109 protein-coding genes, 4 tRNA genes and 1 pseudogene (2 of these 114 running past the window's edge) are annotated in these 112,647 nt (G+C 74.1%); 52 read left to right on the top strand and 62 right to left on the bottom strand.

The window, feature by feature from the left end; all coding sequences use genetic code 11:
- The 9 genes from BUE37_RS15525 to murD form a co-directional block, all read right to left on the bottom strand.
- Positions 1 to 203, bottom strand: the 5' portion of a protein-coding gene (locus tag BUE37_RS15525; RefSeq protein WP_073421236.1) for a DUF2516 family protein. Its footprint begins 82 nt before the window's first position; 203 of the gene's 285 nt are visible here — the first part of the coding sequence; the start codon lies at positions 201 to 203; its stop codon lies off the left edge, out of view.
- 121 nt (positions 204 to 324) lie between these two features.
- Complete coding sequence (locus BUE37_RS15520; RefSeq protein WP_073421235.1) at positions 325 to 1,044, bottom strand: hypothetical protein; 720 nt, start codon at positions 1,042 to 1,044, stop codon at positions 325 to 327.
- The gene (locus tag BUE37_RS15515; RefSeq protein ID WP_083628746.1) at positions 1,041 to 1,586 is read right to left on the bottom strand and encodes a helix-turn-helix domain-containing protein; all 546 of its coding nucleotides are present in this window, start codon (positions 1,584 to 1,586) and stop codon (positions 1,041 to 1,043) included. The genes BUE37_RS15520 and BUE37_RS15515 overlap by 4 nt, the downstream gene beginning before the upstream one ends.
- 100 nt (positions 1,587 to 1,686) lie before the next feature.
- A complete protein-coding gene (locus tag BUE37_RS15510; RefSeq protein ID WP_073421234.1) occupies positions 1,687 to 2,658 on the bottom strand; it encodes an asparaginase in 972 nt (323 codons plus the stop codon).
- Positions 2,655 to 3,224, bottom strand: coding sequence for an RsiG family protein (locus BUE37_RS15505; protein WP_073421233.1), 570 nt, complete (start codon positions 3,222 to 3,224; stop codon positions 2,655 to 2,657). The genes BUE37_RS15510 and BUE37_RS15505 overlap by 4 nt, the downstream gene beginning before the upstream one ends.
- Positions 3,221 to 4,327, bottom strand: coding sequence for a CAF17-like 4Fe-4S cluster assembly/insertion protein YgfZ (ygfZ, locus tag BUE37_RS15500; RefSeq protein ID WP_073421232.1), 1,107 nt, complete (start codon positions 4,325 to 4,327; stop codon positions 3,221 to 3,223). The genes BUE37_RS15505 and ygfZ overlap by 4 nt, the downstream gene beginning before the upstream one ends.
- Before the next feature lie 4 nt (positions 4,328 to 4,331).
- Positions 4,332 to 4,781 (bottom strand): Fur family transcriptional regulator, encoded by a 450-nt coding sequence (locus tag BUE37_RS15495; protein ID WP_073421231.1) that lies wholly within the window; start codon positions 4,779 to 4,781, stop codon positions 4,332 to 4,334.
- A gap of 27 nt (positions 4,782 to 4,808) precedes the next feature.
- Positions 4,809 to 6,137 (bottom strand): MurL-like N-terminal domain-containing, encoded by a 1,329-nt coding sequence (locus BUE37_RS15490; RefSeq protein WP_073421230.1) that lies wholly within the window; start codon positions 6,135 to 6,137, stop codon positions 4,809 to 4,811.
- The gene (gene murD, locus BUE37_RS15485; protein WP_073421915.1) at positions 6,130 to 7,500 is read right to left on the bottom strand and encodes a UDP-N-acetylmuramoyl-L-alanine--D-glutamate ligase; all 1,371 of its coding nucleotides are present in this window, start codon (positions 7,498 to 7,500) and stop codon (positions 6,130 to 6,132) included. Before murD ends, BUE37_RS15490 begins: the two co-directional genes overlap by 8 nt.
- A gap of 150 nt (positions 7,501 to 7,650) precedes the next feature.
- Between murD and nhaA the strand changes: the two genes are divergently transcribed.
- Both nhaA and BUE37_RS15475 read left to right on the top strand, forming a co-directional pair.
- Positions 7,651 to 8,994 (top strand): Na+/H+ antiporter NhaA, encoded by a 1,344-nt coding sequence (gene nhaA / locus BUE37_RS15480; protein ID WP_073421229.1) that lies wholly within the window; start codon positions 7,651 to 7,653, stop codon positions 8,992 to 8,994.
- Between the two features lie 319 nt (positions 8,995 to 9,313).
- Entirely contained in the window at positions 9,314 to 10,012 is a 699-nt protein-coding gene (locus BUE37_RS15475) for a hypothetical protein (protein ID WP_073421228.1), read from the top strand.
- 7 nt (positions 10,013 to 10,019) lie between these two features.
- On the opposite strand, the gene BUE37_RS15470 is transcribed toward BUE37_RS15475, so the two are convergent.
- Positions 10,020 to 10,952, bottom strand: a complete 933-nt coding sequence (locus BUE37_RS15470; protein WP_073421227.1) for an NAD-dependent epimerase/dehydratase family protein — start codon at positions 10,950 to 10,952, stop codon at positions 10,020 to 10,022.
- 128 nt (positions 10,953 to 11,080) lie between these two features.
- Between BUE37_RS15470 and BUE37_RS15465 the strand changes: the two genes are divergently transcribed.
- Positions 11,081 to 11,782 carry a TetR/AcrR family transcriptional regulator gene (locus BUE37_RS15465; RefSeq protein WP_073421226.1) on the top strand — a complete coding sequence of 234 codons (702 nt, stop codon included), beginning with the start codon at positions 11,081 to 11,083 and terminating at the stop codon, positions 11,780 to 11,782.
- Here the strand turns inward: BUE37_RS15465 and BUE37_RS15460 are convergent.
- Genes BUE37_RS15460 through BUE37_RS23425 form a run of 3 tightly spaced genes read right to left on the bottom strand, consistent with a single transcriptional unit; the run spans position 11,779 to position 14,286 of the window.
- Positions 11,779 to 13,479, bottom strand: a complete 1,701-nt coding sequence (locus BUE37_RS15460; RefSeq protein WP_073421225.1) for a DUF885 domain-containing protein — start codon at positions 13,477 to 13,479, stop codon at positions 11,779 to 11,781. The two genes, BUE37_RS15465 and BUE37_RS15460, sit on opposite strands and share 4 nt — an antisense overlap.
- A complete protein-coding gene (locus BUE37_RS15455) occupies positions 13,476 to 14,012 on the bottom strand; it encodes a heme-binding beta-barrel domain-containing protein (RefSeq protein WP_073421224.1) in 537 nt (178 codons plus the stop codon). Before BUE37_RS15455 ends, BUE37_RS15460 begins: the two co-directional genes overlap by 4 nt.
- 37 nt (positions 14,013 to 14,049) lie before the next feature.
- The gene (locus BUE37_RS23425; RefSeq protein WP_073421223.1) at positions 14,050 to 14,286 is read right to left on the bottom strand and encodes a hypothetical protein; all 237 of its coding nucleotides are present in this window, start codon (positions 14,284 to 14,286) and stop codon (positions 14,050 to 14,052) included.
- A gap of 68 nt (positions 14,287 to 14,354) precedes the next feature.
- Between BUE37_RS23425 and BUE37_RS15445 the strand changes: the two genes are divergently transcribed.
- Positions 14,355 to 15,080, top strand: a complete 726-nt coding sequence (locus tag BUE37_RS15445) for a DUF4184 family protein (RefSeq protein WP_073421914.1) — start codon at positions 14,355 to 14,357, stop codon at positions 15,078 to 15,080.
- Between the two features lie 93 nt (positions 15,081 to 15,173).
- The gene (locus BUE37_RS15440; protein WP_245794641.1) at positions 15,174 to 16,412 is read left to right on the top strand and encodes a PP2C family protein-serine/threonine phosphatase; all 1,239 of its coding nucleotides are present in this window, start codon (positions 15,174 to 15,176) and stop codon (positions 16,410 to 16,412) included.
- A gap of 57 nt (positions 16,413 to 16,469) precedes the next feature.
- On the opposite strand, the gene BUE37_RS15435 is transcribed toward BUE37_RS15440, so the two are convergent.
- From BUE37_RS15435 to BUE37_RS15410, 6 genes are all read right to left on the bottom strand, one after another.
- Complete coding sequence (locus tag BUE37_RS15435) at positions 16,470 to 16,763, bottom strand: DUF1416 domain-containing protein (protein ID WP_073421221.1); 294 nt, start codon at positions 16,761 to 16,763, stop codon at positions 16,470 to 16,472.
- A 6-nt stretch (positions 16,764 to 16,769) separates the two neighbouring features.
- Positions 16,770 to 17,597 carry a sulfurtransferase gene (locus BUE37_RS15430; protein ID WP_073421220.1) on the bottom strand — a complete coding sequence of 276 codons (828 nt, stop codon included), beginning with the start codon at positions 17,595 to 17,597 and terminating at the stop codon, positions 16,770 to 16,772.
- A 37-nt stretch (positions 17,598 to 17,634) separates the two neighbouring features.
- Positions 17,635 to 18,072: a DUF4395 domain-containing protein gene (locus BUE37_RS15425; RefSeq protein WP_073421219.1), complete on the bottom strand. Its 438-nt coding sequence runs from the start codon at positions 18,070 to 18,072 to the stop codon at positions 17,635 to 17,637.
- A gap of 147 nt (positions 18,073 to 18,219) precedes the next feature.
- Entirely contained in the window at positions 18,220 to 18,669 is a 450-nt protein-coding gene (locus tag BUE37_RS15420; RefSeq protein WP_083628893.1) for a thioredoxin family protein, read from the bottom strand.
- Positions 18,670 to 18,706: 37 nt separating this feature from the next.
- On the bottom strand, positions 18,707 to 19,408 hold the full coding sequence (locus BUE37_RS15415) for an LmeA family phospholipid-binding protein (RefSeq protein ID WP_245794639.1): 702 nt from the start codon (positions 19,406 to 19,408) through the stop codon (positions 18,707 to 18,709).
- A gap of 4 nt (positions 19,409 to 19,412) precedes the next feature.
- Positions 19,413 to 20,246 (bottom strand): hypothetical protein, encoded by an 834-nt coding sequence (locus BUE37_RS15410; protein ID WP_073421217.1) that lies wholly within the window; start codon positions 20,244 to 20,246, stop codon positions 19,413 to 19,415.
- Between the two features lie 197 nt (positions 20,247 to 20,443).
- Here BUE37_RS15410 and BUE37_RS15405 point away from each other — a divergent pair, with 197 nt between their 5' ends.
- From BUE37_RS15405 to pstB, 6 genes are all read left to right on the top strand, one after another.
- Positions 20,444 to 21,196: a winged helix-turn-helix transcriptional regulator gene (locus BUE37_RS15405; RefSeq protein ID WP_073421216.1), complete on the top strand. Its 753-nt coding sequence runs from the start codon at positions 20,444 to 20,446 to the stop codon at positions 21,194 to 21,196.
- Positions 21,193 to 22,137 (top strand): mycothiol synthase, encoded by a 945-nt coding sequence (mshD, locus tag BUE37_RS15400; RefSeq protein ID WP_073421912.1) that lies wholly within the window; start codon positions 21,193 to 21,195, stop codon positions 22,135 to 22,137. Before BUE37_RS15405 ends, mshD begins: the two co-directional genes overlap by 4 nt.
- A 252-nt stretch (positions 22,138 to 22,389) precedes the next feature.
- A complete protein-coding gene (gene pstS / locus BUE37_RS15395; RefSeq protein WP_073421215.1) occupies positions 22,390 to 23,514 on the top strand; it encodes a phosphate ABC transporter substrate-binding protein PstS in 1,125 nt (374 codons plus the stop codon).
- Positions 23,515 to 23,626: 112 nt separating this feature from the next.
- Positions 23,627 to 24,580, top strand: a complete 954-nt coding sequence (gene pstC, locus BUE37_RS15390) for a phosphate ABC transporter permease subunit PstC (RefSeq protein ID WP_083628740.1) — start codon at positions 23,627 to 23,629, stop codon at positions 24,578 to 24,580.
- Entirely contained in the window at positions 24,580 to 25,659 is a 1,080-nt protein-coding gene (gene pstA, locus BUE37_RS15385) for a phosphate ABC transporter permease PstA (RefSeq protein ID WP_073421214.1), read from the top strand. The genes pstC and pstA overlap by 1 nt, the downstream gene beginning before the upstream one ends.
- Positions 25,660 to 25,685: 26 nt before the next feature.
- Positions 25,686 to 26,465, top strand: coding sequence for a phosphate ABC transporter ATP-binding protein PstB (gene pstB, locus BUE37_RS15380; RefSeq protein WP_073421213.1), 780 nt, complete (start codon positions 25,686 to 25,688; stop codon positions 26,463 to 26,465).
- Positions 26,466 to 26,574: 109 nt separating this feature from the next.
- Here the strand turns inward: pstB and BUE37_RS15375 are convergent, their stop codons facing one another.
- Positions 26,575 to 28,734: an LCP family protein gene (locus tag BUE37_RS15375; protein WP_073421212.1), complete on the bottom strand. Its 2,160-nt coding sequence runs from the start codon at positions 28,732 to 28,734 to the stop codon at positions 26,575 to 26,577.
- A gap of 199 nt (positions 28,735 to 28,933) precedes the next feature.
- Between BUE37_RS15375 and BUE37_RS15370 the strand changes: the two genes are divergently transcribed.
- Positions 28,934 to 30,034: a hypothetical protein gene (locus BUE37_RS15370; protein ID WP_073421211.1), complete on the top strand. Its 1,101-nt coding sequence runs from the start codon at positions 28,934 to 28,936 to the stop codon at positions 30,032 to 30,034.
- A gap of 34 nt (positions 30,035 to 30,068) precedes the next feature.
- Here BUE37_RS15370 and BUE37_RS15365 read toward each other — a convergent pair whose 3' ends face one another.
- Positions 30,069 to 30,491, bottom strand: a complete 423-nt coding sequence (locus BUE37_RS15365) for a DUF2795 domain-containing protein (protein WP_073421910.1) — start codon at positions 30,489 to 30,491, stop codon at positions 30,069 to 30,071.
- Between the two features lie 17 nt (positions 30,492 to 30,508).
- The gene (locus BUE37_RS15360; protein ID WP_073421210.1) at positions 30,509 to 30,718 is read right to left on the bottom strand and encodes a hypervirulence associated TUDOR domain-containing protein; all 210 of its coding nucleotides are present in this window, start codon (positions 30,716 to 30,718) and stop codon (positions 30,509 to 30,511) included.
- 320 nt (positions 30,719 to 31,038) lie between these two features.
- Here BUE37_RS15360 and BUE37_RS15355 point away from each other — a divergent pair, with 320 nt between their 5' ends.
- From BUE37_RS15355 to cysD, 5 genes are all read left to right on the top strand, one after another.
- Positions 31,039 to 31,815, top strand: coding sequence for a siderophore-interacting protein (locus BUE37_RS15355; protein WP_073421209.1), 777 nt, complete (start codon positions 31,039 to 31,041; stop codon positions 31,813 to 31,815).
- A 137-nt stretch (positions 31,816 to 31,952) separates the two neighbouring features.
- Positions 31,953 to 32,681 (top strand): response regulator transcription factor, encoded by a 729-nt coding sequence (locus BUE37_RS15350; protein ID WP_175562903.1) that lies wholly within the window; start codon positions 31,953 to 31,955, stop codon positions 32,679 to 32,681.
- A complete protein-coding gene (locus BUE37_RS15345; RefSeq protein WP_073421207.1) occupies positions 32,678 to 34,258 on the top strand; it encodes a sensor histidine kinase in 1,581 nt (526 codons plus the stop codon). Before BUE37_RS15350 ends, BUE37_RS15345 begins: the two co-directional genes overlap by 4 nt.
- An 81-nt stretch (positions 34,259 to 34,339) precedes the next feature.
- Positions 34,340 to 35,074 (top strand): inositol monophosphatase family protein, encoded by a 735-nt coding sequence (locus BUE37_RS15340; protein WP_073421205.1) that lies wholly within the window; start codon positions 34,340 to 34,342, stop codon positions 35,072 to 35,074.
- Positions 35,075 to 35,088: 14 nt separating this feature from the next.
- Positions 35,089 to 35,997, top strand: a complete 909-nt coding sequence (cysD, locus tag BUE37_RS15335; RefSeq protein WP_073421204.1) for a sulfate adenylyltransferase subunit CysD — start codon at positions 35,089 to 35,091, stop codon at positions 35,995 to 35,997.
- On the opposite strand, the gene BUE37_RS15330 is transcribed toward cysD, so the two are convergent.
- On the bottom strand, positions 35,951 to 36,181 hold the full coding sequence (locus BUE37_RS15330; protein WP_073421202.1) for a hypothetical protein: 231 nt from the start codon (positions 36,179 to 36,181) through the stop codon (positions 35,951 to 35,953). The genes cysD and BUE37_RS15330 overlap by 47 nt on opposite strands.
- Before the next feature lie 91 nt (positions 36,182 to 36,272).
- On the opposite strand from BUE37_RS15330, the gene BUE37_RS15325 reads away from it, so the two are divergent.
- Positions 36,273 to 37,583 carry a sulfate adenylyltransferase subunit 1 gene (locus BUE37_RS15325; protein WP_073421201.1) on the top strand — a complete coding sequence of 437 codons (1,311 nt, stop codon included), beginning with the start codon at positions 36,273 to 36,275 and terminating at the stop codon, positions 37,581 to 37,583.
- Positions 37,584 to 37,590: 7 nt separating this feature from the next.
- Here BUE37_RS15325 and BUE37_RS15320 read toward each other — a convergent pair whose 3' ends face one another.
- The 3 genes from BUE37_RS15320 to BUE37_RS15315 all read right to left on the bottom strand — a co-directional run bounded on the left by BUE37_RS15320 (position 37,591) and on the right by BUE37_RS15315 (position 39,638).
- Positions 37,591 to 38,946, bottom strand: a complete 1,356-nt coding sequence (locus tag BUE37_RS15320) for a cytochrome P450 (RefSeq protein WP_073421199.1) — start codon at positions 38,944 to 38,946, stop codon at positions 37,591 to 37,593.
- Positions 38,947 to 38,995: 49 nt separating this feature from the next.
- Complete coding sequence (locus tag BUE37_RS23940; RefSeq protein ID WP_175562902.1) at positions 38,996 to 39,169, bottom strand: hypothetical protein; 174 nt, start codon at positions 39,167 to 39,169, stop codon at positions 38,996 to 38,998.
- A 76-nt stretch (positions 39,170 to 39,245) separates the two neighbouring features.
- On the bottom strand, positions 39,246 to 39,638 hold the full coding sequence (locus BUE37_RS15315) for an ATP-binding protein (protein ID WP_073421197.1): 393 nt from the start codon (positions 39,636 to 39,638) through the stop codon (positions 39,246 to 39,248).
- A gap of 203 nt (positions 39,639 to 39,841) precedes the next feature.
- Here BUE37_RS15315 and BUE37_RS15310 point away from each other — a divergent pair, with 203 nt between their 5' ends.
- Entirely contained in the window at positions 39,842 to 40,276 is a 435-nt protein-coding gene (locus BUE37_RS15310) for a hypothetical protein (RefSeq protein WP_245794635.1), read from the top strand.
- Positions 40,277 to 40,289: 13 nt separating this feature from the next.
- On the opposite strand, the gene hrpA is transcribed toward BUE37_RS15310, so the two are convergent.
- Positions 40,290 to 44,231: an ATP-dependent RNA helicase HrpA gene (gene hrpA, locus BUE37_RS15305; RefSeq protein ID WP_245794633.1), complete on the bottom strand. Its 3,942-nt coding sequence runs from the start codon at positions 44,229 to 44,231 to the stop codon at positions 40,290 to 40,292.
- A 257-nt stretch (positions 44,232 to 44,488) separates the two neighbouring features.
- On the opposite strand from hrpA, the gene BUE37_RS15300 reads away from it, so the two are divergent.
- Together BUE37_RS15300 and BUE37_RS15295 are read left to right on the top strand one after the other, a co-directional pair.
- Positions 44,489 to 44,992: a MarR family winged helix-turn-helix transcriptional regulator gene (locus BUE37_RS15300; protein ID WP_245794631.1), complete on the top strand. Its 504-nt coding sequence runs from the start codon at positions 44,489 to 44,491 to the stop codon at positions 44,990 to 44,992.
- A complete protein-coding gene (locus BUE37_RS15295) occupies positions 44,989 to 46,776 on the top strand; it encodes an MDR family MFS transporter (RefSeq protein WP_073421191.1) in 1,788 nt (595 codons plus the stop codon). Before BUE37_RS15300 ends, BUE37_RS15295 begins: the two co-directional genes overlap by 4 nt.
- A gap of 176 nt (positions 46,777 to 46,952) precedes the next feature.
- Here BUE37_RS15295 and BUE37_RS15290 read toward each other — a convergent pair whose 3' ends face one another.
- Both BUE37_RS15290 and BUE37_RS15285 read right to left on the bottom strand, forming a co-directional pair.
- Positions 46,953 to 48,128, bottom strand: a complete 1,176-nt coding sequence (locus BUE37_RS15290; RefSeq protein ID WP_073421189.1) for a zinc-dependent alcohol dehydrogenase — start codon at positions 48,126 to 48,128, stop codon at positions 46,953 to 46,955.
- Positions 48,125 to 48,592 carry a hypothetical protein gene (locus BUE37_RS15285; RefSeq protein ID WP_083628729.1) on the bottom strand — a complete coding sequence of 156 codons (468 nt, stop codon included), beginning with the start codon at positions 48,590 to 48,592 and terminating at the stop codon, positions 48,125 to 48,127. The genes BUE37_RS15290 and BUE37_RS15285 overlap by 4 nt, the downstream gene beginning before the upstream one ends.
- A gap of 94 nt (positions 48,593 to 48,686) precedes the next feature.
- Between BUE37_RS15285 and BUE37_RS15280 the strand changes: the two genes are divergently transcribed.
- The gene (locus BUE37_RS15280; RefSeq protein WP_073421908.1) at positions 48,687 to 50,477 is read left to right on the top strand and encodes an acyl-CoA dehydrogenase; all 1,791 of its coding nucleotides are present in this window, start codon (positions 48,687 to 48,689) and stop codon (positions 50,475 to 50,477) included.
- 78 nt (positions 50,478 to 50,555) lie between these two features.
- Here the strand turns inward: BUE37_RS15280 and BUE37_RS23935 are convergent, their stop codons facing one another.
- Positions 50,556 to 50,726: a hypothetical protein gene (locus BUE37_RS23935; protein WP_175562901.1), complete on the bottom strand. Its 171-nt coding sequence runs from the start codon at positions 50,724 to 50,726 to the stop codon at positions 50,556 to 50,558.
- A gap of 201 nt (positions 50,727 to 50,927) precedes the next feature.
- Here BUE37_RS23935 and BUE37_RS15275 point away from each other — a divergent pair, with 201 nt between their 5' ends.
- Entirely contained in the window at positions 50,928 to 52,445 is a 1,518-nt protein-coding gene (locus tag BUE37_RS15275; protein ID WP_083628724.1) for an MFS transporter, read from the top strand.
- A gap of 95 nt (positions 52,446 to 52,540) precedes the next feature.
- The gene (locus BUE37_RS15270; RefSeq protein WP_073421188.1) at positions 52,541 to 53,587 is read left to right on the top strand and encodes a YihY/virulence factor BrkB family protein; all 1,047 of its coding nucleotides are present in this window, start codon (positions 52,541 to 52,543) and stop codon (positions 53,585 to 53,587) included.
- A 118-nt stretch (positions 53,588 to 53,705) separates the two neighbouring features.
- Here BUE37_RS15270 and BUE37_RS15265 read toward each other — a convergent pair whose 3' ends face one another.
- Positions 53,706 to 54,410, bottom strand: coding sequence for a hemerythrin domain-containing protein (locus BUE37_RS15265; protein WP_073421186.1), 705 nt, complete (start codon positions 54,408 to 54,410; stop codon positions 53,706 to 53,708).
- A 140-nt stretch (positions 54,411 to 54,550) separates the two neighbouring features.
- Here BUE37_RS15265 and BUE37_RS15260 point away from each other — a divergent pair, with 140 nt between their 5' ends.
- The 3 genes from BUE37_RS15260 (at position 54,551) to phaZ (ending at position 58,381) form a co-directional block, all read left to right on the top strand.
- Positions 54,551 to 55,732: an acyl-CoA dehydrogenase family protein gene (locus BUE37_RS15260; RefSeq protein WP_073421184.1), complete on the top strand. Its 1,182-nt coding sequence runs from the start codon at positions 54,551 to 54,553 to the stop codon at positions 55,730 to 55,732.
- A 74-nt stretch (positions 55,733 to 55,806) separates the two neighbouring features.
- Positions 55,807 to 57,576, top strand: coding sequence for a PHA/PHB synthase family protein (locus tag BUE37_RS15255; RefSeq protein WP_083628723.1), 1,770 nt, complete (start codon positions 55,807 to 55,809; stop codon positions 57,574 to 57,576).
- Positions 57,577 to 57,580: 4 nt separating this feature from the next.
- Positions 57,581 to 58,381 carry a poly(3-hydroxyalkanoate) depolymerase gene (gene phaZ / locus BUE37_RS15250; protein WP_245794627.1) on the top strand — a complete coding sequence of 267 codons (801 nt, stop codon included), beginning with the start codon at positions 57,581 to 57,583 and terminating at the stop codon, positions 58,379 to 58,381.
- A 7-nt stretch (positions 58,382 to 58,388) separates the two neighbouring features.
- On the opposite strand, the gene BUE37_RS15245 is transcribed toward phaZ, so the two are convergent.
- From BUE37_RS15245 to BUE37_RS15220, 6 genes are all read right to left on the bottom strand, one after another.
- Positions 58,389 to 59,801, bottom strand: coding sequence for a neutral zinc metallopeptidase (locus BUE37_RS15245; RefSeq protein WP_073421181.1), 1,413 nt, complete (start codon positions 59,799 to 59,801; stop codon positions 58,389 to 58,391).
- Between the two features lie 103 nt (positions 59,802 to 59,904).
- Complete coding sequence (locus BUE37_RS15240; RefSeq protein ID WP_073421170.1) at positions 59,905 to 62,574, bottom strand: putative bifunctional diguanylate cyclase/phosphodiesterase; 2,670 nt, start codon at positions 62,572 to 62,574, stop codon at positions 59,905 to 59,907.
- Positions 62,575 to 62,623: 49 nt separating this feature from the next.
- Entirely contained in the window at positions 62,624 to 63,589 is a 966-nt protein-coding gene (locus tag BUE37_RS15235) for a hypothetical protein (protein WP_073421905.1), read from the bottom strand.
- Positions 63,586 to 63,867, bottom strand: a complete 282-nt coding sequence (locus BUE37_RS15230; RefSeq protein ID WP_073421169.1) for a hypothetical protein — start codon at positions 63,865 to 63,867, stop codon at positions 63,586 to 63,588. Before BUE37_RS15230 ends, BUE37_RS15235 begins: the two co-directional genes overlap by 4 nt.
- A 267-nt stretch (positions 63,868 to 64,134) precedes the next feature.
- Positions 64,135 to 64,365: a toxin-antitoxin system YwqK family antitoxin gene (locus BUE37_RS15225; protein WP_073421168.1), complete on the bottom strand. Its 231-nt coding sequence runs from the start codon at positions 64,363 to 64,365 to the stop codon at positions 64,135 to 64,137.
- Positions 64,366 to 64,468: 103 nt separating this feature from the next.
- Complete coding sequence (locus BUE37_RS15220; protein WP_073421167.1) at positions 64,469 to 65,101, bottom strand: hypothetical protein; 633 nt, start codon at positions 65,099 to 65,101, stop codon at positions 64,469 to 64,471.
- Between the two features lie 439 nt (positions 65,102 to 65,540).
- Between BUE37_RS15220 and BUE37_RS15215 the strand changes: the two genes are divergently transcribed.
- Together BUE37_RS15215 and BUE37_RS15210 are read left to right on the top strand one after the other, a co-directional pair.
- Complete coding sequence (locus BUE37_RS15215; RefSeq protein WP_245794625.1) at positions 65,541 to 66,839, top strand: cytochrome P450; 1,299 nt, start codon at positions 65,541 to 65,543, stop codon at positions 66,837 to 66,839.
- A 26-nt stretch (positions 66,840 to 66,865) separates the two neighbouring features.
- Positions 66,866 to 67,189, top strand: coding sequence for a GNAT family N-acetyltransferase (locus BUE37_RS15210; protein WP_073421165.1), 324 nt, complete (start codon positions 66,866 to 66,868; stop codon positions 67,187 to 67,189).
- A 5-nt stretch (positions 67,190 to 67,194) separates the two neighbouring features.
- Here the strand turns inward: BUE37_RS15210 and BUE37_RS15205 are convergent, their stop codons facing one another.
- Positions 67,195 to 68,082: an SDR family oxidoreductase gene (locus tag BUE37_RS15205; protein ID WP_073421164.1), complete on the bottom strand. Its 888-nt coding sequence runs from the start codon at positions 68,080 to 68,082 to the stop codon at positions 67,195 to 67,197.
- 96 nt (positions 68,083 to 68,178) lie between these two features.
- Here BUE37_RS15205 and BUE37_RS15200 point away from each other — a divergent pair, with 96 nt between their 5' ends.
- A complete protein-coding gene (locus BUE37_RS15200) occupies positions 68,179 to 68,745 on the top strand; it encodes a TetR family transcriptional regulator (RefSeq protein WP_073421163.1) in 567 nt (188 codons plus the stop codon).
- Positions 68,746 to 68,749: 4 nt separating this feature from the next.
- Here BUE37_RS15200 and BUE37_RS15195 read toward each other — a convergent pair whose 3' ends face one another.
- From BUE37_RS15195 to BUE37_RS15185, 3 genes are read right to left on the bottom strand one after another with little or no spacing between them, the layout of a single operon-like run.
- The gene (locus BUE37_RS15195) at positions 68,750 to 69,919 is read right to left on the bottom strand and encodes an FAD-dependent oxidoreductase (RefSeq protein WP_073421162.1); all 1,170 of its coding nucleotides are present in this window, start codon (positions 69,917 to 69,919) and stop codon (positions 68,750 to 68,752) included.
- A complete protein-coding gene (locus BUE37_RS15190) occupies positions 69,916 to 70,161 on the bottom strand; it encodes a helix-turn-helix domain-containing protein (protein WP_073421161.1) in 246 nt (81 codons plus the stop codon). Before BUE37_RS15190 ends, BUE37_RS15195 begins: the two co-directional genes overlap by 4 nt.
- Entirely contained in the window at positions 70,161 to 70,625 is a 465-nt protein-coding gene (locus BUE37_RS15185; protein ID WP_073421159.1) for a DUF2975 domain-containing protein, read from the bottom strand. Before BUE37_RS15185 ends, BUE37_RS15190 begins: the two co-directional genes overlap by 1 nt.
- A 111-nt stretch (positions 70,626 to 70,736) precedes the next feature.
- Here BUE37_RS15185 and BUE37_RS15180 point away from each other — a divergent pair, with 111 nt between their 5' ends.
- The 8 genes from BUE37_RS15180 (at position 70,737) to BUE37_RS15145 (ending at position 77,254) form a co-directional block, all read left to right on the top strand.
- A complete protein-coding gene (locus BUE37_RS15180) occupies positions 70,737 to 71,183 on the top strand; it encodes a helix-turn-helix transcriptional regulator (protein WP_073421157.1) in 447 nt (148 codons plus the stop codon).
- A 5-nt stretch (positions 71,184 to 71,188) separates the two neighbouring features.
- Positions 71,189 to 71,614, top strand: coding sequence for a VOC family protein (locus BUE37_RS15175; protein ID WP_073421904.1), 426 nt, complete (start codon positions 71,189 to 71,191; stop codon positions 71,612 to 71,614).
- A gap of 154 nt (positions 71,615 to 71,768) precedes the next feature.
- The gene (locus tag BUE37_RS15170; RefSeq protein WP_073421155.1) at positions 71,769 to 74,153 is read left to right on the top strand and encodes an ATP-binding cassette domain-containing protein; all 2,385 of its coding nucleotides are present in this window, start codon (positions 71,769 to 71,771) and stop codon (positions 74,151 to 74,153) included.
- 4 nt (positions 74,154 to 74,157) lie between these two features.
- A complete protein-coding gene (locus BUE37_RS15165; protein ID WP_073421153.1) occupies positions 74,158 to 74,916 on the top strand; it encodes a DUF2332 domain-containing protein in 759 nt (252 codons plus the stop codon).
- Positions 74,917 to 74,950: 34 nt separating this feature from the next.
- Entirely contained in the window at positions 74,951 to 75,979 is a 1,029-nt protein-coding gene (locus BUE37_RS15160; protein WP_073421151.1) for an iron-siderophore ABC transporter substrate-binding protein, read from the top strand.
- Positions 75,980 to 76,076: 97 nt separating this feature from the next.
- A complete protein-coding gene (locus tag BUE37_RS15155) occupies positions 76,077 to 76,274 on the top strand; it encodes a hypothetical protein (RefSeq protein WP_139253005.1) in 198 nt (65 codons plus the stop codon).
- A 51-nt stretch (positions 76,275 to 76,325) separates the two neighbouring features.
- Complete coding sequence (locus tag BUE37_RS15150) at positions 76,326 to 76,643, top strand: hypothetical protein (protein WP_073421147.1); 318 nt, start codon at positions 76,326 to 76,328, stop codon at positions 76,641 to 76,643.
- A gap of 245 nt (positions 76,644 to 76,888) precedes the next feature.
- On the top strand, positions 76,889 to 77,254 hold the full coding sequence (locus tag BUE37_RS15145) for a YciI family protein (protein WP_073421145.1): 366 nt from the start codon (positions 76,889 to 76,891) through the stop codon (positions 77,252 to 77,254).
- A gap of 627 nt (positions 77,255 to 77,881) precedes the next feature.
- On the opposite strand, the gene BUE37_RS15140 is transcribed toward BUE37_RS15145, so the two are convergent.
- Together BUE37_RS15140 and BUE37_RS23415 are read right to left on the bottom strand one after the other, a co-directional pair.
- On the bottom strand, positions 77,882 to 78,289 hold the full coding sequence (locus BUE37_RS15140) for a hypothetical protein (protein ID WP_073421143.1): 408 nt from the start codon (positions 78,287 to 78,289) through the stop codon (positions 77,882 to 77,884).
- 434 nt (positions 78,290 to 78,723) lie between these two features.
- Positions 78,724 to 79,560: a hypothetical protein gene (locus BUE37_RS23415; RefSeq protein WP_139253004.1), complete on the bottom strand. Its 837-nt coding sequence runs from the start codon at positions 79,558 to 79,560 to the stop codon at positions 78,724 to 78,726.
- A gap of 717 nt (positions 79,561 to 80,277) precedes the next feature.
- Between BUE37_RS23415 and BUE37_RS15130 the strand changes: the two genes are divergently transcribed.
- Entirely contained in the window at positions 80,278 to 81,138 is an 861-nt protein-coding gene (locus BUE37_RS15130) for a GAF domain-containing protein (RefSeq protein ID WP_073421140.1), read from the top strand.
- A gap of 521 nt (positions 81,139 to 81,659) precedes the next feature.
- Here the strand turns inward: BUE37_RS15130 and BUE37_RS15120 are convergent.
- From BUE37_RS15120 to BUE37_RS15090, 7 genes are all read right to left on the bottom strand, one after another.
- Positions 81,660 to 86,201: a sacsin N-terminal ATP-binding-like domain-containing protein gene (locus BUE37_RS15120; RefSeq protein WP_139253003.1), complete on the bottom strand. Its 4,542-nt coding sequence runs from the start codon at positions 86,199 to 86,201 to the stop codon at positions 81,660 to 81,662.
- Between the two features lie 371 nt (positions 86,202 to 86,572).
- Entirely contained in the window at positions 86,573 to 87,049 is a 477-nt protein-coding gene (locus tag BUE37_RS15115; RefSeq protein WP_073421136.1) for a hypothetical protein, read from the bottom strand.
- Between the two features lie 333 nt (positions 87,050 to 87,382).
- Positions 87,383 to 89,743, bottom strand: coding sequence for a DUF262 domain-containing protein (locus BUE37_RS15110; RefSeq protein ID WP_073421134.1), 2,361 nt, complete (start codon positions 89,741 to 89,743; stop codon positions 87,383 to 87,385).
- Between the two features lie 62 nt (positions 89,744 to 89,805).
- Entirely contained in the window at positions 89,806 to 90,663 is an 858-nt protein-coding gene (locus BUE37_RS15105) for a phosphoadenosine phosphosulfate reductase domain-containing protein (protein WP_073421132.1), read from the bottom strand.
- Entirely contained in the window at positions 90,656 to 94,207 is a 3,552-nt protein-coding gene (locus BUE37_RS15100; protein WP_073421130.1) for a hypothetical protein, read from the bottom strand. The genes BUE37_RS15105 and BUE37_RS15100 overlap by 8 nt, the downstream gene beginning before the upstream one ends.
- Entirely contained in the window at positions 94,204 to 95,148 is a 945-nt protein-coding gene (locus BUE37_RS15095) for a DUF4007 family protein (protein WP_073421129.1), read from the bottom strand. Before BUE37_RS15095 ends, BUE37_RS15100 begins: the two co-directional genes overlap by 4 nt.
- Entirely contained in the window at positions 95,145 to 96,398 is a 1,254-nt protein-coding gene (locus tag BUE37_RS15090; RefSeq protein WP_083628719.1) for a cysteine desulfurase family protein, read from the bottom strand. The genes BUE37_RS15095 and BUE37_RS15090 overlap by 4 nt, the downstream gene beginning before the upstream one ends.
- A 526-nt stretch (positions 96,399 to 96,924) precedes the next feature.
- Between BUE37_RS15090 and BUE37_RS15085 the strand changes: the two genes are divergently transcribed.
- The 4 genes and pseudogenes from BUE37_RS15085 to BUE37_RS24995 form a co-directional block, all read left to right on the top strand.
- The gene (locus tag BUE37_RS15085) at positions 96,925 to 97,620 is read left to right on the top strand and encodes a PDDEXK-like family protein (RefSeq protein ID WP_073421127.1); all 696 of its coding nucleotides are present in this window, start codon (positions 96,925 to 96,927) and stop codon (positions 97,618 to 97,620) included.
- A 1-nt stretch (position 97,621) separates the two neighbouring features.
- A complete protein-coding gene (locus tag BUE37_RS15080) occupies positions 97,622 to 98,191 on the top strand; it encodes a hypothetical protein (RefSeq protein ID WP_139253002.1) in 570 nt (189 codons plus the stop codon).
- An 89-nt stretch (positions 98,192 to 98,280) separates the two neighbouring features.
- Complete coding sequence (locus BUE37_RS25000) at positions 98,281 to 98,997, top strand: tyrosine-type recombinase/integrase (protein ID WP_425432420.1); 717 nt, start codon at positions 98,281 to 98,283, stop codon at positions 98,995 to 98,997.
- Positions 98,928 to 99,092, top strand: a pseudogene (locus BUE37_RS24995) (tyrosine-type recombinase/integrase); the annotation flags it as partial. The gene BUE37_RS25000 and the pseudogene BUE37_RS24995, both read left to right, overlap by 70 nt.
- Positions 99,093 to 99,310: 218 nt before the next feature.
- On the opposite strand, the gene BUE37_RS15065 reads toward BUE37_RS24995, so the two are convergent.
- From BUE37_RS15065 to BUE37_RS15045, 5 genes are all read right to left on the bottom strand, one after another.
- Positions 99,311 to 99,383 (bottom strand) — tRNA-Lys (locus BUE37_RS15065).
- 33 nt (positions 99,384 to 99,416) lie between these two features.
- The gene (locus tag BUE37_RS15060) at positions 99,417 to 99,848 is read right to left on the bottom strand and encodes a DUF6508 domain-containing protein (RefSeq protein ID WP_073421122.1); all 432 of its coding nucleotides are present in this window, start codon (positions 99,846 to 99,848) and stop codon (positions 99,417 to 99,419) included.
- A 309-nt stretch (positions 99,849 to 100,157) separates the two neighbouring features.
- The gene (locus tag BUE37_RS15055; protein WP_139253001.1) at positions 100,158 to 101,006 is read right to left on the bottom strand and encodes a hypothetical protein; all 849 of its coding nucleotides are present in this window, start codon (positions 101,004 to 101,006) and stop codon (positions 100,158 to 100,160) included.
- Positions 101,007 to 101,033: 27 nt separating this feature from the next.
- Positions 101,034 to 101,915: a Rieske (2Fe-2S) protein gene (locus tag BUE37_RS15050; RefSeq protein ID WP_073421119.1), complete on the bottom strand. Its 882-nt coding sequence runs from the start codon at positions 101,913 to 101,915 to the stop codon at positions 101,034 to 101,036.
- The gene (locus BUE37_RS15045) at positions 101,912 to 102,355 is read right to left on the bottom strand and encodes a VanZ family protein (RefSeq protein WP_073421117.1); all 444 of its coding nucleotides are present in this window, start codon (positions 102,353 to 102,355) and stop codon (positions 101,912 to 101,914) included. Before BUE37_RS15045 ends, BUE37_RS15050 begins: the two co-directional genes overlap by 4 nt.
- A 173-nt stretch (positions 102,356 to 102,528) precedes the next feature.
- Between BUE37_RS15045 and BUE37_RS15040 the strand changes: the two genes are divergently transcribed.
- The 4 genes from BUE37_RS15040 to BUE37_RS15025 all read left to right on the top strand — a co-directional run bounded on the left by BUE37_RS15040 (position 102,529) and on the right by BUE37_RS15025 (position 105,688).
- Positions 102,529 to 102,999, top strand: coding sequence for a GtrA family protein (locus BUE37_RS15040; protein WP_245794623.1), 471 nt, complete (start codon positions 102,529 to 102,531; stop codon positions 102,997 to 102,999).
- 112 nt (positions 103,000 to 103,111) lie between these two features.
- Complete coding sequence (gene wrbA, locus BUE37_RS15035; RefSeq protein WP_073421115.1) at positions 103,112 to 103,714, top strand: NAD(P)H:quinone oxidoreductase; 603 nt, start codon at positions 103,112 to 103,114, stop codon at positions 103,712 to 103,714.
- A gap of 69 nt (positions 103,715 to 103,783) precedes the next feature.
- Positions 103,784 to 105,334, top strand: a complete 1,551-nt coding sequence (locus tag BUE37_RS15030; protein WP_083628716.1) for a metallophosphoesterase — start codon at positions 103,784 to 103,786, stop codon at positions 105,332 to 105,334.
- A gap of 24 nt (positions 105,335 to 105,358) precedes the next feature.
- Positions 105,359 to 105,688, top strand: a complete 330-nt coding sequence (locus BUE37_RS15025) for a hypothetical protein (RefSeq protein ID WP_073421113.1) — start codon at positions 105,359 to 105,361, stop codon at positions 105,686 to 105,688.
- Positions 105,689 to 105,690: 2 nt separating this feature from the next.
- On the opposite strand, the gene BUE37_RS23930 is transcribed toward BUE37_RS15025, so the two are convergent.
- Positions 105,691 to 106,371, bottom strand: coding sequence for an AMIN-like domain-containing (lipo)protein (locus BUE37_RS23930; RefSeq protein WP_083628715.1), 681 nt, complete (start codon positions 106,369 to 106,371; stop codon positions 105,691 to 105,693).
- Positions 106,372 to 106,493: 122 nt separating this feature from the next.
- Between BUE37_RS23930 and BUE37_RS15015 the strand changes: the two genes are divergently transcribed.
- The 4 genes from BUE37_RS15015 to BUE37_RS15000 all read left to right on the top strand — a co-directional run bounded on the left by BUE37_RS15015 (position 106,494) and on the right by BUE37_RS15000 (position 107,263).
- Positions 106,494 to 106,566 (top strand) — tRNA-Glu (locus BUE37_RS15015).
- 31 nt (positions 106,567 to 106,597) lie between these two features.
- Positions 106,598 to 106,671: transfer RNA gene (locus BUE37_RS15010), tRNA-Asp, on the top strand.
- Between the two features lie 26 nt (positions 106,672 to 106,697).
- Positions 106,698 to 106,771 (top strand) — tRNA-Phe (locus BUE37_RS15005).
- Between the two features lie 24 nt (positions 106,772 to 106,795).
- A complete protein-coding gene (locus tag BUE37_RS15000; RefSeq protein ID WP_073421112.1) occupies positions 106,796 to 107,263 on the top strand; it encodes a GNAT family N-acetyltransferase in 468 nt (155 codons plus the stop codon).
- 2 nt (positions 107,264 to 107,265) lie between these two features.
- On the opposite strand, the gene BUE37_RS14995 is transcribed toward BUE37_RS15000, so the two are convergent.
- Both BUE37_RS14995 and BUE37_RS14990 read right to left on the bottom strand, forming a co-directional pair.
- Positions 107,266 to 108,282 carry a glycosyltransferase gene (locus tag BUE37_RS14995; protein WP_139253000.1) on the bottom strand — a complete coding sequence of 339 codons (1,017 nt, stop codon included), beginning with the start codon at positions 108,280 to 108,282 and terminating at the stop codon, positions 107,266 to 107,268.
- A 127-nt stretch (positions 108,283 to 108,409) separates the two neighbouring features.
- Complete coding sequence (locus tag BUE37_RS14990; protein ID WP_083628713.1) at positions 108,410 to 109,096, bottom strand: phosphodiesterase; 687 nt, start codon at positions 109,094 to 109,096, stop codon at positions 108,410 to 108,412.
- Positions 109,097 to 109,236: 140 nt separating this feature from the next.
- On the opposite strand from BUE37_RS14990, the gene BUE37_RS14985 reads away from it, so the two are divergent.
- On the top strand, positions 109,237 to 109,440 hold the full coding sequence (locus BUE37_RS14985; protein WP_073421110.1) for a hypothetical protein: 204 nt from the start codon (positions 109,237 to 109,239) through the stop codon (positions 109,438 to 109,440).
- A 58-nt stretch (positions 109,441 to 109,498) separates the two neighbouring features.
- Here the strand turns inward: BUE37_RS14985 and BUE37_RS14980 are convergent, their stop codons facing one another.
- The 4 genes from BUE37_RS14980 to mftG all read right to left on the bottom strand — a co-directional run.
- Positions 109,499 to 111,013, bottom strand: coding sequence for a class I adenylate-forming enzyme family protein (locus BUE37_RS14980; RefSeq protein WP_073421108.1), 1,515 nt, complete (start codon positions 111,011 to 111,013; stop codon positions 109,499 to 109,501).
- A gap of 1 nt (position 111,014) precedes the next feature.
- Positions 111,015 to 111,638: a phosphotriesterase family protein gene (locus BUE37_RS24230; protein ID WP_217651280.1), complete on the bottom strand. Its 624-nt coding sequence runs from the start codon at positions 111,636 to 111,638 to the stop codon at positions 111,015 to 111,017.
- Positions 111,530 to 112,000 carry a phosphotriesterase family protein gene (locus BUE37_RS24850; RefSeq protein WP_217651279.1) on the bottom strand — a complete coding sequence of 157 codons (471 nt, stop codon included), beginning with the start codon at positions 111,998 to 112,000 and terminating at the stop codon, positions 111,530 to 111,532. Before BUE37_RS24850 ends, BUE37_RS24230 begins: the two co-directional genes overlap by 109 nt.
- 86 nt (positions 112,001 to 112,086) lie before the next feature.
- Positions 112,087 to 112,647, bottom strand: partial view of a mycofactocin dehydrogenase MftG gene (gene mftG, locus BUE37_RS14970; protein ID WP_073421106.1) — the final stretch only. It continues 963 nt past the right edge of the window; the window shows 561 of its 1,524 coding nt (coding positions 964–1,524); its start codon lies off the right edge, out of view — the gene reads right to left on this strand; it ends in the stop codon at positions 112,087 to 112,089.

The raw sequence follows: 112,647 nt of genomic DNA, 5'->3' as shown, positions 1-112,647 counted from the left end.
GGCAGGCCGAGGAAGGTCATCGGCCCGGACAGGTAGAGCACCACCGCGGCCAGCGCGGTGATCGCCGCCCAGGCCGGCTTGGTGAGCTTCCCGGCGGCCACGTAGTTGGGCGCCGGGCGGATGACCGCGTCGACGAGAGCCCAGACGGTCAGCGCGAGGGTGGCCCAGTACAGGGCCTCGAGCAGGACCGCGTCGAACGCCATGCCGGGGAGGGTACCCGCCGGGAGGGACCGCGGGACCCCTCCGCAGGGAGGACACGGCCAGGGACGCGACAGGGCCCCGGAGCGCCTACGGCAGCTCCGGGGCCCTGGTCGGGTACCGAGGTCAGTCGGTGGTCTTGGCGGTGCGGGTGCGGCTCACGCGGGTCGAGGTGCCGGCGGCCTTGCCGCGCGCGGCGGTGGTGCGCTTGGCCGGCTTGCGGGCGGCCTTGGCGGTCGCCTCGTCGGCGGCCTCGGCGGTCTCCTCGATGGTGGCCTTGGCCGAGTCGGCGGCCTCCTCGACGGCCTCCTCCGCGCGGGCGGCGGCCTTGGTGGTCTTCGAGGCGGCCTTCTGGACGCGCGAGGTGATCTCGTCGGAGGCCTCGGTCACGGCCTCGGCGGCGTCCTCGATGACCTCCTCGACGGTCTCCTCGACGGTGTCGACGGCGGCCTCGGCCTTGGCGGCGAAGCGGCGGAAGCCGGGCTGGCGGCGCAGCTCCTGCAGCACGTCGGCGCCGCGCTCGGCCAGCACCTCGACGGTGCCGGCGGCCTGGGCGCGGGCCTGCTCGACCAGCGTGTTCAGGGTGCCGACGACGGCCTCGGGGCGGACGGCGCCGGCCAGGCCGCGGGCGCGGTCGGCGGCGAGCTCGGCGCGGGTGCGGGCCTCCTTGGTGGCCAGGTCGACCTGGACCTGGGCCTCACCGGGGAGGGCCTCGGCGCGCGAGCGCAGCGTGGCGAGGACGGTGCGGGCCTGCGTGACGGCGAGGTCACCGGCGCCGACGGCGACCAGCAGCGGCGTGCGGCCGCGCTCGGCGACCTGCTCGAACAGGGAGGTGGCGGTGGTCATGCTGTCTCCTCGGAGATCGTGGGCCCGTCCGCGGGGACGCGGTGCGGGGCGGGGCTCGGGGCGGTGCTCGGGGAGGTGCCGGGTGTCCGCGGGGCGGCGGCGTGCTCGCGCACGTAGGTCTCGTACAGCTCGAGGAGCACGGCCTTGTGCCGTTCGGAGAGCTGCTCGTCGGACCGGATCGCCGCGATCGTGTCGGGGTTGCCGGGGCGCCGGTCGAGGATGCCCGCCTGCTCGTAGAGCGTCTCGGCGGAGATCTCCAGGCCCTTGGCGATGGCGGCCAGGATCTCCGCCGACGGCTTGCGCAGCCCCCGCTCCACCTGCGACAGGTAGGGGTTGCTCACCCCCGCGGTGCGGGCGAGCTCGCGCAGGGACACCCGGGCGGCGCTGCGCTGCTCCCGGATGAACTCCCCCACCTGCGAGCGCACGGTCGAGACCTGCTGGGCCTCGGCCGCGACGGTCTCCGCGACGCTGCCGGCGAGCTGGTCCACCTTCTCGCGGACCGACCTCACCTGACCGCTCACGAACTCGCCGGGGGTCTGCACGTACTCGACGGTAACCAGGGGTGCTAGCAGCTGCAAGCGCAGCTGCTAGCACCCCTGCGTGAGTCCTCTCACACCCGGCGTGTCCCCGCCCGGGCGCGGGTCAGGTGGTCAGCACCGCCGACGGCCGCACCTCACCGACGACGCCGTCGCCGCCGGTGACCGGCGGGGCCGACCAGCGGGCGAGCACGTCGGCGTCGACCCCGAGGCGGCGCAGCGCGGCGGCGAGCACCGGCGCGCGGCCGCGGTCGCCGCCGTCGTCGAGCTTGTAGGCGATCGCGCCGCGGCCGGGCAGCGCGGCGACGTGCACGCCGTCGGCCCCGCCCTTGACCAGCAGGCCGGGCACGGCCTCCATGAGCAGGGTGTCGTCGCGGCCGGTGCCGGCGACGTACCAGGGGTGGGCCCGCATGGCGTCCGCGACGGCCCGCTCGGGCGTCCCGGGGTCCGCGTCCACCAGCGAGCGCAGGCCGCGCGCCAGCCCGGCCAGAGACATGCCGTGCTGGGGTGCGCCGCAGCCGTCGACGACGACCGCGGCCACCGGCTCGCCGGCCGCGGCGGCCAGGCGGGCCTCGATCGCCTGCTGCAGCGGGTGCTGCGGGTCGAGGTAGCCCTCGGTCGGCCAGCCGGCCGCGACGCAGGCGGCGAGCATCGCGGCGTGCTTGCCCGAGCAGTTGAACGCCAGGCGCTCGGGAGCGCGACCGCCGGTGATCCACGCGGCGCGCGTCTCCTCGTGCCCGGGCAGCGCGGCCGGGCAGCCGAGGGCGCCCGCGTCGAGGCCGGCGGAGGCGAGGATCGCCTCGGCGCGGTCGCGGTGGCCGTCCTCGCCGGCGTGCGAGCCGGCGGCGATGGACAGCTCCTCGCCCGTGCGCGGCCGCCAGCCGGCGGCGAGGTAGGTGGTGGCCTGCACCGGCTTGTTGGACGAGCGGGGCAGCACGGGGCGGGCGACGTCGCCGGCCGACCAGCGGACGTCCCCGTCGGGGCCGAGCACGACGACGGCGCCGCGGTGCACCGACTCGAGGAAGCCGGAGCGCCAGACCTCGACGAGGACCGGCGCGTCGGGCCAGGGCGCGCTCAGTGCCTGGCCTCGTCGGCGAGGAGGGCGGCGACGTCGGCCTCGCCGTTGCGGTAGCGGCGGGCGAGCTCGCCGGCGAGGGCGTCCATCACCTGCTGCACGCCGCGGCGGCGCTCGGACAGGGAGCCCTCCGCGGAGGCCAGGGCCCGGGCGGCCTGCTCGAGCTCGGCGTCGGGGAGCCCGGCGACGTCGGACAGGTCGACGCCGCGGGTCAGGCCGTTCACCCAGGACTCGTAGCGCTCGGGCGCCGCCGGCTGCACCGTCTGGTGGCGGCCCAGGCCGTGGGCGGGCCCGCGGCCCTTCTCGGCGAGGATCTCCGGCAGCAGGTCGACCAGCGAGCGGCCGTCGTGCTCGGCCCGGCGCTGCAGCTCCCGGCGCACGATGTCCAGCCGCCCCTGCAGCAGCCGCCGCGTGTAGGAGAGGTTGACCTCCTCCTGCTCGGCCCGGCGGCGCAGCCCGCGGACGTCGGCCATCGGGCGGGACTCGACGCCGGCGAGGAAGGCCGGGTCGAGCAGCTCGTCGACGGCCGCGCCGCCGGCGGGGGTCGGAGGGGTGCTCGCGGAGGTCACCGCCCGATGGTGGCAGACCGGACGGCGCGGACGCGGTCGCGGGCGGCGGCCCGGGTGTCGTCGAGCGCGGCGGGGGCGTCGTCGGGGTCGATCACGGCCCGCGAACCGCCCACCGTCAGCTCGTCGCCGGCGCCCACCGACTGCTTGACCAGGGCGAGCGCGACGACGCCGAGCTCGTGGTGGCGCACGACCGTGCCGGCGCGGCCGACCTCGCGCTCCCCGCGCAGCACCGGCGCACCCGCAGCCGGCAGGTCCTCGCTGACGCCGTCGAGGTGCAGCAGCACCAGCCGCCGCGGCGGGCGGCCGAGGTTGTGCACGCGCGCGACGGTCTCCTGGCCGCGGTAGCAGCCCTTCTGGAGGTGGACGGCGCTGTCGAGCCACTCCAGCTCGTTGGGGATGGTGCGGTGGTCGGTGTCGGCGCCCAGCCGCGGACGGCGGGCCTCCACGCGCAGCGCCTCGTAGGCGTCCAGGCCGGCGGTCCCGGCACCCGCGGCGGCGAGCGCGTCGGCGCGGGCGGCGAGCTCGGCGCGCGGCACCAGCAGGTCGACCGCGGGGACGCCGTCGCCGAGGGCCGGCATGCGGCGCACCCAGCCGCCGCCGGGCAGGGCGGCGACGGCGTACGGGGCCTCCGGCGCGGGCAGGCCGGCGGCGGCGAGCACGTCGGACCCGCGGGGGCCGACGAGCGTCAGCATCGCCCAGTCCCCGGTCACCAGGGCGGGCTCGACGCGGAGCATGAAGACCATCCGCTGCAGGAAGGTCGCCAGCGCGGCGCCGGTGCCCGGCTCGACGTCGGCCCAGGTGGTGCCGCCGAGCTCGGCGAGCACGAGGTGGTGCTCGACGTGGCCCTGCGGCGAGAGGACCAGCGCCTGGGTGCCGGTGCCGTCGGCGAGCCGCTCGAGGTGCTGGCTGGTGAGGCTGTGCAGCCAGGAGAGCCGGTCGGGGCCGGGGATCGCGAGGACGTCGCGGTCGCTGCGGTCGACGAGCCCGGCGCCCTCGGCGAGCAGGCGCTGCTCGCGCAGCGGGTCGCCGTGGTGGGCGGCGACGGTGCCGCCCTCGGCGACGACGGCGCCCGCTCGCGCGGCGAGGGGGGAGGTGGTGCTCATGCGGTCACTCCTGGGACGTCCCGGACTCTCGGCAGCGGCGGCACGTGCCCGACAGCGCCACGTGCCCCACGTCCAGGGTGAAACCCAGGTCGGCCGCCAGACGTTCCGCCGCCTGCTCGAGCACCTCCGGGTCGGCGGAGGAGATCTCCCCGCAGGAGGCGCAGACCACGTGCAGGTGCGGGTGCTCGGAGGCGTGGTAGACCGGCGCGCCCTTGGCGACGTGGGTGTGCCAGACCAGGCCGAGCCGCTCGAGCAGCTCCAGCGTGCGGTAGACCGTCGAGGTGTCCGGCGCCGCGCCGCCCGGCCCGGCCTGCTCGCGCAGCCGGGCGCCGATCGCCTCCGGGGTGGCGTGGTCGAGCTCCGCGACGGCCGCCAGCACCTGCTGGCGCTGGTGCGTCAGCCGCAGGCCCTGCGCGCGCAGCCGCTCCGCGAGGGGGGCACCGGGATCGGACACGCGCGACAGCCTAGGACCGGCCCGTGCTCACGGGACGGCGCTGCGCGAGGCCTCCAGCACCCGCCGCAGCGACTCCAGGTACCGCGCCGGGATGCCGTGCTCGCCGCGCGGCGGGAGGAACCGGGCGACGGTGGCGTCGGTGACCTGCGCGGCGTCGGCGGCCTCGGCGCCCAGCAGGCGGACCACCGGCTGCGAGCCCCACGAGCGGGACGCGGCCAGGTGCGCCATCGCGGCGGCGCTCTCGGCCCGCTCCCCCACGCAGTCGAACGGCTTCTCGGTGGCCCACAGCCGCCGGAAGCCGTCGGCCAGCGACGGGTCGGCGAGCGGGTTGCCGCCGAACATCTCCTCCGCCTCGGCCGGCGGGAGGAACACCGCGAAGCAGAGGAAGGTGAACAGGCACTTGTCGCAGTGCAGGCACCAGCGCTGCTCGGCCTGCCCGCCGATGCCCATGTGCTTCTGCGTGTACGAGCGGTTGCAGCTGAGGATGTCGCCCCGCAGCGGCAGGGCGGCCACGGCGGCGACCGTCGCCAGCTCCGAGAGCTGCCGGGTCAGGCTGAAGTACCCGGTGCCCACCTCCGCGGCGGCCGCGGTGAACAGCCGCTCGAAGGCGTACGACTTCGAGTACTGGTGGTTCACGCTGGCGCCGTCGACGGTGAGGGTCTCCTCGTCGGCGGACCGCTCGTTGGCGAAGACCACCGGGTCGAACCCGCCGAGGACGGCGACCAGGGTGGCGATGGCGGAGTTGATCGCGGTGACCGGCACGTGCCCGTTGAGTCCGCCCTGCGCGGTGCGCTCGGCCAGCAGCGGGTCGAGCCGGCGCCGCACCTCGACCAGCGGGACGCCGGCCGCGCGGGCGACGTCGCGCTGCGCGCCGGTGGGGTTGACCGCCAGCGCCGTCCCGTCGGGGATGACCACGAGCGCGAGCGCGGAGTCCTTGCCGCCGCCGACCGGCAGCAGCGCGCCGCGGCCGCCGGGCTCGACCGGCTGGCCCGGCTCGCGCACCTCGGCGTCGAACTCCACCCGGTGCGGCACCGGCAGCCGGTTGACGGCGGCGAACTCGCCGAGGCCGTCGGTGTAGGCGGCGCGCGCGACGGCGAGCTGCGCCGCGGTCACCGGCCGCTCGACGACCACCCGGCCGGGCGCGGCCAGCTTGTAGTAGCTGGTGCCCATGACCAGGTGGACGAGGTCGAGGGCGGCGTCGAGCGCCGCCGGGGCCGGCCCGCTGCCGAGCAGCACCGGGTCGAGCACGAGCCGCTCGGTGAACTCGTCGTCGCCGAGGCGGTAGGAGAAGGCCGCCTCGCCGGTGGAGAGGTCGAGGGACCGTCCGGCGACGACGAACGCGCCGGTCTCAGACACCGGGGACGCGCTCGGCGCCGGAGTCGACGAGGATCTGCTCATAGGTGGCTGCCAACTCCTCGAAGTCGCGGAAGCGGTTGTAGCTGGGGGCGCCGGGTGAGAGGAGCACGACCCCGCCCGGCGGGGTGCCGGCGATCGCCGCCGACACCGCCTCGGCCAGGGACTGCGTCTCGGTGAGGCGCACCGCCGCCCCGGCGGCCTCCCGGCGGACGTCGCCGGCCAGCCGCGCCCCCGTGTCGGGGACGGTGACCAGCGCGACGGTGTCCCGCCGCTGCACCAACGTCGCGGCCAGGCCGGTGTAGTCCAGGCCCCGGTCCTGCCCGCCGGCGATGAGGGTGAGCGGACGCCCGGCGAGCGCGTCGAGCGCGGCCAGCACGGACACCGGCGTGGTCGACAGCGTGTCGTCGACGAAGGTGACGCCGCCGAGCCTGGCCACGGGTGCGAGCCGGTGCGGCAGCGCCCGGAAGCCGGCGACGGCGGCGGCGACGGCGTCGGCGGTCGCGGCGAGGTCGAGGCCCAGCAGGGCGCAGGCGGCCAATGCCACCTCGACGTTGCTGCGGTTGTGCGCGCCGGGCAGGTGCACCGGCTGGACGGCGTCGGCGAGGCCCGCGGGCAGCACCTCGGCGGGGTCGACGAGCTGCGCGGGCCGCAGGTACCGCTCGGCGACCGGGCGGGCCTGCGCGCCGACCGCGACGGAGCGGTCGGGGCAGCCGGCGAAGACGCGCAGCTTGTCGCGGAAGTAGGTGGCCTCCGAGCCGTGCCAGTCCAGGTGCTCGGGCGCCAGCGAGGTGAGCGCGCCGCAGCCGGCGAAGTCGGGGACGGCGGCGGCCTGGTAGCTCGACACCTCGACGACCAGCGTGCGGTCGCCGACGCCGTCGAGCACGGCGTCGAGCAGCGGGGTGCCGATGTTCCCGGCGTGCACGGCCGGGCGGCCGGCGGCGGTGAGGACGGCGGCGGCCAGCGCGCTGGTGGTGCTCTTGCCCTTGGTGCCGGTGACGCACAGCACCGGGACCCCGCGGGCGGCGGCCTCGGCCAGGGCGACGCCGGTGCCGGTGGTCACCACGGTGCGGTCGGCGAGCGACCGCGCCTCCTCGCGGTAGGGGCTGATCCCCGGCGACCGGAAGACGACGTCGCAGCCGGCGAGGTCGGCGACGTCGGCGGTGGCGGTCACGCCCGGCGGCAGGGCGGCGGGGTCGACCGGCCGGCTGTCGGCGACGAGGACGGCGGCCGCGCCGGCGTCCAGCGCGGCCCGGACGGCGGCGCGCCCCTCGCGGCCGTGGCCCCACACGCCCACCCGGCGGCCGGCCAGCTCGGCGAGCCGGAGGGACCGCTCCCGCGGGGGAGGTGCCGGGCGGGGGTCCACGGCGACCACTCTACGGAGCGCCCCCCACTCCGGACGGCGACGACGGGCGGGTGCCGATACGGTGGACGACGGTGTGCCGGGAAGTCTGGTCGGCGAGCTGCCCCTGAGCGGGCAGGGCCGAGCCGACCCCTCTCCCGCCGGAGCCGCCCCATGAACGCCCCCCACGGGTCCACCCGCGTCTTCGCCCGCGGCTCCTGGACCGAGGCCAGCCGGATCGCCGCGGTCCTGCGCCGGGAGACCGTCGGCGGCCTGCTGCTGCTGGCCGGCACGGTCGTGGCGCTCGCCTGGGCCAACTCCCCCTGGAGCGGGGCGTACGAGGCGCTGCGCGACACCCGCGTGGGCCCGGCCTCGCTGCACCTGGACCTGACCCTGGGCACCTGGGCGGCCGACGGGCTGCTGGCGGTCTTCTTCTTCGTCGCGGGCCTGGAGCTCAAGCGCGAGTTCGTCGCCGGCGACCTGCGCGACCCGCGCCGGGCGGTGCTGCCGGTCGCGGCCGCGGTCGGCGGGATGGTCGTGCCGGCGGTGCTCTACGCGCTGGTCAACCTGGGCGGCGACGGCCTGCGCGGCTGGGCCATCCCGACGGCCACCGACATCGCCTTCGCGCTCGCCGTGCTGGCCGTCATCAGCACGCACCTGCCGAGCGCCCTGCGGACGTTCCTGCTCACGCTCGCCGTCGTCGACGACCTGCTGGCCATCACGATCATCGCGGTCTTCTACACGTCGTCCCTGGCGGCGGGGTGGCTCGCGCTGGCCCTGGTCCCGCTCGCCGTCTTCGGGTTCCTCGTGCAGCGGCGGGTCCGCTCCTGGTGGCTGCTGCTGCCGCTGGCGGTGCTCACCTGGGTGTTCGTCCACGAGTCCGGGGTGCACGCGACGGTCGCGGGCGTCCTGCTCGCCTTCACCGTCCCGGTGGTGCGCAGCGAGGCGGCCGGTGGCCCGGACGCCGGCCCGGGGCTCGCCGAGCACCTCGAGCACCGCTTCCGGCCGATCTCGGCCGGGATCGCCGTGCCGGTCTTCGCCTTCTTCGCCGCGGGCGTCACCGTGGGCGGCCTGTCCGGGCTGGTGGAGTCGCTCGGCGACCGCGTCGCGCTCGGGATCGTCGCCGGACTGGTCGTGGGCAAGGTCGTGGGCATCGTCGGCGCGACCTGGCTGGTCACCCGGTTCACCCGGGCGGAGTTCGCCGACGAGCTGGGCTGGCCCGACCTCGTCGGCATGGCGCTGCTCGGCGGCATCGGTTTCACCGTGTCGCTGCTCATCGGCGAGCTGGCGTTCGGCACCGGCAGCGAGCGCGACGACCACGTGAAGGTCGGCGTCCTGGTGGGGACGGTCGTGTCGGCGCTGCTGGCCGCCGTGGTGCTGCGGCTGCGCAACCGCCGGTACCGGCGCATCGAGGAGCTCGAGTCCGTCGACGAGGACGCCGACGGCATCCCCGACGTCTACCAGCGCGGACCGGACGCTCCGGGGACCCCCCGCCCGCGGCCGTTCACCGACGGCTGAAGAACGGCGTTGCAGACCCCCGGAACGGCGACGTACCGTCGAGGTACACGAGAGGGGAGGTGGTCCGAACAATTGAATTCTTATCGGACTCGTGAGGTGGCTGTCCGCTAGCCGCCGTCCAGATGGGCCGCCCGTTCGGAGTGGAATCCGAGCGGAGGCACTGATCGCCCGTCCGTCGCACGGCGGCGAGCGAGAACCGGACAGTCACCCGACCCCCGGGCCGCCGACACTTGTCCAGTCGGCCCGCGAGCTGCCTCCTCTCGAGGCGCCGCGGAGCAGCCCGGGGGTTGTCCGTTCTCCGGGGGAGGGAGCAGCGGCCGTGCAGACCGCTGGGCGCACCGCACAGGCCGGCCGCTGGATCGCCGACGCCGTCCGCGCCGCTCCGCCCGACACCGTGGCCGCCCTCGTGCCCGCCGTGTTCCCCGCGCACGCCCGGGTGTTCCACCCCGCCGTCCGCTACGAGGGCGACACCGACGTCTTCGTCCGCTGGGACGAGGTGGCCGCGGCCAACGGGACGACGCCGCACCGGCTCATGCAGTGGCCCGGCATCACCGGCTCGTGGGAGTACCTCGGCGAGGACGACCAGCCCGGGCTGTGGAACGACGCCCCTGCCGAGGGTCACCTCGCCGCGCACGTCGCCGGCGAGCTCGCCGCCGTCCTGGCCGCGCACACCGCCGGCCCCGGCGAGTGCTGGTTCGGCTGGGACGACGAGGGGGCGGCCGACCTGCCGCGGCTGCGCCTCCCCCGCGCCGACCTGCTCCTCGTCCGCGCCCCGGTCGACCGGGCGGCCACCAACTTCGCCCCCGAGCCGCGCGAGCAGAGCGCCACGCTGTGGTGGCCGGCCGACCGGTCCTGGTGCGTGGTCACCGACCCGGCGCTGACCAGCACCTACGTCGGGGCGAGCGTCGCGGCCGTCGACGAGCTGCTGGCCAGCCGGCTGGAGGTCGCCCCGGCGCTGCCCGGCGACCCGGTCACCCCCGACAGCGACCCGGTCAACCGGGTCGACGCCCGGGGCTGAGCCCGGCTCAGACCCGCGCGCCCACCGGGGCGCCGGCGGTCGCCGCGACCACCTCGTCCCACGGGGTGGCGGCCAGGCCGAAGGTCCGCTCGGTCGCCGAGGCGTCCAGCACGTACTCCTGGTCGAACTGGTGCCGCACGTCGACCACCTCGCGCATCATCGGCGAGAACCAGCCCATCGCGGTGAGCACCGGCCAGGGCAGGCCGCTCACCGGTGCCGGCGCCCGGCCCAGCGCGCGGGACAGGTCACCGAGGGCCTGGCGCTGGGAGCGCGGCGCGCCGCTCGGCACGTGCCAGGCCCGCCCGAGCGCGCGCTCGTCGGTGCCGAGGACGGCCAGGGTCGCGGCGACGTCGGGCAGGTGGGTCCAGCTGCGCGGGGCGTCGGGGTCGCCCACCACCCAGGCGCGCCGGCCGCGGCGCAGCGCCGGCAGCTGCCGCACGAGGTGCGACTGGGCGGCCGGCACCTGCGGGCCGACGAAGTCGCCGGCGCGCGCCTCGGTCATCCGGATGCGGCCGGCCTCGTGGGCAGCCAGCGCGTCGCGCCACATCGCCACCCGCACCCGGCCCTTGGTGTCGGTGGCCGCCAGCGGGCTGTCCGGGGTCATCGGCCCGGCAGGGCGGCCGTAGACGTAGAGGTTCGACATGGTCACCAGGACGGCGCCGGTGCGCTCGGCGGCGGTGAGCAGCGCGGCCGCGACCGGCGGCCAGTCGGTGGTCCAGCGGTGGTAGGCCGGGTTGACGGCGTTGTAGAGGGCGGCCGCGCCGGCGGTGGCGGCGGTGAGCGCGGCGGCGTCGGCCGCGTCCACCCGGCGGTGCTCGACGGCGCCCGTGGAGACCCCGCCGCTGCGCGACAGGACGCGCACCTCGTGCCCCCGGGCGGCCAGCAGGTCCGCCGTCGTCGTGCCCACGGGGCCCTTGCCCACGATCACGTGCAGTGCCATGAGGACTCCTCGTCCGGTCGGCGAGAGCGGTGCTCTCGTTCGAGGACGACGCTCCCACCGGCCTGACCCAGAGTCAAGAGCGGTGCTCTCTCTTGCGTCCGCCGCTCTCGCCGGCGGAGGATGCGCGGGTGCCCACCGCCCGCGAGCGCGTCCGCGCAGAGATCACCGCCGAGATCACCGCGGCCGCGCGCCGGCAGCTCGCCGAGGTGGGCGCGGCCGCGCTCTCGCTGCGGGCGGTGGCCCGCGACGTCGGGATGGTGTCGTCGGCGGTCTACCGCTACTTCCCGAGCCGCGACGACCTGCTGACCCGCCTGATCATCGACGGCTACGACGCCCTCGGGACGGCGGCCGAGACCGCCGACGACCCGGCCGCCGGGCCGGAGGAACGCTGGGCCGCGGTGTGCGGTGCGGTGCGGGACTGGGCGCGGGCGCACCCGCACGAGTACGCGCTGCTCTACGGCTCGCCGGTGCCCGGTTACTCGGCGCCGCGCGACACGGTGCCGGCCGCGTCGCGGGTCGGGATCGTGCTGGGCACGATCCTGGGCGACGCAGCCCGCGCCGGCCGGCTGACCGGCGGCAGCGGGGACGGTGGGAACGGCCGGGTGCCCGGGCTGATCGGCGACGCCGCCGTCGAGGTCCTGGGGAAGGGTGCCCCGGGGGTCGACGACGCCGTCCGGGTGCGCGCCCTGCTGGCCTGGAGCTCGCTGTTCGGCAGCATCAGCTTCGAGCTGTTCGGCCACCTGGTGGGGTCGGTCGAGGACGCCGACGCCTACTTCGCCCGCGTGGTGGCCGAGCTGGGGACGCTGGTCGGGCTGGGCCCGGCCCGCTAGAGCGCCGCGAGCTCCGCCTCGAGGTCGTCGAGGCCCAGGGACCCCTGCGACAGCGCCGCCATGTGCCACGCCTTGAGGTCGAACGCGGCACCGCGGGCCCGCTGCGCCGCCGCCCGGCCGGCCAGCCAGGCCCGCTCCCCCAGCTTGTAGCTGATCGCCTGCCCGGGCAGGCCCAGGTAACGGATGAGCTCGCTGTCGAGGAAGGCCGGGTCGCTGCCCAGGTGCTCGCCGGCGAACGCCCGCGCGAGCTCCGGCGTCCACGGCTCCCCGCGGTGCCCGGCGAGCACGCCCTCGGCGTCGGCGGGGACGGGCAGCCGCAGGTGCATGCCGATGTCGATGACCACCCGGATCGCGCGCAGCTGCTGGGCGTCGAGGTAGCCGAGGCGGGCGCCGGGCTCGGTGAGGTACCCGAGCTCGTCCATGAGCCGCTCGGCGTACAGCGCCCAGCCCTCGACGTTGGCGCTGACCGAGCCGAGCGACGTCTGGTAGGTGGACAGGTCGCCGGAGACGTACGCCCACTGCGCGAGCTGCAGGTGGTGGCCGGGGACGCCCTCGTGGTACCAGATCGAGACGAGGTCCCAGAGCGGGAAGCGCTCGCGGCCCAGGGTCGGCAGCCAGGTGCGGCCCGGGCGGGAGAAGTCCTGCGCCGGGCGGGTGTAGTACGGCGCGGCCGCGCTGCCGGGCGGCGCGATCATCGCCTCCACCCGGCGCACCGGCTCGGCGAGGTCGAAGTGCGTGCCGTCGAGCGCGGTGATCGCCTCGTCCATCATCGCCTGCAGGCGCTGCCGGATCGCCTCGACGCCGTCGACGGCGGGCCCGTGCTCGTCGAGCCAGGCCATCGCCTCCCTCGGCGAGGACCCCGGCCGCAGCGCCTCCGCCTCGGCCCGCTGCTCGGCCAGCAGCCGCCGGTGCTCGCCCCAGCCCCAGGCGTAGGCCTCCTCCAGGCCCTGCCCGGCGCCGAGGTCCGAGCCGTTCCACCGGCGGGCGGCGACGGCGTAGCGGTCGCGGCCGACGGCGTCCGGCGTGCCCTCGGCCCGCGGGAGGTACTCGTCGCGCAGGAAGTCGCGGACCTCGGCCACCGCGGCGTCGGCCGCGCGTGCGGCGGCGTCGAGGTCGCGGCGCACGGCGTCCGGGCCGGAGGCGGCCAGGCCGGCGAAGAACGGCCCGGACAGCCACTCGCCGAGCTGGCCGACGACGGTGGACACCTGCCGCGGCGCCACGAGCAGGCCGCGCCGGGCGCCCTCGCGCAGGGTGTCGAGGTAGCCGCGGTACGCCTCGGGCACCCGGGCCATCCGGCGGGCCACCACGCCCCAGTCGTCGTCGGTCGCGGTCGGCATGAGCAGGAACACCGAGCGGATCGAGTGCACCGGGCTGAACAGGTTCGACAGCGCGCGGAAGCCCTCGCCCGCGTCGTGGGCCAGCAGTTCCGCGCCGAGGCGCTCGCGCAGCAGCCGGGCGCAGCGGCGCTCGACCGGGTCGGCGTCCAACGCGGGGTCGGCGGCGAGGACGGCGTCGAGCTCGGCCAGCGTGCGGCGGGTCAGCTCGGCCTCGGCCTCGATGCCCGCGGGGCTCGGGTCGGGCAGCCGGTCGTCGCCGGGCCGGGTGCCCAGCGACGTCGCGACGATCGGGTCGAGGTCGCAGACGGCGTCGACGTAGCGGTCGGCCACCTGCCGGGGTGTGGCGCCCGGGGCGGTCACCGGAGGCGCTCCAGCCGGGCCGACATGGTGGGCCGCAGGTCGGTGTCGGCGCCGGCCCGGTCGATGGCGTACATGAGCGCGCCGTCGACGATGCCGTACAGCCGCACGGCGCGCGTGGTGTCCGGCGCGTCGGGCGTGCGGGCCACGACGTCGCTGGTCAGCTCCCAGCTGGTGGTGGTCCGCGCCGTGCCGACGTAGAGCTCGATGAGCCCGTCGGGGCTGGCGACCAGCAGCTCGACGTCGTCCTCGCCGCGCGGCCGCCAGAAGCCCGACTCGCGGGTGGCGGGCCCCGCCACGGCGCCGTCGTCGCCGATCAGCCAGGCGCGGGCCTCGTAGGCGAGGAAGTCGCGGCCGTCGTGGGCAAAGCGGATCCACTGGCCGAAGCGCCGGTCGCCGGCGTCCCCGCCGGCCAGCACGCCCTCGCCGTGCCACTCGCCGAGCAGCGGCAGCACCGACAGCAGCCCGTGGGCCACCTCGGGTCCCGAGCGGACGTCGACGGTGTCGGCGACGGGTAGTTCGGTCGGGCCGGTCACCGGCCGGCGTCCCGCGGAGGCATGCCCGCCACGGTAGTCAGCGGCCGCGCGCCCCGCGGCCCGGCGGGGGGACGGCGGCCCGGGCGGCAGGCCGGTCGGTGCTGCGGGCGGCGGCGCGGGCGGCGGTCCGGTCGGCGCTGCGGGCGGCGGCACGGTCGGCGGCCCGGCGCTCCCGGCGCGGGCGGCCCCCGGGCCGGGCCAGCCGCCCGACGGCGACCGCGCAGCCCAGCGCCAGCAGCGCGGCGAGCGCGACGAGGACCCACGCGGCGACCACGGCGCCACGGTAGGCGCGCCCGGCCGGGGTCGGACGGCGGACCCGCCGCGCCGGGGACGATGGCGGCCGTGCCGTTCACCGGGAGCCACCCCGCCGCGGTGCTGCCGATCCTGCGGGCCGGGTTGCCGGCCTCGGCGCTGGTGGCCGGGAGCCTGGCGCCCGACGTCCCGCTGTACCTGCCGTCGACCCTCGGCCTCCGGACGCACACCCCGCTCGCCGTCGTCACCACCGACGTGGTGCTCGGCGCGCTGCTCTGGGCGGTCTGGCACGGGCTGCTCGCCCGCCCGGCCCTGGCCTGGGCGCCCGCCGGGCTCGCGGCACGGCTGCCCGGGTCGGCGGCGCCCGGGCTGCGGCGGCGGCTGCGCGCGCCGGTGCGGGTGCTCGCCGCGCTCGCCGTGGGCGCCGCCACGCACGTGCTGTGGGACGAGTTCACCCATCCCGGCCGCCTGGGCACCGAGCTCGTGCCCGCCCTCGGGCGCACCTGGGCCGGCGCGCCGGGCACCGCCTGGGCGCAGGACGGGAGCGGGCTGGCCGGGGCGCTGCTGCTCGCGGCCTGGACCGGCCGGTGGTGGCGGCGGACACCGCCGCGGGCGGCCCCGGGGACCACGCAGTGGTGGTGGGCGCCCTGGGCGGTCCTGGCGCTCGTCGCGGCCGCCGCGGGGGCTGCGCGGGCGGCCGGGGCGCCGGACCCGCGGTCGGCCGCGGTCGCGGCCGCCTTCGCCGGGGGCGGTGCCGCGTCGGCCGCCGCGGTGCTGCTCGCGCTGGCCTGGTCACTGTGGGCGCGCCGCGGCTGAGCCCATGGGGCAGGCTGGTGTGACACCAGCGAGACCGAGGAGGACGGCGCGATCGACAGGCGAGGACCGGCGGCCGACGGCGGGCTGTCCCGCGTGGAGGCCGAGCTGGCGCGGACGGCGGCCCGGCACGAGCGGGTGCTCGCGACCGTGGCCGACGGCATCTACGGCCTGGACCGGGCCGGCCGCGTGGAGTTCGTCAACCCGTCCGCGGAGCGCATCACCGGCCGCACGGCCGCCGAGCAGCTCGGCCACGACCAGCACGCCCTGGTGCACGCCACCCGGCCCGACGGACGGCCCTACCCGCGCCACGAGTGCCCGGTCTGGCAGGCGCTCACGACGGGGCGGACGGTGTCGGCCGACGACGAGGTCTTCTGGCGCGCCGACGGCACCGCGGTGCCGGTGGAACTGGTCGCCGTGCCGATGGTCGAGGACGGCGGGGTCAGCGGCGTCGTCGTCTCCTTCCGCGACCTCACCGACCGGCTGGCCGCCCGGCGGCAGGCCGAGGAGCTGCGCCGGCTGACCGCCCAGAACGCCGCCGACCGCATGCTGTCCGACCGGCTGCAGCGGGCGCTGCTCACCCCGCCGCCGGAGCCCGACCACCTGCACGTCGCCGTCCGGTACCGGCCGGCCACCGTCGGCGCCCGGGTGGGCGGGGACTGGTACGACGCCTTCCTGCAGCCCGACGGCGCCACCGTGCTGGTGATCGGCGACGTCGTCGGCCACGACAGCTCCGCCGCGGCGGCGATGGGCCAGGTCCGGGGCCTGCTGCGGGCGCTGGCCTACGACGGCGACCGCTCCCCCGCGGCCACGCTGGCCCGCCTCGAGCACGTCGCGCGGGGCCTCGACGTCAGCACGCTCGCGACGGTCGTGCTGGCCCGCGTGGAGCGGCACCCCGACGTCCCCGTCGCCGGCACCCGGGTGCTGCGGTGGAGCAACGCCGGCCACCTGCCGCCGGTGCTGCTCGCCCCCGACGGCACGACGACGCTGCTGGAGACCCGCGCCGACCTCATGCTCGGTGTCGACCCCGACGCCCGCCGCGCCGAGCACACCGCCGAGCTGGCCGACGGGCACACGCTGCTGCTGGTCACCGACGGGCTGGTCGAGCGCCGCGACGCCGACCTCGACGGCGGGCTGGCCGCGCTCCGCGAGGCGCTGCGCGACCTCGGGACGACGCCGCTCGAGGAGCTGTGCGACACGCTGCTGGCGCGGATGGTGCCGGCGGCCGGCGCCGACGACGTCGCGCTGGTGGCCGTCCGCGCCTATCCGGAGGACCGGCCGCGCCCGCCGGAGGCCGGGCCGAACCGGCTGCCGCCCGAGCACCCCGCGACGTGACGGAGCCCCTCCCGGCCGCGGCCGGGAGGGGCTCCGTGGGGGCGAGGAGATCCCTCGTCAGTCGAGGACGACGGTCGTCTCGGTCAGCCCGACCTCGGCCTCGACGACGCGCTCACCGCGGCCGACGGGGGCCAGCGAGCGCAGCTTCCAGGTGCCGGGGGCGGCGAAGAACCGGAACTCGCCCTCGGGGCTGGTCACCACCTCGGCGGTGAACTCGTCGGTCGCGTCGAGCAGCCGGACGTAGGCACCGGCCACCGGGGCGCCGTCGTGCCACACCTGGCCCTGGATCACCGTCTGGGTGTCCAGGTCGATGCCGGCGAGGGCACCGCCCTGCTTCGGGGCTCCGCACATGTCAGCTCACTTCTCGATCGGCACGCCGACGAGCGAGCCGTACTCGACCCAGCTGCCGTCGTAGTTCTTGACGTCGGACTTGCCGAGCAGCTCGCGCAGCACGAACCAGGTGTGGCTCGAGCGCTCGCCGATGCGGCAGTAGGCGATGGTCGGGCGGCTGTCGTCGAAGCCCTGCTCGGCGTACAGCTCGGCGAGCTGCTCGTCGCTCTTGAACGTGCCGTCCTCGTTGGCCGCCTTGCTCCACGGGATGTTGATCGCGGTGGGCACGTGACCGGCCCGCTGCGACTGCTCCTGCGGCAGGTGGGCGGGGGCGAGGATCTTGCCGGAGAACTCGTCGGGCGAGCGCACGTCGACGAGGTTCTTCGAGCCGATGGAGGCCACGACCTCGTCGCGGAAGGCGCGGATCGACAGGTCGGGCTCGGAGGCCTGGTACTGCGTGGCCGGGCGCTCGACGGCGTCCTTGGACAGCGGGCGGCCGTCCAGCTCCCACTTCTTGCGGCCGCCGTCCATGAGCTTGACGTCGCGGTGGCCGTAGATCTTGAAGTACCAGTAGGCGTAGGCGGCGAACCAGTTGTTGTTGCCGCCGTAGAGGACGACGGTGTCGTCGTTGCCGATGCCGCGCGAGGACAGCAGGCTCTCGAACGAGGTCTTGTCCAGGTGGTCGCGGCGCAGCGGGTCCTGGAGGTCCTTCTTCCAGTCCAGCTTGACGGCGCCCTCGATGTGGCCGCCGTCGTAGGCGCTGGTGTCCTCGTCCACCTCGACGAGGACGATGCCGGGCTGGCCCAGGTGCTCCTGGACCCAGTCGACGCTGACGAGCACGTCGTTGCGGCTCATGGGGGGTGTTCCTCCCTGTGGTGGGTGTGCGGTCGGGTCAGGCGGTGCGCGCCGGGACGACCCGGCGCACGGTCAGGTACAGCTCGCAGCCGAGGCAGAAGCCCGTGGCCGCGTTGAGCAGGGCCGCCACCAGCGCGAGGCCGGTGGCGACGGCGCCGAGGACCGGCGCGCCGAGCAGGTAGCCGGCCGCGCCGACGGCGGCGAACACGAACCCGACGAGCTGGGCGAAGCGCACCGGCGCCTCGGGCTCCCGCTCGCGCACCGGGCCCAGCCGCGGGGCGAGCAGGGTGCGGTACAGCACGGCGTAGGGCGCGTACCGCAGGCCGGCGGCCGCGCCGACGGCGAAGACGGCGGCCTGCGCCGCGGCCAGCCAGCCGCTCGCGGTGAGCAGGACGACGGCCAGCACGGCGCTGGTGACCCACGCGGCGGCGCGGGGCCCGCGCACGTCGACCGTGCGCGTGGAGCTCTGGGACATGGGATGGGCTCTCCGGACGGCGGTCAGGGCACGTCTGGGCGGAGCGGTACCGCCCTCAGGAGGCGCGACACAGGCAGCTGCCGACGCGGCACAGGTCCACTGTGCGGCGCGAGGTCAGCAGGGTGCCCATGCGGCGAGGGTAGCCGATCAGGCCCGGGGGCCCGTGTGGGCGTCGACCAGGGTGGTGAGCTCCTCCGGGCGCGGGGCGCCGCTGCTGCGGCCGAGCACCGCGCCCCCGCGGTCCAGGTAGAACAGCGTCGGGGTGCGCCGGACGTCGAGCTCGCGGACGGCGTCGAGGTGGCTCTCGGCGTCGACGTGGACGTAGGCCAGGCCCGGCCGGGTGGCCTGCAGGTGCTGCAGGCGGGCGCGGGTGGTGCGGCACGGCCCGCAGAACGCCGTCGAGAACTGCACGACCGTCAGGTCCGCCTCGCCGGGCCGCACGCCCAGGTCGCCGAGCACCGCCGCCGGTCCGCGCACGCCGTCCTCCTCCTGCCGGGCGGGTGCCCGCACCGCGCCGTCGCGGGCACGCAGCCACCAAGCCGCGGCCCCGGTCAGCACCAGCGCGGCGGCCAGCACGGCCAGTCCCGTCCCGCTCATCCCCGGCGGCAACCCGGCCGGGCCGGCCGGCATTCCGTCACCCGGTGGTGAACACCGCGTCGGTGGCCTCGGCGGTGACGACCACGCCGTCGTCGGCCGGGCGGACGCCGGTCAGCTGCAGGCCGAAGGGCAGCACGACCGGGTAGCGCAGGTCGAGCAGGTCCACCGCCCGGTCGACGACGAAGTCCGGCACGTCCACGCCGGCGGCCGACGCGTCGGCGACGTCGACGACGAGGTCCTGGCCGTCGAGCGACACCGTCCCGGTGGCCGTGAGCGGCAGCGTGTAGCCGAGCACCTCGACCGTGCGGGTGACCCGCAGCCCGTCGCCGGCCCGCTCGAGCACGGTGTCCGCGCCGAGCTGCGCCGACAGCAGCGCGTAGGACAGCGTCGCGGTGCCGTCGACCCGGTCGACCGGCACCTGCTGCACCGACCCCGACAGCACGTCCGACAGCGGCACGTGCACGCCCTGCAGGACCACGTCGGCCCGCGTGCCGGCGGGCTGGCCGAGGTCCTCGGCGGTCAGGGAGATGCGGACGTCGTCGTAGGTCCCCGACACCGCCTGGGTGAGGAACGGCCAGCCGGTGACGTCGACCTCCGGGGTGCCCGCGAGGCCGCCGCCGTCGCGCAGGGCCGCCGCCACCCGGTCCTCGGCGACGCCCTCCGCGAGGGGGTCGGCCACCAGCCCGACGACGAGGAGCAGCGCGGCGAGCAGCGCGAGCAGCCCGAGGAGGGTGCGCACGGGCTCAGACGACGGCGAGCGCCAGCAGGGCCGGCGCGCAGACGGCCAGCGGCAGCAGCGCCTCGACGCCCGCGGCGGCGGCCGCCGGCACCCGGCGGCCTGAGGCGGCGGTGTCGGCCAGCGCGAACGACGAGGTCATGCCCGCGAGCGCGGCGACCAGGCCGACCACCAGCCCGGTGGTGAGGCCGGCCAGCACGTCGACGGTCTCGGCCGTGCCGGTCTCGGCCAGGGCCACGGCCACCGCCGCGGCGAGGGCGGCGAGCACGCCGAGCCCGCCGCGCGGGACGCCGTCGGCGACCGCGGGGCGGGGCAGGAGGGCGTCGGCCAGGTGGCCCGCGGCCAGGGCCGCCCCGGCGACCAGCAGCGGCGAGGCGGCCGGGGACGCCGCGTCGCCGGCCACCTCGGGGAGCAGGAGCAGCGCCAGGGCGCAGACGGCGGCGACCAGCAGCGCCACGGTGCCGAGCGAGCCCACGACGTCGGCCCGCGGCGGGCGGCGCAGCATCTGGTGGACGACCGCGACGACGAGCGCGGGCCCGGCGACGACGAGCAGCACGCCCGGCCCGGGCCCCCCGGTCGGGTCGGCGGAGGCGGCCAGCAGGTCGGCGGCGACGGCGGCCGCGAGGGCCAGCGCCGCGGCACCGCGGGCGCCCGCCGGGGCCACCGCGAGCACCCAGGCGGCCACGAGCGCGGCCTGCAGCACGAGCACCACGCCCAGCCGCGCGGCCTCCCCGCCCGCCTCGGGCGCCCAGGCGAGCGCGGCGGCGGCGAGCGCGACGGCGGCCGCCGCGGCGACGTGCCGACCGCGCGTGGCGGCCGGGGTCTGCAGCGCGGTCGTCACGTCGCCTCCTGCCCGCGGACGGCGGGTGCGTCCGCCGGCGCCCGCTGGACCCCGATCGTCGCAGATCCCCGCCGGACGGCCCGCCGGCGAGCCGCGTGCGCCCGCGTGTCGGCGAGGTCACAGGGAGGTGGCCGGCCGTCGGCTATCCTGCGGTCTCGGTTCGACAGCGCCGTCGACGCCCTCCCCGAGGAGACGACATGCGACTCGTGCTCATGACCGCGGCGCGTCAGGCCACGACCGAGGTGCTGCCCGCCCTGGGCCTGCTCGGTCACCAGGTGCGCGTGGTGGCACCCGAGCTGTCGAGCCTGCTCGACGGCGACTCCGGCGACGTGGTGCTCGTCGACGCCCGCCACGACCTGATCCAGGCGCGCACGCTGTGCAGCCTGCTGTCCTCCACCGGGGTGGCCTCCGCGCTGGTCGCCGTGCTGTCGGAGGGCGGCCTGGTCGCACTGTCGGCCGACTGGGGCGTCGACGACGTCCTGCTCGACACCGCCGGCCCCGCCGAGGTCGACGCCCGGCTCAAGTGGGCCACCGCGCGCCGGATGGCCGCCGCCACCCCCGCCGACGGCGCCGACGGCGGCGTCACCCAGGCCGGCGAGCTGGTCATCGACGAGCACAGCTACTCCGCCAAGCTCCGCGGCCGCCCGCTCGACCTCACCTACAAGGAGTTCGAGCTCCTCAAGTACCTCGCCCAGCACCCGGGCCGCGTGTTCTCCCGCGCCCAGCTGCTGCAGGAGATCTGGGGCTACGACTACTTCGGCGGCACCCGCACCGTCGACGTCCACGTCCGGCGGCTGCGCGCGAAGCTCGGCACCGAGCACGAGGCGCTGATCGGCACGGTGCGCAACGTCGGCTACAAGCTCGACCAGCAGGTCGCCGACGCCACCGCCGCCGCCGCGCGCGCCGAGGCCGAGGCCGACCCCTCGCGCAGCACGGCGCCGCTGCTCTGAGCACGCCCGCCGTCCGGGACTCCGCGGGCCTCGCGCCCGCGGAGACCGCCGCCGTCCTCGCCCTGCTCAAGGACGCGGCCGCCGCCGACGGCGTGCGCCCGCTGTCGGAGGAGGGCGAGCTGCGGCTGCAGCACGGCGGCCCGCCCGGCGGGCGCGACGTGCTCGCCACCGACGCCGACGGCGTGCCGCTGGGCTACGCCCGCCTGGAGCTCGGGGAGCCCGGGTCGGCCGAGGACGCCGAGGCCGAGCTCGTCGTCGCCCCCGCCGCCCGGGGCCGCGGCACCGGGCGCGCGCTGCTGGCCCGGCTCGAGGAGCTCGCCGGCGGGCGCCCGCTGCGGGTCTGGGCGCACGGCGACCTGCCGGCCGCGGCCGCCCTGGCCGGTGCCCGCGGCTACACCCGCGCGCGGGTGCTGCTGCAGATGCGCCGCCCGCTCACCGACGCCGACCTCGACGCCCCGGCCCCGCTGCCCGAGGGCGTGCACGTCGAGGCGTTCCGGCCCGGCCGCGACGAGGAGGCGTGGCTGCGGGTGAACGCCCGCGCGTTCGCCACCCACCCCGAGCAGGGCTCGTGGACCGCGACGGACCTCGCGCTGCGCGAGGCCGAGCCGTGGTTCGACCCCGCCGGCTTCCTGCTCGCCTGGCGCGGCGACCCGGCCGGCGGCGGCACGCTGCTCGGCTCGCACTGGACGAAGGTCCACCCGCCCGGCGACGCCGGCCCCGACCCGGCCGGCGAGGTGTACGTCCTCGGCATCGACCCCGGCGCCCAGGGGCTCGGGCTCGGCCGCGCGCTGACCGCGCTGGGGCTCGCGCACCTGCGCCGGACCGGCCTCGGGCAGGTGCTGCTCTACGTCGAGGAGGACAACGTGCCCGCGGTCGCGCTGTACGAGCGCACCGGGTTCACGCGGTTCGCCGTCGACGTCTCCTGGCGCCTCTCCCGCTGACGCGCGGAGCGCCCGACCGGGCGCAAACGCCCCTTTCTGCCGCACGCGGAGTGGCCGTCGCCACCTGACGCGCACGCGTTCACCTGCTGGACGTGACGCCGTTCTCACCCGGTCGGGAAAGGTCCCGCGGGCGTTCACCACCCGTTCACCGAGCGACCCGGGACCGGCCACCTGTGCTGCCTACCGTCCTCGCCGTTGGTCCCGCTCTGCCCGGCAACGAGGTCCGGGTCCCCCTCTCCGAAAGGCACAGAGTTGAAGCTCAGCACCAGGTCGCGCGCCGCCGTCCTCTCGACGGCACTGGCCAGCACCCTCGCGCTCGCCGCGTGTGGCGCCGCGAACGAGTCCGAGGCCTCCTCGGGCGGCAGCGACAGCGGCAGCGGCTCGAGCGCCGCCGAGCTCAGCGGTGACCTCGTGGGCGCCGGCGCCAGCAGCCAGCAGGCCGCCATGGAGGCGTGGCAGGCCGGCTTCGAGGGCGAGTACCCCGACGTCCAGTTCAGCTACGACCCGGCCGGCTCGGGCGCGGGCCGCGAGCAGTTCATCGACGGCCGCGCCGACTTCGCCGGCTCCGACGCCGCGCTCGACGAGGAGGAGCTGACCGCCGCCCAGGAGCGCTGCGGCGGCGGCGAGGTCTTCGAGCTGCCGAACTACATCTCGCCGATCGCGGTCATCTTCAACCTCGAGGGCGTCGACCAGCTCAACCTCTCGCCCGACGTGATCGCCCGGATCTTCACCGGCCAGATCACCACCTGGAACGACCCGGCGATCGCCGAGGCGAACCCGGACGCCGAGCTCCCCGACACCGCGATCACCCCCGTGCACCGCGCCGACGACTCGGGCACCACGGACAACTTCACCGACTACCTGTTCCAGGCCGCCGGTGACGTGTGGACCGCCGAGCCCGACGGCGTGTGGCCGCTGCCCGGTGGCGAGGCCGCGAACGGCACCTCCGGCGTCGTGGGCGTCGTCGAGAGCACGGCCGGCGCCGTGACCTACGCCGACGCCAGCCGCGCCGGTGAGCTCGGTGTCGCCAACGTCGGCGTCGGCTCGGAGTTCGTGGCCCCGTCGGCCGAGGCCGCCGCCGCCGTCGTCGAGAACTCCCCGGCCGTCGAGGGCCGCGGCGAGTACGACTTCGCCATCGAGGTCAACCGGCAGACCGAGGGCTCGGGCGAGTACCCGATTGTGCTGGTCAGCTACCACGTCGGTTGCGTCGAGTACGACGACCAGTCCACCGCCGACAACGTCAAGGCCTTCATGACCTACGTGGTCAGCGAGGACGGCCAGCAGGCCGCGGCCGACAACGCCGGCAACGCGCCGATCTCCGACACGCTCCGCGAGCAGGCCCAGGGCGCCGTCGACGCCATCACCGCCGCGGGCTGATCCGTCACACTCCCGGTGGCCCGGGGCGTCGACCGACGCCCCGGGCCACCACCCCGCCCGGCGACGGGCGTCCCGCACCACCCCCGCACCACCCCGACCACCCGGAGCAGCGGTGACCGCCACGAAGGCCCCCACCCCACCCCCCGTGCAGCAGCGCGTCGTGCGCCGGGCGGGTGACCGCATCTTCGCCGGCAGCGCCAAGGGCTCCGGCATCTTCATCCTGCTCGTGCTGGCCGGCGTCGCCGCCTTCCTGATCAGCGAGGCGATCCCGGCCCTCACCGCGCCCGCGGAGGACATCCCCGGTGGCGAGGGCCTCGGCTCCTACATCGCGCCGCTGGTCCTCGGGACGCTGCTCGGCGCCGTCCTCGCCCTCCTCGTCGCCACCCCGCTGGCGGTGGGCATCGCGCTGTTCGTCACCTACTACGCGCCCCGCCGCATCGCTGCCGGCCTCGGCTACGTGATCGACCTGCTGGCGGCGATCCCCAGCGTCGTCTACGGCTTCTGGGGCCTCGCGGTGCTCGCCCCGGCGCTCGTGCCCTTCCACGTGTGGGCCGCCGACAACCTGAGCTGGCTGCCGATCTTCGCCGGCCCCGCCTCCACCAGCGGCCGCACGATGCTGACCGTCGGCCTGGTGCTCGCGGTCATGATCCTGCCGATCATCTCGGCCATCGCCCGCGAAGTGTTCGGCCAGGCGCCGGCGCTGCACCGCGAGGCCGCCCTGGCCCTCGGCGCCACGCGCTGGGAGATGATCAAGATGGCCGTCCTGCCCTACGGCAAGTCCGGCGTGATCGCCGGCGCCATGCTGGGCCTGGGCCGCGCGCTCGGCGAGACGATGGCGGTCGCCATCGTGCTCTCCGGTGGCGCCGGCGCCACGCTGAACCTGATCAGCAGCTCGAACCCCTCGACGATCGCGTCGAACATCGCCCTGCGGTTCCCCGAGGCCACCGGCCTGGGCATCAACACCCTGGTCGCCAGCGGCCTGGTGCTGTTCGTCATCACCCTGGCGGTCAACATGCTCGCCCGCTGGATCGTCAACCGGCGCGCCGACTTCTCCGGAGCCAACTGATGAGCACCTCGACGCAGTCCCCCGTCCGGGTCGCCGAGGAGCCCTCCGGCCCGATCCGGCCGCAGCGCAAGCTCCCCCGCTACGCCGGCCTCGGCCTCTACGTCGCCGGCCTCGCCGCCGGCGCCCTGCTGGCGGCCCTCACCGGCTCCGGCATCGCCCTCGCCGTCGTCTACGGCGTCGTCCTCGGCACCCTGGCGGTGTACGTCGGCTCGCGAGCCGTCGAGGGCACCCGGAAGGCCACCGACCGGCTGGTCACGGCGCTGGTCACCACGGCCTTCGGGATCGCGATGATCCCGCTGGTGTCGCTGGTGTACACGGTCCTCGACAAGGGCCTGGCCCGCTTCGACGCCCAGTTCTTCTCCAACTCGATGTTCCGGGTCGTGGGCGAGGGCGGCGGTGCGTACCACGCCATCCTCGGCACCGTGATCATCACCGCGGTCACCGCGGTGATCTCGGTGCCGATCGGCCTGCTCACCGCCATCTACCTGGTGGAGTACGGCACCGGCCGGCTCAAGAAGGCGATCACCTTCTTCGTCGACGTCATGACCGGCATCCCGTCGATCGTCGCCGGCCTGTTCGCCTTCGCGCTGTTCACGCTGCTGTTCGGCAACGACGTCCGGCTCGGCCTCATGGGCGCCGCGGCGCTGTCGGTGCTGATGATCCCGGTGGTCGTGCGCTCCTGCGAGGAGGTCCTCAAGCTCGTCCCCAACGAGCTGCGCGAGGCCAGCTACGCCCTGGGCGTGCCGAAGTGGCGGACGATCGTCAAGGTCGTCCTGCCGACCGCCGTCGCCGGTCTCGGCACCGGCATCACCCTCGCGGTCGCCCGCGTCATCGGTGAGACCGCGCCGCTGCTCATCACCGTGGGCCTCATCACGGGGACGAACCTCAACCCGTTCGACGGACGGATGGCGACGCTGCCGGTGTTCGCCTACTACCAGCTGACCCAGCCGGGGACCGACACCCAGGCGTTCCTGGACCGGGCCTGGACGGCGGCGCTCGTCCTCATCATCCTGGTCATGGTCCTCAACGTCGTGGCCCGCCTGATCAGCCGCTTCTTCGCCCCCAAGACCGGTCGCTGACCGGCCCCGACCCGGAGGATCTCCCCGTGGCCAAGCGCATCGAGGTCTCCGACCTCAACATCTACTACGGCAACTTCCTGGCCGTGGAGGGCGTCAACGTCTCGATCGAGCCCCGCAGCATCACGGCGCTGATCGGCCCCTCGGGCTGTGGCAAGTCGACGTTCCTGCGGTCGCTCAACCGCATGCACGAGGTCATCCCGGGCGCGCGCGTCGAGGGCAAGGTCGTCATGGACGGCGTCGACCTCTACGGCGCCGACACGGACCCGGTCGACGTCCGCCGGCAGATCGGCATGGTCTTCCAGCGGCCCAACCCGTTCCCGACGATGTCGATCTACGACAACGTCATCGCCGGCAACCGGCTCAACAACAAGAAGATGAAGAAGGCCGAGACCGACGAGCTGGTGGAGCGGGCCCTGCGCGGCGCGAACCTCTGGAACGAGGTCAAGGACCGGCTCGACCGCCCGGGCTCGGGCCTCTCGGGCGGCCAGCAGCAGCGGCTGTGCATCGCCCGCGCGATCGCCGTCGAGCCCGACGTGCTGCTCATGGACGAGCCCTGCTCGGCGCTGGACCCGATCTCCACCCTGGCGATCGAGGACCTCATGGCCGAGCTCAAGGACCGCTTCACCATCGTGATCGTCACGCACAACATGCAGCAGGCGGCACGGGTGAGCACGTCGACCGGCTTCTTCAACCTCAACGGGGTGGGCCAGCCCGGCCGGCTCATCGAGTTCAACCCCACCGAGAAGATCTTCAGCAACCCCGACCAGAAGGCCACCGAGGACTACATCTCGGGCCGCTTCGGGTGAGCTGAGCGCTCCTCGGACCGACGGGGCCCCCGCGAGCAGCAGCTCGCGGGGGCCCCGTCGTCTGCGCGGGGAGCCTCGTCGTCCGCGGGAGGGCTCAGCCGCCGGTGGGTCAGCCGCAGCTGACCGGGCCGGTGGTGGTCGCCGGGTCCGGGGCCGGGGCGGTGGTGTCCGCGGGGGCCGGGGTGTCCGCCGGGGTCTCGGCGACGACGGGCACGGGCGCGGCCACCTGCACCGGCACGACGCCGGTGTAGCCGGGGCCGAGGACCAGCTGCACCGTGTCGCCGATCGCGTCGCTGGGCTGCAGCACGGCGCCGGGCACCGCGGCGGCCACCGTGCGCGCCTGCTCGGCCACGCCGGGGCCGTGCCGGACCACGGTCTCGTTGACGACGCCGGTCTCGTTGCCGACCTGGCCGACGGTGAAGCCCTGGGCGCGCAGCAGGTCGGCGACCGTGGAGGCCAGCCCGCTGGTGGCGGTGCCGTTGAGGACGTCGACGGTCACGCCGGACGGGGCCACGGTGAGCGCCTGCGGGGCCGGGGCGGCCGCGGAGGGCTCCGGCGCCGGGGCGGCCGCGGCGGCGGGATCGGGCGCCGCCGCGGTGGCCGCGGCGACCGCGGGGGCGGCGAGCCCGGCGGGCACGCGGGTGTCCTCGATGACGCCGTCGAACAGGGAGCGGACGCCGGTGCCGTCGAGCAGCACGTACGCCTGGTCGGTGCCGGCCGGCACGTAGCCGACCTGGGACACGGGCAGGGCGGCGCGCTGGACGGCGCCGCCCTCGAGGTCGCCGAGCGCCGAGGCGAGCGTGCGCAGGTCGCCGAGCGTCGTCTGCTCGTCGAGGGTCAGCGCGCCGGCGGCGCGGGTGAGGAAGGTGGTGAGCTCGGGGGTGTCGAGCAGGGTGCCGGCGCTCACCGCGGTGCGCAGGGTCGCCGAGAGCAGCAGCTGGGTCCGCTGGGCCGCGGCGGCGCCGGTGACGTCGGACCCGGCCTCCCCCGGCGTGAGGTAGCTGCTCGCGCGCTCGCCGTCGAGCTCCGTGGTGCCGGCCGGGAGGGGTGCGGCGGAGGAGGCGTCGGCGTCGGCGGTGGGCAGGCAGACGCTCACCCCGCCGACGGCGTCGACGAGGGCGGGCAGACGGCCGAGGTCGAGGCCGAGGTAGTGGTCGACCCGCAGGCCCGACAGCTGCTGGACGGCGCGCACCGTGCACGCGGGCCCGCCGTCGAGCAGCGAGGTGGCGAAGGCCTCCGAGACCGGCTCGCGGAACTCACCGTCGTCGGTGCGGCAGCCCGGGGTGTCGACCAGCGCGGTCGGCGGGACGCTGACCAGCGCCGCCCGCTCCCCGTCGGACGACACGTGCACCAGCATGGTCGTGACCGACGCGGCGCCCTCGGTGCCGGGCAGGCCGGTGCCGACGACGAGGTAGGTGGTCGCGCCCTCCTGCAGCTGCGCCGCGATGACCTCCGGGCCCTCGGGGGCCAGCGCCGAGACGCGGGTGATGCTCTGGTCGACGTAGGAGTACAGGCCCAGGTGGTACGCGGCGACGACGCCGACCAGCGCCCCGGCGCCGATCAGCGCCCGGCGGATCCGGCGGCGGGCGGGGCTGCGCGGCGGCCGGGGCGGCGACGGGCGCCGCGTGCTGCCGGCGCCGGACATGGCCGGCGCGTCGATGCCCGGGATGGGCGGCAGCGGTGCCGGCCGGCGGGTGGAGCCGGTGGGCGGCCCGAGCGGCGGGAACAGCGGGGTGGAGGGGCGGGCGCCCGGCGTCCCCGGCAGCGGCGGGACGGGCGTGGAGCGGTGCACGGCGCCGGGCAGCGGCGGCACCGGCTGCGAGCGGTGGACGGCGCCCGGCAACGGCGGCACGGGCGCGGACGGCTGGGCGCCCGGCAGCGGCGGGACCGGGCCGGAGCGGTGCACCGGCCCGGGCCCCTGCCCCGAGAGCGGCGGCACGGGCTGCGAGCGCTGCACGCCGCCGGGCACCGGGGGCAGGCCACGGCGTGGCGTCTCGTCGGCGGGCTGGGCGAGCGGCTGCGAGGCGGGCGGTGCGGCGGGCGGTGCGGCCGCCGGCGGCACGGGCGGGCGGGGCCCGCGGTGCGACGGCAGCGACTCACCCGGCTCGAGCGGGATGGGGACCTCACCGGTCCGGCGCGCGGCGCGGCGGCCGGTGGCGTTGCCGGACCGGGCGATCAACTGCTCCACGGTGATCGGGCCCGGCGCGTCGGACCCGCGGCCGTCGGCCCGGTCGTCCCGCCCCCGCTCGTCGCCCACCGGTGTCGACATCCCATCGTCGTCGTTCCGTGTCCGTCGTCCGCGGTTGCTCCCCGCACACGCGGCAGCACTCGACGATACGGCCCGCGGGCCGGATCGCGGGCCGACGCGCGGGACCGGCGGGCTCCGGGATGCGTCCGGGGCTACCCGTGCGGGGGGCGGACCACTCGCCGACCGGGCGTCGCGCCGCCCCCGGACGTAGCGTCGGCGCGTGCGGCTCCCCTCGATCCCCGGCCCGTCCGACGTCTTCTCCGCCGTCGAGAGCCTGCGCGACGGCGTCGCCGAGGCCCTCGCTCTCGTGCCGCGGGTGGCGGCGGCGGTGGACCGGCTCGACGACCTGCTCGACCGGGTGGACCGGGTGGTCGGCCGGGCGGAGGGCCTGGTGGAGCACGCCGGCGGGACGATCGCCGCCGCCGACCGTGCGATCGAGGCGGTGGGCAGCACCCGCGAGCGCGCGGACGCCGCCATCGCCGACGTCGCCCGGACGCGGCAGCGGGCGGACGAGGCGATCGCGAGCGTCGAGGAGACGCAGCAGCGGGCAGACGCCGCCATCGGCAACGTCGAGGCGACCCAGCAGCGCGCCGATGCCGCCATCGGGAACGTCGAGCAGACGCAGCAGCGCGCCGACGCCGCGATCGGGGACGTCCAAGCGACGCAGCAGCGCGCCGACGAGGCCATCGGGAACGTCGAGCGGACCCAGCAGAAGGCCGACGCCGCCATCGGCAACGTCGAGCGGACCCAGCAGAAGGCCGACGCCGCCATCTCCGCGGTCGAGCAGACGCAGCAGAAGGCGGATGCTGCGATCGGCAACGTCGAGGCGACCCAGCAGAAGGCCGACGCGGCGATCTCCGCCGTCGAGCAGACCCAGCAGCGGGCCGACGACGCGATCGGTGCGGTCGGCCGGACGATCGACGGCGCGCAGGGCGCCGTGGAGCGCACCGAGGGGCTGGTCGGCCGGATCGACCCGCTGCTCGCCGGCTACGAGGAGCCGCTGGCCCGGCTGACGCCGTCGGTCCGCCGGCTGGCCGAGACGCTGGACCCGCACGAGGTCGAGGCGCTGGTGCAGCTCGTCGACCGGCTGCCCTCGCTGGTCACGCACCTCGACGAGGGCGTGATCCCGGTGCTCGAGGGGCTCGGCGACGTCGGCACCGACGTGCACGACCTGCTCGACACCATGCAGGACATCCGCGAGGTGGTGAAGGGCTTCCCCGGCTCGAAGCTCTTCCGCCGCCGGGGCCGCGAGGAGATCGCCGACGAGGCCGACAACGGCTCCCCGGACGGCCAGGAGGCCCAGGAGCGCACCGGCTCCTGAGCCTCCTCGGCCGGCCCCGAGGGCCGCGGACCGGTCAGGTCTCGGTCGGGTACCCCAGCGCCCGGGCGACGTCGCCGATGCGCTCGTAGGTCTCGCCCTCGGGCAGCCGCTCCAGCTCGGCGACGACGGCGTCCGGGGCGCGGTGGTCCTGCGCGGCCTCGACCAGGGCAGGGCCGTCGGCCGGGAAGTCGGCCCGGACGAGCCAGCGCGCGAGCTCGGCCCGCGCGACCACGGCGTCCTCGGTCATGCCGACCGGGACGCCGCCGATCAGCGTGCTGTTCGGGCTGCCGGCGGGGTCCGGCTCGCCCTCGGCCACGGGCTCCACCTCGCGGAACTCCTCGGACCGGGTGGCGCGCCCGGACTTGAGCATCCCCTGGATCTCGTGCTCGATCTCCTCGTCGAGACGCGGGTTGTGCTTGTCGCTGCGCGACGACACCCCGGCGAATCGGTCGTCCATCTCGCTCACGGCATCTCCTACTTCTCGTCGAGCGCGGACGGCTTGTGCACCGCCGTCTTCCCGCTCTTGTCGCTCTTGACCTCGTACTGCGGCTCGTCGGCGCTGGCCTTGACCTTCCGGCCGCCGGCCTCGGTGTCCTTCGTGATCTTCTTGGTGACCTCGCCCTCGGCCTTGCTGCCGTGGCTGTTCCAGGTGACGTGGTCACCCTTCGTGAACTCGTCGGCCATGACCCCGTCCTCGGTCGTCCGTGTGGTCCTCCCCCGGTGCCCGGCCCGTCCGGGGGGCACACATGCCGCCCGGGCCGGCCGGCGAGCGACCCAGATCACCCCGGCGGCGGGGAGGTCCACCCGATCGGGCAGTGCCACGGACGCGGCGGTCACGTAGCGTTCACGTCGACGGGGGTCACCGACACGAACCCGCTGCTCCGAGTCGAGGGGCAGTGACGGAGCGTGAGGTCCTTCGTCCTCGATCGCCGGCCCGGTCGACCTCATTCCCCCGGGGTCGGCCGGGTCGGCCCGTATCGGCCCCCGGTCCCTACGCTCGCTGCGTGTCCGAGCCCGGCGATCCCCGCAGCGTCGACGTCCTCACCGTCACCTCCGTCGCGGACGTGACGCCGTCGGTGCGGCGGGTGGTCCTGTCCGGCACGGCGGACGCCGTCGCCGCGGCCGGCCCGACGGTCAACCTGCTCGTGCCCCGGGTCGGCGACCCGGACCCGCGCTGGCCGTCGGTCGCCCGCGACGGGCGCGTGGTCTGGCCGGTGGGCGCGCACGGGGTGAGCCTGCGCAGCTACACGGCCCGCCGGCAGGACGTGCGGCGCGGCGAGGTGGAGATCGACTTCGTGCTGCACGGCGACGGCCCGGCGGCGTCGTGGGCGGCCGCCGCGGCCCCGGGCGCCCTGCTCGGGGTGGCCGGCAGCGGGGCCCTGGGCGACCGGCCCGCGGGCACGCTCCTGCTGGCCGGCGACGAGACGGCGCTGCCGGCGATCAGCCGGATCCTCGCCGCGGCCGCGCCGGACACCACCGGCACCGCGCTGCTGGAGGTGGCGGGCCCCGAGGAGGAGCAGTCCCTGGCCGCCCCGGCCGGCGTCGAGGTGCGCTGGCTGCACCGCGGCGGCACCCCGCCCGGGGAGGGCACGCTGCTCGCCGACGCCGTCGCCGCCCTCGACCGCCCGGCCGGGGACGACCTGTTCGCCTGGGTGGCCGCCGAGTCCGCCGCCGTCCGGGTGGTGCGGGCCGACCTGCGCGGCCGCTGGGGCCTGTCCCGCGCCCAGCACCACGCGATCGGCTACTGGCGGCGCGGCCGGGCGATGTCCCCCGCCGGCTGAGCGGCGGCGTCCGGACCGCGGGACGTCCTGACCACCGACGTCCAGGCAGCTCACAGGTACCGTCCAGTGCACCCGCAGCCGCGCCCCGCACCGTGGGTGTCATGACGACGGTAGCCAGGCGTCCGACGGGAGATGTCGTGACGGGGACCCGCAGCGCTCGCGCCACCGGACCGGAGGCCCGCCTCCTGGTGGTCGACGACGAGCCGAACATCCGCGAGCTGCTCTCGGCGAGCCTGCGCTACGCCGGCTTCGAGGTGGCGACGGCGGCCGACGGGCAGCAGGCGCTCGCGCTGGCCGCGTCCTTCCGGCCCGACCTGCTGGTGCTCGACGTGATGATGCCGGGGCTCGACGGCTTCGGCGTCGTCCGGCGGCTGCGCGAGAGCGGCCGGCACACGCCGGTGCTGTTCCTCACCGCGCGCGACGCCGCGGAGGACAAGGTCTCCGGGCTGACCCTCGGCGGCGACGACTACGTCACCAAGCCCTTCAGCCTCGACGAGGTGCTCGCCCGCATCCGGGCCGTCCTGCGCCGCAGCACCGGCCAGCAGCGCGCCGCCGAGAGCCCCCGGCTGTCGTTCGCCGACATCGAGCTCGACGAGGAGTCGCACGAGGTCGTGAAGGCCGGCGAGGTCGTCAGTCTCTCGCCGACGGAGTTCAAGCTGCTGCGCTACCTGATGGCCAACGCCGGGCGCGTGCTGTCGAAGGCGCAGATCCTCGACCACGTGTGGAACTACGACTTCAACGGCGAGGCGAACGTCGTCGAGTCCTACATCTCCTACCTGCGGCGCAAGGTCGACACCACCGAGCCCCGCCTGCTGCACACCATCCGCGGCGTCGGCTACACGCTGCGCCTGCCGCGCGGTTCGTGAGCACCTCCGCCGGGGCCCCGCCCGCGGCCCGCGGCGGCTCCCCCCTGCCGCGGGTCCCGCTGCGGATCACGCTGGTGGCGCTGCTGCTCGTGCTGGTCACCGTCGCGCTGGTCGCCACCGGCGTGGCGGCGACGTCGCTGCTCAAGCGCTACCTCGTCGACCAGCTCGACCAGCAGCTGGAGAGCACGCTGCGCCAGTCGGTGGAGCAGGAGAACTACGTCACCGCCTGCCTGTTCGGCGGGCGGCAGCGCTACGTCACCCCCGGCGACTACCAGGCCTGCCTCGTCCCCGGCGACGAGCGGCCGGTGGTGCTCTCCGGTCCGCTGTCCGACGACGACCTGCCCGCCCTCGACGACGACACGGTCGAGGAGCTGACCTCGGAGGCCGGGCGCGGCCGCCCCGGCCCCGGCGGCCACGGCGCCCACACCGTCGCTTCCGCGGACCGGGACACCTACTGGCGGGTGACCGCCGTGGAGCTGCCCGGCGGCCTGGTGCTCGTCGCCGGCGGCGACCTGGACCGCGACGACCGGGTGATCGCCCGGCTCGTGGTGATCGAGGTGGTCGTCGGGCTGGTCGTGCTCGCCGCGCTCGGGGTGGCCGGGTACGCCCTGGTGCGCAGCAGCCTGCGGCCGCTGGCGGCCGTCGAGCGCACCGCGCAGGCGATCGCGGCCGGCGACCTGTCCCAGCGGGTGCCCGAGGGCGACGGCCGCACCGAGGTCGGCCGGCTGTCGCAGGCGCTCAACGGCATGCTCGCCCGCATCGAGAGCGCCTTCCGCGCCCAGCAGCGCTCCGAGGAGCAGGCGCGGGCGTCGGAGGAGCGGATGCGCCGGTTCGTCGCCGACGCGAGCCACGAGCTGCGCACCCCGCTGACGTCGATCCGCGGCTTCGCCGAGCTCTACCGGCAGGGCGCCGTCGGCAGCGCCGAGGAGACCGGGCGGCTGATGGCCCGCATCGAGAGCGAGGGCTCGCGGATGGGCGTGCTGGTCGAGGACCTGCTGCAGCTCGCCCGTCTCGACCAGCAGCGCCCGCTGTCGCTCACCCCGGTCGACCTGGCCGAGCTCGCGGGCGACGCCGTCCACGACGCGCGGGTGCTCCAGCCCGACCGGCCGGTCTCGCTGCACCTCGAGGACTCCCTCACCGAGGTGCCCGTGGTGCTCGGCGACGAGGCGCGGCTGCGCCAGGTGGTGGGCAACCTGGTCACCAACGCGGTGGTGCACACCCCGCCGACGGCGCGGGTCACCGTCTCCCTCGGCGAGGACACCAGCGACGGCGGCGACCGGGTGGTGCTGCGGGTGGCCGACGAGGGCCCGGGCATGGCCCCGGAGGACGCCGCGCGGGTGTTCGAGCGCTTCTACCGGGCCGACGCCTCCCGCAGCCGGGTGGCCGGCGGCACGGGGCTGGGCCTGGCGATCGTCTCCTCGCTGGTGGCCGCGCACGGCGGCGACGTCTCGCTGGACACCGCCCCCGGGCGGGGCGCGGTGTTCACCGTCCGGCTGCCGCGCTCCGGGCCCGACGCCGGCGGGGTCCCCGGACAGGCGCCGGCGGGCGCGGACGTACCGTCCGCGGGTGACTCATGACGCCGAGGGCAGCCCCTCCGACCCCGCGCTGACGGCCCCGGTCGCCGACCCGGGCGACGCGCCCGTCCGCGGAGGTGCCCGGTGAGGGACGTCGAGGTGGCCGCGGCCGCCGCCCGGGCCGCCGCGGACGTGCTGGTGGAGCTGCGGGCCGGCGGGCTGACCGGGCGGGCGCTCGGCGACGCCGGGGACGCGGCCGCGCAGGAGGCCATCGCCGGGGTCCTCGCCGTGCACCGGCCCGACGACGTCGTGTTCAGCGAGGAGGCCGCCGACGACCGCAGCCGCCTGGAGGCCGGGCGGGTGTGGATCGTCGACCCGCTCGACGGCACCCGCGAGTACGGCGAGACGGACCGGTCCGACTTCGCCGTGCACGTGGCGCTGTGGGGAGCCGGGACGCTGACCGCCGCGGCCGTGGCGCTGCCCGCCGCCGGCGAGGTGCTGGTCACCGACCCGGCGCCGGCCCTGCCCGCCGCCGTCGCGCGGGCGCCCCGGATCGCGGTCAGCCGCACCCGCCCGCCCGCGCAGGCGGACGCCGCGGCGGCCGCGGTCGGCGGCGAGCTCGTGCCCCTGGGGTCGGCCGGCTACAAGGTCACCGCGGTGGTGCGCGGCGAGGTCGACGCCTACGTGCACGCCGGCGGGATGTACCAGTGGGACTCCGCGGCGCCGGTCGCCGTCGCCCTGGCCGCGGGCCTGACCGCGCTGCGGCTGGACGGGTCGCCGCTGCGCTACAACGAGCCCGACCCGTCGCTGCCCGACCTGCTGGTGTGCCGGCCGGAGCTGGCCGCGGACCTCCTGGCCGCCGTCCGCGGCACGACGTGACGGACACTGGGGACGTGACGACCCCCGCCCACCGGCTCACCCAGCTGGAGACCCTCGAGGCCGAGTCGATCCACGTCATCCGCGAGGTGGCCGCCGAGCTCGAACGCCCGGTGCTGCTGTTCTCCGGCGGCAAGGACTCCATCGTCATGCTGGAGCTCGCCCGCAAGGCGTTCGCCCCGGCGCGCATCCCGTTCCCGGTGATGCACGTCGACACCGGGCTGAACTTCCCCGACGTGCTCGAGTTCCGCGACAAGCGGGTGGCCGAGCTCGGCGTGGAGCTCGTCGTCGCCTCGGTGCCCGACGCGATGGCCCGCGGGCTGGTGCGCGAGGAGCCCAACGGCTCGCGCAACCGCATCCAGACGCCGGTGCTGCTCGAGGCGGTCGAGGAGCACGGGTTCACCGCCCTGTTCGGCGGCGCCCGCCGCGACGAGGACAAAGCGCGGGCCAAGGAGCGGGTGTTCAGCTTCCGCGACGAGTTCGGCCAGTGGGACCCGAAGAACCAGCGGCCGGAGCTGTGGGACCTCTACAACGGCCGGATCCACCTCGGCGAGTCGATCCGGGTGTTCCCGCTGTCGAACTGGACCGAGCTCGACATCTGGCAGTACATCGCGCAGGAGGGCATCGCGATCCCGCCGCTGTACCTGGCGCAGGAGCGCGAGGTCGTCGAGCGGCAGGGGATGCTCTACGCCGTCAACGAGTTCGTCCGCCCGCGCGAGGGCGAGCAGGTGACCCGCGAGACCGTCCGCTACCGGACCGTCGGCGACGCCAACCTCACCGCGGCGGTCCGCTCGCGGGCGACGACGGTCGAGGAGGTCATCGCCGAGATCGCGGTGACCCGGCTGACCGAGCGCGGCGCCACCCGCGGCGACGACAAGGTCAGCGACGCCGCGATGGAGGACCGGAAGAAGGAGGGCTACTTCTAGCCCGCGCCCGCCTGCGGTACCGGCGCAGCAGGACGACGACGGTGACGGCGAGCAGCAGGAGGCCCGCCGGCCACCCCACCGCCTCCGGCGCGCCCACGCCGAGCGCCTCGGCCACGACGTAGCCCACCGAGTAGCCGGCGACGACGACCAGCAGCACCGGCACCAGGAACACCAGACCGCCCACTGCGGCTCCTCCCCGCGGGCGCCCGGTGGCGCCGCTCACACCAGCGTCCCCGCTCGCGGCGCCGCGTGTCGCGGCTGGGACGATGGGGGCCATGTCCGACCTGCCCGCCGTCGACGTCCACTCCGCTGCCGCCGAGCAGGCGGCAGAGATCGCGACGGCCCGCCGGGACATCGCCCGCATCGCCACGGCCGGCTCGGTCGACGACGGCAAGAGCACGCTCATCGGCCGCCTGCTGTTCGACAGCAAGGCCGTCTTCGAGGACCAGTACGCGGCGATCGAGCGCGCCAGCCGCGGCGACTACGTCGACCTGGCGCTGCTCACCGACGGCCTGCGCGCCGAGCGGGAGCAGGGCATCACCATCGACGTCGCCTACCGGTACTTCAGCACCCCGCGGCGCACGTTCGTCCTCGCCGACACCCCGGGGCACGTGCAGTACACGCGCAACATGGTCACCGGCGCCTCGACCGCCGACCTCGCGATCGTGCTGGTCGACGCCCGCAAGGGGATCCTCGAGCAGAGCCGCCGACACGCCTACCTCGCCGCGCTGCTGCGGGTGCCGCACCTGGTGGTCGCGGTGAACAAGATGGACCTCGTCGACTGGTCGCAGGAGGTGTTCGAGGCGATCCGCGACGAGTTCCGCGCCTTCGCCGCGCGCCTGCACGTCCCCGACCTGACCGTCGTGCCGGTCTCGGCGCTGCGCGGCGACAACGTCGTCACCCGCTCCGACGCCGCCCCCTGGTACGACGGCCCGTCGCTGCTCGAGCACCTCGAGTCGGTCGAGGTGGCCGGCGACGCCAACCTCACCGACGTCCGCTTCCCCGTGCAGTACGTCATCCGCCCGCAGTCCGACGCGTTCCACGACTACCGCGGCTACGCCGGCACGGTGGCCAGCGGCGTGCTGCGGCCCGGCGACGCGGTGGCGGTCCTGCCGTCCGGCCGGACGACGACGATCGCCGGCATCGACGGCCCGCGCGGCCCGGTCGACGTCGCCGTCCCGCCCATGTCGGTGACCGTGCGCCTCGCCGACGACCTCGACGTGTCCCGCGGCGACATGCTCTGCGGCCCCGACGGCGGCCCGGAGGCCACCCAGGACCTCGACGCACTGGTCTGCTGGATGGCCGAGGAGCCGCTGCGCCCCCGGCAGCGCCTGGCGGTCAAGCACACCACCCGGTCGGTGCGCGCGATGGTCAAGGAGGTCGTGCACCGGCTCGACGTCAACACCCTCGACCACGAGGAGGAGGCCGGCGAGCTCGGCCTCAACGACATCGGCCGGGTGCGGCTGCGCACCACCCAGCCGCTGTTCGTCGACGACTACACGCACAACCGCGCCACGGGCCGGTTCATCCTCGTCGACGAGGCCACCAACGCCACCGTCGGCGCCGGGATGCTCGTCCCCCACTGACCCGGGGTCAGCGCAGCGCGACCGGCAGGGTCTCGAAGCCGCGCAGCGTCCGCAGGTCGCGGCGCACCGGCGTCCCGGCCACCCGCAGCCGCGGGAAGCGCTCGGTGAGCACCTGCAGGCCCACGGTGCCCTCCAGGCGGGCCAGCCCGGCGCCCAGGCAGTAGTGGACGCCGCCGGAGAAGGCCAGGTGGTCGCGGGCGTTGGGGCGGGTGACGTCGAACCGCGCCGGGTCGGCGAAGACGGCGGGGTCGCGGTTCGCCGCGCCGAGCAGCACGGTGACGCGGGTACCGGCCGGCAGCGGGACGCCGGCGAACTCCGCGTCCCGGGTCAGGCTGCGGCCGGTGAGCTGCACGGGGCTGTCGGCGCGCAGCACCTCCTCGACGGCGCCGTCCCAGCCGGCGGGGTCCTCCCGCAGCGCGTCCCACTGGTCGCGGTGGGCGTCGAGCAGCACGACGGCGTTGCCGAGCAGGTTGACCGTCGTCTCGAAGCCGGCGCCGAGCAGCAGCATCACGGTGGCGTGCAGCTCGCGCTCGCTCAGCGCCTCGTCGCCGTCCAGCGTGACCAGGCGGCTGACCAGGTCGTCGCCGGGGTCGGCGCGCAGCCGGGCGAAGTGGCCGCGCAGGAAGGCGTGCATGGCGCGCAGCCCGCGCTCCGCGGCGAGGTAGCGGCGCGGGGACAGGCCGGCGTCGAGGGTGGCGGCGGCCGCGGCGCCCCAGCGCAGGAAGTCCTCGCGCCGGTCGGCGGGGACGGCGAGCAGGTCGGCGATGACGAGCACCGGCAGCTGCGCGGCGTAGGCGCCGACGAGGTCGACGACGCCGTCGCGGCCGGCGAGGTCGTCGAGCAGCGCCTCGGCGGTGCGCCGGACCATCGGCGCGGAGGCGAGCGTGGCGCGCGGGGTGAAGGCGCGGCCGACCAGGCGGCGGAAGCGGGTGTGGTCGGGCGGGTCGGTGACCAGCATCGACGGCGGCTCGGCCACGCCCGTGGCGTCGAGCTCGTCGCCCAGCCGCAGGGCCCAGCGGATGGGTGCCGGCGCCTGCGAGCGGTCCCAGCCCACGCCGGCGGCGTCGGAGCGCAGCACGGCGGCGGCCACGGCGTGCGAGGTGGTGACCGGGCCGAGCGCGCCGGCGGTGACCGGCCCGCGGTCGCGTAGCCGCTCGTGGAGGGCGTACGGGTCCTGGCGGGCGGCCGGGTCGCGCAGGAGGCGGGCGAGGGGGTCGCCGCGGCGGGCGGCCCGGGAGAGGTACACCGCCGGGAGGCCGTGCCGCACGGCGTAGCGGGCCGCGGTGCGCACCGGGCGCAGCAGCGGCGACCGCGGCGGCTCGGCGGGGACGGCCGGGGCCGGGCGCGGGGACGTCGTCGTCATGGGCACCTCCCGCCCGGCGCTCGCCGGGCGGGAGGCAGTGTCGCAGGACCTACTGGTCGGTGTCGGACGGCTCGGGGGCCTGGCTCGCGTCGCCGTCCCAGTCCTTGCCCGCCTTGTAGGCGTGACCGGAGGCGCTGTCGGTCTGGTCGGCGACGGCCTCCACCATCTCCTCGTCGGACAGGCCCTCGCCGGCTGCCTCGGTGTGGCTGGTGGGCTCGCTCATCACGTCTCCTCCGTCGGACGGCATCGGTCTCCCCAGCCCTCCCCGGGGAGCCGCCGGGGCAAACGCGCGGTGCGTCTCAGCCCGCCGACCGGGAGTCCAGGACGAACCACACCCGCTTGCCGTCGCCGGCGTCCTCGACGCCCCAGTCGTCGGCGATGGCCGCGACGATCTGCATGCCGCGGCCGCGCGGCTGGTCGCCGCGCAGCTCGCCCACCACAGGGCGGACGGCGCTGCCGTCGGCGACGGCGACCCGCAGCCAGCCGTCGGAGTACTCGAGCTCCAGGGAGAGCACGGCCTCCCCCTCGACGTGGTCGACGACGTTGGCCACGAGCTCGGTGACCAGCAGCTCGACGTCGCCCGCGTCCTGCGGGGCCCGCCAGGCGCGCAGCACCTCCCGTGCGACGTGGCGCGCCACGGGCACGCTCCGGGGGGACGGTGGCAGGTCCACCCGGGCGGTGAGCGTCGACATCGGTCTCCCTGGAACGGCGCCGGACCGACACGGAGCAGTCTCGGTTGTGCGCTATCGGATCGGGGACGACCCTCCCAGGTCGGCGGCCGGTGTGCAACCACCCCTTGCGTGTCACGCGTGTTGCACGCAACGGCCGTTCAACAAGGTAGTGTGCAACCGTTCCCGGTGGAGCAGACCGCCGGGGAGGACGCGGGAGGACGACCGTGGCAGGACCGCAGCAGCTTCCGGTGGAGCCGGAGCAGACCGGACCGCAGGACGACGGGCGCGAGCGGGACACCGCGCTGGCCGCGCTGCAGGACCTGGTGCGCGAGATCGACCGCTGCGCCGTCGAGCTGCAGGGCGCGCGCGAGCGCGCCGAGCTCCTGCTGGCCGAGCGCCGCACCGGGCGGGCGTGGCTCGACATCGTCAGCGCCGAGGCCCGGCCGCTGGTCGTCGAGCGGATCACCACGGTGCTGTCGGCCCTCGCGGGCGCGGGCTCGGCCTGGCGCCGCGCGCAGGCCCGCGCCCTGCAGGACGAGCAGGTGAGCATCAACCGCATCGCCGCCCTGTTCGGCGTCACCCGGCAGCGCATCTCCGCGCTGCTGCGCGAGCCGGCGTCGGACCCCGTGCCGGACCCGGACGCCGCGCCCCCGGCCTGAGCGCCGGGGCGGTCTACGCCGTGAGCGCGTCGATCGCCTTGTAGAGCCGCTGCTCCGACACCGGACGGGGCGTGCCGATCTGCTGCGCGAACAGCCCGACGCGCAGCTCCTCGACCATCCACCGGATGCGGGTGACCGGGTCGTCGGGGGCGCCGGTGGGCGGCACCTCGCGGCGCAGCTGCTCGTACTCGGCGGTCACGGCGGCGACCTGGTCCGTCCAGAGGGCGTCGCGCACCGCGTTGGCCGGCAGCTTCTCCAGCCGGTACGCCATGGCCTTCAGGTAGCGGACCAGGTCGGGCAGCCGCCGCCGCCCGGCGTCGGCGACGAAGCCGCGGTGCAGCAGGCCGCCCATCTGCCGGCGCAGGTCGGCGACGGCCGCCTCGGGCACCCGCCGGCCGGGCGCCGCGCCGATCGCGACGGCGACCTCGCGGGCCTGGGTGAGCACCGCCTCGACCCGCCGGACGGCGTCCTGGGTGAGCGGCAGCAGCTGCTCCTTCGCCGTCGCGACCAGCGCGGCGAAGGCCGCCCCGTCGCGCGGCGGCCCGCCCGCGGCGGCGACCAACTCGTCGGCGGCGGCGTCGACGCAGTCGTCGACCAGCGCCGGGATCTCGCCGTCGGGGTTGAACTGCAGGGCCAGCCGGCTCCTCGGTGACAGCCCCTTGACCACCTGCCGGGTGGGCGAGCCCGCCACGAGCACGAGCAGCCGGCGGGAGCCGCGCCAGGACAGGCGCGCGGCCTCCGCCTCGGTGGAGACGACCCGCACGCCGACGGTGGCGCCCTCGTCGACCAGCGCCGGGTACGCGGTGACCGCGTGCCCGCCGCGCCGCACCTCGACGGTGCGCGGCAGCTCGCCGATCGTCCAGGCCGTCAGCCCGGTGCGCTCGACGTCGGAGGCGGCCGCGGCGAGGCTCGCCCGCGCCTGCGGGGCGACCTCGCGGCGCAGCGCCTGCAGGTCCTTGCCGGTGGCCAGCGCGCGCTGCCGGTCGTCGACCACGCGGAAGGTCGCGCGCAGGTGGCCGGGGACCTGCGCCGGCTGCCAGGCGTCCGGCGGGACGACGACGGCCGCCGCGCGCCGCAGCTCGCGCTCCAGGGCCGGCAGCAGCGGCTCGGTCGGGGCGATGCGCGGCAGGACCTCGCGGACCCGGTCGGGGATCGGCACGAGCGCGCGCCGGAGCTGCTTGGGCAGCGTGCGGAGCAGCGCCGTCACCAGCTCCTCCCGCAGCCCGGGGACGGTGAAGGCCAGCGACTCCCCCGACGTCTGCTCGACCACGGAGTCGAGGACGGCGAGCGGGACGTCGACGGTGACGCCGTCCTCCGGCGCCCCGGGCGCGAAGGCGTAGGACAGCGGCAGGGTCAGCCCCTGGGTGAGCGGCACCTCGTCCGGGAAGTCCTCGGCGCGCACCTGCCCGGCGGCGGCCGCGTCGGTGAGCATCTCGGGCGTGAGGGTGAGCAGGTCGGGGGTGCGCTGGCGCGCGGTCTTCCACCAGCGGTCGAAGTGCCGGGTGGAGACGACGTCGGCCGGGACGCGCGCGTCGTAGAGCTCGAACAACGTCTCGTCGTCGACCCGGATGTCGCGCCGCCGGGCGCGCTCCTCCAGCTCGGCCACCCGCTCCAGCGCGCGCTGGTTGTCGGCCCAGAACCGGTGGTGCGTCGTCCACTCACCCTGGACGAGCGCGTGCCGGATGAACAGCTCACGGGAGACGACCGGGTCGATCGAGCCGTACTGCACGCGCCGGCCGACCACGAGCGGGATGCCGTACAGGGTGACCCGCTCGGTGGCGACGACGGAGCCGCGCCTGGCGTCCCACCGCGGCTCGGAGTACTCGCGGGAGACCAGGTGGCCGGCCAGCCGCTCGACGTCCTCGGGGTCGACGCGCGCGACGGTGCGCGCGAACAGCCGGCTGGTCTCGACCAGCTCCGCGGCCACCACCCAGCGCGGCGGCTTCCTCGCCAGCGGGGTGCCGGGCGCGATGACGAACCGGGCGCCGCGGGCGCCGAGGTACTCGCGGCCGCCGCGCCGCCGGTCACCGTCCTTCCGCTTCTCCTCCAGCTGGAGGCCGACCTGGGACAGCAGCCCGGCCAGCAGCGCGGTGGAGACGCCGCGCTCGTCGGGCTCGGCGGCGAGGGCGCCGACGGTCATGCCGAGGCGGCGGGCGGTGCCGCGCAGCTGGCCGTGCAGGTCCTGCCACTCGCGGATGCGCACGTAGTGCAGGAACTCGCGCTTGACCGTCTTCCGGAACTGGCTGCCGGACAGCGCGTCCTGCTGCCCGGTGAGGTACCGCCACAGGTTGAGCAGCGCGAGGAAGTCGGAGTGCTCGTCGGCGAACCGGGCGTGCATCTGGTCGGCGGCCTGCTGGTGCTCGGCGGGACGCTCGCGCGGGTCCTGGATCGTCAGGCCCGCGGCGATGACGAGGACCTCCTCGAGCACGCCGCGGCGGTCCGCCTCGACGACCATACGACCCAGCCGCGGGTCCAGGGGCAGCTGGGCGAGCGCCCGGCCGGTGTCGGTGAGCCGCCCGTCCTCCAGTGCCCCGAGCTCCTCGAGCAGGGCGCGGCCGTCGGTGACGGCGCGGCGGTCCGGCGGGTCGACGAACGGGAAGTCCTCCACCGCGCCGAGGTCGAGCGCGGCCATCTGCAGCAGCACCGAGGCGAGGCTGGTGCGCAGGATCTCCGGGTCGGTGTACTCCGGCCGGCCCTCGAAGTCCTCCTCGGTGTAGAGCCGGATGGCGATGCCGTCGGCGACGCGGCCGCAGCGCCCCGAGCGCTGCCGCGCGGAGGCCTGGCTGATCGGCTCGATCGGCAGCCGCTGCACCTTCGTGCGCGCGCTGTAGCGGGAGATGCGGGCGGTGCCGGGGTCGACGACGTAGCGGATGCCCGGCACGGTCAGCGACGTCTCGGCCACGTTGGTGGCCAGCACGATGCGCCGGCCGGTGTGCGGCTGGAAGACGCGGTGCTGGTCGGCGGCCGACAGGCGCGAGTAGAGCGGCAGCACCTCGGTGCCGGGGAAGCGCTCGGTGAGCACGTCGGCGGCGTCGCGGATCTCCCGCTCGCCGGCGAGGAAGACGAGGACGTCGCCGGGGCCCTCGGCGGCCAGCTCCTCGACGGCGTCGCCGATGGCGGTCACCTGGTCGCGGTCGGGATCGGCGTCCGGATCGTCGGGGTCGACGACGGGCCGGTAGCGCACCTCGACCGGGTAGGTGCGGCCGCTGACCTCGACCACGGGCACCTCGGCGCCGTCGAGCCCGAAGTGCTTGGCGATCCGCTCGACGTCGATGGTGGCCGAGGTGATGACGACCTTGAGGTCGGGACGGCGCGGCAGCAGCTGGGCGAGGTAGCCCAGCAGGAAGTCGATGGTGAGGCTCCGCTCGTGCGCCTCGTCGACGATGATCGTGTCGTACTGGCGCAGCAGCCGGTCGTGGGCGATCTCGGCGAGCAGGACGCCGTCGGTCATGAGCTTGACCGAGGTGGCGTCGCCGACCTGGTCGGTGAAGCGCACCTTCCACCCGACCGCGCCGCCGAGCGGGGTCTCCAGCTCCTCGGCGATCCGCTCGGCCACCGTGCGGGCGGCGATCCGCCGCGGCTGCGTGTGACCGATGCGGCCGCGCACGCCGCGGCCGAGCTCGAGGGCGATCTTGGGCAGCTGGGTGGTCTTGCCCGAGCCGGTCTCGCCGGCGACGACGACGACCTGGGACTCGCGCAGGGCGGCGGCGATGTCGTCGCGCCGGGCGCTGACGGGCAGCCCCTCGGGATAGGTGACCGCGGGCACGGCGGCGCGGCGGCGGGCGATGCGCTCCTCGGCGGCGACGACGTCGGCGGTGATCCGCTCCAGTGCCCGCTCGCGGGCCGCGGCGTCGCGGGTGCGGCGCAGCCCCTCCAGGCGGCGGCCGAGCCGGTGCTCGTCCTCGAGGGTCAGCGCGGCCAGCCGGGACCGGAGGTCCGGGAGGGTCGCGGTCACGGCGGTGCTCGGCTCCATCCATCGAGAGAGGGCCCGGTGCAGGCCGGGTCTCGCCCAGGATCGCACCGGTGGGGCCCGCGCCGTCGGCGTCCGGGGCCGACGGGGTCAACGCCCGCAGGCCGGTGGCTGTTCCTCCTCCGACACCGCGGGTACCGGAGTCGCACGGCTCACAGTGCGTGCACGACACAACTGGTTGCATGTACGGCGCAACGGTTTGTACGGTACATGCACCCGTCCCTCCGTCCCGGAGTCCTCCTGTGCCCTCCCCCGCCCCGCCTCCGGCAGGCGCCCGCTCCGCCGAGGTCCGGCGGCTGTCGGAGCAGATGCCGCGCTTCATGCGGCTGGTGCACGCGTTCAAGAGCCAGCAGGCCGCCGGCGACGGCCGTGAGCGCGCCGCGCTGGTGCTGCTGTTCCCGCTGACGCGGATCGGCCCGCTCCGCCAGAGCGCGCTCGCCGAGCTCGTGCACGCCGACCCCTCCACGGTCAGCCGGCACGTCGCCTCGCTCGTCGAGCAGGGCCTCGTGCAGCGCGTCGCCGACGAGACCGACGGCCGAGCCACCCGGCTGGTCGCCACCGACGCCGGCCGCGACGCCGCCGAGCGGCTCGCGCAGGAGCGCGCCACGCAGCTCGAGGCGATGCTCGCCGGCTGGTCCGACGACGACCTCGCCGCCCTCACCGGGCTCTTCGGGCGCCTGCTCGACGACCTCACGGCAGCGCTGCCGTCCCCCTCCGCACTCCCCGTCCCGAGAGAGAAGCCATGAGCCAGACCACCGCCCGCCCCGCCGGCGGGCGCAGCGGCGCCCGCGCCGCGGCGGCAGCACCGGACTCCTCCGGCGCGTTCACCCACCGCCAGATCGTCACGATCCTCGTCGGGCTGATGGTCGCGATGTTCCTCGCGGCCCTCGACCAGACGGTCGTCTCCACCGCCATCCGCACCATCGCCGACGACCTGCAGGGCTACGACCTGCAGGCCTGGGCGACGACGGCGTTCCTCATCACCTCGACGATCGCCACGCCGCTCTACGGCAAGCTCTCCGACATCTACGGCCGGCGGCCCTTCTACCTGTTCGCCATCGCCGTGTTCGTCGTCGGCTCGGTGCTGTGCGGCATGGCGACGTCGATGTACGAGCTGGCCGCCTTCCGCGCGGTGCAGGGCATCGGTGCCGGCGGCCTGATGTCGCTCGCGCTCGCGATCATCGGCGACATCGTCCCGCCGCGGGAGCGCTCGCGGTACCAGGGCTACTTCATGGCCGTCTTCGGCACCTCGAGCGTGCTCGGCCCGGTCATCGGCGGCTTCTTCGCGGGCCAGGGCTCGCTGCTCGGCGTCGACGGCTGGCGCTGGATCTTCTACGTCAACGTGCCGCTGGGCGTGCTCGCCTTCGTCGCCGTCTTCCGCGTGCTGCACCTGCCGCACGAGCGCCGCGAGCACCGCATCGACTGGCCGGGCGCGCTCGCGCTCATCACGTTCCTCGTGCCGCTGCTCGTCGTCGCCGAGCAGGGCCGGCTCTGGGGCTGGACCTCGGGCCGCTCGCTCGCCTGCTACGCCATCGGCGCCGTCGGCTTCGTGCTGTTCATCCTGGCCGAGCGCGCCTACCGCGACGACGCCCTGCTGCCGCTGCGCCTGTTCCGCAACCGCAGCTTCTCGGTGGTCGGCGTCGGCAGCGTCGTCATGGGCGCCGGCATGTTCGGCGGGCTGCTGCTCCTGCCGCAGTACCTGCAGATCGTGCACGGCTCCAGCGCCACGGTCGCCGGCCTCCAGATGATCCCGCTGGTCGCGGGCATCATGACCGGCGCGATGAGCTCGGGCATCGCGATCTCGAAGACCGGCCGGTACAAGGTCTTCCCGCTCGTGGGCATCGCGCTGATGACCGGCGCACTCCTGGCGATGTCGTTCGTCGTCGACGCCGACACCTCGGTGTGGACCCTGGTGCCCTTCATGGTGCTGCTGGGTCTCGGCCTCGGCTTCAACTTCCAGCCGGCGATCCTCGCGGTGCAGAACGCCGTGTCGCCGCGGGAGATGGGCGTGGCCACCTCGTCGGTGACCTTCTTCCGGCAGATGGGCGGCACGATCGGCACCGCCGTCTTCCTGTCGGTGCTGTTCAGCCGGCTGCCGCAGGACATCGGCGACGCCGTCACCTCCGCCGCCGCCTCCGACCCGCGGGTGGCCGAGGCGGTGCAGGGCGGTCAGCTGCCCGCGGGCGGCGACGCCCTCTCGGACACCTCGTTCATCCAGACGCTGCCGTCGTTCCTCGCGGCGCCGTTCAAGACCGGGTTCTCGAACTCGATCGACCTGGTGTTCCTCATCGCCGCGTGCGTGGTGGCCGTCGGGTTCTTCGTGTTCCTGTTCCTGCCGCAGCTGGCGCTGTCGAACAAGTCCGGCATCCAGGCGCGGCAGGCCGGCGAGCAGACCGCCGGCGGCCACGCGGCCGACCACGACGGCGCCGAGCAGGCCGTGCAGTCGGCCGGGGCGTCCGCGCCGACGTCGACCGCCCCGCCCGTCGGCCGTCCCGGCGACGCGGAGACCACCGGCCGCTCCTCCGGCTGACCTCCACGCACCACGAGAGGCTCCTCCCCGCGAGCTGCGGGGAGGGGCCTCTCGCCGTCCCGGGGCCGTCTCAGCCGTCTCGGCGGTTGATCATCGGACGCGTGCACGCCCCGGCGGCGTGTCGCACCGTGTCCCGTGCACGCAGCCGATGATCAACACGGATCGCCGCCCGGGGGTCAGCCGTGCGGCAGGAACACCGCGCGCACGCAGCCGTCCTGCTTCTCCTTGAACAGCTCGTAGCCGCGCGGCGCCTCCTCCAGCGGCATGACGTGCGTGGCCAGGTGCTCGGTGACCAGCTCGCCGCTCTCCATCCACTCCAGCAGCCGCGGGATGTAGCGCGGGCCGTGCACCTGGGCGCCGCGCAGGGTGAGGCCCTTGTTCATGACCGCGCCGAGCGGGAACTTGTCCACCATCGCGGCGAAGACGCCGAGGGTGAACACGCTGCCGCCCTTGCGGCACGCCATGATCGCCTCGCGCACCGCCGACGTCCGGTCGGTCTGCAGCCGCAGCTGCTGCTTGACCTGGTCGTAGACCCCCTGCGGGCCGGGGCTGTGCGCCTCCATGCCCACCGCCTCGATGCACACGTCCGGGCCGCGGCCGCCGGTGCGCTCGCGCAGCTCCGCGGCGACGTCGGTGCTCGAGTAGTCGATCACGTCCGCGCCGGCGTGCGTGCGGGCCTGCTCGAGCCGCTCGGGCAGGCGGTCGATGACGACGACCTGCTCCGCGCCCACCAGGGCGGAGATACGGGCGGCCATCTGACCGACGGCGCCGGCTCCCCACACCGCGACGGTGTCGCCGGGCTGCACGCCGCCCAGGTCGACGCCGGTGAAGGCGGTGGACGCGGCGTCGGAGGCGAACAGGGCGCGGTCGTCGGGGACGCCGTCGGGGACGACGAAGCTGCCGACGTCGGCGAAGGGCACCCGCATGTACTCCGCGTGGCTGCCGGCGTAACCGCCGACGGCGTGCGAGTAGCCGAGGCAGCCGCCGATGGCCTGGCCCCACAGCCCCTCGGTGATGCCGGGGTTCGGGTTGCTGTTGTCGCACAGCGAGTAGAGCTCGTTGCGGCAGTACCAGCAGTTCCCGCAGGAGACGAAGGAGGCGACGACGACGCGGTCGCCCACCCGGCGGTTGCGGACGCCGCTGCCGACCTCGACCACCTCGCCCATGAACTCGTGGCCGATGACGTCGCCGGCGCGCATGAACGGGATGTAGCCGGAGAGCAGGTGCAGGTCCGACCCGCAGGTGGTCGTCCGGGTGATCTTCAGGATCACGTCGTGGTCGTTGAGCAGCTGCGGCTCCGGGACGTCCTCCACCGACAGCTGGTTCACCCCGGTCCAGGTCAGCGCCCTCACAGCAGGCCCTCCTTCCGCGACGCGGCCACCGCGCCGTCGAGCAGCCGGCCGCCGGGAGTGTCGGCGCGCTCACCGTGCGGGCGCGGGTCCATCCGGAGCACCTCGCCCACCTCCACGAGCTGCTTGGTCTCCCGCAGCGCCTGCCGCAGCCGGCCGAGGTCGTCGTCGGTGGCCGGCCCGCGGAACCGGGCGGCGAGCTCGGTGCCCTTGTCGCCGGGCGCCGGTCGCACCCGCGTCTCGACCCGGTCCCCCAGCGCGGCCAGCGGCGAGGGCAGGTCGGCCAGCCGGTCGGGTGCGGCGAGCACCGTGACCGCGCGCCAGCGCCGCGCGGCGGTGGCCGGGTCGTCCTTGGCCGAGGCGGTGCCGACGCCGGGCAGCCGCACGGACTGCAGCCGCCCGAGCAGCGCCGCCCCCGCGCCGGTGGTCAGGCCGGTGGCCCGGCTGATGAGCTGGTCGAGGTCCATGGGAGACCTGCTACCCGGCCGCGGGCCCGGCCTATCGTGGGCCGGTCGGGCCGCGCGCCCGCCTCTCCCGCCGCCGTCGTCCGTGGAGGCCGTCGTGTCCTCGCTCATCCTGTCCCGCCGCGACCTGGAGTTCCTCCTGCACGAGTGGCTGGAGGTCGAGACGCTGACCAAGCGGCCCCGGTTCGCCGAGCACTCCCGCGAGACGTTCGACGCCGTGATGGAGCTCGCCGAGCAGATCGCCACCGAGCACTTCGCGCCGCACAACCGGAAGGCCGACGAGAACGAACCCCGGTTCGTCGACGGCCGGGTCGAGATGATCCCCGAGGTCGGGCGGGCGCTCGAGGTCTTCCGCGACTCCGGGATCATGGCCGGGACCTTCGACGAGGAGTACGGCGGCATGCAGCTGCCGCAGACCGTCGGGCAGGCCGCGTTCGCGTGGTTCAAGGCGGCCAACGTCGGCACGTCGAGCTACCCGTTCCTGACCATGGGCAACGCCCGGCTGCTGCTGGCGCACGGCTCGCAGGAGCAGAAGGACCGCTGGGTGCGGCCGATGCTCGAGGGCCGCTGGTTCGGCACGATGGCGCTGTCCGAGCCGCAGGCCGGGTCCTCGCTCGCCGACATCACCACCCGCGCCGAGCCCCAGGACGACGGCACGTACCGGCTCACCGGCAACAAGATGTGGATCTCGGCCGGCGACCACGAGCTGACCGAGAACATCGTCCACCTGGTGCTGGCGAAGATCCCCGGCGGCCCGCCCGGCGTGAAGGGCATCTCGCTGTTCGTCGTGCCGAAGTACCTGGTCGCCGACGACGGCTCGGTGGGCGAGCGCAACGACGTCGTCCTGGCCGGGCTCAACCACAAGATGGGCTACCGCGGGACGACGAACACGCTGCTCAACTTCGGCGAGGGCGTGCACACCCCGGGCGGCCGCGCGGGCGCCGTCGGGTACCTCGTGGGCGAGCCCCACAAGGGCCTGTCCTACATGTTCCACATGATGAACGAGGCCCGGATCGGCGTCGGGATGGGCGCCACGGTCCTCGGCTACACCGGCTACCTGCACGCGCTGGAGTACGCGCGCACCCGCACGCAGGGCCGCCCCGCGAGCAACCGCGACGCCTCCTCGCCGATGGTGCGGCTGGTCGACCACCCCGACGTCCGCCGGATGCTGCTGGCCGCCAAGAGCTACGCCCAGGGCGGGCTGGCGCTGGGCCTCTACTGCGCCCGGCTGGTCGACGAGGAGCGGACCGCGGAGACCCAGGAGGAGCGCGAGCGCGCCCACCTGCTGCTCGACACCCTCACGCCCATCGCCAAGGCCTGGCCGTCGCAGTGGGGCCCGGTCGCCGACGACCTGGCCATCCAGGTGCACGGCGGCTACGGCTACACCCGCGACTACCCGGTCGAGCAGTTCTACCGGGACAACCGGCTCAACCCGATCCACGAGGGCACCAACGGCATCCAGGCCCTCGACCTGCTCGGCCGCAAGGTGACGATGCACGGCGGCGCCGGCCTGCGGCTGCTCGCCGAGACCATCGGGGCGACGACGGCGCGGGCGGCCGGCACCCCGTTCGCCGACCTCGCGGCCGACGTCGACACCGCGGTGCGCCGCCTGGTCGAGGTCACCGACGCGCTGTGGGGCACCGGCGACCCGGCGCTGGCGCTGGCCAACGCGAGCGCCTACCTCGACGCCGCCGGGCACACCGTCGTCGCCTGGCTGTGGCTCGAGCAGGCGCTGGCGACCCGCGACGAGACCAGCGACTTCCACGAGGGCAAGCGCACCGCGGCGCGGTGGTTCCAGCGCTGGGAGCTGCCGAAGGTGCACACCTGGCTGGACCTGCTGGAGTCGCTGGACCGCACGGTGCTCGACGCCCCCGAGGCGCACCTGTAACCACCCCGGACGCACTCGCGCCCCGCGGCTCCGGAGAGGAGCGGCGGGGCGCGGGTCGTCGCGGGAGGTGCGGCGCGGTCAGGCGGCCTGTGCGACCCCCACGGCCTCGGCACCGGCGGGGGCGGGCGTGGCGGCGCGGGCCGCCCGCTGCTCCTGCTCGTAGCGCGCGGTCGTCGAGGCGCCCATCACGATCACCAGGCCGGTGAGGACCAGGAAACCGACGAGGGCGACAGCGGGCCACAGAACCATCTCGAACTACCCCTTGCTCGTCTCGTCTCGCGCCGCCGGGACCGGGCCCCGCGGCTCGTCGTCTGGGAACTGTGTCCCCAGCCGATCGCCCTCTCAATCGTCGGCACGTGATGTTCACCTGACGGACTGTGATCGGAAGCACAACCGGGTCCGCGCGGAGCCCGGACGGTGCCGAGGGCGGACGCATGGTGTCATCGGGACGTGTCCGCAGGTGCGCAGGCCCGACCACCCGACACGGCCTCCGGCACCCGCCCGACGCGTCCCGCGCTCCTCGTCCTGACCCTGTCACTCGGTGTCACGACCCTGTCGTTGCTGCAGAGCCTGGTCGTCCCGGTGCTCGGCCCGATCGGCGAGCAGCTCGGCGTCTCGACCGCCGCCGCGAGCTGGGTGCTGACGGCGAACCTGCTGGCGGCCGCGGTGCTCACGCCGGTGCTCGGCCGGCTCGGCGACATCCACGGCGAGCGGCCGGTCGTGCTCGGCATCCTGGCGGCGGTCGCCGTCGGCACGCTGCTCGCCATCGTCACCCGCTCGCTGCCGCTGCTGATCGTGGCCCGGGTGCTGCAGGGCTCCTCCTACGGCCTGTTCCCCCTGTCGATCAGCCTGCTGCGCCGCGAGCTCCCGCCCGAGCGGCTGAGCGTGGCCATGTCGATCGTCAGCAGCACGCTCGGTGTGGGCGGCGTCGTCGGGCTGGTGGCCGCCGGGCTGCTCACCGGCGACGGCGGCGACTACCACCGCCCCTTCTGGATCGGCCTCGGCGTCACCCTCGCCTCGCTGGTGCTGGCCGCCGTCGTGCTGCCGCGCCGCCCGGCGACCGCGACCGGCCACGTCGACTGGGCCGGCGCGGTCGTCCTCGGCGCCGGCCTGGTGCTCCTGCTGCTGCCGGTCTCGCAGGGCAACGGCTGGGGCTGGACGTCGCCGCTGACGCTCGGCTGCGCCGCCGGCGCGCTCGTCGTGCTCACCGGCTGGGTGCTGCTGCAGCGCCGGCGGGCCGAGCCGCTGGTGCGCCCGGCGCTGCTGGCCGACCCGCGGATGCTCGTCCCCAACCTCGCGGGCCTGGCCACCGGCGTCGGGCTGTTCGTCTCCTTCCTCGTGGTCATGCAGTACGTGCAGACCCCGCCCGCGGCCGCCGGCTACGGCTTCGGCGCCACGGTGCTCGAAGCCGCCGTCGTGTACCTGCTGCCCGGCGGCGTGCTGGGCATCGCCCTGGCCCCGCTCGCCGGCCGGGTCGTCGACCGGATCGGCGCCCTGCCCACGCTGCTCGCCGGCTCGGTCACCGGGCTGGCCGGCTTCCTCGTGCTCACGCTGGGCCGCGCGGAGCCGGCGTGGGTGGTGGTGGCCGGGCTGCTGTCGCAGGCCTGGGTGACGGTGGCCTACGCCGCGCTGCCCTCCCTGGTGGTCTCGGCGGTGCGCCGCAGCGAGACCGGCGTGGCCAACGCGGTGAACTCCATCGCCCGCTCCACCGGCCAGGCGGTGGGCAGCACGCTCACCGTCGCGCTGCTCGGCGCGGGCCTCGACCCGGCCACCGGCTTCCCCCGCGCCTCGGCGTTCACGGCGGTGTCGCTGCTCGGCGCGGGCGCGGCCGCCGCGGTCGTCCTGGTCAGCGTCGCCGGCATGGTGCAGGCGCGCCGGCGGGGGCCCGGCGAGCCCGACGACCTGGCCGAGGTGGAGCGGGCCTGCGCGCGGGCCGGCGAGTGGTCCCCGGTGTCGGGCATCCGCTGAGCGGACACGCCGGGTGATCACCCGGGTGCATGGAACGGGACCGTCCGGGGAATCGATCACCGGAACGCCCCCGCTCCCTGCACCGGAGGACCACGATGGCCCGACCCCACGGCTCACGCGCCGCGAGCACGGAGGCGTCGAAGCCGACGCGCTTCTCCGGCAACTCCGCGGGCGACCCCGCGCCGCACGACGACAAGGTGAACTCCACGCGCTTCGACAGCGCCCCGAAGGGCCACGAGCGCACGCCCACGACCATGGGCACGGTCAAGCGGACGCTCAAGGAGTTCAGCGAGGACAACCTCACCGACTGGGCCGCCGCGCTCACCTACTACGGCATCCAGGCGCTGTTCCCGGCGATCATCGCGCTGGTCTCCATCGTCGGGCTGCTGACGACGCCCGAGCAGCTGACGAGCGCGCTCACCACGGTCCTGCCGGGGCAGGCGGCCGACACCCTGGGCCCGGTCATCGAGCAGGTCGCCGGCAACCAGAGCGCCGCCGGCATCGGCCTCGTCATCGGTCTGCTCGGTGCGATCTGGTCGGCGTCGGGCTACGTCGGGGCCTTCACCCGGGCCGCCAACGTCGTCTACGAGACGCCCGAGGGCCGCAAGATCTGGAAGCTCAAGCCGCTCCAGCTGCTGGTCACGCTGATCGGCATCCTGTTCGCCGCCACGATCGTCCTCATGCTGGTGCTCAGCGGCCCGGTCGTCGAGGCCGTCGGCTCGGCCATCGGCCTGGGTGACACCGCGCTGACCGTGTGGAACGTCGTCAAGTGGCCCGTGATCCTGGTGATCCTGGCCCTGATGATCGCCGTCCTCTACTACTCGACCCCGAACGTGAAGCTGCGCGGGTTCAAGTGGGTCAGCCCGGGTGCCGGCGTCGCGATCCTCGTCGCGGTCGTGGCCTCGGCCGCGTTCGCCTTCTACGTGGGCAACTTCGGCAGCTACAACAAGACGTACGGCACGCTGGCCGGCGTCGTCGTCTTCCTCATCTGGTTCTGGCTCATCAACCTGGCGCTGCTGTTCGGCATCGAGTTCGACGCCGAGATGGAGCGGACCAAGGAGATGAAGGAGGGCGTCCCGGCCGCCGAGAAGGAGATCCAGCTCGACGCCCGCGCCGAGCCCAAGGACCGCAACACCAACTAGAAGGACCCCCCTGCCCCCCACCACTCGCAGGCTCGTGGCGGGGCCCTGCAGGCGGGCCGTTCCAGTGCGTGACCGAGAGGCCCCCTCCCCGGCCGGGGAGGGGGCCTCTGCCGTGTGGTCAGCGGGCGGTGGGCGGCCCGTCGCCGCGGCGGGCGGGCGGGGTGCGCTCGACGACGCCGGCCACCGCGGCCAGGCCGCGGCTCACGACCCGACCCGCCGGGGCGACGGCGGGCACCCGGCGGACGACGGCGTCGACGGCGTCGCGGCTGCGGTCGAGCAGCGACAGCGGCAGCCCCGAGAGCGCGTTGCCGGGCGGACGGCGGGACACCGTGGGGTGCGCCCGGGTCGGCGAGACGCGGCGCACGGCCTCCCAGCGGCGGCCCAGGCGGCGCAGCTCGGCGTCGTCGAGGCGCTCCTGCAGGCGGGGGAACATCACGTCCTCCTCGTCGCGGACGTCCTCGCGCAGCACCTGCACCAGCCGGGCGAGCCGGGCCGGGCGCTCGGGGGAGTCGGGCCCGCCCTCCTCGAGGGCGGCGACGAGCTCGTTGACCTCCTGGTGCTCGATCTCGACCCGGCGGGTGATCTCGTCGCCGTCGGGCAGCACGCGGCGGACCACCGGCCACAGCACGGTCTCCTCGGCGAAGGCGTGGCTGAACACCAGCCGGTCGATGCGGGTGAGCACCTCCTCCTGCTGCCGGCCGGTGGTGCCGTCGAGTTCGTGCAGCAGCCGGTCGAGCTCGACGTGGTCGGCGCGCTGGCGCACCAGCACGCTGCCGGGACCGCCGAGCTCGGCCTCGGTCTGGTCGGCGATGGAACGGGGCACGGGGCCCTCCTGCGGGGTGTGCGGACGGAACCGTCCGCTCCTGCCCGCTGCCGGCGTCGGCCACACCGGGTTGCCGCGCGGGGCGGCGGGTAGGTCGGGCGGACGGGACGCCGCGGTCCCGCTGTCGCCAGGAGGAGCTCATGGCAGACCGGCCACCCGTCACGTCGGACTTCTACGACCTCGAGGCGCTGCTCGACGAGCAGGACCGGGCGACGCTGCACCGCGTCCGCGCGTTCATGGACGAGCAGGTCGAGCCGATCATCAACGAGTACTGGACCCGGGCGCAGTTCCCCCGCCAGCTCATCCCCGGCCTGGCCGAGCTCGGCATCGCCGGCGCCCAGTACTCCGGGCACGGCTCCCCCGGCCGGTCCTCGCTGTTCGACGGCATGGTGGCGATGGAGCTCGGCCGCGGCGACCCGTCGGTGGCCACGTTCATGGGCGTCCACGGCGGCCTGGCGATGGGCACGCTGCACCTGTGCGCCTCCGAGGAGCAGAAGGAGCGCTGGCTCCCGGCGATGGCGCGGATGGAGCGGATCGGCGCGTTCGGCCTGACCGAGCCCGAGCACGGCTCCGACGTCGCCCGCGGCATCCAGACCACGGCCCGCCGCGAGGGCGACGAGTGGGTGCTCGACGGGCAGAAGAAGTGGATCGGCAACGGCAGCTTCGCCGACCTGGTCGTCATCTGGGCCCGCGACGTCGAGACCGACCGGGTGCTCGGCTTCGTCGTCGAGACGCCCACGCCCGGCTTCTCCGCCGTCGACCTCGAGGACAAGATCGCGCTGCGCGCGGTGCAGAACGCCCACATCACGCTCGAGGGGGTGCGCGTGCCGGAGGAGAACCGCCTGCAGGACGCGAACTCCTTCCGCGACACCGCGAACGTGCTGCGGGCGACGCGGGTGAGCGTGGCGTGGTCGGCGGTGGGCTGCTCGCGCGGCGCCTACGAGCACGCGCTGCGCTACGCGATGGACCGCGAGCAGTTCGGCCGGCCGATCACCTCGTTCCAGCTGGTGCAGGACCTGCTGTTCCGGATGCTCGGCAACATCACCGCCTCCGCGGCGCTGTGCGCCCGGGCCTCCCAGCTGCAGGACTGCGGGATGCTGCGCGACGAGCACGCCTCGATGGCCAAGGGCTACAGCACCATGCGGATGCGCGAGACCGTCGGCTGGGCCCGCGAGCTGATGGGCGGCAACGGCATCCTGCTGGAGAACCACGTGGGCCGGTTCGTCGCCGACGCCGAGGCGATCTACTCCTACGAGGGCACCCGCGAGGTCAACAGCCTGATCGTCGGGCGGGCGGTGACGGGCCGCAGCGCGATCGCCTGAGCGTCCGTGTGCCGGAGCGCCCCGCCTGTGCTTGGGTGAACCAGGTCACAGGCGTCGATCCCCAGGAGTCCGGGATGACCACCACCGCCGCGCGTCCCTCCCCCGACAGCCCCCGCCCCCGGCCGGCCCCGGCCGCCGCGGACGCCGGCGGCGGGACCTCCGCCGAGGAGGCGGCCTCGGAGGCCGTCACCGGCCTGGACATGGTCCTCGTCGACGCCGCCCGCGGGCCGCTGCGGCGGATGGTCCCGCCGGTCCGCACGCTCGGGGCGCTGGGCGCGGCGCTCGTCCGGAAGCCCGACGCGGTCACCGGCCGGGGCGGCGAGCTGGTCCGCGAGCTCGGGCGGATCGCGGTGGGCCGCTCGGAGGTGGCGCCCTCGCCGAAGGACCGCCGCTTCGCCGACCCGGCGTGGACCGGGAACCCGTTCCTGCGGATCCCGATGCAGGCGCACATCGCCGCCGCGCGGGCGGCCGCGGGCATCGTGGACGACGTCGACCTCGGCTGGCAGGACGACGAGCGGATCCGCTTCGCCCTGACCAACGTCGTCGACGCGCTGGCGCCGAGCAACGTGCCGTTCCTCAACCCGCTGGCGCTCAAGGCGGTCATCGACACCGGCGGGCGCAACGTCGTCACCGGGGCGCGCCGGTTCGTCTCCGACGTGCTGTCCCCGCCGCGAGTGCCCTCGATGGTCGAGCCCGACGCGTTCACCGTCGGGGAGGACCTCGCCGTCACGCCGGGCGCGGTGGTGCTGCGCACCGAGGTGTTCGAGCTCATCCAGTACCGGCCGGCGACGGAGACGGTGCGCAGCGTGCCACTGGTCGTCGTCCCGCCGACGATCAACAAGTACTACGTCACCGACCTCGCGCCGGGCCGCAGCATCGTCGAGAACTACGTCGCCGCGGGCCAGCAGGTCTTCATGATCAGCTGGCGCAACCCCGACGAGCGGCACGCCGACTGGGGCCTGGACGCCTACGGGCAGGCCGTCCTCGACGCGATGGACGCCGCCGCGCGCATCACCGGCAGCGAGCGGGTGTCCCTGCAGGGCTTCTGCAGCGGCGGGATCATCCTGGCGATGGTGCTCGCGCACCTCGCCGCGACCGACCGCCTCGGCCGGGTGGCGGCCGCGAGCTTCGCCGTCACCGTCCTGGACTGGGCGAAGGCCGGCACGGTCGGCGCGCTCATGGACCCGGAGGCGGTGAAGGAGGCGACGGAGAAGTCGCGGAAGAAGGGCTATCTCGACGGCGCGATGCTCGCCGAGGTGTTCGCCTGGCTGCGGCCCAACGACCTGGTGTGGAACTACTGGGTCAACAACTACCTGCAGGGCAACCCGCCGCCGGCCTTCGACATCCTCTACTGGAACGCCGACACCACCCGGATGACCGCGGCCCTGCACCGCGACTTCATCGAGGTCGCCGTCGGCAACCGGCTGACGACGCCCGGCGCGACGACGATGCTCGGCACGCCGGTCGACCTGTCCACGGTCGACGTCGACACCTACGTCACCGCCGGGATCGCCGACCACCTCTGCCCCTGGCAGTCCTGCTACCGCACCACCCAGCTGCTCGGCGGGGACAGCCGGTTCGTGCTCTCCACGAGCGGCCACATCGCCTCGCTGGTCAACCCGCCGGGGAACCGCAAGGCGTCGTTCCGGGTGGCCCCCGAGACGCCCGCGGACCCCGAGCGGTGGCTCGCCTCCGCGCAGGAGGAGAAGGGCTCGTGGTGGCCGGACTTCACCGCCTGGCTGGGCGAGCGGTCCGGCGAGGAGGTGCCGGCGCCGCAGGAGCTCGGCAGCGCCGAGCTGCCGGTGCTCGGGGACGCGCCGGGGACGTATGTCTTCGACAAGTGAGGTCGTGCGCACGCTGACCGTCGGCGGGCGCACGCTGCGGGTGGCCGAGCGGCGCGGCGACGGGTCCGCGCCGCCGCTGGTGCTCATGAACGGCATCGGGGCGAGCCTGGAGGTGCTGCAGCCCTTCGTCGACGCGCTCGACCCGCGGCGCACCGTCGTCCGCTTCGACGTCCCCGGGGTGGGTGGCTCCCCCGCGCCCGTCGTGCCCTACGTGCTCGCCACGCTGACGCCGGTGGTGTCCGGGCTGCTCCGGCGGCTGGGCCACGACGGACCGGTCGACGTGCTGGGCCTGTCCTGGGGCGGCGGGCTGGCGCAGCACTTCGCCGTCCAGCACCGGCGCCGGTGCCGCCGGCTGGTGCTCGCCGCCACCGGCACCGGGTCGCTCATGGTGCCGGCGTCACCGCGGGTCCTCTCGCACATGCTCACGCCGCGGCGGCACCGCGACCCGGCCTACGCCGAGCGGATCGCCGGGACGATCTACGGCGGCTCGGTGCGCACCGACCCCGCGCGGGCGGCCCGGGCCCTGCACGCCGAGACCCGGCTGGGCCCGCAGCGCGGGTACTACTACCAGCTGGCGGCGAGCGCGGGCTGGAGCAGCCTGCCGTTCCTGTCGCTCATCCGGCAGCCGACCCTGGTGCTCTGCGGCGACGACGACCCGATCATCCCGACGGTCAACGCCCGCATCCTGGCCCGCGGCATCCCCCGGGCCCGGCTGCACCTCTACGCCGGCGGGCACCTGGCGCTGGTCACCGAGGCCGCCGAGCTCGCCCCCGTGGTGGACGCCTTCCTCGACGCCCCGGACTGAGCACGGTTCAGAGGCCGCAGCTGCCGCCGCCGTCGACGAAGCCCTGGCGGAAGGAGTCGACGAGCTGGAAGCCCGACAGCCCGGAGTCGGGGACGACGGCGGGGTCGGTCGCGTACTGCAGCAGCACGACGGCGGCCTCGTCGACGTCGCCCGGTGAGATCGCCAGCTGTGCCGCGTCGATCTCGCCGAGGTACATCTCCCGCGCGAGCCAGCCGGTGGCGCAGACGGCGCTGGTGACGGCGTCGGTGCCGGTGACCGGCAGGCCGCGCTGCTCGCGCACCGACAGCGCGTAGGGCAGCCCGAGCAGCGTGGTGACGGCGAAGTCGCCCACCTCGTCGTAGGCCGGCTCGAGCAGACCGGCGGCGTCGTAGCGGACCGATCCGTCCTCCGGGCAGAACTGCAGGTCCAGCTCGGCGCCCCCGCCGCCGCAGACCATGCCCTCACCGTCGGCCGCGCGGACCTCGGGCTCGTCCAGCGCCCCGCCCAGCGCTCCGGTGCCCGGGAAGCCCGCCGTCAGCGCCTGCTGCCAGAAGGCGTCGAGGACGTCGTCGGTGGTGTCCACGATCTGCTCGTAGGGCAGGTCGCCGCTGCCGTCGGAGGGGTCGGACTCCTGCTCGGTGAACACCCGGGCCTCGTCGAAGGCGGCGCACGCCTGCGGCCCGTCGGCGTAGCCCTCCTGGAACGCCGACAGCTGGTCGAACAGGGAGCCGTGCGCGTCCTCGGCGTCGGGCGAGGTGCCCACCGCGTCGCCGAAGTACAGGTAGCCGAGCAGGTAGGGGTCGAGCTCCTTCGGCTGGACCTCGAAGTGCCGCGACCGTCCCTCGACCACCCAGCGCGTCCACCCGCCGGCGAAGCACTCGGCCTGGGTCTCGGCGACGATCGACGGGTCGTCGAGCCCGGCGTGCGCCTGCACGGCGTGCGCGATCTCGTGCGCCATGACCTCGGCGATCATGAAGGGCCCGTAGTCACCGGCCAGGTCCTCCAGCCAGGCCCGGTCGTACACGACGACGTCGTCGCCCCCGCAGTAGTAGGCGTTCTCCGCGAGCTCGGCGACGTCCTCGGCGAAGCAGTCGCCGCCGGGCAGGTCGTCGGCGTCGGTCTCGTCGGGGTCGATCGACCAGAAGCCGCCCGCCACCTCGCCGAACGACCCGCCGTAGACCTGCGGGTACGTCTCCTCCCAGTAGGCGAGGACGTCGGCGATGGCGTTGCGGGCGATGCGGTCGGTCTCGCCGCCGGGCTCGGCCAGCCGCACCGGCACGTCGGCGTCGGTGGCGTCGGTGCGCAGGCCGCCGCCGGGCGGGTACGCGGTGCCGACGACGACGCCGGTGCAGCCGGTGAGCGCGACCACCGCGGCGAGCAGCAGCCCGGCGGCGGCGCGAGCGGCGCGCCCGTGACCGGTGCGCCCCGGATGAACGCGCACGGGGCACCTCCGCTCGGGCCGGTGGGGGCGTCCGGGCCGGCGGCAGGAGGCTCCCCCGGCCGGACGGCCCCGGTCAACCCGCCGCGCGGCGCCCCGGTGTTCCTCAGGCGGACACGACAGGAGCGACGGCGGGCGCCCGCCGCAGCAGGGCGCCGGCCTCCCCCGCCGGCAGCGGGCGGTGGAACAGGTAGCCCTGCGCGTGGTCGCAGCCGTGCGCACGCAGCCGCTCCAGCTGCGCCGGCTCCTCGACGCCCTCGGCCACCACGGTCAGCCCGAAGGTGTGCGCCGCGCGGATCACCAGGGCCACCAGCTCGCGCTGACCGGGATCCGGCGACGTGACGAAACTCCGGTCGATCTTCAGGGTGTCCGCCGGCATGTGCCGCAGCTGCCCGATCGAGGTGTAGCCGGTGCCGAAGTCGTCGATCGCGATCGAGGCGCCCAGCGCCCGTAGCTCCGCGAGGTGGGTCATCGCGACCGGGTCGTCGACGAGCAGGGTCTCGGTGACCTCGAGGACGAGCAGGTGCGCCGGCAGTCCCGAGGCCGCGAGCGCGTCGGCGACGTCGGCCACGACCCGCCGGTCGGTCAGGTGCCGGCCGGACAGGTTGACCGCGATCGTCGGCTCGGGCTCCCCCACCGGCACCGGCGACGCGGCCCGCCAGGCGGCGAGCTGCCGGGTGGCCTCGTGCAGCACCCAGCGGTCGACGTCGCAGATGAGCCGGCTGGCCTCGGCCACCGGGATGAACTCGTCCGGCGGCACCATGCGGCCGTCGCGCTCCCAGCGCACCAGCGCCTCGAACCCGTGCAGCCGCTGCCCCGCGACGTCGACCACCGGCTGGTAGTGCAGCCGCATGCCGCCGTCGGTCAGCGCCGCGGTGATCGCCGCCTCGGTCTCCGCCCGGGCGGCCAGTTGGCGGCGCAGCGCGTCGTCGAAGAGCTCGGCGCGCCCGCGGCCGCGCTGCTTGGCGCGGTGGGCGGCGGTGTCGGCCTCGGCGAACAGCACGTCGGCGTCGGCACCGCCGTCGCGGCTGACCGCGATGCCGATGCTGGCACCGACGCGGACCGGCCCGCCAGGGACGTCGACCGGCTCGCCGACCACGGCGATCAGCCGCTCGGCGAGGTCCACGAGGTCGCGCTCGGTGCCGGCCGGCTCGACCAGCACGACGAACTCGTCGCCGCCCAGCCGGCAGACGACGTCGCCGGGCCGCACCCGGGCCGTCATGCGCGCCGCGACCTCGCGCAGCACGGTGTCGCCGGCGGCGTGGCCGTGGCCGTCGTTGACCGCCTTGAACCCGTCGAGGTCGACGAACAGCAGCCCGGTCGTCTCGCCCGAGCGGCGGGCGCGGTGCAGCGCGGCCGTGACCAGGGTGAGGGCCTGCGCGCGGTTGGGCAGCTCGGTGAGCGGGTCGTGGGTGGCCCGGTGGGCGAGGGCGAACTGCAGCTCCTCGCTCTGCCGGACCGAGGACACGATCTGCTGGACGGAGGCGTGCACGACCTCGCCGAGCGGGCCCGGCAGCGGCCGGTGCAGCAGGGCGTCGTCGAGGTCGCCGCGGGCCACCGCGTGCGCCTGGTCCTGGATCCGGCGCAGGCCCGCGACGGCGTCCCCGAGCGCGGCGGACACGGTGCGCACCTCGCGCGGCCCGGCCACCTCGACCTCGACCAGCTCGCCCTGGCTGATCTGCGTCGCCTGCCCGGCGAGCAGGCCGAGGGAGCGGGCGACGGTGCGGCCCAGCCACCACGCGCCCAGGCCGGACAGCGCCAGCAGGCCCAGGCCGAGGGCGAGGGTGCTGCGCAGGTCCGCGGCGGCCTCGTCGCGGTCGGCCTCGGCCAGGGACAGCGCACTCGCGACGGCGGTGTCGACCAGCTCGCCGAGCAGCGCGTCCCGGTCGCCGCTGCGGAAGAAGACGTCGGTCGTGCGGGTCATGTCGGAGACCCGCACCTCCGGGCTGTCCGTCGGGGTGAGCAGCCGGTCCATCTCCACCATGAGGTCCGACCGCTGCACCTCCTGCCAGGCGGTGCGCAGCGAGGGCTGGGACAGCTCGTCCATCTGCCGCTTGGCGTCGGTGTAGGCCAGCCAGCCGGTGTCCCAGGCGAGACGGGAGCCGATCAGGGCGTTGTCGGAGGCGAACAGGGACCCGAGGTAGAGCGGCATCTGCCGGCTCGCGTCCTGGGCGAGCTGGGCGACGGTCTGCACGTCCTGCACGGCACGGACCGTCCGGGCGGGCACGCCCTCCGAGACGGCGGCCGAGGCCGCTGCCCGCTCGGCGGTCATCACCTCGTTGGAGACGTCGAGGTAGCCGAGGTAGATGGACTCGAGCCGCTCACCGCCGCTGTCGCTGCGCGCGCGCAGCCAGGCCAGCGCCTCCGTGACCCGCCCGGCGACGTCGGTGCCGATCGCCCCGTCCGGCACCGCCTGCAGCGCCGTGTCGGTGATCCTGCGGCGCGCCTCGATCGCGTCGAGGGCGGTGGTACGGACCCCGCCGAGCAGCCAGGGCTGGACGCCGAGCTGCGCGGCGGCGGCCGGGTCGTCGATGACGGTGAGTGCGAGCGCCGGGAGGATCTCCTGCTCCACGGCCGCCCGGATGGCGTCGAGCTGGGCGACGGCACGGACCGCGTCCTCGGCCCGTGCCGCGCTCTCCACCGCGTCCGTCCGCGCGCCCGCGATGAGCGTCGTCAGGACGCCCACCCCGAGGAGCGGGACGGCGACGAGGGCGGTGAGGTGGCACCAGAGGGCGATGCCACGCCGCCGCACCCGGTCCGTCGTCGTGCTCGTCATGCCGTCGAGTACGGCCGGGATCCGGCCGTTCTCGACCCGCAGGGCCCGGCTACCCCCCCGAGGGGTGGGTCCGGATGGCGGTCACCAGGTGGCAGCCGGCCTCGGCGAACTCCTCGACGACGAAGCCGAACTGCACCAGCAGGGTGCCGAGGGTGCCGTTCATCGTCCGCTGGACGGCGGTGTCCAGGGCCGCGCCGCGCACCTGCTGCAGGCTCATCCGGTCGTGCTGGCGCCAGCTGACCAGGATCCCGCCGTGCAGCGGCTCCGGGGTCAGGCACACCCCGCCCGACGGGGTCTCGCCCGTGTCGGCGCCGGAGCAGTCGTGCAGCGGCAGGCCCGCCTCCACGAGCGCGGCGGTCACCTCCACGACGAGCGTGGTGAGCGCGTCCTCGTCGGTGAGCAGCTCGTCCCAGTCCTCGGGGAGGCGGTCGAGCTGCTCGCCGAGCTCGGCGAGCCAGGCGCGGTCCTGCGCCGACGGCCGGCGGGAGACGGTGCCGTCGGGCCGCAGCACGCCGTGGACGGCGCGGGCGTCGGCGTCCAGGCCGTTGGCCACCGCCGCCCAGTCGGCCTCGACGCGGTCGGCGAAGGGGCCGGCCAGCGCGGCCGGGGCGGACCGGTCGCCGTCGACGTCGACCAGCCACCAGGCGGTCGGCGCGCCGGGGTCGGCGAGCCGGCGGCCGGCCGGGTGGGTGGCCAGCCCGACGGCGGTGCGCGCCTGCGGGGCCACCTCCACCGCGCCGGCGCCGGGCAGCGGGGCGTCGACGCGGGCGCGGGCGCCCTCGCCGCCGGGGCCGCCGGTCTCGCCGAGGGCGGGGCCGGCCGGGGTGGCGGGGCCGGCCGGGTCGCCGCCGGCCGGGGCCGGGACGTCGACGGGGCGCTGCTGCCCGGCGCGCGCGAGGTTGCGCTCGAACTCGTACCGGGCGGTCGAGGCACGGCCGAGGGCGACGACCAGGCCGGCCAGCCCGAGGAAGCCCAGGACCGCGACCAGCGGCCAGAGGAGGACCGGGTCGTTCACCACGCGCACCAGGAACGCTGCGGGCCGGCACCCCACGCGGCGGCGCGGCGGACCCAGCTCCGGACGAGGGCGACGGCGTCCGCCGGCGCGCGGCCGGCGGGCTCGTCGGCGGGCACGTCGCCCGTCTCGTCGGCGGGCTCGCCGGCCGTCTCGTCGGAGAGGTCGGCCGGCGTCTCGAGGCCGAGCAGGCCGACGAGGTCGGCGATGCTCAGCCCGTCGTCGGCCGCGGCCGGGGAGAGCAGGGACCGGCGGGGGGCCGGCGGGGCGGGCGCGCTCACGGTGGGGTTCCTCCCGGACTGACGTCCCGGCCGGGGAAGGTGCCGGGGACGGGACGAGCATCGGGCCCGGAGCGCCCCGCGGACCCCCGTCCGGCACGCCCCCGGCGCCGCCGTCACGTGATCGTTGTGTCCGTGCTGGTCAGGGGCGGGTCACCCGCCGCTGCGGCCGACGTCATGTCGACTCGCCGTGCGCTCCCCCGCGTGGGAGCGCCCGCCGGGCCGCCGGTCACCCCGGACGGGCCCGGGACGCGCGGCGTGTCGGCCCGGTCAGCCGAACGTCGTCGTCTTGTACGGGGCGCCGGAGCGGTCGTACGTCGTCCACTCGCCGGTCTGCCGGCCGGCGTCGAAGGTGCCCGACCGCAGGAGCGTCCCGTCGAGCCGGAACCACTCCCAGTACCCGTGCGGCTGCCCGCCGGCGACGGGGCCGCGGGCGCGCAGCGACCCGTCGCGGTGGCGCTCCTCGTGGAGCCCCTCGTCGGGGAAGGCTGCCTGCGGCACGTGCGGCAGCCTGCCACGGGACACCGACCGTCCCCGGGAACGCCACAGGGACGCCGTCGAGGTCGACGGCGTCCCTGGGGGAGGTGGAGCGGGGTGGGGTCCTTCAGTCGGCGTAGCGGACGACGTGGCCGCCGGCCTCCTCGCCGAGCGGGGTGACGTCGAGGCCGCGCAGCCAGAGGACGTCGGCCAGCGCGCGGTTCATGACCGCCTGGACGGAGATGTCGGCGACCAGGCCGTGCACCTGCTCGACGCTCATCCGGTCGTGCTGCCGCCAGCCGACGACGACGCCGTCGAGGGCGGGCTCGGCGCTCAGGCAGGCGCCGCCCAGCGCGCCGCCCGCGCCGGAGGCGTCCCACAGCGGGAGGCCGGCCTCGGTGAGCGCCGCGGCGACCTCGACGACGAGGGTGGCCAGCGGGTCCTCCTCGCCGAGCGCGGCGTCCCAGTCGTCGGGCAGCCGGTCGAGCTGGTCACCGAGGTGGGCCAGCCACGCGAGCTCCTGCGGCGACGGGCGGCGGTGCAGCCCGCCGTCGGGCCGGCGCAGGCCGTAGACCGGGCGCAGGCTGCTGCCCTCGTCCACCGCGTGCCCGGCCGCCGCCCAGGCCGCGCCGGAGCGGTCGGGGAAGGGCCCGTCCACCAGCCGGCCGGGCCCGAGCCCGTCCTCGCTCACCAACCACCAGCCCAGGCGTGCCTCGCCGTCGAGCCGGACCTCACTGCTGCGCAGAACCACCGTGTCCACCGTTCGTCCCGTCCATGGGGCCGTCGAGGGGAAGTGCGACGGCACCCGCACCGCCGTGGGGAGGCGGAGCGGATGGCAGAAAGGTAGGGCGGCGCGACGCCCGCCACACGCCGTTGCGCCGCTCCGGGACGCGGCGTTCCCGGATCGTTGCGAAGCCACCTAGCACAGCCGGTGACCCGCCTCCCCAACCGCCCACATGTCGACCGTTCCGCGCTCCCCCGGGCGTGGGGAGTTGCCGAACCCGGCCGGTCACCCCGTTTCGGCTGGAGTCCCCGGCGCGTCCCGCGGGACGGGTGGACGGCGCCCCGGCGGCTGCGCAGGATGAGGTACCCGGCCGTACCGGTCGCCGGGCGCGAGGGAGGCGGCGGGGATGACGGCGGGGTCTGCGGCGGGGACGACGGCACGCAGCGCGGTCCGGTGGGCGGCGACGCACGGGGTGATGCGGCTGGCGATCCGGGCCCGCGCCCGGGCCGGCAACCCCGACGCCGAGGTGCTGCGCGACCCGGCCGTCCGGGAGGACCCGTTCGCGCACTACGAGCGGCTGCGGACCGCCGCGCCGCTGGTCGGCGGGGCGTTCTCGAAGGTGAGCGTCCACCACGACGTCTGCACCGAGGTGCTGCGCAGCGCCGACTTCGGGCAGATCGGCGGCTCGCGCACCGAGGGCCTGCCGCCGGTCCTGCGCACCGCGCTGCGCCTGGCCGGGCCGCGGGCGAGCGTCGGCCCGATCGACCCGCCGTCGATGCTCGCCGTCGACCCGCCCGAGCACACCCGCTACCGGCGGCTGGTCACCCGGGCGTTCAGCGCGCGGGCCGTCGCGCGGCTGCGCGAGCGCACCCGCGCCATCGCCGAGGAGCTGCTCGACGACCTCGAGCGCGACGCCGCCGCGTCGGGCGGGCGCACCGACCTCGTGGCGCGCTACGCCAGCCTGCTACCGGTCACCGTCATCTCCGAGGTGCTCGGCGTCCCGGTCGCCATGCGGGAGCAGTTCCTCGCCTGGGGCGACGCCGCGAGCCCGAGCCTCGACATGGGGCTGGACTGGCGCACCCACCGCAGCGTCGAGCGCAGCCTCGGCGAGCTCGACACCTGGTTCCGCGGGCACCTGCGGGAGCTGCGCCGCTCCCCCGGCGACGACCTGCTGTCGGCCCTGGTGACCACCGCCGACGACGACGGCAGCGGGCTGACCGAGCAGGAGCTGCTGGCCACCGCCCTGCTGGTGTTCGGCGCCGGCTTCGAGACGACGGTGAACCTCATCGGCAACGGCGCGGACCGGCTGTTCGCCTCCCCGGACCAGCGGCGGCTGCTGGCGGAGGACCCCGCGCTGTGGCCCAACGCCGTCGACGAGGTGCTGCGCGTGGAGTCGCCCGTGCAGCGCACCGGCCGGCGGGCGCTGCGCGACACCACCGTCGCCGGCGTGCCGGTGCGGGCGGGCGACCTGGTGATCCTCGTGCTCGCCGCGGCGAACCGGGACCCGCGCGTCTTCGACGACCCGCACGCCTTCGACGTCACCCGCGCCAACGCCCGCGAGCACGTCGCCTTCTCCAGCGGCATCCACTACTGCCTGGGCGCCGCGCTCGCGCGGATGGAGGGCGAGGTGGCGCTGCAGGCCCTGTTCGAGCGGTTCCCCGACCTGGCCCCGGCCGGGCCCGCCCGCCGGCGCCGCACGATCATCCTGCGCGGGCACGACACGCTGCCGGTGCTGCTCGGCCCGGCGGCCGACCGGCGCACCGTCCCCGCCTGACCCTCCCCTGCGCCAGGATCACCGCCATGAGCGATGCGACGCCGCAGGTGGTGGACGTGCCGGGGGCCGGCCGCTTCGAGGTGCGGGTGGACGGCGCCGTCGCCGGCTTCGCCGAGTACCGGCGGACGGCGTCGTCGCTGGCCTTCACCCACACCGTCGTCGACCCGGCCTTCGAGGGCCGCGGGCTGGGGTCGGTGCTGGCCCGGGGTGCCCTCGACGCCGCGCGCGCCGAGGGCGTGCCGGTGCTGCCGTTCTGCCCCTTCATCCGCAGCTGGATCGAGCGGCACCCCGACTACGTCGCGCTGGTCCCGGCCGCCCGGCGCGCGCAGTTCTCGCTGCCGGAGGGCTGAGGCGCTCAGGGGGCCGCCTCCACGTGCGCGTAGGCGCCGGCCGCGAGGTCCTCGAGCAGGCCCGGGCCGGCCGGCGCCCAGCCCAGCAGCTCGCGGGTGAGCGCGGACGACGCGGGCGAGTCCGCGGCGAGGAACGGCCCGAGCCAGCCGAAGTGGTCCGGCTCGACCGGCCGCACCGGCAGGCCCATCCGGCGCCCCACCACCTCGGCGACCTCCCGGACCGGCACGCCCTCCTCGGCGACGCCGTGCAGGAGCGAGCCGGCCGGCGCACCCTCCAGGGCGAGGCGGTACAGCCGGGCGGCGTCGGAGCGGTGCACCGCCGGCCAGCGGCCGCCCTCGACCCAGCCGGAGACCCCGGTGTCGCGCGCCGTGGCGACCAGGGTGGCGAGGAAGCCGGGGTCGCCGGCCCCGTGCACGGAGGGCGCCAGGCGGACGACCGAGGACCGCACGCCCTTCTCCGCCGCGTCGAGCACCGCGCGCGTGGCGGGCGCGCGGGCGGCGCCGACGCCGTCGGGGTCGAGGTCGCGCTCGGTCGCCGTGCGGCCGGCGGCGATGCCGAGCACGCCGGCGGTGCCGACGAACGGGCGGCCGGTGCCCTCGAGCGCGCCGGTCAGCGCGGCGACCGCGCGTTGGTCGGTGCCGACCGAGGCGTCGTAGTCGGAGAAGTCGTGGACGAAGGCGAGGTGGACGACGCCGTCGACGGACGCCGCCGCGGCGGCCAGCCCGGCCGGGTCGGTGAGGTCGCCGCGCATCGCTTCGGCGCCGGCGGCCCGCAGCGCGTTGGCGCCGGCGTCGGAGCGGGTCAGCCCGACCACCTCATGGCCGGCGACGAGCAGCTCGGGGACGAGGGCGGAGCCGATCCAGCCGGTGGCTCCGGTGACGAGGACGCGCACGGTGACCTCCTCAGGTCACGAGGGCCGACTTGATGTCAGCCGCTGCCATCACCATAGGCCTGCATGTCAGTCGCTGCCATCACTACTCTCGTCCCCGTGGTGAGGTGGCAGCCGGACGCGCGCGGGCGGCTCGAGCGCGCCGCCCTCGAGCTCTACGCCGAGCGCGGTTTCGATGCCACGACCGTCGCCGGGATCGCGGAGCGAGCAGGTCTGACGGAGCGCACGTTCTTCCGCCACTTCGCCGACAAGCGCGAGGTGCTCTTCGGCGGGTCGCCGGTGCTCCAGGAGCGGCTGGTGGCCGGGCTGGCCGCCGCGCCCCCGTCGGCCGGACCGCTGGCCGCGGTGGGCGCGGCGCTGGCCACCATCCCCGAGACGCTCCCCGAGGAGCGGCGCGCGGGCGCGGCGCAGCGCCAGGCGGTCATCGACGCCACGCCCGAGCTGCGCGAGCGGGAGCTCGCCAAGTTCGCCGCGCTCACCGCCGCGATGGCGCAGGGCCTGCGCGAGCGCGGCGTCGGTGAGCCGACCGCGAGCCTGGCCGCGGAGGCGGGCGCCGCCGTCTTCCGGGTCGCCTTCGGCCGCTGGATCGGCGGGGACGCCCGCGACCTCGGCACCCTGCTGGCGGCCTCGCTGGCCGAGCTGCGGGGCGTCGCGGCCGACGGCTGAGCGCTCAGGCGGGCACGGCAGCCGCCGTCCGCCGCACCGGCGCCGGGTCGGGGAAGGAGCGGTCGCCGAAGAGCACGCGCCGGGCGGCGGCCCGGCCGGGCGGGGTGCGCAGCAGCGCGACGCCGGCCCCGGCGACGGCGGGCGTGCGCACCGCGGCGAGGCCGCGCCGCAGGAGCAGCCGGCCACGGAACGACGCGCGCAGCGTGGCGCCGTCGTAGGCGGCGAGCGCGTCGCGGCGGCCGGTGCGCAGCGCGTCGTCGAGGACCTCGGCGGCGTGCGCCGACAGCCGCAGGCAGGGATCGAGGCCGCCGGCGGTCAGCGGGGAGACCGCGCCGGCGGCGTCGCCGACGAGCAGCCCCTCGGGGCAGCCGATCCGGTGCAGCAGGCCGCCGACCGGGATGGGGCCGCCGCGCCGCTCGACCGCCTCCGGCCGCGGACCGGGCAGCCCGGGCGCGGTCGCGGCGAACCGGTCGAGCGCGGCGCGCAACCCGGACGGGAAGCGGTGCGCGTACCCGGCGACCCCGACGTGCGCGTGCCGGCCGTCGTCGACCACCCAGGCGAGGTAGCCCGGCGCCAGCGTCGGGTCGAGCACGCAGTGGAAGGTCGGCGTGCGGCCGGTGTCCGGGACGGCGTACACCTCCTCCGCGCCGGTGAGCAGCTCGCTGTTGCGGTCCAGGCCGAGGTCGCGGGCCACCCGGGAGCGGGCGCCGTCGGCGCCGACCAGGAACCGCGTCCGCACCCGCAGCGGGCCGCCGGGGCCGGTGAGGACGACGGCGCCGTCGTCGGCGCGGCCCTCGTAGCGGGTGCCGAGCGCCAGCCGCACGCCGGCCGCCACGGCGGCGCGCGCGCCCGCCTCGTACAGCGGGCCCATGTCGCCGACGCGGTACTCGTCGCGGTCGCTGTCGAGCACCACCGGGCGGCGCAGACCCGGCGGGTACAGGGCGACGCGGCGGATGGGCGGGCCGAGGTGCTCGGGCGGCAGGTCGAAGTCGTCGAGGGTCCGGCGCACGAAGATCCCGGTGGTGCGGACCGCCCCGGTCAGCCGCGGCCGCCGGTCGGCCAGCAGCACGTCGTGCCCGCCCCGGGCGAGCAGCGTGGCCGTGTGCAGCCCGGCGAGGCCCGCCCCCACCACGACGACGTCGGCGCCGTCGTGCCCCGTCCCGCCGGCGCTCACCGGCGGGCCTCCTGCACGGCGGCCGGCGCGTCCTGCTCGTCAGGCACCCACTCGAGCAGGTCGCCGGGCTGGCAGCCGAGCACCCGGCACATGGCCTCGAGCGTGCTGAACCGCACCGCTTTGGCCCGGCCGTTCTTGAGGACCGCGACGTTGGCCGGGGTGAGCCCGACGCGCTCGGCGAACTCCCCCACGCTCATCTTGCGGCGGGCCAGCTCCACGTCGATCCGGACGACGATCGCCATCAGATGACCGCCTCGAGGTCGTCGTGCAGGGTCGTGGCGGAGCGCAGCAGCGCCCGCAGGACGACGACGAGCAGCCCGACCGCCGCGCCGACCACCGCGAGCCCGAGCAGCGCGGCGGGCAGCCCCGGCGGCGCGCCGGCCGCGGCCGCGTACGCGGTGGCGACCAGCAGCAGCACCTCCGCGGCGGCGACCAGCCGCACGACGGCGTCGACCCAGGGCCGGGACGCCGCGCTGAACACCCGGTCGCCGGCCACCAGCGCCAGCAGCCGCCAGGTGCAGACGACGACGGCCTCGGCGCAGGCGAGCACCAGTACGCCGGCGGCCAGCAGCGGGCCGCGCAGCCCGTCGTCGGGCAGCTGCCCCACCGCCCAGGGGAGGCCCGCCACCTGGGCGGCGAGGAGGGTGACGAGCACCAGGACGAGCAGGACGCGCAGCGGGCGCACCACGCGGGGCAGCGGAAGCATGCATCGACCGTCGTGCACTGGCTATCGAATGTCAATCGGTACACGCCGTCGGTCGATGGTCCGTCGCCGACAGGGGTGTCCCCGCGACGGCGCCGGTGGCACCATCCGCCCGTGACCAGGCCGCCGGACGACCGCGAGCACCTGCGCGACCTCGCGCGGCTGCGCCGGGTCCGCGACCGGATCGACCGGGAGTACGCCCAGCCGCTCGACGTCGAGGCGCTGGCCCGGGGCGTGCACGTGTCGGCCGGCCACCTGAGCCGCGCGTTCCGGCGGGCCTACGGCGAGTCGCCGTACTCGTACCTGATGACGCGGCGCATCGAGCGCGCGATGGCCCTGCTGCGCCGCGGCGACCTCACCGTCACCGAGGTCTGCTTCGCCGTCGGCTGCTCGTCCCTCGGCACCTTCAGCACCCGGTTCACCGAGCTCGTCGGCGTGCCACCGAGCACCTACCGGCGGGAGGCGGCGCGCGCGGCGGACATGCCGTCGTGCGTGGTCAGGGCGGCCACGCGACCGGTCAGGAATCGAGAAGCACCGGCGGGGGCGCCGTCCCTAGCGTGACCGGCATGACCTCCACCGCCACCGACCTCACCATCCACCACGCCTTCCTCCCCCACGACGACCCCGAGGCCTCGCTCGCCTTCTACCGGGACGCGCTCGGCCTCGAGGTGCGCAACGACGTCGGTTACGCCGGCATGCGCTGGATCACCGTCGGTCCCGCCGACGAGGCCGCCACCTCGCTGGTCCTGCACCCGCCGGCCGCCGACCCGGGCGTCACCGACGAGGAGCGCCGGGTGATCGCCGAGATGATGGCCAAGGGCACCTACGCCTCGCTGGTCCTCGCGACGAAGGACCTCGACGGCACGTTCGACCGGATCCAGGCCACCGGCGCCGAGGTGGTGCAGGAGCCCACCGAGCAGCCGTACGGCGTCCGCGACTGCGCCTTCCGCGACCCCGCCGGGAACATGGTCCGCATCCAGGCCGTCACCTGAGCCGTCACCTGAGCCGTCACCTGAGCCGTCACGTGCGCGCCTGAGCCGTCGCCCGAGCGCCCGCGGGTCAGCCGGACGGGGCGGAGGGCTCCCGTCCCGTCGTCCCCGTCCGGTAGACAGCGGCTGCGACCCCGCGACCTCGGATGGAGACCCGATGAGCACGGCCACGCCCGACGCCCGCCCGAGCTCTCCGCACGCGGCGGACAGCCACGACCTCATCCGGGTGCACGGAGCCCGGGAGAACAACCTCAAGGACGTCAGCGTCGAGCTGCCCAAGCGCCGGCTCACCGTCTTCACCGGCGTCTCCGGGTCGGGGAAGAGCTCGCTGGTGTTCGGCACGATCGCCGCGGAGTCGCAGCGGCTGATCAACGAGACCTACAGCGCCTTCGTGCAGGGCTTCATGCCCACGCTGGGCCGCCCCGACGTCGACGTCCTCGACGGCCTGACGACGGCGATCATCGTCGACCAGGAGCGGATGGGCGCCAACCCGCGCTCCACGGTGGGCACCGCCACCGACGCCAACGCGATGCTGCGCATCCTGTTCAGCCGGCTCGGGCAGCCGCACGTCGGCGGGCCGCAGGCGTTCTCCTTCAACGTCGCCTCGATCAGCGGCGCCGGCGCGGTCGGCTTCGAGAAGGGCGGGCGCGAGGTCAAGGAGCGCCGCGAGTTCAGCATCACCGGGGGCATGTGCCCGCGCTGCGAGGGCATGGGCCGGGTCAACGACATCGACCTGACCGCGATCTACGACGCGGAGAAGTCGCTGCAGGACGGCGCCCTCAAGGTGCCCGGCTACAGCATGGACGGCTGGTACGGGCGCATCTTCGCCGGCGCCGGGCTGCCCATGGACGTGCCGGTCGGGGAGTTCACCGACGAGCAGCTGCACACGCTGCTGCACGGCGAGCCGACGAAGATCAAGGTCGAGGGCGTCAACCTCACCTACGAGGGCGTTCTCCCGAAGATCCAGAAGTCGATGCTGTCCAAGGACGTCGAGGCGATGCAGCCGCACGTGCGCGCCTTCGTCGAGCGGGCGGTCACCTTCACCGCCTGCCCCGGGTGCGGCGGCACCCGGCTGAGCGAGGCCGCCCGGTCGTCGAAGATCCGCGGGCTGTCCATCGCCGACGTCTGCGCGATGCAGATCAGCGACCTCGCCGCCTGGGTGGGCGAGCTCGACGAGCCGTCGGTCGCGCCGCTGCTGGCCTCGCTGCGGCACACCCTCGACTCCTTCGTCGAGATCGGGCTGGGCTACCTCTCCCTCGACCGGCCGTCGGGGACGCTGTCGGGCGGCGAGGCGCAGCGCACCAAGATGATCCGCCACCTCGGCTCCTCGTTGACCGACGTCACCTACGTCTTCGACGAGCCCACGATCGGCCTGCACCCGCACGACATCGCCCGGATGAACGAGCTGCTGCTGCAGCTGCGCGACAAGGGCAACACCGTGCTCGTCGTCGAGCACAAGCCCGAGGCCATCGCGATCGCCGACCACGTCGTCGACCTCGGCCCGCGCGCCGGCACCGCGGGCGGCGAGGTCGTCTACGAGGGCACCGTCGAGGGCCTGCGGGCCAGCGGCACCCTCACCGGCCGCCACCTCGACGACCGCGCCGCGCTCAAGCCCGCGGTGCGCACGCCCACCGGTGCGCTCGCCGTCCGCGGCGCGGCCACCCACAACCTGCAGGGCGTCGACGTCGACGTGCCGCTCGGCGTGCTCGTCGTCGTCACCGGGGTCGCGGGGTCCGGCAAGAGCTCGCTCGTCCACGGCTCGGTGTCCGGGCGCGAGGGCGTGATCAACGTCGACCAGGGCGCCATCCGCGGCTCGCGGCGCAGCAACCCGGCCACCTACACCGGCCTGCTCGACCCGATCCGCAAGGCGTTCGCCAAGGCCAACGGCGTGAAGCCCGCGCTGTTCAGCCCCAACTCCGCCGGGGCCTGCCCCACCTGCAACGGCGCGGGCGTCGTCTACACCGACCTGGCGATGATGGCCGGCGTCGCCAGCCCCTGCGAGGTCTGCGAGGGGCGCCGGTTCATGGACGAGGTGCTCGAGTACAAGTTGGGCGGGCGCGACATCAGCGAGGTCCTCACGATGTCGGTCGCCGAGGCGCTGGAGTACTTCGGCGCCGGGGAGGCGCGCACGCCGGCGGCGCACGCGCTGCTCACCCACCTGTCCGACGTGGGCCTCGGCTACCTCACCCTCGGGCAGCCGCTCACGACGCTGTCCGGCGGCGAGCGGCAGCGGCTCAAGCTGGCCACCCACATGGCCGGCAAGGGCGAGGTCTACGTGCTCGACGAGCCCACCACCGGCCTGCACCTGGCCGACGTCGAGCAACTGCTCGGCCTGCTCGACCGGCTGGTCGACTCCGGCCGCTCGGTCATCGTCATCGAGCACCACCAGGCGGTCATGGCGCACGCCGACTGGGTCATCGACCTCGGTCCCGGCGCGGGCCACGACGGCGGCCGGGTCGTCTTCGAGGGCACCCCGGCCGACCTGGTCGCCGCCCGCTCCACCCTCACCGGGCAGCACCTGGCCGCCTACGTCGGCGCCTGAGGCCGTGCCCCGGCGGGCGGTCCGCGACGAGACCGGCCGGTACGCCGTCCTGTACCCGCTGGTCGCGGAGGCGGCGCGGCGGACCGGCGCGGACGCCGTCGGGCTGGTCGACGTCGGCCGCCCGGCCGCGCTGAACACCGCCGTCGACCGGGTGGGCATCCGCTACGACGGCGGCCCGGCGCTCGGCGACCCGGCCTCGCCGGTGCAGGTGACCGCCGCGACGGTCGGCGGCCGGCCGGTGCCCGCGACGGCGCTCCCGCCGGTCGTCGCCCGGGTCGGCCTCGACCGGGCGCCGCTGGACGTGACGGATCCGGACGACGCGCGGTGGCTGCTGGCGTCCGTGCCGGCGGACGACGAGGAGCGGGTCGCGCTGCTGGCGGCGGAGGTCGCGCTGGCGGCCGCCGCCCCGCCGCAGCTCGTGCGCGGCGACCCGGTGGACGCCCTGCCGGACGCGGTGGCTCAGGTGCCGGCGGGCGCACTCCCCGTGGTGACGACGACGTGGGCGCTGTCCCGGCTGGCGCCCGCGCGCCGCGCCGCGTTCCTGGGTCGCCTCGAGGAGGCCGCGGCCGGGCGGGCGCTCGCGTGGGTGTCGGCGGAGGGCGTGGGAGTGGCGCCGTCGGTGCCGACGCTCGGCGACCGCCCCGCCTCCGGGCACAGCATCCTGGCCGTGGCGGTGTCCGACGGCGGGCGACTGCGCGTCGAGACGGTGGGTCGGTGCTGGTCACGGGGCCGTCTGGTGGCGTGGCTCCCGGACGCCCCGTGATCACCGCGCGGTTAGGGCAGGCTAACCTGCCCGGGTGTCTCCGCGTCCGGGTCTCTCGCGCCCGTCCCGTCTCGTCGTCCCCCTCGCCGTCCTGGCCCTCACCGGTGGCCTGACGGCCTGCGGCTCGGAGGACGAGCCCGCCGCCGACGCCGGCTCGTCGCCCTCGTCGTCGTCCTCGGGCGCCTTCCCCGTGTCGATCGAGAACAAGTTCGGCACCACGGAGATCCCCGAGGAGCCGCAGCGGGTGGTCACCGTCGGCTTCAACGACCAGGACTTCGTGCTGGCGCTGGGCGTCACGCCGGTCGGTGAGCGCGAGCTGCTCGGCGACTACGACGCCACGACCCGCCCGTGGGCGGAGGAGCAGCTCCCCGACGAGGAGATCCCGACCGTGGGCGGCGAGGAGATCGACGTCGAGGCCGTCGCGGCACTCGAGCCCGACCTGATCGTCGGCGTGTACTCGTTCATGGACGAGGCCGTGTACGAGCAGCTGTCGGGCATCGCGCCGACGCTCGCCCAGACCGACGAGTACGCCGACGGCGCCACCCCCTGGCAGGAGCAGACGCTGCTCATCGGCCAGGCGCTCGGCCGCGAGGACGAGGCCCAGGCGCTCGTCGACGACGTCGAGGGCCGGTTCCAGACCGCGGTCGAGGAGAACCCCGACTTCGCCGGCACGTCGATCGCCGTCGACCTGACCGGCGTCGGCTCGGGCCACTACCTGCTCGGCTCCGACGACCTGCGCACCCAGTTCTTCACCGACCTGGGCTTCACCGTCCCCGAGACCAGCACCGACGTCAGCCAGGAGCGGCTCGACCTGCTCGACGCCGACGTGCTCGCGGTGAACGGCTACGACCAGGCGGCCGCCGACGCCGACACGCTGTTCTCCGCGCTCGACGTCGTCACCTCGGGCCGCACGGTCCTTCTGGGCACCTACTCCGGCGACGTCTCCGCGGCGCTCGGGTTCGGCAGCCCGCTGTCGCTGCCCTACCTGGTCGACGAGGTCGTCCCGGCCCTGGCCGCCGCTGCCGACGGCGACCCGGCCACCGAGGTCCCCGTCCTCGGCTGACGCCTGCTCCCCGACGCGCCCCCGGCCTACCGGCCGGGGGCGCGTCGTGCGTCCGGGGGATGCCGTGCCCGGCCCCCGGCTGGCTACCGTCCCGGCTGTGGAGCAGCGGGAGCCCTACTGGCGCGGTGTGCTCCTCCGGCTGCCCGTCGCCGTGTTGATGGGCGTGGTGGTCGGGCTGGTGTTGTGGTGGCCGGCGGATCTCCACGGGTCCTCGGCGGTGGTGGCCGGCTTCTTCGGCGCCCTCGCAGGGGCCCTGCTGCCGCCCCGGCCCCGGGACCGCCGCCCCGCCGACTGAGGCGTCTCGTGCCGTTCCACCGGGGAGCCCGCCGCGGCCTAGCCTGCCGGCATGGCATCCGAGGACGCCGACCCCTGGCCGCCCGGAGGCGGGGAGTTCGTCCCGCGCACCCCCGACGGAGAGCCCCTGGTCAATGGCCGCCGGATGACCCGCCGGGACGCCCGGAGCTGGCTCAAGCGGGAGGACGTGTTGCTGGGGCGCTGGCCCTGCGGCCCGGCGGTCGAGTGGATCGCAGATGCGGGCGACCGGTCGTGCTTCGCCGCGGAGAGCCGGCAGGGCGAGGGCAGCGACTGCAACCCCGCAGGGGACGTGCTGCTCCACCGTCTGCCCAGCGGCCGCACGGCCGTCGTCCTCGAGGAGTCCTGGTGATCCTCCGACTCCTCCGAGGACACCACGGGACGGACTGTCGACGAGCCATGCGCCCTGACGGGACGAGGGTCCGGGTCACCGGCCCGCCGAAGTGGCCCTGCACCCAGGCGGAGCTGCCCGCCTCGTCCCTGCGAGCCGGGCGGAGTCGGCGCCCCGGTGGGGCGACCGATGAGTTACCCGAGCGGCAGAGGTCCCCCTCGCACGACGGCGGCCGCGGTGGCCGCGACGACGACCGGGAGGACCCCGTGACCCAGTACCTGCTGTCGATGCCGCACGACTCGTCCGAGGAGCCGACGATGGCGACGATGAAGCCCGCCGAGCTGGAGGCCGCGTTGGCGGCGGCCGGCGCGTTCATGGAGGAGCTGACGTCCTCCGGTGCGCTCGTCTTCGCCGGCGGGCTGCACCCGCCGTCGACCGCGGTCACCGTCGACGCCACCGGGGACGACCTCGTCCTCGCCGACGAGCCCTTCACCCGGGCGCCGGAGTACCTCGGCGGCTTCTGGGTCGTCGAGGCGCCGGACCGGGAGGCCGCCGTCGCCTGGGCTGCCAAGGCGTCGAGGGCACTGGGCGGGCGGATCGAGGTGCGGGCCTTCCAGGAGGTGCCGGCCTGACGGGCGGGCGTCCGCCTGCGACGTGCACGCGCCTGACGGCACGGTGGGCCCCGTGGGGATCGAACCCACAACCCGCGGATGAAAAGTCTCAGGCCAGACGTGTCAGATGGTGCCGCATAATGCCGTCTGAGCAGGTCAAGGCCGCGCGGCGTGTCACCGGCTGTCGCCGACTCTCCCCCATTGGCGCCCAGTCCGCGACCACAGTGCGACCACAGGACCGCCCAGACCTGACCGCTCGCTTAACCATCGGCGATCTCATCTTCAGGACCGCCAGGGCTTCCACGACTGCGAAACGGGCGCACCGAGTGCGCCCTGATGCAGCGGGTCCACCGGCACCCAAGCGAGGCACCGCTGAATTCGCTGCTCTTGACTGCGCGTACCTCCGTGTGACCCCGCGGGACACTGCGACTCTGGCCACGTGGACGCTGGCCAACCAGCGCCAGTCACCGTGGTGGAGGAGCTCCGGACCTAGTGCTGCCAACTGTCCCGCCGCCCCGCGGGGACATGCACGTGCTCCTAAGCGACCACATCAGCAACGAGGGTTTGATCACCTCCGTCGGGGGGCGCCGAGTGGCCACTCCGTCCCCATGGCGCAGCTCCAGGCGTGAGGCCAACCACGATTGGCCGCTACTGCACCTGCACACGCCTGCGGAACAGGGAGAGGTCGAAGCCCGTACCCGTCAGGCTGCTCGTAATTGGCTGGCCATCGGCGTTCCGGTAGATCAGGGACGTCAGGTGCTCGTTCGAGACAAAGGCGCCCTCGACTGGGTAGCCCTCACCGTCTCGCTTGATGCGCGCCGACAGCTCGCGCGCCAGGTACTGCGCCAGACTGTTCTGCGCTCCTGCTCCTCGACCTCCGACTGACACGCCGAGAGCCTGAGCGATCTCCGGATGAGCGGAGTCCACCGCGATGGCCAACTGGTAGGCCGTGACGTAGGGACGGCCGAAGTGATGGCCTCCGAGGTTGTTCAGATGAGTGGCGTCGAGCGCATCGAGCACAGCCGCCTCAACCGCCTGCTTCTCCCACACCGACATAGAGGGGACCGTCGTCGCGCCACCGCATACCCGTCAAGCGAGACGCCACTCGGCGGAGGGAGGAGTCCCGGAGGAGATGTCGCCGCTCGCTGGGACAACGACGTCCTGCATGCCCATCGCGCTGGCTGTGGGCCGTCCACGGTGGGCCCCGTGTGTCCTGGCTCGGGACCTACCGGGCCACCGTTCGATGCGCGGCTACGTCGAAAGCCCGGCTGATCATCACCGCAGTCGAGGTGGAGGGCTCAGGCCCGGGGAGGTCATGGCCGGCCTACAGCGTCTCCCAATCCTGACGGTACGAGCTGAGGGCCCGGCGCTACCGAACCGAGGGCGACGCCGCGTTCGAGCCGCGGCCCTCGCGGCCGCGCACCCCGTCGGGAGCGACTCCCGCGGCCACCATGGAGATGGTGCTGCGGCTGCGCAAACCGCTGGCCGAGTCAGGACTCGATGCTTGGCGCGGGGCGCCAGGCGAACATCGCATTCGGCTGGATCGCTCGAATGCGCTCGAGAACCTGCCCGAGTTCGACCGATGTCTCGTCTTGGGCCGACGATGGATTCGTCTCGAGCATCAGCGTGATGCTGTCCGCGATCTGCTGAGGCGTGAGCCCCTCCATTAGGCCCTTCAACTCCGCAGGGTCGTAAGCATCCTCGATTCGGGCACTGCGTAGCAGCCTCAACTGCTCCTCGCTGTACAGCCGGGCCATGAGCGCCGCCACGAAACGCTCCCACGCTTCTGCGCCACTCATGCTGGCCCTGCACTCCTCAAGGGCCGCAAGCACCTCGGGCGAGGAGTCCGCCGATGCAGATTCTACCGATGTCACCGACTCGTCGGTGGTGACGCGACGGTCGGCCCCACGAGTCCTGGTGAGCCAGTTCCACGCCGACCCTATGGCCGGAAGTGCTTGATCGTTCCAAAGTCTCGTGGCGTAAGGCGCAAGCACTTCCGCCGCCTTAACGGTGCCGACGAGAAGTAGTGTGCCGATCAGCACCGTTGATAGCGAAGGTTCCTCTTCTCGGAACTCCGACACGCACCCATCGCTTTCGCAAGCGCAGAACGGCGGCGAGGCTCCGAGGAGACTTTCCCCGTCTTCGTCGTCATTGATGGGAAACAGTACGGCGTGCGTTTCTAGCTCGTTCGTACCATCATCACGCGCGAGCCCCCGATAACCACCGGGGATTTGCGCCTGCGCAAGGTGCGTCCCTTCGGGATACTCAACCACCATTTTCTGCTGAACCATCCGTCGGGCGGACGCGGTCGGTTCTTCAGCAGCCACGATCGGACTGTACGTGCGACCGGTGACGTTTCAGCGGAGAACGCGCGCGTCGCTTCGGCACGACGATCACGGCTTGGGCGTGTATGAGTCCAGCCGCCTGGTCAGGAGCGGAGGGCGTGTGCTGCCTCGACCAGACCAGCTGCGTCACCCTGTGCTTGGCCGCCGGCCGCACCACATCGCTGTTGGCCCAACCCACTGCCAGGATCTACGACCGGCTGCCCGCCCTGAGCCTGCACGCCAGGGTCGTCAACACCGCCACCGGCGAACTACCGCGGACCTGACTCTCGCCTCCAACCGGGGCTACCCGCCCATCGGCCGACCGCCCGGCTTAGCTCGCACATGAACGCCCGAACCACAGTGCGTGCGTCCGGGCCTCCGGGATGTCCTGAGACATCACAGCGGTCGGCCCAGGGATCAAAGCCGCGACCCGCGGATTAGAGGTCCGGACTCTAGGGTGTCGGCCGGCACCGCCTGATGACAGGGGTGCAGCTCAGGAGCCGCCGAGCTTCCGAGGGCTACAGCTCCCCATCCCCAATGGGGGGCAGCCCGCTACCGCAGTCGGCGGGGCTCCGCACAGCTAGCTTAGCGAGGAGGCGCAAGCTCGGGACAGGCGAGCGGTCGCCGTCGAGCGGTGTCCTCGTTCACCCGCCACAGGATGACGACATCTACAGAGGGACAGGTCGTGGTCGCGATGGGTAATCACTAACGTGTCGCTTCGTGGGCAGGTTTGCGTCGGACTACTGGCCCGAGGTGGCTGCTGCCCTAGTGCTGCTAGCGGTTGTCGGTCTCACACCTCTCCGGTCGAAGGTCAGAGCTCTGGCGGACTGGTACTTCCGACACGTACCGCTTCGGGTCAGCACGGGAATCACTGCAATCGCAGCCATCACGGCGGTGGCCATACCGTTCGTCTTCGACGCGCTGGAGAACCCGGCAAGGGTCCATGTAGCGGCAATCTTGATCCTGGTTCAGGCGACGGCGACAGGCCTACCCCTGTTTCAGCAGGCCAAGCTGAACGACCTGGCGTCGGAGGCAGCGCAGGCTGCGACACGTGATATCACGCGATCCTTGGTGCCCTTGGCTGGCCTAGTGAAGGAGATCACTGAGCTTCGCGCCAACGCTGCCGCCAAAGGACAGCTGCGCGGCCGAGCGCATGTAGTGGCCCTCACGGCCGCCGCGACCCTCCTGGGAGGCCCAGACGACGTTCGAGCGAGTTGGTACGCCGCTGAGGGTGCTGCCCCACGTCGCCGGCTGGTTCCGCCGGCTGCCAGCTCTGTGGGACGTCCTGACATGGCGAGCATGATCTTCGATGAGCAGACCACCTTGGGGGCCACCGTGTTGACTGCCCTGGACAAGCGCGACGTGGTGTACTGCCGCGACATCTCGGAGGAGCCTCCCGCAGGCTGGGTCGAGCGCCCAACTAAGTGGCGTTCGTTCCTGTCCGCGCCGGTGATCTACGAGGAGCAGCTCCTGGGCATGCTGACCGTGGACTCCCCTGTGGCGGACGACTTCGACCTGGATCGGGATGCTGGGATGGTGTTCACCCTGGCGCACCTTCTCGCGACGGCGTTGAAGGCGTAAGTTGCGAGGTCCAGGAGGCGTAGAAGCACCGCGCGTGGCAGCCTTGCGGCAGACCAACTATGAGAGGAGCCGGGCACATGATCACCGTGTCGATGCCCTCGACTGACTCTCAGGTCCGGGAGATCGCCAAAGACCCCAACGGCTACGTGGCGAAGACGCGGAAGGCTTCCCTCGGCCGCTCCCAGGGCTTGAAGCGGGTCCTGCGAACTCATGTCGGGCGCAAGCGGGCGAAGACAGGTCACTCCACGAAGCTGAGCTGAGCTGAGCCGACCAACCACTTCCCGGTTGGCGCTGGCCCGTAATTCAGCAGGAGCCCGCCCCACTCGACCAGTACGGCGCTGCGCTTGCGGCTCCACCTGCGCGCCAGTCCCAGCCACCGAAGGCCCCGCCCAACAAGGGCGGGGCCTTCGCTACGACTGGCCCAAGTCGACACTGGCTGTCGCCCTGCCCGTCGGTCGCGGCGTTCGCCGGGGGCCATGCCACTGACCCGCTGGAGAGCGAAGAAGACAGCGGGCCTGTCGTCAGACGTTCCTACGGCCGTCGTCGGCGCCGGCGTCGGCGTCGGCGCCTCGAGCCTCGTCGTTGCGGGGGCGCAGTTTGAACACGAGGCTCTGCGACTGCCGCACTCCCGAGAACCGCACCTGGCTGCTCGTTGACATCCGGAGCTGCGACAGTGGGTCGACGATGATGCGCACCTGAGGGGTGGCCCTCTCCCCTTCCAGGCCCGACACGACGACCAGGAAAAAGTTCTGCGTGGACATGGCCCGGCGGATCTCAGAGTCCTCCAGCACGATCTGGTCCGGCTCTGCGCCCGCGCTGACCTTGAGCTCGTAGTACTGCTTGAGCTCGTCGACGGCATCGGCGCCCACGCCATGCTGTGCGCGCAGGTCAAGCAACTCGGTGGAGTCGCTGCCCAGCACCCGCCGGACCAGTTCTATCCCCAGGCTTTCCTTCTCCAGGTCCGTGTACGCACGGCCCGGCGTGCGCGCCACCGGCGGCGCCGCCGGCTGCGGGTCCCGGAGTTGTACGCCACGTGAGCGGCCAGATGAAGGCGATGGCGCGGCTCCCGAGCCAGCCACGATGGTGCCGTTCGGGTCGACTACGACCAGGGTCGCGGGATCGACCAGGCGCCGCCTGAAGGTCTCGGCCTCCCCCGGCGCAGCCAATGACGGCTGCCCGTCTGGCGATGCTTCGGGGACTCGGCTGGCCGACGTGCCTCCTCCCGAGGATGGGTGCACCCGACGCCGCGAGCGTCGCTCGGCAGCTTGCTCTTGGACGGACGCCAACCTTCCGTAGATCGCAGCTGCGGCCACCGCCCCCTGCGCGGCCGAAACCTCGTTGGCGAGCCGGAGGTCACTGGCATGCCGACCTCGGCGCGCTGCCTCGGTAGCGGCCAGCCAGGCCTGCGCCAGGGTTCTACGGTTCGCGTCAAACAGGGCAGCAAGCGCCTGGCCGCCATCAACGCCTTCCGCCAGTTCAGGGGCCCGGACGAGGAGTGCGCATGACGTCGAGTCGAGCCTGGCATTGACCGGGACCTCCCGGACGATCCCGTCCGGCAGTCCACTCACGGAGACCTTGAGCTCAGGCACGACGCTCACTTTGAGGTCCTCAAGCGCCGCCCATGGCACGGTCAGGGCCGCGTGGAGGGCCGGGTCGTTGCGTGCGAGGTCTTCACGGAGCAGCCGGACTCCAGCCCGCGCCAGCTCGGTGGTCCTCTCGTCAACCCACGCCATGCCGGGCGGCACCACCGCGACATGCTCTCGGCCGACAGCGTGGAGTTGGAAGACCTTGATCAGGTGGGGGAACTGGGAGACCTCGCCCCCGGGCGTCCACACCGGAAGTGCACTGCCAATCCCGGTCGCGACGGCGGAGTCCTCGACCGCGTAGAGCGGCCGCTGGCGCAGCCAACCGTGCGTCGTCAGCACAGGAGCCCGCCGCAACCTGCGCAACTGCCGCGGGTCTGCTCCGCTATCGGCGCAGATCCGCTCCATCAGCCGCAACACATCGAGCAGGACGGCCTGATCGACCGAGCCTTTTCGCTGCTTAGCGACCTCCTGCAGCACGGCCACGCAGTCGTCGAGGTCAGGCGCGCGGACGCCGAGCGCCTTCCACAGCGGGTCGCTGCCAGGCACCTGGGGCACTGACGGTCGGTAGGCCCCGAACACCGGGGCACCCCGGAACACGGAGGTAGGCCGGTGCCACGCTGCTCGCGTCCAGATGAGCCCGTCCCCGGCGCCGAATAGGTGCTTCAGGCGCTGCGGGGTGACATCGTGCGACGAGTGGTCTGAGCGTCCTACCCGCCCAGCCAGCGTCTGGTAGACGACCGCGGTCTCGGTGTTGAGGTCGACCCCTTGGGGTGGGGCGTCGCGCAGCTGCCGCAGCCGGTCGACGAGCTGTCGGGTACCGGGCTCCCCGCTGACGCCCAGGGTCGTGAGGACCTCGGTCCGGGCGCTGGCGATGTCGGGGTGGAGGTACCCATCGGCGTCGGAGCCGTAGACGGCCAGCGTCGCGGGGGTCCGCAGGCGCGAATCGGCCGCTCGTCGGGGGGTGCCCGCGATATCGTCCAGCCAGGCGACGCTCGCCGCCTGCCACACCCACCAAGCGCGCACCGAGCCCTTGACCTGCCAGACGTAGTAGTCATGTGCAGCAGGCACTTGAGCCTGTTCGCCAAGGGTTGGCCAGGCCCGGCCAAGTACACCGAGCAACGCCCGAGCGCGCCTGCGCCGGCTCGAGGGATCGGCATCTCTGGCGATGTCCTCGATGACCTCTTGCAGGTCGGGGCTGTGAAGGTCGTCGAGCGAGTATGTCGCCCCTAGGTCGCGTAGGGCCTCTCTGCGGTCGGTTGGAGATCCAATGCCGTCGCGGGCCACTCCGAGACGGGCGTCTTCGAAGCGTCGCTCAAGCCGAGGATGAGGCGCGATTCTTGGTACCGTCTCGGCCCCCAGTAGGCGGAGCAAGCGCTGCGGCCCGAGCCCCGCGCGGCCCAACGGCGACCGCAGGGCGGAGGCATATCTCGGGGCAAGCCAACGCAGGTTGGGCGCCGCCCCCGCGGCGACCGCGAAGCTGTCCTGCTCACGGTCAATCGCCGTCGGCTGGTAGGTCTCCGCAGGAACGGTGGCCACCCGCACCTTCTTGCCCTGTGCGTCGAACCGGAAGGCGTCGAGCAGGATCGCCCGCCCGATGCCCGCCCCCAGATGTTCCCGCTCCTGGGGACTGATCTGCTCCAGCGCATCACGCAGGTGGCGCAGCTGGTCGTCGGTGAGTGCGCGGGGCAGGCGGACACCGTCGCGGCCGGCACGAGCCAACGCGCGGAGCAGCGTGTCATCAGCGGCTTCCTCGGCGAGGACACCCGAGTTACGCAGCCACGCGCGGACTGTCGACGGCGCATGGCTGTCGGCGAAGTAGGCCGCGTGGAGCTGCACTCCTGTGCCGAGAACGGCGACGAGCCCGGAGACGTCCCGGACGAGCACCGTCGCGCTGGAGACGCTGGGGGGCGCAACGTGCTCACCCCCCGACGTGACGATGCACCGAAGAGCCCGGAGACGATAAGCGAGTCCCGCGTTCAGGACCGCGGCCACCAGTGCAATGCACGAGTGCACTCCGCGCTGAGGGCGCTCCACTAAGGGCAGCGCCTGCTCCACGGTCACTGGGGCCGGCACCCCGGTTTCCAGCTGACGCCAGCGCTCCAGCACCGCTCGCCACCGACCCACAGTGTCGCGGCAGCCGACTGGTAAGGCGGCGCCCAGGCCCGCCAGTTCGGCGGACTCCTCCGCGGTGAGCAGGCCCTCCAGCGCCTCCTCCTCGTAGGCCAACTGCGACAGCCGCGTCATCACGCCGGTCACCGGTAGCCGGACTTCGTTTCCCAGGGCTGCGGATGTCTCTCCGGCGATGAGGTCTTGCAGCCGCGTCCCTAGCCCCGATGCCCCTTGGCGCGTCTTCTCCACCGGGATAAGAGCCCACCCTTCGGCCGGATGCTCCGCGAAGACATCGGCGACGGCGAACTGCCACAGCATGGCGACCATGTGCGCGAGCGCGCGGTTCCAAGGGTTGTCGACCAGGTCACGCCGGCTCGCGACCGGGTCGAACTGGGCGTTGGCGCACATCGGCAGCGGCGTGTGCGTCACTGGCAGCCCACTGGCGAGGTACCCGCCCCGCGCCTCGGCCAGCGGCAACGCGACGCTGACGGGGGTCGTCGCGTGGGTTGTCTTGTGGGCCCGGGCGAGGCCCGCTGGGCTGTCGAGCACGGCGTCGTAGCGCAGCCAGGAGCGGCCGTCCGGTGCAGTCATCGGCGACCGGGTGACCTCGCGGTCCGCGCCGTCCCAGCGTGCGAGGCGCACGGTCGTCATGCCGCGCTGAAGCTGAAGGGTCCGAGATGTGGTGCCAGCCGTGAACGACACCTGCCGCACGCTGTCGAGGAACAGCAGGCTCGCGTCGTCCCAGTCCGCGCACCACCGGAGCAACTCGCCTGCGGCGAGGCTGCCAAGCTTGAGGGGGACGTAGATGGCCGTGTCCCCTGTGCCGGCCAGGCCCTCGGGGACGGGTGCCCCCTCGACCGTCCGCAGCGTCGGGTCACCGAGCATGAGGTGGTAGGCCCCGCTGTGCAGTTGGAAGGTCTCCGCCAGGGTGTGCAAGGTTGACAGGCCGATACCGAAGCGCCCGGTGGCGGTGGCGTCGTCGCGCTTGGTGGTGAGCCAGGGTGCGGCTAGGGCGTGCACATCGCGCAACGTCAGCGGGCGGCCATCATGGACAGCGATGAGCGCATCAGCGATTTGATAGAAGGCGACCTTCGTCGCGCCGCAGTCATCGGCGTTCTGGATGATCTCAGACAAGCCCTGGAGCCGGTCATCGGACAGCACGCCAGCTGCCGCCCGCGCGTTGCGCAGGATGTCGGCCATCGTGCCTCCGGCCGCGGCGAACCGATCAGCAAGCGCGGCTACCGCAGCAGTGCACTCGGCAGCACCTGAGGGTTCGTACGAGACAGGTCCGGCGGGGTCGTCGAACAGCAGCGTGGCAGCGCGCGCGGCCCGTCCGACGTCGGCGGTCGTGGCGTCGGTGATACTCACGACATAGGCCCGGCTGCGGTGCCGTCACTGACGAAGGGCTGGTCCAGAACCCTGAGCGGATGCGACATGAACTCCCCCGTGATTACGCACTGCAAGCGGCAGAGATCGTGTCACGGACGGCGACGTGATGGAACGGCTCGGCCTGAGCCCGTTACCGACCCCACGACCCACTCTGTGGAGAAGGACAATGGTCAGCACCGTGGGCCCCGTAGGGATCTAACCCACAACCCGCGGATTAGGCCCCACCCCAGGCATGACGGTCAGTGACACATGATCTTGCCTTGCGCGTGTGGGTCAGCGAAGTAGGCGGCGGGAGGGCTTCCTCCCCGGCTTGGGTTGGGGTTTCCGAAGGCTCCGCCGACCGGAGCGAGTCATGGAGCCCAATCCTGCACAGACTGCATAATCTGTGCCGCGATCTGCTGCTCGGTGAGCGTCTCTCGTTCGCTCAATGCACGCGATGCGCGTCCGTCTTCATCCTCTGTTCCCCAGCCGAAATCCGCTCGCTGAGCTATTAACGCCCCGTCCCGCCGGTACAGCGGGCCAGCGACGGCGGCGTATCGCGTGCCGTGCCCCTCTTCATGGCGAGTTGGCTGGCTCCAGAGGAACTCGTCGCCAGACTCGGACTGCAACTCAACGTGGACAATGAGACCAAAGCGCGATTGCAGGACGTCGATCAGCCTTGAGGCGTCGAACTCTCCCGGGCGCATCTCGGGGTTCGGCCGAGTGTGCATGTTCTCCTTCTCTCCAGATGAAGCACCTGTCGCGGCATCGACGCGGTGGCCGACAGTCTGCTCCCCCCAGTGCACTCCGCGGTCGAGAAGCGGCAAGGCGTCGGATGTCGCGACCATATCGCGACCACCTGCCACATCAGCGCAGGTCAGGTCATGCGCCAGGGGATAACTAATCCGCGGGCCAGCACCCGCGCGGCGCGCGAACCGACGCTTGCCTCCCAGCTGCCCGGAGACAGCTCTGCCGTTGAGCCTGGAGTCCACGCGTACGGCGCCTGCGAGCACGGGCCGGCAGGTGCGATCCACCCCGCATCGGCGCCGCTGGGCTTCTACCGGAGGCGCGGAGACACGGAGGCCGCCCAGACGCAGGTCTGGGCGGCCTCCAACCATGTCCGACGACCTAGGCCCGCCTGAAAACGTGATGCCCGCGTCCGTCCAAACTTCTAGCCCTGGCTACGCCTCAAGCCAGGGTCGAAGTCGATCCCACACGAGACCGAGAACCCGTTCGGTCCTCTCATCCACAAACTCGACGTTCCACTCCTCTGAGCGCTGCCCGACGGCAACAAGGTGCGGCATGTGGTGAGAGGCATTGACCAACTCCTCAGTGGACTGCACGAAGGTGATGCCCCTCTCCTGAGCGGCCTCAAGCTGGGCCAAGGCCTCCTCGTGGGTCCGCGATCCTAGGGCTCGATACAGCACACGCTTCTCGGCCCAAGGGCGAATCCCCAAGCTGCTGTTGACCGCCTTAGGCGCCAGGCACAGATTGCCCAGGCGATCGACGAGCTCCTTATCCGCGTAGAGCTCGCTAGCCCATCCGGGACTATTCATTTGCTGCGGAGCGACGTGCTCAATAGTCATGAGCTCCGACTTGTTCCAGCTCTGCCAGTTCAGGCATGGGTTGGCGTCGGGCCTACCCTGTCGAAGGAGACCAGGATCCCCCGAGTCCTCAACGGAGTCATGATAGGCGGCCAGGAGCATAAAGCGTGTCAACGTTGTGCTGATCGAGTAATGCGGCAGCGACTTTGAAAGTGACAGCCATTGCTCCCGGTCCGCGACTCCACCGGCCGACGCGAGCCGTGCAGACAATTCCGCACGAAGCGCCGTCACAGACGGCAGTTCGTGACACATCCCGGCATCTTCGGCACGACGCTTGCTCCGAGCGATTCGCGGCATCCCGGTTCTGTTGTCCGTACCCATCATAAGCTCGCGATGCTGCTGATCGATGTTTCCAGTAGTCCTCCGAGATCCGCGCCATAGCACGGTGAAAGCCGTCACCGCCTTCAACACCGCCTCAAGATCCCGGGCGGCGTCTAGGCGCGCCTCCCCTGTGGCCCGCACTGCTCGTGAGTAGTACCGAGCCATCAGTCCCAGCGTCACGCTGTGGTTCATTTGGCGCAGGAAGGACATGCAGAGGCGGATAGTGTCCGTCGTACTGTCGGCAGGTAGGTCAGGCAACGGCTGCGCCGCGTCCGCCCACGTACTCCTCACCAGTGACGAGGTGTCCCGAAGGCTCGTGAGGAACTCATACCGCCCCTGAGGGCTGTGCACGTACCTCTCGAACTCATCTTTCAAGTACATCCGCTGGTCGGCGAGGCGCTTGGACAGTTTGGTACCAGTCTCCGCCAAGGCGAAAGCGACGAGCAAGTCGCGCGTGGCATTCTGTCGAGGATCCCCCGCGCGGAATCCCTCCACATAGCTCTTCACGTCATCGAACAAGGCCCGCGCCGGCGAAGAGGAGTACTCGCCGAGCCCCTCCGCTCGCACGACGCGCGGACCGAAAGTCTCGATTGCCGTCAGCGGCTCCCCAGTCGTGTTGAGGGACTCAAAGATTGTGAAGGCATAGTTCTCGTCTTTACCCTGCACCACGGTAAGAGCGATACGGTTCAGGACATATGCGGCAAGTATCAGCAGCCGGGCGAGTTCGGCTGCGGACGTCGCAGGCTCTTCCTGCAAATATGACGAGGCAGCTAGCGGCATCTCATGCCCTAGAGTCGCCCTTTGAAGGCCAGGATCAGCCGCAAGCACGGCAAGCGGAGGAAGCGCCTCCATGTCTTCGGCGCCCGCTTCGCCCGCCGCCAGCCTATTCAAGTACCCCCGCATGTCAGCGTAGCGTCTCACGAGGTCAGCCTCGCCTTCGGCGGACACATCCTCGTCACGGACCCGGGCGCGATAATCAGTCGGCCGGGTCCCGCTTGCGTCCTCCTCCTGCGCACGTGTCGCATAGTCGAATATCAGGTGAGCGAGCGGGCTGTCGTAGATGTTATTCGGCCGCTTTCGTGCCCATTGGTCGACAAAGGCGCGGATCATACGAGGGTAGATTCGCACATCCCCATACTGCTGCACCTCCGCAAAGGACATTGCGAGCGGCGCCAACACCTGTTGCGTTTGATCGTGCAGGTACGTGAGTGCCTCATCCTCCACTGACGGCTGGCTGCCCCTGAAGAGTCGCCAGTGCCTCACGCGGATTTGAGCATGCAGGCAGGCGGTTAGCGCCAGCAGGGTGGTCAGGCGTTGCTGGCCGTCGATGACCGTCAGCACCTTGGAGGGGGTCTCGCTTCGCACGGCGGGGTGCACCGTTGCGAAGTTCGTGTCGTGGATCGTGATAACGGTTCCGAGGAAGGTGAATGTGTCTGGCGAGGACGCCAAGCCCGCAAGCCCATGCAGTGTGTCGTCTATGAGACGCGAGACCTTCGCCTTGTCCCATCCATATGGCCGCTGATAGGCCGGAATATATAGGCCTAGCCCGTTCTGGCAGAGAAGCTCCTTCAGGCTCCTCGTATTTGCGTCAAAGATTTCCTTGGCCTCGGTCGCCACGGTGTCCCTATCTAGTCGATTGCTGTACGGCTGTCGGACTGCTGATCTGTTGACGCCGCAGCTTAAACGTGACAGACGGTGCATGCATCACCGTCGTCCTCATCGGCCAGGACATCGCCAAGAACCTCAACCAGTGGCAGGTTTCGACGGCGAGAGGCCTCCCGCTGAAGGGCCGCCTCGTGCTTGGCCCGAACCTCATCGCCGCGATCGCGTAGTTCGCGGAGGCTTTCGCCTTGGCTCCAGGTGTATTGGCGCTCCTGCATGGCAGTGGCCTCGTAGCCCTGCTTGTCCTCATACTCCATGGCGCGCTCATACAGGTCGGGGTGACGCTCGGCGAGACCCACCCACTCAGCCTTGCGCTGGAAGAAACAGAAGTAGCAGCCAGACCTCGTACGCCACTCGTAGTAACTAGGAAGTCCGACGCCAGCGTCATCCAAGATCTGAAGGACGCCCTCTTTGGTGACTCCATCCTCCTTGAAGGGGAAGACCGGATGGATGTTCGGCTTGGTGCTGATGTACCCGCTTCGGTGCTCGTCAGCGCGGATTCCGATGTAGGAGTAGGTCTCCTGGTCACCGATCCAGGCCTCTAGGGGCTGGATCTTTAGCGCCTTGGTGCACCAGCGCATTTGGGGACTGGGAAGCGCTCCTTGATACACCCACAGCCAGTGGTCAAAACCGCGATCGGCATTCAGCCGGGCGATGCGAGAGCCGAGCACGGTCTCAAGTCTCTGGAGATACTCGTACGTCTCCGGCAACTCCGCACCGGTGTCGCAGAAGAAGTACTCGAGTCCTGGCACCCGGTCCCGAAGGTAGATGGCAAGCGCTGCACTGTCCTTCCCACCGCTGATTCCGAGTACGTGGCGCGCGTTGGGAGCGGCGAGAGCATCACTGACCGTGGCACTGGTGGGGTTATTAGCCATTATCGATCCTTTGCGGGTGTGGAAGTGCAGGTTCCGTTGCGACGTTCCTGGCATCGGATGAGCCGCCGAGCACGAGCTCGGCCAGGAGCGTCAGCAGTCCCTCGCGGCCCTGCTCGCCGGCATGGGCAACGGCTCGATCAAGCACGTCCTGGGCGAGTTGTTGAAGCTGCGTACGGGTGGTGTCGTCCACGTACATGACACGACTCGCCTCGGAGCCGTCCGGGGTGGTGAGGACGAGCCGGCGGGCAGCGAACCCGTCGCCGGCGCTTCGGGGATCGGCATCAAAGTGCAGGGCCTGAACTCGGCGGAACACCGTGACGAGACCACGCAGGTTGCTCGCGTACCGTTCTCGGTCCTCGTCCCGCCAAGCCGCGGGAGGTCGTTCGCCGATGGCGAGAGACAGGGCTTCAAGCCAGCTCCGATCGTCGAGGTGCTCGTCAAGGGCCGTGAACGCGAAGGTGCGAAGCCTCTGCTCAAGCGCCTTGCCCCTCAGGAACGCCGTGCGCGTGCGGAGTTCTTCCCTCAACAGCGCCACGTCGCCAAGCTGAGCACTCGGAAGTCTGAGTTCAGCAGCAAGGGCTGTTGCATTGGCGACGAGCAACTGGTCGTAGGCCGCCTGTAGCTCCTTGAGAGCGGACCCAAGGCGCTCCCCGAACGCGGTGACGTCGTCGGTGCGGTGTCGCGTCTCGGGGCTGAAGGGCTCGAGCCCACAGGCCGCGGGGAGGGCTGAGAACAGCAGTTCATCTGGTTCTCGTGCCGAGAAGAGCGCGGTGCGGACGGTTACGGCCGATGGGCTGAGCAGGGTGGTGTACCTGGTGTAGTCGGGCAACTCCCGTGCCACATTGAGAAGCGGTGCAGCCGCGGCCAGGACAGTCGTGTTGCGCGCACCTCGGCCTCTGGTTCGCACCGCCGGAACGGCCCCGGGAACCGCGTCGGCGACAGCGGCGAGTACCGCGCTGCGGGTCCCGACCAAGTTGAACGTCTTGAGCGAGAAGCGTCCAGGGGTCTTGATCAGCCGCTCTAGGAGGTCGATCGTCAAGGAGGGCTGGTACGTGCCGTCCTGATAGATTGCCACGTCCTCGCTCCGGTGCAACAGCAGAGCGGCAAGGAGGACAGGAATTGGTCCTTCCTTGAGACCTATGGGTGGCGCCATGAGCCGGGCATAAAGCGTATCGACGGCCACTGGTTCGCTGGTGGCCTTGTTGATGAGGATGGTCAGAATGCCCCACGCGGGTGCCCAGGAGCTTCCGGCCGTGGACTTGGGTGGGCCAAAGGACCATTCGCCGTCGTCACCAGCACGGTGCAACTGCGTGTGGTGCAACAGCGCTTCGTACATCGCTCGTTCGGGCCCATAGCCTTGGAGGCCTAGGCGCTCCTTAGTGGACGATGTGACCATGGCCTCCAGGAGGTTGCGCCGAGCCTTCGCACCTTGGCTCGTGAGCTCACGTCGGCCGAGCATCTCGTTGCGGACTTCAGGACTGTGGCCGTAGGCCTGTTCACACACATCCGACAACAGACGAGACAACCCATGCTCGGCAGGAAGCGGCGCACTGGGTCCCTCAGCGCCGAGCAGCCGCCATTGGACGCCGGCAGCGCCTGGGCGAAAGGCTTCCTCCAAGCTGGCGGTCAGGCGACGCCGGGCACCAGCCGCACGGTCTTGCAGCTCTCGACGAGCAACCCGGTCGGCATGGACATCCTGCTGATCCAGAACCGCGAGAGCCGCAGCAGCCTCGATGGCGGCATCCCGCACCTGCTCAGCCGCTGACGTGGTGACCGCCAGGATGGGCCGGCCGTCTGCCGTAGCAGTGAGCGCGGACAGACGCTCAGGATCGTCCAGGAAGTAGACGAGAGCCCCATCCGCCGGGTCCCTTGGACCAAGGGCGATCAAATGACCGGTGGTGGAGTCGGCGTAGCTAGGGGTGAAATAGCGCAGCATGCCCACTCGCTGGCTGTGCTTGCCGGCAATCACTGGTCCGGTGCTATGCAAGCGCGTGAGGAGTTCGGCTGCTCCGAGGCTGCGCAGCTGCTCCCGGGCGTCGGCGACGCGGCCTCGTAGGTCGACGTCGCTGCCTTGCCAGAGCCGGTACTCGTCGGCGAAGCCGCGGTAGGTCAGCCAGCCGCGGGTCTCAAGGTCCGCGAGGCGCGTCCGCCACTGTTGCTGCGGCGACGAGTCAGCGGAGCTCAGGGCGTAGGCGATGAGGTCGGCGCTGGCTCGCAGGCCACCTGCCTGCCCGAGCAGGTTCAGGAGGCCTACAGCCTTGAGACACGCAAGGTCCTCAGGGGGCAGGCCAGCTGCTTCGCGGATGCGGACGTCGATCTCCAGCCAACGAGGAGTGGAGGCGGCCAGCGATTGCCCGGGCCCTGCGAAGAAGTCGAAGAGTCGGGGGAGATCGACGGTCGGCAGCGGTTCCCCCCCTTCGGGCATTGCCGTCGTAGCAAGGAACTCAGCGACGCTGTGCGGCTCCGCACCGCTGAGGAAGGTGAAGAGGGTGCGCCCGTGCTGTCCGAGCTGGGCGCAAAGGCCTGGGAGTGCCAGCAACGCCACAGGGTGCAAGGGATAGCACCGCTGCAGGGTCTCGGCTCCGCCAGGGAGCCGGCTGGCAAGCCCGAGTTCGCGAAGCCGCCGCTCCGCCAGTTGGCCCCACTGACTCCTCCGGGCCGAGAAGCCTTCACTGGCGCTCGAGTCGTCGAGAGCACCAGCAATCAGGCGGAACGACTGTTCGGTCGTCTCGAGGAATGGCACGTCCTCGAACCGGCCGGCGACTTTCCCCCACTCCCGGCGCTGCGCCAGGGATACTCCGCGCATGTAGTCGTCGAAGGCGAGGTGCTGCAGCGTAAGCAGCACAATGGGGTGTGCGCTAGAGCGCGCAGTGTGCTCGGCTAACTCCTGCAATACGAAGAGGTCGGCTGCGGGGCCCCGAGTGGTCGATGCGGCGAAGTGCTCTACCGCCTTCCCGAACTCGTCCAGGAGGATCAGTACGGGGGCGTGTTCGGCGATGGCGTCGACGACAGCCGTGAGGCTACGGGCGGTCGGCATGCGGCTGGCCTCGGCAAGTGCCTGTTCAACTGGGCCTGGGACCTCACGCGGCCAGTGGTCTGTCACTCCGCGGTGTAGGGCGCGCAGCAAGCTGGCGCTGACAGGCTCGGACTGGCATGTGGTGGCGACTCGGACGAATCCGCTCGTGGAGGCACCTGCGCCGCTGCGCTGGTCCTGCAGGGCGCGCATCAACGTCGGGTCCGCAGCGCCGAGGACCTGGTCGACGTCGTCCCGCAGGGGGCTGGCCGGACCGAGGATCGTGTGCAGGTACAGCGCGAAGGAGGACTTGCCAGCCCCGTAGGGACCCGTCAAGGACCACGCGCGCCCACTGACGGGCTGACCTAGAGCACGGGTGATCCGATTGAGGACGTCCAGCGCGCGACCGGTCGGGATGTAGTCGATCTGCAGGTCGGTGTGCTGCTCGATGTTGGTGGCCCGCAGGTAGCTCTGTCGGGGGCGGAGCTGGTCAGCGAGGACAGAGGACTGAGCGGTCTTGGTCGGGCTCATGACTGGGCCCGAGAGTAATGGCGGTCGAGCAGCGACTCGGCGAGGTCGCTGACTGGCGCGTCGATCACAAGCTGGCGAAGGCCAGCCGGTTCTATGATATGCAATCCTGGCTCGGTCGCAGCTAGTTGAAGCAGCGCTTCGTGCAGCACCGACTCGGGCAAGCGGAAGGCCAGTCCCGGGCTACCGGGGTCAGACGTCAGTCGAGCGAGACTGATGCTCTGCTCGCCAGGCGACCTGGTGGCCAAGTAGTCGAGACAGGCATAGCCAACGACGGCTGCCGGCAGGGAGGGCTTGGCGCCCAGAACGAAACGCCAGGATCGACTCTCGCCGGCGGCGAGCTCGATGAGCCCGAGCTCACGAGCCGGGCAGTCGAGGAGGTCGTCCATCGTCTGACGACCCTGGCGGCGCAATGCGAACGTGCGCAGTAGGCAATCCACGTCCTTCTTGATCGATGATTCCATGACAGTGCGCCAACCAGCCGCCGCACTGAGCTCGATTACATGCTCGATCAGCTGGGTTTCTTCGAATTGCTGGGGAGCGAACAGGTGGAACGCCACCCACCAAGCGGGGGCGAGACTGGGGGGAGCGAGGAGCTGCCAGTGCAACAGCCACAGGCTGGCTGGTGTCTCCAGCCACGGATCCCAGCCGTACTCGTCATCGAGGAGCCGCCGACCGAAGGCGGTGGGGACCAGCTGGGGTACCCGGGGTCGCTGCGGGTTGTGTTGCTCCTCTAGCACCTTGTAGGCCTGTGCCCAGTACCGGATGGCGTTGACCATGTTCTTGCCGACGCCAAGTTGCACAGTGGCGTCGGCTTGCGTGAAGACCATGGGGTCGCGCTGGGTTTCGGTGTAGGCCTTCCTCAGCCAGCCGAAGCGCAGCGGGAACGTCTCATGACGGGCGAATACAGGTCGCGCGGCTGCGTCAAGCAGCGTGCCACTCATCGGTTCAGCATTCCTTCGTGCATGTCGACTTGCGGATCGTTACTGTGCATGCGCGTTCGAACCTCCCGCACTGCATCGATAATCAGCGGGAGTGCCGCCGGCACTGTTTCGGGGTCGCTCAGCCGGCTCAAGCTGAAACGTAGGGACGAGCGGACTCGTTGTACCGGGAGCCCCATTGCAGAGAGCACATGGGAGTGTCCTGGCGCTCCGCTGCTGCATGCACTGCCCGTGGCCGCAGCAAGTGTGGGCATGTGCGCCAGCACGGCGTCAGCCTCGACCTCGTCTCCGGCATCGCCGACGGCCACGTTCAGGATGCCGGGTAGGCGGTGTTGCACATGCCCGTTGAGCAGAGCCACTGGCAGCTGCGCCTGCAGGCCGGCGAGTAACGCATCCCGTTGGGCTTGCACGGCTCCTGCGGCGATCTGACCAGTCTCTGTGGCCAACTCCGCCGCGGCCCCGAGGCCGACAGCGCCTGCAACATTGAGCGTTCCGCTGCGCAGCCCTCGCTCTTGCCCTCCCCCATGGGTGACGGGTCGAAGCAACTGTAGAGCGGTCCGGCCGGCCACTAGCGCGCCGATCCCCTGAGGGCCGTGCATCTTATGACCGCTGACCGTGACGAGGTCCATCTGGTGATCGCCAGGCAGCGCTCCCCATGCAAGGATCTGACTCGCGTCGCTGTGCACCAAGGCACCTGCTGAATGCGCGACCTCGCAGACGGTAGCAAGGTCGGTCAACACGCCCGTTTCGTTGTTGGCGGCCATCACGGTGACAAGCAATGTCGTTTCGTTGACGGCGGCGACTAGCTCATCGAGGTCGAGCCGCCCGTCCTCATCCACACCCACGAGCCGTACCGGGATTCCACGCGCGGCGAGAGCTCTGAGCGGCTCGAGGACTGCGGGGTGCTCGGTGACGCAGCTGACCACCGAACGCCGCTTGCCCTCGGCGCTCGCTAGTAGCCCATGAAGAGCGAGGTTGTTGGCCTCCGTCGCCCCACTCGTGAAGATGACGCCGGAGGGACGGCCGGAGGCGATTGCCGCTACCTGTTCCCGGGCCCGTTCGACGAGCCGTTGAGCCCGACGGCCAGCCCAATGGCTACTGCTGGGGTTGCCATACCCTTCCTGCAGTACTGGCCTCATCGCCTCCAGGACGACAGGGTCCAACGGGGTACTGGCGGCGGCGTCGAGGTAGATCGGACGAGTCATGCTGGGCTGCCAGGCCGAGCTGAGTCCGTACGCGTCGAGGTACTCCAACTGCGGATGGACCCGAGGGTGCCCCCGACCGCAGGCCCGAGCCAGAGTTCGGCGCTACGAAACGTCCATCCAGGCGCGCCTGGATTGTGGCGAGGGGGCATGGCACGACCGTAAGCGCCCGTACTGACAAGTGGCGGGGTGCAACACGCTGGGCCGCACGCTCGATCCCTTCGACTGCAGCCCGGGGGTTGTATGGCTCACACGCTGACGACCGCGTCAGGTCCCGGCGTGAGTCGTGGCTCCCTGCTGTCAGGCGGCGGCCTGAGCGCTCCCCGGCCCAGCCTTCGACTCGCTGCCACCCGTGCAGGGTGTGACGGCTCGACGGCCCTCTCGCCGGGTCGATCGATGAGGCTGAGCGCCATCCAAGGCTAGGTCGTGGACCCGGGCACGGGCCATGGCGCTCGCCGAGGGCGGGGTGTCGACAGGGTTCAAGTAGCCGATGGTGGGAGGCTAGGTGCGCTGTGCAACGCGAAGCGGCCACCCGGCAACCCCTCACGCTCCCCTGTCGCCGTCTGCTTCCGCCAGGGTGAACGCCGAGCAGTTGAACGGCTGGGAGCATGAGCTCGCCAGCATGCTGACTGAGTGGTACGCCGCGGTCGGTGGAGCGTCGGACCCCGAACGCGTCACGATCGCGCGCTGGTCGGCCCTGCTGGAAGCGATGGTGAGCGAGATGGCCGGCCTTCGGTCGACCGGTCGCTGGCTCGGTGGACCTCGTACGTTGCTCGAGGCTCTCGGCCGACAGCACAGCGAACTCGACCTCACTGCCGCACTCGCCTGGCTACTCGAGCCGGAGGGGCATCACCGGCTCGGTGACCTCGTCCTCGAAGGCCTGGTCACGCACCTGCAGCTCCCGGCCACCGCCCTCCACCCGGTTCGGATCGTTCGCGAGGAGACCCGCAACGACACTCGCGCTGACATGATCGTCCGCCTGCCCGGGGCAACCCTCCTGCTCGAGGCCAAGGTCTGGGCCGACGAACAGCGTGACCAATGCGCTCGGCTGGCCGACGAGTGGTCCGAGGAGGACCCCACCCTGGTCTTCCTGACCCGCGATGGCCGGCTACCGCGGAGCGCGGGCGAGAACCAGGGGCAGTGGGTTCCGCTCCGTTGGTCCCACGTCGTCGGGTTCGTCGAGGGGGCGATCTTGCGACTGCCACCCGGACGGGAGCCTGCTCCCGGGGTGCTGGACCTCCTCGAGACCCTGAACGAGTTTCATGGGGGATGACATGACGATCGATGAGAAGGCGGCGTTCTACTTCCGGCACCGCACTGCCATTGAGGAGTGGGCTGCCCTCCGGGACGTTGCCCGGCAGGCGCTGATCCCGGCGTTCTGGGGGCTCGGCGATCGGCTATGGGCCAGTGCGGGCACGGACGAGGTTTCGCTCGTGGAGGAGGAGTCCCAGTGGTCGCGGATCGGGCTGCGCAAGACCGCGTGGGAAGACGACGGGTGGGACCTCTCGATCATCCTCGGTTGGCACAGCACCTGGCTGCTTAATCCCACGACCAGTACGCCCTGGCCGTACGTCGCCGTGCATGTCGGCCCCGAAGCGACCGCCCCGGCCGCGCAGACGCGCGCGACCCGCGACCGGTGCCTGCAGACGGCTCGAAGCATCGGACTGACCGCGCCACGCGAGGACTACTTCCCGGTCTGGGGCTACGTCTCCCCAGCGCCCGACGTCAGTGAGATGACACAGTTCGTGGACCAGTGCTTGGGGGTCTGTCAGACCGCTTGGCGCTCGCTTCACACGGTGATTGACGACCTCATCCGTCAGCCGGTGAGTCGCGGTCGCCGCTGAAGGCGGCCGATGCCCCACAGCAGAGAAGCCCCGGCCAGATCGGCTCGGGGCTTCCTGCACTTCAGGGCGGCGCACAGGTCCACCGCCCTGTGACGTCGGCGAGGGCCTTGCCAGCAGCACTATCGAGTTGCTTGCCCATCTCATCCCGACATGAGCAGCGCTCTTACCGGGCGCACGTCGACAACGTCATCGTCCCGGCCATCGGACACGTGCCGATCGAGCGACTGCGTGCTGGGCACATTGAGCAGCTGCTGATCGATGCGGCCGCCGGGCGCGGTCCGGTGACCATCAGGCGCATCCACGCGACGCTCCGGTCGGCACTCAGCTACGGGGTGAAGACACGCCGGCTGCCCTTCAACGTGGCCAGCAACGTCACCCCACCCAACGGCACCCGCCCCGAGGTGCAGCCCTGGTCTGCGGACGAGCTCGCTGCGTTCCTCAGGTACGCCGAGACCGACCGCCTCGGCCCCCTGTTCGAGGTCATCGCCGCATGCGGCCTCCGCCGCGGCGAGGCGCTCGGACTGCGCTGGGGCGACCTGGACCTCACCAATCGCACAGCGCGAATCCGTCAGACCATCGTCGACGTCGGCGGCCGGCTGCAGTTCTCCACACCCAAGACCCGCTCATCGGAGGCGGCGGTGCCACTGACCGAGCGCGCCGCCAGGCACTGCTGCAGGTCCGGCTCGGCCAGGACCTCGACCGGCAGAGCTGGGGCGACGCCTACGAGGCGCACGACCTGGTCTTCGCCCGGGAGAACGGCACCCCACTGCGGCCGGAGTACGTCACGCGCCACTTCGTCGCCCTGACCAAGGCCGTGGGCCTGCGCCAGGTTCGACTCCATGACCTCCGCCACGGCGCGGCGTCGCTGATGCTCGCCGCGGGCGTGCCCATGGCGATCGTGTCGAAGATGCTCCGGCACTCCTCGATCGGCATCACGGTCGACACCTACGGCCACCTGTCGGAGGACACCGCACGGACCGCGTCGGACGCCATGGCGGCTGCACTGGAGAAGGCCTTCGAAACCGCCGCCGGGACGGCACGCGACCAGAATGCGACCACAGCACAGCCTGTGGACGCATGCGCCTCCGACGCCCCCAACGAAAGTGCTGGTCAGCACGGTGGGCCCCGTGGGGATCGAACCCACAACCCGCGGATTAAAAGTCCGCTGCTCTGCCAGTTGAGCTAGAGGCCCGGCACGGCCGAGTCTCCCAGACCGCGCCGGCGGTCACCGGCCGTCCCGGACCCGCCGCGCCGCCGCGAGCAGCCGGCCGTCCTCCAGCGCTGCGGCGACCGTCCCCTCGGCGAACCGATCGCCGCGGACGATCGTCGTCACCAGGCGGGCGACGTCGGCCAGCGGAGCGGCGGCCACGTCGCCGGCCGTGCGGTAGCGGCGCGCGCCGTCCCAGCGCATCCAGTCGAAGACCGGCACCGCGCCCGCCCGGCCCAGCGCACCCAGCAGGGCCGACACGGGCTCCGCGTAGGCGGCCCACGGCATGGTGATCGCGCCGCCGGCCTGCCGCTCCCCGCCGCGCCACTCCACCAGCGGCCCGGACGCCTCCTCCACCGCCGCGACCGCCGCCGCCAGCTCCGCACGGGCCTCGCGGGATGCCGATGCCAACCCGGCCAGCACCGCGGCGTCGTCCGGTGCGGCGCTCACAGCACGTCGAGCACCAGCAGGACCACGATCGTCAGCACCGCCGAGATGAGCAGCGAGCCGAGGCAGCCGAACCGGTTGGAGAAGAAGAGGAACACCCGCCCGGGGTGCCCGCAGACGCTCCCGCGGAACCCCGCGTGACCGGCGTCGCCACCCGGACGGGCGGGTCCACCCGTTCAGGGGATCGTGGCCCCCGCCCTCGACTACCTACGGTCATGACCAGTGCGGCGCCGACAGCGCGCCCGCACGCCAGACCCCGGTCCGGCCGCCCCGTTCCCCCCGGGCGCGGCCGGACCGGTCCCATGTGAGGGGTCAGCAGGCGCTCCCGGTCAGCGCGAACAGCTCGTCGCGCTGCGCCTGGTCCAGCGGCAGGTCGACGGTGACCTCGTCCTCGCCGTCCACCTGCACGCCGAGCACGAACAGGTACGGCTGCTTGGTCTCGGCCAGCGCGTGGGGGTCGCAGCGCGCCGTCGTGAACTCCAGCGCCACCTCCCGCGCGTCCTCGCCTTCCCCCAGCGTCGCCGGGAGGTCCGCCGCGACGTCGTACAGCACGTTGCCGTCCAGCCGGGTCAGCGTCACCGCCCGCCCGTCGTCGCCCCCGCGGGTCAGCGCCAGCGTCCCGGTCACGGCGTCGCCGTCGAGCGCCAGCCCCGTCACCGTCACCCCGGCGACGGCGAGCGCCGCCTCCGCCGCGCACGTGTCGGCGTGGATGCGGGCCAGGTCCGCCGCCGCGAGCGGCACCCGCAGCACCTCGCTGCTCCCGTCGGGCCGGACGACGGTCAGCCGCGCGGCCGCGGGCTCCGCGGCGGAGCCACAGACGGCGTCCCCGTACGGCGCCGGCAGGTCGATGACGCGGCCCGGCACGAAGGCGGCCTCCACCGGCCGGTCGGGCAGCGCCGCGAAGCCGGGTGAGTCGATGGCGACCGAGGTGACGGTGAACGGCCCGGCGCCGGTGTCGGTCACCCGCACCTGCACCTGCCCGCCGACCGCCGCGTCGGTGCGCAGCTCCACCGCCTGGGCCTCAATCCCCTCGACGGCGGGCACCGCAGGCCCCGGGGAGAGGGTGGCGGACGAGGACGCCGACATCGACGACGAGGCCGCCGGGGCGCCGCCGCACCCCGCGCACAGCAGCAGGACCAGCCCGGCCGCCGTCCGCCTCATGCGCGCAGGGTAGGGCGCGCGGGACCCCTACTGGTGCCGCGCGGGCAGCCGGGCCATGACGTGCCCGGCCTCCATCCGCACGTCGAGCTTCTCCTGCGGGTTGGCCGCCGGCCCGCGCCGCGGCTCGCCGTTGTCCAGGTCGAACGCCGAGTCGTGCCACGGGCAGACCAGGCACGCGTGCCCGCGGACCTCCTCGACGCTGCCCTCGTACAGCGGCCCGGCCAGGTGCGAGCAGGCGCCGACGAAGACGTCGACCCGCCCGCCCCGGCGGACGGCGGCCAGCGGCGCGGTGACGCCGCTGCCGGGCGCGGTGCGCAGCGCCGGGCGGCCCTCGGGCAGGTCGTCGAGCGGGCCGAGGTCGATCCAGTCGGAGGTGAGCGCGCGGGCCGCCGTCGCGGCGTGGGAGGCGCCGGAGGACTGCGCGTAGGACATGTGCCCGCCCACCGCCGCCGAGCCGGTGGCCAGGCCCAGCCCGGTGTAGGACAGCACCCGGCCGAGCGTGCCGCGCCCCTTCGCCCGGGCCACCAGCGAGCCCACGTAGAAGCCGAGCGCGACGGTGTTGGCCACCGCGTGCAGCGCGCCGAGCCGGCGGACGCCGACCTCCTGCTCCGACCAGTCGGCCGCACCGCTCATCGCGGCGGGCACCGACACGACGACGCCGGTGCCGATGAGCACGGTCGCGGCCGGCCGCAGCGGCGGGATGGCGTCGAGCAGGCCGGCCGACGCCCAACTGCCCACCGGCACCTGCACCAGCACCGGGTGCAGCGGGTGGCCGAGCCACGTGCCGTGCAGGGCGTCCTTGAGCGCTCCGGGCTTGAGCACGGCCTGGACCGCCGAGCGGGCCGGCTCGATGACCTTGTCGAAGGTGCTCACGTCCGCGAGGCGGTCGAGGAAACCCATCAGGCTCATGGGCGGCTCCCTACCCCCGTCGGCCGGTCGGCAAGCCGGTCGGCGGCGGCCGTCAGGCCGGCGACCAGCAGGCCCGCGACGACGGCGCCCGTGGCGTTGAGCAGCGCGTCGACCGGCGACACGACCCGGCCGAGCGGCAGCGCCCACTGCAGCGTCTCGATCGCCGCGCCCGTGGCGAGTGCGGCGGCGACGAGCACCGCGGGCGAGCGCAGGACCGGCCACCGCAGGACGGCCACCACCGCGAGCGGCGCGAGCAGCAGCAGGTTGCCGAGCAGCTGCACCACGGTGGCGCGGGAGTCCAGGCCGGTCACGTACCAGCGCAGTTCGGCGGTGGGCGCGCCCCACTCCCAGCCCCCGCTGCCCGCGGGCAGCAGCGTCAGGGCGGCCACCGCGGCCAGCGCGACGACGGTGCCGGTGGTCAGGGCGGGTCGGGCGTCCATGCCACCCACGGTGACCGGCCTCCCTGGGAGGAGCCTGGACGCGCCCGGGGTGACGCGATCCACACCGTCACGGGGGAATGCCAGGGCCTAATCCGCTGGCTCCCAGGGAACTGTCAGGGGGAACCTGTGCACTACCCCTGCCACCCCGAGAGATCCCGGACCGAGGAGACGTCGTGACCTGCCCGTCGCTGCTGCACCGCCCCGTGGCGGTCGCCGACCTCGTCGGTGACGTCGCGGCCGGCGTGCGCTCCGACCGGTGGTTCGGCCAGTTCTCCCGGTTCGTCCTCGTCGGCGGGCTCTCCAGCGCCGTCTACGCGCTGCTCTACGTGCTGCTCAACGGCCTGGGCGACGTGCCCGCCAACGTCATCGGCTCGGCCATCTCATCGATCATGGCCAACGAGATGCACCGGCGGATCAGCTTCCACGCCGGTGAGCGCGTGGGGTTCCTGACCGCGCAGTGGGAGGGCGGCGCGCTCGCCGTCGCCGGGATGATCGCCACCAGCCTCGCGCTGAGCTGGTTCAACTCGGTCACCACCGACCCGTCGGTCGTCACCGAGTTCCTGGTCATCGCCCTGGTCACGGCCACCATCGGCACCCTGCGCTTTCTCGCGCTGCGCTGGGTGTTCCGCCCCCGTCCCGCCTGACGGCACCGGTTCGTCCCCGACCCGACGTTTGACGCGCCGGGATCTGCGGGCACACTCGGAGACGGTGGTTGAACACGCAACCACCGTCCGAGACACGAGAGCCGAGGGAACCGTGGCGAAGATCGCCGTCATCTACTACTCGTCCACCGGGAACGTGCACCAGCTCGCCGCCGCGCTCGCCCAGGGCGCGGAGGAGGCCGGCGCCGAGGTCCGCCTGCGCCGCGTGCCGGAGCTCGCCCCCGAGGAGGCCATCAGCTCCAACCCGCTGTGGCGTGCCCACGTCGACGCCACCGCCGACCAGGTGGAGGAGGCCACGCCGGCCGACATGGAGTGGGCCGACGGCTACGCGCTGGGCAGCCCCACCCGCTTCGGCACGCCCGCCGCCCAGATGAAGCAGTTCATCGACCAGCTCGGTGGCCTGTGGTTCACCGGCAAGCTGGCGAACAAGGGCGCCACGGCGTTCACCAGCGCGCAGAACGTCCACGGCGGCAACGAGTCGACGATCCTGACGTTCTTCAACATCTTCTCGCACTTCGGCGCCGTCATCGTGCCGCCCGGCTACACCGACCCGCTGCTGTTCGAGGCCGGCGGCAACCCCTACGGCGTCTCGACGGCGTCCGGCGGCCAGTCGGCCACCGCGTCCGAGGCCGAGCTCACCGCCGCCCGCTACCAGGGCCGCCGCCTCGCCGAGATCACGGCGAAGCTCGTCGCCTGACCGCCCGGCCGTCCCGGCCCGCCCCCCGCCGCGGGGCGGGCCGGGACGCCGCGCCTCTAGCCTCGACGGATGGACGAGCCGACGACGACCCCGCCGCGGCCCTGGCGCCGCCGCGGACGCACCGCCGGCCGCTGGCTGCTGCGCGTCGCCGTGGCCACCGCCGGGGCGCTGCTCGGCATCCTGCTGCTGGGCCGCATCGACGCGCCGATCGGCCCCTTCGACGCCAGCCTCGCCCTCACCCCCACCGGCGGCGGCGCCACGGTCGAGGTGCCGCCGCTGGGCAGCCTCGAGGTGGACGCCTACGACGGGCCGCTGGGCCTCGACGTGCAGCTGCGCCGCGTCGACGAGACCCGCATCCAGGCGCTGGTCAGCGACCCGGCGCGGGTCGACGGCCTGGTCGACCGCGTCAGCGCCGACCTGCAGGACGCCGTCACCCGGCTGGCCTGGACCACCGCGCTGGCCGGCGTCGGTGGGGCGGCGCTCGGCTCGCTCGTCGTCTACCGGCGGTGGCGGGAGCCGCTGGTCGCGGCCGGCGCCTCGGTGGTCCTGCTGGCCGGCACCGCCGGCCTGGGCGCGGCCACCTGGCGGCCAGAGGCGCTCTCCCAGCCCACCTACACCGGCCTGCTGGTCAACGCGACCAGCCTGATCGGCAGCGCCGAGGACATCGTCGCCCGCTTCAACGCCTACCGGGCCTCCCTCGAGGACCTGGTCACCAACGTCGGCACCCTCTACTCGACGCTGTCCGCACTGCCCGCGCCCGGCGGGCCCACCGACACCGTCGCCCTGCTGCACGTCTCCGACATCCACCTCAACCCGGCGGGGTTCGACCTGGTCGCGCAGGTGGCCGAGCAGTTCGACGTCGACGCGGTCCTCGACACCGGCGACATCACCGACTGGGGCAGCGAGCCGGAGAACCAGGTGATCGGCTCGATCGGCTCCCTCGGCGTGCCCTACGTCTACATCCGCGGCAACCACGACTCCGCGATCACGGCCGCGCTGGTCGCCTCGCAGCCGAACGCCACCGTGCTGGACGACTCCGCGACGACGGTCGCCGGGCTCACCGTCGTCGGCGCCCGCGACCCCCGCTTCACCCCCGACAAGGACGCCACCGGCGACACCGAGTCCCTCGAGCAGACCGGTGAGGACCTCGCCGAGCTCTCCGCGGAGCAGGACCCGCCGCCGGCCATCGCGATGGTGCACGACCCGGAGCAGGCGCCGCCGCTGGACGGCGTCGTCCCGGTGGTGCTCGCCGGGCACACCCACGAGCGGGAGGTCGAGACGCTCGACGAGGGGACGCTGCTCATGGTGCAGGGCTCCACGGGCGGCGCGGGCCTGCGCGGCCTGCAGGGCGAGAGCCCGACGCCGCTGACCTGCACGGTCCTCTACCTCGACCCCGACAGCGGGGCGCTGGTCGCCTACGACGACATCACCCTCGGTGGCCTCGGCGAGACCGAGGCGACCATCGCGCGCACCGTCGTCCCCGAGCCCGAGGAGCCGGCCCCGGCGGACGGCGGGACCGACGGCGACACCGACGGCGACACCGACGGCGACACGGACGGCGGGGCCGACGGCGACACGGGCGACGGCACCGACGGCGCACCGGCCTCCCCGACCGGCTGACCGTCCCGCCCTACGCTCGCCGCCATGTCGACGACGTCGCGCACACGCCTGTCCGCCGGCCTCCTCGCCGGGGCGATCGCCCTCGTCCCGCTGGCCGGCTGCTCGTTCACCTCCAACGGCTTCTCCTGCTCCGGCACCTCGTGCACGGTCACCCTGAACGGCGAGGGCAGCGAGGTGGACGTCCTCGGCACCACGGTGACCCTCGGCGGCGTGCAGGACGGCCGGGCCTCGATCACCGTCGGCGGCGCGAGCGTCTCCTGCGGGGCGGGTGAGTCCGTCGCCGCCGGGCCGCTGCAGCTGGAGTGCACCAGCGTGACCGGCGACGCCGTCGAGCTGCGCGCCAGCCTGAACTGAGCTCAGGCCGCGTCGGCGACCTCGACCACGACCCGCACCGGGTCCTGCAGCAGGTAGACGCGGAACGGCGCCTCCGCGCGGGCGCCGACGAACGCGACCGTCGTCCCCTCGTAGGTCGCGTCGAACACCACCTCGGTGACGTTGCCCGTCCCCTGCCCGGCCACCGGGCCGCCCGCGTACTCCTCGACACCGGTGTCGTACGGGTAACCGGCGCCGGTCACGGAGACCTGCAGCACCGCCTCGCCGGCCACCGCGACCGGCGCGCCGCTGCCCTGCGAGCTCGCGGCGTCCACCCACCGGACGTCCCACCCCGGCGTCCCGGCGCCGTCGGCCTCGAGGACGACCCGGTCGAAGCCGTCGTGCCGGCCGGTCCGGACATCGGTGACGGTCACCTGCGCGCCCGCGGACGCCGCCGCGGTGTCGGGCGAGGCGTCCCCGGGGAACGCGGCGCCGCCGTCCCCACCGCCCCCGTCGCCGTCGTCCTCCGGCTCCTCCGCCGAGGGGGTCGCCGCCGGGACCTCGCCGTCGCCCGCCGCCGGGGAGGTCGCGGGCGAGGGCGCGGGGGAGGGCACCGCGGACGACGTCGAGGGCGTGGCGGCCGGTTCCGCGCCGCCTCCGCAGCCGGCGACGAGGAGGGCCGCCGACAGGGCGGCGCACACGGGCAGGAGGGGACGACGGGTCACCCGGGGAGCGTCGCAGCGGAGGACCGGCTCCCCGCGCACCGGCGCGCCGACACCCCCGGACCGGGGTGGTGTCCGGGCCCCCGCGGGGGCCATGTATCGTTCTCCCTGCCCCCGGCGAACGAGCCCCCATCGTCTAGCGGTCCAGGACGCCGCCCTTTCAAGGCGGTAGCACGGGTTCGAACCCCGTTGGGGGCACGCACCACCGCAGTACCAGCACCACCAGCAAGGCCCTGTAGCGCAGTTGGTTAGCGCGCCGCCCTGTCACGGCGGAGGTCGCGGGTTCGAGTCCCGTCAGGGTCGCTTCCCCGGTGGAACGTCACCGGGAGGGGCAGGTAGCTCAGTCGGTACGAGCGCTCGCCTGAAAAGCGAGAGGTCGGCGGTTCGACCCCGCCCCTGCCCACACACACTCCCCCGGACGGTGCCGGTGGTCGTCGAGCGATCCGACCCGGCCGCCGATCCCCGCCTCGCGGCCCGCCTGCTCGAGGTGCAGCACGCCGCCTACGGCGTCGAGGCGCGGCTCATCGGCGACGACCGCATCCCCGCCCTGCACGAGGACCTGCCCGCCCTGGTGGGCGCCGGGCTCGACTGGCTCGTCGCCCGCGACGGCGGCACCGTCCTCGGCGCCCTGGGCATGCGCGCCACCGGCGGGGAGGTCGACGTCGACCGGCTCGTCGTCGACCCCGCGCACGCGCGGCGCGGCACCGGGCGGGCCCTCGTGGCGGCCGTGCTGGCCGGCGCGGGCGGACGGCGGGTCATCGTGTCCACCGGCCGGGACAACACCCCGGCCCGGCGGCTCTACGCGCAGGCCGGCTTCCGGGAGACCGGCGAGCGCGAGGTGCTGCCGGGCCTGTGGGTGGTCGACGCGGAGTGGGTGGCCGGCGCGGCGCGTTAGCCCTAGACGCCGACGGCGCGGTCGGCGAGCACCTGCTCGTAGACCTGCTCGTGCACGGCGCGCACCGCCGCCAGCTGCCCCTCGCGCCACGCGCGGTCGGCCGGCCGGGGCATCGGCCGGGTCAGTGCCGCGCCGACCGCCGCGTTCAGCGAGACCGGGTCGAAGCCGTGCTCCTCGTCGTTGCCGTAGACGACGACGTCGGACCACTGGTCGGCGAACCAGCCGCAGCTCGGGGCGACGACGCGGGTGCCGACGTCGCGGCAGACCTCCAGGTCCCGCGAGTGCGTGCCGCAGCGCTCGGGCAGGACGGCGACGTGCAGCTCCTGCAGCTGCCGGGCCCAGCGCGCCGGGTCGCGGACCACCACCTCGAGGCCCTCGGCGCGGGCGAGGTCCGCGGCGCCGGGCAGCTCCTGGCCCGGCTCGAGGAACACCCGCAGCCGCCCGCCGCCGGACACCGCGCCCGACAGCGTCGCGCGGACCATCGCCGCCGGGTCGGGCACGGCGGTGCCCGGGGTGCCCAGCGCGAGCCCGACCAGGCCGCGCTCCGCGCCGGTGTCGGGGTCGGCCGCGGCCACCGACGGGTGCGCGACGACGATCGCCGTCCGGCCGAAGCGGTCGGCGATCTCGTCGGCCGCGCCGGGGGTCAGCGTGAACACGACCTCCGCCGTCGCCAGCAGCGCGGCCAGGTGGGCGTCGTGCCGGTGCCGGGTGGGCTGCGCCGGGTCGCGCAGCTGGTGCACCGTGACGACCAGCGGCACCCCGGTGCGCCGCAGCGCCTCGGTCCAGCTCACGACCTCGTCCTCGGGCAGGTGCCCGTAGCCGGTGTGCACGTGCACGACGTCGACGCGGTCGGCCCAGGCGGTCAGGTAGGCCGGGTCCAGCCACGGGCTGGGGTCGTGGTCGGGCCCCACCGGGACGGCCGTGTCCGGCAGCACCGCGGCGACGTAGGCGTCGCGGTGCGGCACCGTCGCGACGCGGACCCGCGCGCGCGAGGCGGACGGCGGCAGAGCGGGGATCACTCGGGCGGCACTCCTCCTGCGGTCGAGCACTGCGACAGCAGGGGCGGTGCTCCTCGATGAACTCCGTCGGTTCCGATACCCAGGATGGTGCCGCACAACCGTGTGCGACCTCACCCGGTGGGCCGCGTCACTCGTCGGGAGGACCGGTGCGCGCCTCCTGGGCGGCGGCGTAGGCGGGCGCCCGGAAGCGGGCCATCGGCCCGTCGGCCAGCATGCCCGGCGGCGGGTTCCGGACGGCGTCGAAGCGCAGGTCCGGGTCGACCTCGCCCACGGGCGCGGTGACCAGCAGCCGGCCGAAGGGCACCCAGTCGCCGCCGCCCCGCGCGGCCAGCAGCCGGAACGCCGTCCCCGGCGCCGCGGCGGCCACCGGGCCCGGGTCGGACGGCAGCGCGGCCGGGCCGTCCGGGACGGCGGCCAGCCGCACGGTGCCGGCGGCGCAGCGGTAGCCCATGAGCGAGGTGTAGGCGGCCGCGGCGTCGGCGCGCAGCACCGGCAGGTAGCGGGTCCGCCGGCCGCGGCCGGTGGTCGACAGCAGCAGGTCCACCGGCCGGTCGCCGTCGGGCAGCCGGACGGCGAGGCCCAGCAGGTCCGGCAGCGGGGCGGGCAGCCCGGCGCCGCGGGAGAACCGGACGACGGCGGGCTCGCGGGCCGGGCCGGCGAGCCAGGGCACGCCCCAGTCCGGGCCGCCGGCCCGCTCCAGGACGGCGTCGAGCACGGCGCCACGCGGGTGCATCGGCTTGCCGTGCCGCCGGCGCGCGAGCGCAGCCAGCGGCACCGCCACGAGCCGTCCGGCGAGGGCCAGTGCGTCTGCCACGGCGGCTCCCTACCCGGGCCCGCCGCGACGGAACGACACCGACCGCCGCGTCCCGGTGGGCAGGACCTGCCGGTGTCGGGCGGGATGTCCGTCGTTCCTTGCCCTGTGGTGCGGACCGGTCCGCTGCCTACCGTCGGGAGGTGCTCTCGACGCTCCTGGTCATCGGCGGGGTCCTCCTCGGGCTGGTCGCCCTGCTCGCCCTGATCGTCGGCCTGAGCGCCCGCCCCGCCCCCCGCACCGACCGCCGGCCCGCCGGCTGGGTCGCCGACGCGGGGCGCCCGCACCCCGACGCGTGGTCGCCGCTGACCAGCACGACAACCTCGGAAATCCCGCCGGTCCGCTGACCGGCCCCCCGACCCGGCGTCCCGGCGGCTGCGGCCAGCGCGCCGCCGGGACGACCCGTCACCCCCGCCGGCCGACCGGCTCCCACTCCGACTCGGCGCGCAGCACCGGCTTGAGCACCTTGCCGCCGGCGTTGCGCGGCAGCACCGCCGAGCGCACGGACACGAACTGCGGCACCTTGAAGTCGGCCAGGTGCGCGCGGGCGTGGCCCATGAAGGCGTCGACGTCGAACGCGGTGCCCGGGACCGGGACCACCACCGCGCCGACCTTCTCCCCCATCACCGGGTCGGGCACCCCGACGACGGCGACCTCGAACACGCCCGGCGCGGCCGCCAGCGCGTTCTCCACCTCCACGCAGTACACGTTCTCGCCGCCGCGGTTGATCATGTCCTTGGCGCGGTCGACGACGTAGGTGAAGCCGTCGTCGTCGATGCGGGCGAGGTCGCCGGAGTGCAGCCAGCCGTCGGTGAACGCCTCGGCGGTGGCCTCGGGCTTGTTCCAGTAGCCCTGCACCACGTTGGCTCCGCGGATGAGCAGCTCGCCGACACCGGTGGCGGGGTCGACACCCTCCAGCCGCAGGTCGACCACCGGCGCGGGGAAGCCCACCGAGTCCGCGTGGGTGCCGGCGTGCTCGTGCGGCAGGAACGTCGAGATCGACGAGGTCTCCGACAGCCCGAACCCGTTGCCCACCTGCGCCGAGGGGAACGCCTCCTTGATGCGGGCGACCAGCTCCGGGGCGATCGGCGCCCCGCCGTAGGTGGCGAACCGCACCCCGCTGACGTCGGTGTCCGCGAAGGCCGGCTGGTTGACCGCCAGCCAGAACACCGCGGGCACCGAGGTGACGACGGCGATCCGCTCCTCCGGGATGACCCGCAGGAACCGGCTCACCTCGAAGGCCGGCATCACCACCGCGGCCGCGCCGCTCTGCAGCGCCGGCAGCAGCTGGCTGTTGCAGCCGGTGACGTGGAACAGCGGCACGCTGACGAGGTTGCGCAGCGACGGGTCGTCGCGGCCGAGGCCCACCACCCGGCGGGCGTTCTCCGTGTTGGTCAGGAAGTTCTCGTGACTGGTCATCGCGCCCTTGGGGAAGCCGGTGGTCCCCGAGGTGTAGAAGATCGCCGCGAGGTCGGAGAGCGCCGACCCCTCCTCGGCGTACGGCTCGCCGTCGGGCAGCGGGGTGCCCGGCTCGAGCACCACCCGCGCGCCGCTGTCGTCGACGACGTACTGCGCCTCGGCGTCGGTGAAGCGGGTGTTCACCGGCACCGCCACGCCGCCGGCGAGGAGCGTGCCGACGAAGCCGAGCACCCAGTCCGCGCCGTTGCCCAGCCGGATGGCCACGCGGTCGCCCCGGCCGACGCCGGCCGCGCGCAGGCCGCCGGCCACCCGCGCGGCGCCGTCCCACAGCTCCCGGAAGGTGAGCCGCGGTCCGTCCACCTCGACGACGGCCTCGCCGCCGGGGTCCCGGTCGACCGAGGCCCGCAGCATCGCCACCACGGAGTCGGGCAGGTCGGTGTAGTGCTTGGTGCCGGCGGCGTCGCGCTCGACCCCCGACTCGTCGAAGGGGTGCAGCGTCATCTCAGTACGCCCCCACGTTCTCGAAGTACCGGCGCGGGACGTCGACCAGCATCGTGGTGATCTGCTCCTCGGTCACCCCGTGCTCGCGCAGGTAGGGGAGCACGTCCTCGTGGATGTGCGTGTAGTGCCACTGCGGCAGCAGGTCCATGACGCCGGGGGCCAGCCAGTCGATGTAGCAGGAGGCGTCCTGCGAGAGCACCATCTGGCCGGCGAAGCCGCGGCGGCACATCTCCACCACGATGTCGGCGCGCGCCTCGAACGTCGTGTCCAGGTTGATCCCGAAGCGGTCCATGCCGAGGACGAAGCCGGCCTCGGCCAGCTCGGTCAGGTGGTCGGCGTCGGTGGTGTCGCCGCTGTGGCCGAGCACCACCCTGCGCGGGTCCACGCCCTCGTCGTCGAACACCCGCTGGACCGCCAGGCCCTGCCGGCTCCCCGGGTGCGTGTGCACGGTGATCGGGGCGCCGGTGGCGCGGTGCGCCCCGGCCACGGCGCGCATGACCCGCTCCACCCCCGGGGTCAGGCCCTGGTGGTCGATGGCGCACTTGAGGAAGGCCGCCCGCACCCCCGTGCCCGCGATCCCGTCGCGGATGTCCCCGACGAACATGTCGACCATCGGGTCGGGCACCTCGGCACCGACCGCCGCATTGAGCGCCGGGCCGCGGTAGTGAAGAAGAACGGGACGTCGTCGTAGGTGTAGCAGCCGGTGGCGACGACGATGTTGAGGTCCACCTGCTCGGCGATCCGCTGGATGCGCGGGATGTAGCGGCCGAGGCCGATCACGGTCGGGTCGACGATGGTGCGCACGCCGGTCCCGGCCAGCTTCCCCAGCTTCTGCACCGCGTCGGCGACGCGGTCGTCCTCGCTGCCCCACTCCTCGGGGTAGTTCTGCTGCACGTCGGCGTTCAGCACGAACACGTGCTCGTGCATGAGCGTCGGGCCGAGCTCGGCGGTGTCGACGGGGCCCTTGACGGTCTGGACCTGGGGCACGGGTGCTCCTCGCGCGATGGCGCCCGGCACCGGCGCCGGGCGGGCACCGGGACGTTAGCGGCGGTGTGACCCCGGTCGCACCGGGGTCAGGCCTGCCCCGTCAGGAGCTCGGCGGCCCGCTCGCCGACCATGACGGCGCTGGCGGCCGGCCCGCGGGTGGGCACCTCCGGGAGCACCGAGGTGTCCGCGACCCGCAGCCCCTCGACGCCGCGCACCCGCAGGTGCTGGTCGACGACGGCGCCGGGGTCGCCGTCCGGGCCCATCCGCGCGCCGCCGGTCAGGTGCACCGCGGTCGCCAGCGCGGCGCGGACCCAGCCGTCGAGGGCGTCGTCGTCGGCCAGGACGGCGTCGTCCGGGCCGGGGCGGGCCGTGACCAGCGGGGCGAGGGCCCGGGTGCGCAGCAGGGCGCCGGCCAGCCGCACCGCCTCGCGCAGCCGCCGCCGGTCGGCGGCCGTGGCGAGGTAGCGGTGCTCGATCCGCGGCGCGGCCGCCGGGTCGGCCGAGGCGAGCGCGAGCCGGCCGCGGCTCTCACCGCGGTAGAGGCCGGCGGCCAGCGACAGCGTGACGTCGTCCCCGCCGCCCCCGGGCACGACCCGGCCCCACGGCCGCAGCCAGGGCAGCACCTCCAGGTCGCCGGGCACCGGGGA

This window comes from Geodermatophilus nigrescens (genome assembly GCF_900129495.1).
Lineage (GTDB): Bacteria > Actinomycetota > Actinomycetes > Mycobacteriales > Geodermatophilaceae > Geodermatophilus > Geodermatophilus nigrescens.
The sequence above is the reverse complement of the archived record's forward strand: the minus strand, read 5'-3'. Positions and strand labels throughout refer to the sequence as shown.

Excerpts from the sequence above, each read along its gene's own strand:
- BUE37_RS15285 (WP_083628729.1), bottom strand. The coding sequence starts at position 48,592 with ATGGACCTCGACCAGCTCATCAGCCGGGCCACCGGCCTGACCACCGGC.
- BUE37_RS15055 (WP_139253001.1), bottom strand. The coding sequence starts at position 101,006 with ATGAGGCGGACGGCGGCCGGGCTGGTCCTGCTGCTGTGCGCGGGGTGC.
- BUE37_RS15420 (WP_083628893.1), bottom strand. The coding sequence starts at position 18,669 with ATGAGCGGGACGGGACTGGCCGTGCTGGCCGCCGCGCTGGTGCTGACC.
- BUE37_RS15215 (WP_245794625.1), top strand. The coding sequence starts at position 65,541 with ATGCGGCTGGCGATCCGGGCCCGCGCCCGGGCCGGCAACCCCGACGCC.
- BUE37_RS15425 (WP_073421219.1), bottom strand. The coding sequence starts at position 18,072 with ATGTCCCAGAGCTCCACGCGCACGGTCGACGTGCGCGGGCCCCGCGCC.
- BUE37_RS15050 (WP_073421119.1), bottom strand. The coding sequence starts at position 101,915 with ATGAGCCTGATGGGTTTCCTCGACCGCCTCGCGGACGTGAGCACCTTC.
- nhaA (WP_073421229.1), top strand. The coding sequence starts at position 7,651 with ATGAACGCCCCCCACGGGTCCACCCGCGTCTTCGCCCGCGGCTCCTGG.
- BUE37_RS15520 (WP_073421235.1), bottom strand. The coding sequence starts at position 1,044 with ATGACCACCGCCACCTCCCTGTTCGAGCAGGTCGCCGAGCGCGGCCGC.
- BUE37_RS15240 (WP_073421170.1), bottom strand. The coding sequence starts at position 62,574 with ATGACGAGCACGACGACGGACCGGGTGCGGCGGCGTGGCATCGCCCTC.
- ygfZ (WP_073421232.1), bottom strand. The coding sequence starts at position 4,327 with ATGAGCACCACCTCCCCCCTCGCCGCGCGAGCGGGCGCCGTCGTCGCC.
- BUE37_RS15150 (WP_073421147.1), top strand. The coding sequence starts at position 76,326 with ATGGCATCCGAGGACGCCGACCCCTGGCCGCCCGGAGGCGGGGAGTTC.
- BUE37_RS15320 (WP_073421199.1), bottom strand. The coding sequence starts at position 38,946 with ATGACGACGACGTCCCCGCGCCCGGCCCCGGCCGTCCCCGCCGAGCCG.
- BUE37_RS15185 (WP_073421159.1), bottom strand. The coding sequence starts at position 70,625 with ATGCTTCCGCTGCCCCGCGTGGTGCGCCCGCTGCGCGTCCTGCTCGTC.
- BUE37_RS15140 (WP_073421143.1), bottom strand. The coding sequence starts at position 78,289 with ATGTCGGTGTGGGAGAAGCAGGCGGTTGAGGCGGCTGTGCTCGATGCG.
- BUE37_RS15260 (WP_073421184.1), top strand. The coding sequence starts at position 54,551 with ATGGCAGACCGGCCACCCGTCACGTCGGACTTCTACGACCTCGAGGCG.
- BUE37_RS15255 (WP_083628723.1), top strand. The coding sequence starts at position 55,807 with ATGACCACCACCGCCGCGCGTCCCTCCCCCGACAGCCCCCGCCCCCGG.
- BUE37_RS15080 (WP_139253002.1), top strand. The coding sequence starts at position 97,622 with ATGACGATCGATGAGAAGGCGGCGTTCTACTTCCGGCACCGCACTGCC.
- BUE37_RS15210 (WP_073421165.1), top strand. The coding sequence starts at position 66,866 with ATGAGCGATGCGACGCCGCAGGTGGTGGACGTGCCGGGGGCCGGCCGC.
- BUE37_RS15325 (WP_073421201.1), top strand. The coding sequence starts at position 36,273 with ATGTCCGACCTGCCCGCCGTCGACGTCCACTCCGCTGCCGCCGAGCAG.
- BUE37_RS15430 (WP_073421220.1), bottom strand. The coding sequence starts at position 17,597 with ATGAGCCGCAACGACGTGCTCGTCAGCGTCGACTGGGTCCAGGAGCAC.
- BUE37_RS14980 (WP_073421108.1), bottom strand. The coding sequence starts at position 111,013 with ATGACGCTGCACCCCTTCGACGAGTCGGGGGTCGAGCGCGACGCCGCC.
- pstA (WP_073421214.1), top strand. The coding sequence starts at position 24,580 with ATGAGCACCTCGACGCAGTCCCCCGTCCGGGTCGCCGAGGAGCCCTCC.
- BUE37_RS15470 (WP_073421227.1), bottom strand. The coding sequence starts at position 10,952 with ATGGCACTGCACGTGATCGTGGGCAAGGGCCCCGTGGGCACGACGACG.
- BUE37_RS23935 (WP_175562901.1), bottom strand. The coding sequence starts at position 50,726 with ATGGTTCTGTGGCCCGCTGTCGCCCTCGTCGGTTTCCTGGTCCTCACC.
- BUE37_RS15115 (WP_073421136.1), bottom strand. The coding sequence starts at position 87,049 with ATGGTCGCGACATCCGACGCCTTGCCGCTTCTCGACCGCGGAGTGCAC.
- BUE37_RS15365 (WP_073421910.1), bottom strand. The coding sequence starts at position 30,491 with ATGGACGACCGATTCGCCGGGGTGTCGTCGCGCAGCGACAAGCACAAC.
- BUE37_RS15270 (WP_073421188.1), top strand. The coding sequence starts at position 52,541 with ATGGCCCGACCCCACGGCTCACGCGCCGCGAGCACGGAGGCGTCGAAG.
- BUE37_RS15360 (WP_073421210.1), bottom strand. The coding sequence starts at position 30,718 with ATGGCCGACGAGTTCACGAAGGGTGACCACGTCACCTGGAACAGCCAC.
- BUE37_RS15435 (WP_073421221.1), bottom strand. The coding sequence starts at position 16,763 with ATGTGCGGAGCCCCGAAGCAGGGCGGTGCCCTCGCCGGCATCGACCTG.
- BUE37_RS15100 (WP_073421130.1), bottom strand. The coding sequence starts at position 94,207 with ATGAGCCCGACCAAGACCGCTCAGTCCTCTGTCCTCGCTGACCAGCTC.
- BUE37_RS15295 (WP_073421191.1), top strand. The coding sequence starts at position 44,989 with ATGAGCCAGACCACCGCCCGCCCCGCCGGCGGGCGCAGCGGCGCCCGC.
- BUE37_RS15025 (WP_073421113.1), top strand. The coding sequence starts at position 105,359 with ATGTCGACGACGTCGCGCACACGCCTGTCCGCCGGCCTCCTCGCCGGG.
- BUE37_RS15175 (WP_073421904.1), top strand. The coding sequence starts at position 71,189 with ATGACCTCCACCGCCACCGACCTCACCATCCACCACGCCTTCCTCCCC.
- BUE37_RS23940 (WP_175562902.1), bottom strand. The coding sequence starts at position 39,169 with ATGAGCGAGCCCACCAGCCACACCGAGGCAGCCGGCGAGGGCCTGTCC.
- BUE37_RS15030 (WP_083628716.1), top strand. The coding sequence starts at position 103,784 with ATGGACGAGCCGACGACGACCCCGCCGCGGCCCTGGCGCCGCCGCGGA.
- BUE37_RS15170 (WP_073421155.1), top strand. The coding sequence starts at position 71,769 with ATGAGCACGGCCACGCCCGACGCCCGCCCGAGCTCTCCGCACGCGGCG.
- BUE37_RS15375 (WP_073421212.1), bottom strand. The coding sequence starts at position 28,734 with ATGTCGACACCGGTGGGCGACGAGCGGGGGCGGGACGACCGGGCCGAC.
- BUE37_RS15405 (WP_073421216.1), top strand. The coding sequence starts at position 20,444 with ATGCGACTCGTGCTCATGACCGCGGCGCGTCAGGCCACGACCGAGGTG.
- BUE37_RS15105 (WP_073421132.1), bottom strand. The coding sequence starts at position 90,663 with ATGGCTAATAACCCCACCAGTGCCACGGTCAGTGATGCTCTCGCCGCT.
- BUE37_RS15045 (WP_073421117.1), bottom strand. The coding sequence starts at position 102,355 with ATGGACGCCCGACCCGCCCTGACCACCGGCACCGTCGTCGCGCTGGCC.
- BUE37_RS15315 (WP_073421197.1), bottom strand. The coding sequence starts at position 39,638 with ATGTCGACGCTCACCGCCCGGGTGGACCTGCCACCGTCCCCCCGGAGC.
- BUE37_RS15190 (WP_073421161.1), bottom strand. The coding sequence starts at position 70,161 with ATGGCGATCGTCGTCCGGATCGACGTGGAGCTGGCCCGCCGCAAGATG.
- BUE37_RS15095 (WP_073421129.1), bottom strand. The coding sequence starts at position 95,148 with ATGAGTGGCACGCTGCTTGACGCAGCCGCGCGACCTGTATTCGCCCGT.